This window comes from Bifidobacterium sp. MSK.13.1 (assembly GCF_019131435.1).
Classification (GTDB): domain Bacteria; phylum Actinomycetota; class Actinomycetes; order Actinomycetales; family Bifidobacteriaceae; genus Bifidobacterium; species Bifidobacterium pseudocatenulatum.
In genome coordinates this window covers 519,045-634,387 of record NZ_JAHOMM010000001.1, presented here as the reverse complement: position 1 = coordinate 634,387, position 115,343 = coordinate 519,045, and the positions used below count along the sequence as shown (strand labels likewise).

Here is a 115,343-nt window from a genome sequence, read left to right as displayed (position 1 = left end):
CCGACAGGGCTTCCACTGGACCCAGACCTACATCGACCAGAAGCCGACCGCACGTCTTGCCAAGGGCGAGCCGATGGGCGAAGACGAGTCCACCGGCACTTCCGTGACCTTCTGGGCAGACGGCGCGATCTTCGAAACCACCACCTACGATTTCGAGACCCTGCGCAACCGCTTCCAGCAGATGGCGTTCCTCAACAAGGGGCTGAAACTGTCCCTGACCGATTTGCGCGAACCGGATCAGGCCGGAGACGAAGTCGCGGGCGAAAGCGACGACAATGCCGAACCGAAGCATCAGACGGTCACCTACCAATACAACGACGGCATCAAGGATTATGTCGATTACTTGGTGAAGTCCCGCAAGGCAACCCCCGTCGAACCGGACGTGATCGATTTCGAAGCGGAAGACCTGAAAATCGGCATTTCCGCGGAAATCGCCATGCAATGGACCACCGCATACTCCGAAGCGGTGCACACCTTCGCCAACACCATCTCCACCACCGAAGGCGGTACCCACGAAGAAGGCTTCCGCGCCGCGCTGACCTCGCTCGTCAACCGTTACGCACGTGAAAAGAACATCCTCAAAGACAAGGATGAGAACCTCTCCGGCGACGACGTGCGCGAAGGCCTGACCGCAGTGGTGTCGGTGAAACTCACCACCCCGCAGTTCGAAGGCCAGACCAAGACCAAGCTCGGCAATTCCGAAGCGAAAACCTTCGTACAGCGTGTGATGACCGACAAGCTCGGCGACTGGTTCGATTCGCATCCTAGCGAGGCCAAGAACATCATCCAGAAGGCCATTGAAGCCTCCCGTGCGCGTCTTGCAGCCAAGAAGGCACGTGAGAATACCCGCCGTAAGTCAATCTTCGAATCTGCGGGCATGCCAGACAAACTGAAGGATTGCCAGTCCAACAATCCTGAAGAATGCGAACTGTTCATCGTGGAGGGCGACTCCGCAGGCGGCTCCGCAATTCAGGGACGCAACCCGATCACGCAGGCCATCCTGCCGTTGCGAGGCAAAATCCTTAACACCGAGCGTGCAAGCCTCGACCGCATGATGAAGTCCGAAACCATCGAATCGCTGATCACCGCGGTCGGCGGCGGCTATGGCGAGGATTTCGACCTGAACAAAGTCCGCTACCACAAGGTCATCATCATGGCCGATGCCGATGTGGACGGCGCGCATATCGCAACCCTGAATCTGACGCTGTTCTTCCGCTACATGCGCCCGATGATCACCGCTGGTTACGTGTATGTGGCCATGCCGCCGCTGTACCGACTCAAGTGGACCAAAGGCGCGCACGACTTCGTGTACACCGACGCCGAACGCGACCGCGTGCTCGCCGAAGGCAAGTCCGCCGGCCGTCAGCTGCCGAAGGGCGAAGGCATCCAGCGTTACAAGGGTCTGGGTGAAATGAGCTACCAGGAACTGTGGGAAACCACCATGGATCCTGACCACCGCATTCTGAAGCAGGTGCAGATCGAAGACGCGGCCGCAGCCGACGAAACCTTCTCCATGCTCATGGGAGACGAAGTCGAACCTCGCCGTCTGTTCATCCAGCGCAACGCCCGCAACGTCAGCTGGATCGACGCGTAGGGATTTCAAGGACTTCAGGCAAGGTTTCATAAGGATTTAGAAGGACTTAGAAGTTGGCAGACGAAAACAACAGCAACGAAGACGGCCAGTTCGTGCCTGACGGCTCCATGGAGCCGTTGAGCCCGCAGGAGGCCGACAACACCGATTACGGCCTGATGGTGGGCGAACGCATCCAGAAGAAGGATCTGCAGCAGGAAATGCGCGATTCCTACCTGGCGTACGCCATGTCCGTGATCGTGGACCGTGCGCTCCCGGACGTGCGCGACGGCATGAAGCCGGTGCATCGCCGTGTGATCTACGCGATGTACGACGGCGGCTACCGCCCCGACCGCGGCTACTCCAAGTGCGCCCGCGTGGTCGGCGAAGTGATGGGTAAGTACCATCCGCACGGCGATTTCGCGATCTACGACACGTTGGTGCGTATGGCACAGTCGTGGTCTATGCGCTACACGCTGGTCGACGGCCAGGGCAACTTCGGCTCCCCCGGCGACGATCCGGCCGCGGCAATGCGTTACACCGAATGCCGTATGGCTCCGCTCGCCATGGAAATGGTTCGTGACATCGACAAAGACACCGTCGATTTCCTGCCGAATTACGATGGCAAGACACAGGAGCCGACCGTGCTTCCGGCACGATTCCCGAACCTGTTGTGCAACGGTTCGTCCGGTATCGCCGTCGGTATGGCCACCAACATTCCTCCGCACAACATGCGCGAGGTGGCCGAAGGCGTGCATTGGGCGCTCGACCACCCGGACGCAAGCCGCGAAGAGCTGCTCGAAAACCTGATCCGTATCATCAAGGGACCGGACTTCCCTACTGGCGCAACGATTCTCGGACATAAGGGCATCGAACAGGCCTACCGTACCGGCCGTGGTCTGATCACCATGCGCGCGGTGGTGAACACCGAAGAGATCAAGGGCCGCATGTGCCTCGTGATCACCGAGCTGCCGTACCAGGTGAACCCTGACCGACTGGTCGTCTCCATCCGCGAAGCGGTGCGCGACGGCAAGATCCAGGGCATCGCCGACATGCGCGACGAAACCTCCGGTCGTACCGGTCAGCGTCTCGTGCTCGTGCTCAAGCGCGACGCCGTGCCGAAGGTCGTGCTCAACAACCTGTACAAGCACTCCCAGCTGCAGCAGACCTTCGGCGCCAACATGCTGGCGCTGGTCGACGGTGTGCCGCGCACGCTGTCTTTGGATGCCTTCATCCGCCATTGGGTGGGCCACCAGCTGGAAGTCATCGCACGCCGTACCGCATACCTCAAGCGTGAGGCGGAGGAACGCGACCACATTCTGCAGGGCTATCTGAAGGCCCTCGACATGATCGACGAGGTCATCGCGCTCATTCGTGCTTCCGAATCCGCGGAAACCGCGCGCACGGGCCTTATGGACCTGCTGGACGTGGATGAAGTGCAGGCCGACGCCATTCTGGCCATGCAGCTGCGCCGACTGGCCGCATTGGAACGTCAGAAGATCCTCGACGAGCACAACGAACTGATGCGTCGCATCGCCGACTACAACGACATTCTCGCCAAGCCGGAGCGCCAGCGCAAGATCGTGGGCGACGAGCTTGACGAAATCGTGTCCAAGTATGGCGACGAACGTCGAACCAAGATCCTGCCGTACTCCGGCGAAATGAACGTCGAAGATCTGATCGCGGAAGAAAACGTGGTCGTAACCGTTACACACTCCGGTTTCATCAAGCGCACCAAGGCCGACGAATACCGTGCGCAGCATCGCGGCGGCAAGGGCATCAAGGGCGCCAAGCTGCGCGAGGACGACGTGGTGGACCACTTCTTCCTCACCAGCACGCACAACTGGCTGCTGTTCTTCACCAACAAGGGACGCGTGTACCGCCTGAAGGCGTACGAGCTGCCGGAGGGATCGCGCGATTCCAAGGGACAGCATGTGGCCAACCTGCTGCAGTTCGGGCCGGACGAGACGATCCAGACCGTGCTGTCGATTCCGAACTACGAAGTGGCCAAGTATCTGGTGCTCGCCACCCGTTCCGGCAAGGTCAAGAAGACCGCGCTCGCCGAATACGATTCCCCGCGTCAGGGCGGCCTGATCGCAGTGCGCCTTATGACCGGCGAGAACGGCGAGAACGCCGACGAGCTGATCGGTGCCGCACTGTGCAACGCCGAGGATGACATCATTCTTGTGTCGAAGCTGGGCATGAGCCTGAAGTTCCAGGCCAACGACGAGCAGCTGCGCCCGATGGGCCGTCAGACCGCAGGCGTGCAGGGCATGAAGTTCCGCGAAGGCGACGAGCTGCTGGCCATGGACGTGGTCTGGGGTGATTCCGACAAGGATCTGTTCGTGGTCACCAACGAGGGCTTCGCCAAGCGCACCGCCATCAGCGAATACCGTTTGCAAGGCCGTAACGGCTTTGGCGTCAAGGCCGTGCAGCTCGCCGAAGGCCGTGGCTCCCTCGTGGGCGCGGTGATCGTTGAGGAAGATGACCAGATCATGGCCATCATGAAGTCCGGCAAGGTCATCCGTTCCAACGTCGACGAGGTCAAGCGCACCGGCCGCACCACCCAAGGTGTGACGTTCGCCAAGCCGGACAAGAACGACGAGATCATCTCCATCGCACGCAACGAGGAGAAGGATGACGAATCCGCGGAATCTGGCGAATCTGCGGAAAAAACGGAATCCGCGGAATCTGGGACGAACGCAACCGTGAACGAGGGTGCTTCGGCATCGTCTGAAGCCGCTACTGAAGCCAACGCTGGCAACGGCGATGGCGAGAATGTAGAGGCATGAAGACAAGACAGGCAATCGTCTGCGAAAACTGGTAGCCTCAGCTAAGAACTGGGCACAATCTTGCAAGGAGCAACGATGAGCGAGAACATCGAAGGACAGCAAATGCCGGAGGTTGGGCAGGCACCGCGCGTGGCACGTTCCGCTTCCAGCCAGCCGCTGATTGGTGCGGATCAGGTTCAGGCGCACGAGGGTGCCTCCTCCGCTTCCGGCGGTGTGAAGGTCCGTGAGAAGCGTCGCGGCGGCGCTCCGCGTGCACGCCGTATGAGCCTGTCTCTGACGCGTATCGATGCATGGTCGGCCGCCAAGGTGGCGTTCATGCTTTCCATCGCGGGAGGCATCATTCAGATTGTCGCGGTGGCTTTGCTGTGGGGCATGCTGAACGTGGTCGGCGTGTTCGACCAAGTTACGCAGATTGTGTCTTCCACTGGCTTGGACGCTGGCGGATTCGACCTGACCAACGTGTTCTCGTTGGGCACTGTGCTGAGCGCCGTCACCATCTTCTCCATTGTGGAAGTGGTGCTGATCACCGTGCTCGTGGTGATTTTCACGCTGCTGTACAACGTGGTGAGCACCCTCGTCGGTGGCATCCACGTCACGCTTGGAGATGATTAATAGCGCAGTGCGCTATTAATGGCAGCGAGCGGCGATAGCGTCCGCGAGCGTCGCATGCAATGCTGAAATAGCGCAGTGCGCCGTCAGTAGCGGCGATAGCAAACTCAAACGCAACAAGACGGTCTGTGTCGTGATTCCCATCACGACACAGACCGTCTTCGTATTTTCTAGACCAGTCTGTCTCTTACCGTACGCCAAACCCTATCTGCCTCTCCCCTGCCTGCAATCTGCTCATATCTGCCCTATATATGGCAGATTTTGCCTTCCGACCTGTACCATCTCGCTTATATATGGCAGGTCAACTTGCGAAAAAGCCAGTTCGGGGGTATATTTTGGGTCATTTTTCCTACCAAGGCTGCCATATATAAGCGAGATATCACCGTACGAACTCTCAAATCTGCCATATATAAGCGAGATAGCGGAGCTGCGCGAGAGGAAGTTGCGGTTATAGCTGAAACTATTGCGATTTTTAGAGATAGTTTCAGTTATAACCGGAACTATCGTGATTTTGAGTGATTGTTTCAAATGTAACTGCAACTAGATTGGGTGCGCTGAAGTACGTGTTGAAATACGAAAAGAGGGCCTGTCTGGAATGAAACCAGACAGGCCCTCAATGTATTTCGATGAGCCAGCCGTATTGGCTAGATTGGCTAAAACGGCTAGATCAGAGCACGCCCTGGGCGACCATGGCGTTGGCGACCTTCACGAAGCCGGCAGCGTTGGCGCCGAGCATCAGATCACCCTCGTGGCCGTATTCCTTGGCGGCTTCCAGAGAGTTGGCGACGATATTTTCCATGATGGACTTGAGCTTGCCGTCAACCTCTTCAAAAGTCCAGGAAAGGCGGTAGGAGTTCTGGCTCATCTCAAGGCCGGAAACCGCCACGCCACCCGCGTTCGCGGCCTTGGCGGGGCCATAGAGCACGTTGTTGGCCTGGTAGACGGCGATTGCCTCCGGAGTGGAAGGCATGTTGGCGCCTTCGCACACCACGGTGCAGCCGTTGGCGACGAGAGCCTTGGCGGATTCCTCGTCGATCTCGTTCTGGGTGGCGCACGGCAGGGCGATATCGCACGGAACGGTCCACACGCCCTTGCAGCCCTCGTGATATTCGGAGCCCGGCACACGCTCGGCGTATTCCTTGATGCGGCCGCGGTGGCCCAGCTTGATGTCCTTGACCACGTCGAGCTGAATGCCGTTCGGATCGTAGATGTAGCCGTTGGAATCGGAGGCGGTCACAACCTTCGCGCCGAGGGCCTGAGCCTTCTCGGTGGCGAAGATGGCCACGTTGCCGGAGCCGGAGATGACCACGGTCTTGCCTTCGAAGGAATCGTTGCGCAGCACGCGCATTGCCTCGGCGGTGTAATAGCACAGGCCGTAACCGGTGGCTTCGGTACGAGCCAGGGAGCCGCCGAATTCGAGGCCCTTGCCGGTCAGCACGCCGGAATACTCGTCGCGGATGCGCTTGTACTGGCCGAACAGGTAGCCGATCTCGCGGCCGCCCACGTTGATATCACCGGCCGGGACGTCGGTGAACTGGCCGATGTGACGGCACAGTTCCGTCATGAAGGCCTGGCAGAAACGCATGACTTCGGCGTCGGACTTGCCCTTCGGGTCGAAGTCGGATCCGCCCTTGCCGCCGCCCATCGGCAGGCTGGTCAGGGAGTTCTTCAGGATCTGCTCGAAGCCGAGGAACTTGATGACGCCTTCGTTCACGCTCGGGTGGAAGCGCAGACCGCCCTTGTACGGGCCGATCGCGGAGTTGAACTGGATGCGATAACCGCGGTTGACCTGCACCTTGCCCTCATCGTCGGTCCATGCGACGCGGAACTTCACCACGCGCTCCGGCTCGACGATGCGCTCAAGCACGCCCGCCTTCTCATATTCCGGATGCTTCGCAACCACCGGCTCGAGGCTTTCGAAAACCTCGCGAACGGCCTGCAGGAACTCCGGCTGGTCGCCGTCGCGCTTCTCGACCTGCGCGTACACGCGCTTGACGTACTCGTCAGTGAGCATATTCTTCCCCTTCGGGATAGTTGGGTTACCAATAGACGGTCTCATTCTATGTGCACGAATATGGACGGCACAAGACCTTGTTCAGGATTTGGAGACGCTTTTTGCGAGTGCTGGTTCTGAACCTGCTTCTTTTTACGGGATTGCCGTGCCTTGTGTTGCCTATAGGATGGAAATGCGGAAAGCGTGGGAGAGAGTACGTCCGCAATAACATCTCACGATCTCACATAATGGGAGAATCATCATGATTGAAGGATTTAAGAAATTCATTGCACGCGGCAACATGATCGACATGGCGGTCGGTGTCGTCATGGGCGGTGCCGTCACCACAGTGGTTAACTCTATTGTCAACAATGTGATTAATCCGTTCATCGCCATGATTTTCGGCAAACCGAATATGGATGGTCTGCTGGCAATCACATTCAATAATGCGACGGTTTCGTTCGGCGCGGTACTTGGCGCGATATTGAATTTCCTGATTATCGCGGCGGCCGTGTATTTCTGCATTCTCGTGCCGATCAACAAATTCCGTGACGTGACCGAGGCGTTGCTCGCCAAAACCAAGCTTGCGGAAGAACGGAGCAAAGCCGAGGAGGAAGCTGCCAAAGAGCCGGAAATCTCCACCGAAGAGCAGACGATCCTGCTGTTGCAGCAAATCCGCGACGAACTTGCCAAGCAGAATGCACGGAATACACAGAACGTGCCGAACGATTCCGACACTGTTGCCGGTGCAGTCGCAGTGCGGTAGTCATCGCAAGCGATCGTAATAATCAATAATTCAAGGCCGTTTCAAGCGGTGACGCAAGTCCCGTCTGAGACGGCCTTTTGCAATGGTCTTTCAGCGGGGTGATTCTTCCATGCGCTGGAATAATACGGACTCTGGAAGGCACCTCAGCGGGTCATTTGTTCCAGTGACTGGAGGAATCTGGACTGTGAGGTGCTTGGTTGCGTCTAGTTTTCTCCAGTGACTGGAGGTTTTGGGATGCTGGGAGGCTTGTTGGTGGGAGGATTCCTCCACTCGGTGGAGGTTTTTGGACTGTGAGGTGCCTGGCTGCGTCCGGTTTTCTCCAGTGACTGGAGGAACTGGGATGCTGGTTTGGATTTCGGATTTGGGTATGAAAAAAGGGTTTCCGGAAATCAACGGAAACCCTATCTGTGGAGCTAAGGGGATTCGAACCCCTGACCCTCTCCATGCCATGGAGATGCGCTACCAGCTGCGCCATAGCCCCGTGGAGCTAGCCGGGTTCGAACCGGCGACCCTCTGCTTGCAAAGCAGATGCGCTACCAGCTGCGCTATAGCCCCATAGTTGAAAAAAAGCGGCCGCGCCGCTCTTAATCACCGTGGGCCCGGGAGGACTTGAACCTCCGACCTCATCCTTATCAGGGATGCGCTCTAACCACCTGAGCTACGGGCCCGTTCCTGCTGCACTGTTAAGCACAACGAATTGAAATAATACGCGAATTTCAGAGAAAGTCAATACAAGGTGTGTCTTCGGCGTGTCGTGACATAATGCAGACATGCCGAACAATCATCGTAGCCAGCGTAACAACAGTGGGAGAGCCAGCAGGGGAGTGCGCAACCGTAATCGCACGCTATCCGAAGAAACCACGCAAATCGCTGGAATGACGGTGACCATCGTGCGTAAAGCCATCAAAAACATGTACCTGCGCATCAAACCGCCGAACGCGCAAATCGTCATCTCCGCACCTTCTCGCATGTCGCAAGCGGCAATCGCACGATTTGTGACGGAACGCAAACCATGGATCGAACGTGCGCGACGCACCATGCTGCAAGCCAAGGATGAACAGATCCGTCAAAGCGATTTCAATGGTTTGGACCGTGTGAATGGTTCGCATGGTCCGGATAATCTGAATGGCCTGGAAAATTCGGGCGGCGTGGGCGATCGAAACAATCCAGGCGATCCCAATAGCTTGAATAATCCGCGCGTTTTCGTGTGGAACGACGCGGCGAAGGAACGGGCCGTACGGGCCATCAATGCGCAACTGCCGGTGCTGCTTGCGAAATGGTCGCCGATTATCGGGCGGAAGCCGACGCATGTCACGTTACGCATCATGACGTCGCGATGGGGGTCATGCACGCCGAAAACCGGCCGCATCCGACTCAACCTGCAACTTGGTCTTATGGATCCCAGATTCCTGGAATACGTGCTTGTGCACGAAATGACGCACCTGTGGGAAAACGGGCACGGAGAGGACTTTCAGCGGCGTATGAGCGCATATTTGCCGCAATGGAGGCAATTGCGGCGGGAGCTGAACCGTCATGTTGTGTTGTGATGCTCGCGATGCTGTTGCGTTCGCCGTCACGCTGCCATGCTGCGATGAGCTTGCGTAGGGCGATGTTGTTGCGTTGCCTGTGATGTTGAAATACTTGCGATATCACGCCACTGCCGTCACATTGCGCGGATTGCAATGACTAGCCACGGCTTACGCACGTTTGATAACGACGTATAGGTGATTCGTATAGCTTTTTGTTCATAAGATGTACAGAACGCTTAACATCCGCGATTTGCAAGCCTACAATCGTGACGACTGAAACGTTTGCGTGCAAACAGTCCACGCAGAAAGATCGAATAAGTGAGGGAGGGGTCGATTGTGACTGTATTGAGAAAAGTCGGCATTATCGGCATCGGACACGTGGGCGCGCATGTCGCAAATGCCGTGCTTTCCGCAGGACTGGCCGAAGAACTGAAGCTGTGCGACATCAACGAGCAAAAAGTAGTCAGCGAATGTCAGGATTTAAGTGACACGTTGGGTTTCTATCCGCATAACTGCGTGATCGGCAACTACGGCACGCAATACGAGCAGCTAGCCGACTGCGACGTGGTAATCAACGCTGCCGGCGACGTGAAAACCAGCGCCAAAGATCGTGACGGCGAACTGTTCGTCACCACCGACATTGCACGCACCTGGATCTCCCGACTGTTCAACGCAGGCTTCCACGGTGTGATCATCACCATCTCAAATCCTTGCGATGTGGTCGCAACCGAAATCTGGCACATCACCGGCTACGATCCGCGCAAAATCATCGGAACGGGAACCGCGTTGGATTCCGCACGACTGCGCAACGCCATCGCGAAACGCGTCAACGTGGATCAGAGATCAATCGGCGCATACATGCTGGGGGAGCATGGCAATTCGCAGTTCGCCTATTGGTCGAACGTGAACATCGCAGGCAAGCCGCTTGATCAACTCGCACAAGACGATCCGCAACGATTCGCCCTCGACAAGGACGAAACCGAGCAGGACGCCCGACGAGGCGGATACCGCGTGTACGCCGGCAAAGAGTGCACGGAATACGCTATTGCAGCCACTGCGGCACGCCTTACGCAGGCTGTGCTCTGCGATGAACACTATGCGACCGCCTGCTCCACGCTGCTTACCGGCGAACAAGGCGAAAGCGGCAATTACGCCAGCCTGCCGTGCATCATCGGTGCGAACGGCGTTGAAGAAGTCCTCAATCCCACACTCACCGAAAGCGAACAGGCCAAATTCCATGCGTCCTGCGAGCATATCCGTGCCAATATCGCGCAGCTTGCATGGTGGGACGACGAATGCCATCCCATGCTGCGCGGCTGAATCTGCAATAACTCAGCGGATTTAATAACAGAGCAGACTTGCGATTACTGATGTTGATTGTGTAAAAAATCAGCATTTACATAATCGCAAGTCTGTTTTATTTTCGTTTTATTTCCGTTTTATTTTCGTTTTATTTCGTAGCTTTCGCAGCATCGCTGTCAACAGTATGCTTGCGGATTTCCAACGTTTCGATACGACGGCCATCCACTTGCGTGACGGTCATGTCATAACCGTCGTCGGAAGGCAGCACGTCGCCGATTTCGCCCATCTTTCCAGTATGCGCCAGGAAATAGCCGGCAACCGTCTCGTACGGACCGTCTTCCAGCTCAATACCGGTCAAATCGGCGAAATCCTCAATCGTCATGCCGCCTTCGATCGTGGCGACGCCATTGACGAAAGCGGCGCGTTCCGTGCGTTCGCCACCCTTTTCCTCCGGCAGGTCGTATTCGTCGCGGATGTCGCCGACCAATTCCTCGGTCATATCTTCCAACGTGACGATGCCGTCGGTACCGCCATATTCGTCGATGACCACCGCCAGATGAATGCCGCGCTTACGTAGCAGCTCAAGGCTTGGCAGCAGTTTCGACGTGCCCGGCAGCGAAATGCCCTCGCGCGTCACGTCGGCAACCGTCTTCGCCTCGGGATCGCGAATGTCAAGCAGGTCGCGCACATGCACGAAACCAAGCACATCGTCGAAATCCTTGCCGGTCACCGGATAGCGGGAATACGGCATTTCTCTCACATATGCGGCCGCCTTCTCAATCGGCATATCGCCATCCAAAAAAACCACGTCGGCACGCGGGCGCATCACTTCGGCCACAATCGTTTCGGACGCGTCGAACACGTCGTCGAGAATCGTGCGTTCGTCCTTGCTCAAGTTCGTATTGGTGTTGACGAGTACGCGCAGCTCTTCGTCGGACACTTCGCTGTCGGTTTCGTTCGGGTCGAAACCAAGCAAGCGCACGATAATGTTCGTGTTCTTGCCGATCAGCCAAATAATCGGCTTGCACACCTTCGCAAACACATGAATCGCAGGTACCACGGCACGCGCGATCTGCTCGTTGCGTTGCATGGCGATACGCTTCGGCACCAACTCCGAAATCACGATCGAACAGTACGAAATGATCAACGTCAGCACAATGGTGGTCAGGGGAGCGGCCACACTCGTCGGCACGCCCCAACTTTCAACGATCGGCACAATATAAGGCGAAATCGACGATTCGCCGAACGATGCGGAAAGGAAACCGCTCAACGTCACGCCGATCTGCACGGTCGACAAAAACGTGTTCGGATCTCGCGCGATCTGTGCGACGCGCTTTCCGCGGGCATCCTCCTGTTCCATCTGGTCGATCTGCGATCCACGCAGGCTGACCAACGCCAGTTCGGTGCCGGCGAAAACCGATCCGAGCAACAGAAAAACGAAAATCAGGAGAATGTTCAAACCTAGAGACATGGTTCCACTCTATCGGGGCGGTATGTCAAAGTGTCTGTATCTCCTGATTTTCTTGGATTTTCTCAATTATTCTTAGATTGCTTAGCTTCGGATTGTTCTTTTTTGGATCTCTGTTTCGCAAATCTCCGTTTTCCGAATTGTAATCCGTTTCAGAAGCTAAGAACCTCGACTTTGCCGGAGTCCAGCTGGTACCTTGCGCCGACGATCATGAGTTTGTCGGATGCCAGCGCCTGCTGGATCGCTTCGGATTGTTCCACCAAGAGTTCGATGGTGCGCGCGATGTGCACGCGTTCGAAATCCTCGCTGGATTCCAATTCCGACTCGTGCGCCTGCCAGATTGAGAAACCGACGGTGCGCATCATGAGCGAATCCGAAGCGCAGATGCGTTCGTCGATGTCGGCAATGCTGTCGGCGGCCATCAGCGAATCCTCGGCATCGGCGGTCAGTTTGTGCAGTAACGCCTCGTAATCCTTGGAAGCTTGCTTGATCGCACCGCAATTCTGGTGGCCGAGCACCACCAGCAAACGTACGCCGAGCACGGTCACCGCGTATTCCAGGGATGCAAGCACGGCTTCGTCGATGATTTGACCGGCCGTGCGAACCGTGAACAGGTCGCCAAGACCGGAATCGAAAATAATATCCGGGCTTACCCGCGCGTCGGAGCAGCTCAGTACGGCCGCTTCCGGTGCGTGTGTGTCCACAAGTGCTGCGCGTGCTTCGGCGCCACGATTCGGATGTTCCGGTTTGCCTTCCGCAAACCTGCGATTGCCTGCCAGCATGCGGCTCCATGCGCCGCTTGCCGTACCTTCGACCTCGTTCTGGTCTACAAACAGTTCGTCTGCCATTGACTCCACCCCTCATTGTTCAGGCTAGCCAACATCATACGTTTTGGTCTGACCGTTCGCTGGGAAATAGAGCGATGTCTCGCTTATGTATGGCAGATTTCGTGTTCTGTCCGGTGATATTTCGCTTATGTATGGCAGTCCCAAAGGTGAAAAACCGGAAAAATGTACCCCCGAAGTGGGTTTTTCGCATGATGGTCTGCCATATATAAGCGAGAAGGCTCATGACAAGGCTCCGATTCTGCCATATATAAGGCAGATATAGGTATGAAAAAGGGTCCCCGATCGGCAGTGCGAACGGGGACCCTGAAAGAAACTGGCTACAATCAGCCGGTGTTCTGCAGGCCTGCTGCGACACCCGACACGGTGCACAGGATCAGGTAGGTGTTACTGCAGTCTGCAGAAGATGAAAAGAATAAGAGCTAAAACAAGAAAGGCGGCACCGCTTATTCTCATTAAGGATGTGTATAGATTGCTCGGATCTCCTTTTTGAGTCCAGAGGAAATTGCTTATTTTCCAGAGTTGCCTTGGAAAAATAAGCATACATAATCCTAGCAGGGCAAGTGCTGTGAGATATATGTACTGCACTGTTCTCCTTATTTTAGGTAGTCGGAGATGCAAGGGTATGGTCCTTGTTTATTTATTCCGTTGCTTGAATCTTTGAAGAAATCGATACTCTCAAATGTAATCCCTTTATATTGCTTCACGGTAATTACTTTAAAATGAAGGTTAATTCTGTCTTCTTTCTTGTACTTGTTGGTGATATTTCCATTAAATTTCCATTCAATATATTCGTTGTCTAATAAAAAGAAGAGTGATGTATTGTTTTCATCGAGCGTCCCATGTTCCGGTGCCATCGCTGCTTGATCTGGTGTATGAGACATACTGGTTTGTCCCTACTGTTTTATTGATAACCCTTTTGCCTGAGGTTGTGGACAAGGCTAGAACTATATTGGCTCCAAAATCGACGGGGTTAGCTCTATGCGCGTGCATTTCGAAACTGGTCACACGGCTGGAGACTTGAGGGCGCATATAGAATTCGCCCCCATTGGTGCCATTGTTGAAAACAATGGAAGGTGAAACCATATAGGTGGAATATTGATCATTTGAACTTTGCCCATCGAGATTGACTACCCGGTCGATGACGTTATTGGCGACAATCCATCCAACCTGCCACCAATTTACAGCAAAGGCTGGAGTGGTCATAACTGTGCATAGGCAAACTGAGATAATTGTGGAGATAAAAAACTCTTCTGGATTTCATAATTTCCTCCATGTGAAAATTTAATCTCAATCGACAATGATTAAGATATTAAGAGTATTCTAATGGAAAATGAGTAGGGGTGCACTTTAGGGTGTGATTTTCTAGTGAAAATAGCAAAGGTTCTCTCTCGTGGAAGTTACAAACGAGGGCTTCGCTATGTGTCTGTGTTTCAGGAGTCATGCAGTTGTTACTGAATCATGAGTGGATTGAGGATAAGTATGCTAGTGCTGCATGTTAGGCGCTGAACAAAAACCTTCGAGTGCGGCGTCTTCCGTCAAGAACACAACTCGTTCAGAAATACACCCAATATGGTCAAACAGTAAGACAGCGCTATGATGCGAACAATCTTCTTCCAAGACAGTTTGTCATGAAGGAAAGCCGTAACCAAAAGGGTTGTCATTGGGGTTATAAGCAGGACGAGGAAGAAATAGAGAAATGTGGACTAGGCTCAATCTGCCGAGAATATAAGTCTGACCGAACCAGTTGTATAAGCCCACGATGGCTGTCGGTGTCGCGGCGTGGGTAAACGCGGACAGGCGCCGGGTTACGTCGGATGATTGGGAGTCTGTCGCTCGGCCTGCGTGCCTGTTTTGTGCGCTGTCGCCGGCCAGGCTAGGGCCGCGCGACGCGAACGGGGAGGCCCGCGCCGTTTATCGGCACGGAACCTCCCCGCTCGCTTTTGTCAGGCGGTCAGCCGAAGATCAGCCCGTGTTCTGCAGGCCTGCTGCGACACCGGACACGGTGCACAGGATCAGGTAGGTGTAGTTCTCCTTCTGTCCGTGCGTGAGCTCTTCCTTGTCCACGCGCTTGCGTAGCGAGCCGAGGGCGAGCACCTGGGTGGCGGACAGCGCATCCACGTACGGCGAGCGGATGCGGATGGCCTGGCCGAGCACGTGGCGGTGCTGCAGAGGCCACTTGTCGCCTACGATCTCGAGCACCCACTTGCGGGTGAGCTCCATCTCGTCGAGGACCTTCTTGTTGAGGTCCTCACGGTCTCCGAGGGCAAGGTACATCTTGGCGATGCGCTCGTCAGTCTTGGCCAGCGACATTTCGATGTTGTCGATGAACGTGGAGAACAGAGGCCATTCCTCATACGCTTGACGCAAGGTGTTCAAATCGCCGAACTGTTCGCACGCGGTGCCCAGGCCGTACCATGCGGCCAGATTGATGCGTGCCTGCGCCCAGGAGAAGATCCACGGAATGGTACGCAGATCGTCGAGGGACTTGGCTCCAAGGCCACGTTTGGCCGGACGGGAGCCGATCGGCAGCAGGCCGATTTCGGTCAGCGGCGTGACGGTGGAGAACCACGGTGCGAAGCCGTCGGTGTTCAGCAGGTCGAGGAAGCGGTTATGCGCGGCCTCGTCGAGCTTGTTGGCCATGTCGGCGTACTTGGCGGTCATGTCCGTATTGCGCTTCTCCACGCTTGGAGCGGACTGCAGCAGCGTTGCAGCCGCAACGGACTCGACGTGGCGGATGGCCAGTGCCGGGTTGCCGTAGCGTGCGAAGATGACCTCGCCCTGCTCAGTGAGCTTGAAGCGGCACTTTACGGAGCCGACCGGCTGTGCGAGTACGGCACGGTTAGCTGGGCCGCCGCCGCGGCCGACGGCACCACCGCGGCCATGGAACAGGGTCAGATCGATGTCATGCGATTCCGCCCACTTGGCGATGCGTTCCTGTGCGGAATGCAGGGCCAGGGTTGCGGAGGTCGGGCCAGCGTCCTTCGAGGAGTCGGAGTAGCCGAGCATGACTTCCATCTTGCCGCCGGTGGCCTTCAGACGAGCCTGGACCTCCGGAATCTTGATCATTTCCTCGAGTACGTCTACCGAATTCTGCAGATCCTCAAGCTGTTCGAACAGCGGGATCACGTCGATGGTTGGAACATCCTTGGGATGGGAGAACGCCAGACGGTTCAGCTCGTACACGTCCCTGATGTTTTGGGCGCTCTTGGTGAAGGAGATGATGTAACGACGGGCGGCCTTGATGCCGTTGCGCTTCTGGATGGAACCAAGGGCGCGGAAGGTGTCGAGCACCTCGTGGGTCATCGGCTGCAGTTCGCCACGCTCACCGTGCAGACCATGTTCGCGGATATCCTCCAGCGCTCGGGAATGCACGACGGAGTGCTGGCGGAACTCCATCTCGACCATATGGAAGCCAAAGGTCTCTGCCTGCCAGATGAGGTCCTGCAGCGGGCCGTAGGCGGAACGTTTGGCGTTGGCTTCGGCGAGGGAGCGCTGCACGACCTTCAGGTCGGCGATGTAATCCTCGCAGGAGTGGTACATGAGATCAGCATCGCGGTCGATGGTGGCCTTCAGACGATCGGCCATGACCAGCATGACGGCACGGTGCAGCTCCTTGGTGGAGATCAGTGCGGCCTTGTCGGTCAGACGCTCGCTCATTTCCTTCTGATGGTTCCACAGGCTCTTGAGCTCGGCACTCGGCGGAGTGGTCTCAGCTTCCATCGTCAGGTTCTTGCCAACGCGGCGGGTCTCGATTTGCAACGCGCCCAGCACGTGGTCGCTGAACTTGCGGGCCACCTGACGGCTCACCTTGGCGGTGACATTCGGGTTGCCGTCACGGTCGGAGCCGATCCAGCTTCCCGGGTGGAAGAACGCCGGGCATACCGGCGGCACGAGGCCAGCCTTATCTCCGAGGATCCAATCGTCGAAACGACGGTACACCTGTGGAATGGTATAGAACAACGTATTGTCGAAAATATCGAGAATGGTTTCAGATTCCTCAACCGGAGTCGGCTTCTTCAGTGCGATCGGAGAGGTGCGGAACAGCGCGTCAATCTCGTTGAAGAGTCGACGGGAGTTTTCCTTCTTGTCTGAACCGCCAAGCAGCTTGTGCGTTGCGAGCAGCTGGGAGATGCGACGGATTTTGCCTTCCACGGCTTTGCGGCGGGCTTCAGTCGGATGCGCGGTGAACACCGGATGGAACTCGAGCTGGTCGAGCAGTTCCTTGGCTTTGGCCGGACCCATTTCGTTAATGAGCTGGTGGTAGGCGCAGGTCATTTCGTTCACTGGGTCGACGGCTTGGGTGTCATCTACGGCGGCCTCACGGCTGTGCAGCACGGAGACACGGTAGTTCTCCTCGCATAGGTTGGCCAGATGGAAGTAGGTGGTGAAGGCGCGGGCCAGCAGTTGTGCCTCATGCACATCCGTTTTATCGATGATGTCGACGACCTTCTGCAGATCATCCTGATTCGGATTCGTATCCGTCAGAATGCCGGAGAAGCGTTCGGCGCTAGCGTTCAGTGCGTGTTCGCGCACTTCATCGAACTTGGCCAGCAGCTTTTCATCGAATTCGCCGAGCACCTCGCGAAGAATCTGCAAACACAGATCCATTTCCTCTTTGAGGGAAGCGGGAAGATCACGCTCCTCGGGGCCTTTGGTGCCGGTGCCGGACGAGACGATAGCTGCGTCGGCAGGCGTGATCTGTTCGTTTTCTATTGTCATCAGACCTCCTTCTCCAAACCATCGGGTTGCCCGGTCTGTCGGTCCTTCGCGGCACCTCCGCGATTGTTTTGGCCGTCTGTTGCGAGCCCACAGCCCTAAGTTCGGTCGGTAATGCACGACCATTGTATGCGCGGCAAATCGACAGTTTGGTTACGGAAATACCGGAAATGTCCGCATCGTGGTCCAGTGGTGTCCACAAGGTGAAATCGACGGAAATTTCGAAAATCCTCCGACCAGCCCACACGTTAGACCTGAACTTGTGAGCGCACAATACGAACATGAACATGAGACGAATTTCGATAGCGCGGAAAAAAGCGCTTCGGCCGTCAGCAAATTCCATACACACTCCATTCCGCTCGATATGGAAGATATCGAACGGGATTGGGACAAGCCGGTCGCTGAAGCGGGAATCGCAGCAAAAGCCAGCGTGATCGTACGCGTCGGCATGCTCGATCTCGGCGCGGGCACCGGAAGCTTCCGCGTACGCGAAATGATGCACCGCATCGCCTATCCGCTAGGCGTGCACGTGCGCGCCGACGTGAACCTCACCGACATCGAAGCCTCCTGCACCGACGGCAAAGACCGTATCACCGAAGTCGTCGACCTGCCAACCACCGGCGTCAACACGGAACGCATTTGGCTGCTCGAACACTTCGCTGACTGGTTCAACGTGAACCTCGGCAAAGGATCGATGTACCACAGCCAATCCGACGTGTCCGAAGGGCTTATGCAGCATCTCGACAAGCGTGATGCGTCGCAGGTGTCGGCTGACCTGTCGAAGCGTCTTCGCGAACGTCAGAAAGCCGAACAGAATCAGGAGGGATCTGACGATCCCGTGCTCGACGCGCTGGAAATGGTGACGGAACGTGCCGAAGTGACCGATACCACCGCGCAGCCGTTGCACTTGCGTGACATCGAAGCGGCAAGCGAGCAGCATAATCGCGGTGAACGTGAAGCCGAACGTGAAACCAAGCGTGAAACTGCCGGTACGGCCAACGTTACGTCAAGCGAAGCGACCACGAAAAAAGCGCGCAAAAATCGCAATCACAAGCCGCCAAAAGGTCAATACGCCGAGCATTTCGACCACGTCGGAAAAGAAGCGGACCAATCGCAAGGCATCACCGTTCGCCAAGCCCACGAACGACTCGACATGATCGAACGACGCAAGCCCCTGTATTCGCCGGCATTTGCGGGATTCGCCTCGGCCTGCGCCTGCGCATCCTTCGTGTTCCTGCTTGGCGGCGGTCCCTTCGACATGATTGGCGCGTTCATCGGCGCGGGACTTGGCCACTGGCTGCGCCGCCGCCTGTTCGCCCACCACCTCAACCAGTTCTTCGTGACATTCGTATGCGTGGCCGTCGCGGCACTCGCCTGTACGGGCACCCTGCGATTGATTGGTATTTTCGAGCCCGTCGCATTGCAGCATGATACGGCTTACATCGGTGCCATGCTGTTTGTGATTCCTGGATTCCCGCTGATTACGGGTGGACTTGATATGGCGAAAATTGATTTTCCGTCAGGCATTCAGCGCGTTGCGTACGTGTTGTGCATTATTTTGATGGCGACGCTCGCAGGCTGGATGGTCGCTTCGATCGTGCATTTGAATCCGGAAGGATTCGAGCCGTTGGGACTCAATCCGGTTGTCAATTGCCTGTTGCGTTTCGTGTTCGCATTCATCGGCGTCTGGGGCTTCTCCACCATGTTCAACTCGCCGCAGCGCATGTGCCTTGTCGCCGCCACCATTGGCGCCATTACTGACACCTTGCGTTTGGAAATCGTTGACATGGGCGTTCCCGCCGAAGCCGGCGCATTCATCGGCGCACTGCTCGCAGGCCTGCTTGCCTCCGCATGGCGTTCTGCGGTTCATCGCAGCTGGCTCGCCCCGCATCTCGGCTACCCGCGCATCTGCCTGACCGTGCCGTCCATCGTGATCATGGTTCCCGGTTTGTACATGTATCAAGCCATGTTCCACCTCGGCCAATTCGACACCTTGAACGCCCTCGACTGGGCTTTCCGCGCGTTCATGGTGATTATCTGTCTGCCGATCGGTCTAGCCATGGCTCGCGTTATCACCGATAAGTCTTGGAGATACGATATTTGATCCGTTTCGGCATTTGGGCGCGTAAATGAGATAAATGCGATTGTCGCAATGTTCGACCGGTACATTGGGACAATCGCATATTTTTTTCAGAAGAGATTCGAAAGAAATTCGTTTCGACAGAGATTTGAAGAAAGAGATTCGAAAGAAATTCGGCTAGCAATCTAAGAAGAGAGAATTCATGGTTACCAAAGATTTTTGGGTGCTGCTGGCGATGGTCATCTATTTTGTGGCCATGCTCACCATCGGCTTCATCTACTCCAAGCGGTCCAATTCCTCCACTCGTCAGTATTTCGCGGGTGGTCGAGGCGTTGGTCCATGGCTGACGGCATTGAGCGCCGAAGCCTCCGATATGAGCGGCTGGCTGCTCATGGGACTGCCGGGCGTCGCCTACTTCACCGGTGCCGCCGACCCGCTGTGGACGGCCCTCGGCCTGGCTCTCGGCACCTACCTCAACTGGAAGCTCGTCGCACGCCGTTTGCGCCGCTACTCCGTGGTGGCAGGTGACGCGATCACCATTCCGGACTTCTTCTCCAAACGATTCCATGACAAACGCAATATCGTCTCCACCATCGCGGCGCTGATCATCCTCGTATTTTTCTGTGTGTATGTCGGTAGCTGCTTCGTGACGGTCGGCAAACTTTTCTCGACCCTGTTCGGCTGGGACTACCACCTGACCATGGTGATCGGCGCTGCCATCGTGTTCGCCTACACCGTGATCGGAGGCTATCTTTCCGTGGTCGTGACCGACTTCATCCAAGGCTTGCTCATGTTCTTCGCGCTGGCAGTGGTGTTCATCGGTTCCGTCGCATCCGTCGGCGGCGTCGACAACACCGTCGCCTTCCTCAAAGGCATTCCAGGCTTCCTTGACGGCACGCAAATGGCCACGCCGATTCTGAACGATGCCGGCGAGCAGATTGTCAAGGCTGGCCAGGCCATGTTCGGCGCGCCTACCGAATACGGCGTGATCACCATGATTTCCATGCTTGCGTGGGGTCTTGGCTATTTCGGCATGCCGCAGGTGCTCGTGCGATTCCTGTCAATCCGCAGTTCCGAAGAGATCAAGAAGTCCCGTATCATCGCCACTACATGGTGTGTGGTGTCGCTGGCGTGCGGCGTGTGCATCGGTTTGGTTGGCCGTGCGATGATGCCGACGCAGTTCGTCACGCAGTCCGCTGCGGAGAACATTTTCATCGTGGTTTCGCAGGCGCTGCTGCCGAGCTTCATGTGCGGCATCGTGGTGTCGGGCATTTTCGCCGCGTCCATGAGTTCGTCGTCGTCATACCTGATTATCGGCGCTTCCGCGGTCGGTGAGAATATTTTCCGCGGATTGCTCTATCGCAAGGCCACCGATCGTCAGGTGATGATGGTTGCGCGCATCACATTGCTGGTTATGTTCATTTTCGGCATTGTGGTTGCGTTCGATCAGAATTCGTCGATTTTCCAGGTTGTTTCGTATGCATGGGCCGGTTTGGGCGCTTCGTTCGGTCCGCTGATGCTGTGTTCGCTGTATTGGCGTCGTACCAATAAATTCGGTGCGATTGCGGGCATGCTTTCCGGTACTGCGACCGTGCTGATCTGGCATAATTTCATCAAGCCGCTTGGTGGTGTCTTCGCTATTTACGAGCTGCTTCCGGCGTTCATCATCTCGCTGCTGTTCATTGTGGTGGTGTCGCTGCTGACTCCGGCTCCCGATGCTGAAGTGCTGCACGAGTTCGATCATTATCTTGATGATCCCGATGACCGCAAGGTGGATGACGATTTGGTCGCAGCGGAAATCGCTTCCGGCGAAAAGCGCGCGCAAATCTAATCAAACATAATGTGGCACGTGCCACTCAAACGCAACAAAGGCCGGATTGCGCAATACGCAATCCGGCCTTTGTCGATGCTGAAACGCTGTTTAAAGCGTGATTATGGCGTTTCTGGAGCTTTAGTAGCGCATGCCCATGGCTTCGCGCACCTGCTCCAACGTTTCGTTGGCGATGGCGTTGGCCTTCTTGTTGCCTTCGGCGAGCACGTCGCGCACGTAATCCATATCCTTGGCGAGTTCCTCGCGACGGGCGCGATGCGGCTCAAGGAAGCTGTTCACCGATTCGATCACATACGCCTTCAGCGCGCCCGCACCGGAATCGCCGATCTCCTCGGCGATCTCCTTCGGATCGCGACCGGTGACCAAACCGGCGGTCGTCAGCAGTGCGGAAACCTGCGGACGTGCGATCGGATCGAACGTGATGCGGCGCTCGGAATCGGTCGGACTCTTCTTGATGAGCTTGGCGGTCTCCTGCGCTGTGGCGCCCAACATGATGGAATTGCCGTACGACTTGCTCATCTTGCGGCCATCCAAGCCTGGAATCTCCGGCGCTTCAGACAGAATCGCGGCCGGCTCGGGGAACACCGGATGCTTCTTGGCGTAGCGTTCGTTGAAACGACGCGCGATGGTGCGCGTGATCTCGACATGCGGCAGGTTATCCTTGCCGATCGGCACCACATTGGCCTTGCAGAACAGAATGTCGCATGCCTGATGCACCGGATAAGTCAGCAGCAGGCCGGTCAGCGCATGGCCGGAAGCTTCCATTTCCGACTTCACCGTAGGATTGCGATGCAGTTCGGCCTCAGTCACCAATGACAGGAACGGCAGCATCAGCTGGTTCTCCGCAGGAACGGCGGAATGCGTGAAGATCATGGTCTTTTCCGGATCGATGCCGGCAGCCATGTAGTCAAGCACCAAATTGAGCACATTGTCTTCGATATGCTCGGTCGTGTCACGATCGGTGATCACCTGATAATCGGCGATGATGATATTCGAATTCACGCCGCGATTCTGCATGGCGACGCGCTCACGAATCGAACCAAAATAATGGCCGAGATGCAGACGTCCGGTCGGACGGTCGCCGGTAAGCATGGTGAACTTGCCCGGATTCTGTTCGATTGCGGCGAGCGTTGCGTCGGAACGCTTCTTCGCTGCGAGGAAGCTCGCGCTCATTTCATTGCCGACAGCGGTGATCTGCTGCTCCTGGGTTTCGTCCGTCATACGTGTCCTTTTCTTAAGAAAATCAGCGATTTTATCGTAAAAGTCTGAGCCGACAACGAAATATGGCACAGCAAGTGGTACTCTCTTGTTTGATGAATTGATAGCACAGTAATCCTCAGGGGGTCAGATGGGCCGCGGACGTCAGAAAGCCAAACAGCAGAAAATAGCCCGAAAGCTCAAGTACCTGACCACCGACACCGATTATGATGAGCTCGCCAAGGAGCTCGGTGCCCAGGAGCCTGGTTCGGGTTCTTTTGATCCTTTCGCCGATATCGAAGCAAAATATTCTCACGATGCGGACGCTGAAGATGAGATTTCTGAAGATGCTCAGGAGTCCGCGCAAACCGACGCCGAGGATGACCTCGACGAGTATGCAAAGTGGGCCGCAGAGGCGGCGGCGAAGGCCACGAGCGGAGAGTTCCCGGCAGCCAAGTCCGCCGCGCCGAAGCCACACAAGCCCATCCCGATGCCGATGCCCAGCGCACTGAAGCCGAAGAAGCAGGACTGATCGGCATATCAGGTACTTTGTGAAACCGCGATGCGGATATGCCTGCCAGGTGTATCCACATCGCGGTTTTGCTATGCGTTTTTGCGCCTGTGACGGTCTTCTCGCAGCCTGTCACACCAACGGCAGCAAGCTACTCAAATCGTCGCGTTCGCCAACGGCCGTGATGCGTCCTGCCTCCTTCTCCTCAGCCCAGCTGGTGATGCCCGTGGCGAGTCTCATCCACACGTCCGGTTCCAGTTCGATCACGTCCGGCGGTGTGAGATTATGCGGATCGGATGCCGGTCCGTCGAGAATCTTGATGGCACCCCACGGCGCGACACGAACTTCCACGCCCGCCCCGGGCGCTTTTTTCTCCAGCAGATGCAGCGAGTAGCGCACCGCCATCGCCCACAGCTGGCGTGGCAATCGTGGAGAGAATTCCAGACGGAAATCGCGGGCCGCGTCGGTATTTGCGGGAATATTGTCGGCGATCATGCGATGAGACGTTTGCAGCCATTGTGCAAATGCGTCATGCCCCTTATGCAGATCTTGTTCTCGAATAACAGCCATACGTGTTATTTTGCCGTTTGCGAGCGACTATGATGGGGTGTTGCAGACAACGTAGTCACAACTGAATAGGGGTGTGAAGAGAGGGAAAATACTTGCGATTCTTGACAGCGTTCGCAATGTTGTTGCATGTCGTTTGCATGTTGCTCGCAACGTTTTTGCAGCCGGTTTGCATTATTTCTGCAAACGAATGCTTGCTTGTAATTGCTTGAAATTTCATCTTTTTATGATTACGTAGTATGCTATGTATGAGAACGTATGCATGATGTTACTTAGTGTTCATGCGGCCGCTAATGCAAGGACGCTGGGGTAAGGCATAATGTTCCTGGAGAGCAATCCGTCAAAGGGAGTCGATTAATGACTGAAATTACCGCACCGAAGTCCGCGGTCACCGCGGAGCAGTTCGCAGACGAGATCCGCGAGCAGCTGAAGTACACCCAGGGCGTCACCGTCGAGCAGGCCAAGCCGGCCGACGTGTACGTCGCCGCGTCCGCCGCAGTGCGCCGCCACCTCATGGATTCCTGGTTCAAGACCCAGTCCGACATGGTCAACGGCAACACCAAGGCAGTCGGCTACCTGTCCGCAGAATTCCTGATGGGCAAGCAGCTGCGCAACGCGCTGCTCAACGCCGGTCTGACCGAGCAGTTCGACGCCGCGGTCAAGGAACTCGGCTTCTCCGTGCAGGACGTCGTCGACGCCGAGCACGAGCCGGGCCTCGGCAACGGTGGCCTCGGCCGTCTGGCCGCCTGCTTCATTGATTCGCTCGCCTCGCTGGGCGTGCCGGCATTCGGTTATGGCATTCAGTACAAGTACGGCATCTTCGAGCAGAAGTTCGATGAAAACGGCAAGCAGATCGAAACCCCGGACTACTGGCTGACCAATGAAGAGCCGTGGGGACACATCGATTACAACCGCGACCAGAAGGTTTCCTTCGGCGGCGAAGTCGTTGAGGAAGATGGCAAGAAGGTATGGAAGCCGGCTTGGTCCGTGCGTGCGGTGCCGGTCGACTACATGGTTCCGGGCTACGCCTCCGGCCGTGTGAACACCCTGCGTCTGTGGACCGCCAAGAGCTACGACGAGTTCGACCTGCTCACCTTCAACAAGTCCGAGTACCTTGACGCCGTCAAGCCTCAGGTTGAAGCTGAGAACATCTCCAAGATCCTGTATCCGGAAGATTCCACCCCGCAGGGCAAGGCACTGCGTCTCGAGCAGCAGTACTTCTTCGTGTCCGCCTCCATCCACGACGCCATCCGCGTCTTCTACCCGGGTCAGGACAAGCCGGATCTGACCACCTTCGCGGACAAGATCACCTTCCAGCTCAACGACACCCACCCGGTCATCGGCATTCCGGAGCTCATGCGCGTCCTCATGGACGAGTACGGCTACGATTGGGACACCGCCTGGACCGTCACCAACAAGACCTTCAACTACACCTGCCACACCCTGCTTCCGGAAGCCCTGGAAGTGTGGCCGTCCAAGCTCATCGGCGAACTCCTGCCGCGTCACCTCGAAATCATCGAGAAGATCCAGGACCAGTTCGCAGCCGAGCTCAAGGCCAAGGGCGTCGACGAAGCCACCATCAAGGACATGGCCATCTACACCGGCGACTCCGTGCGCATGGCCTACCTGGCCACCTACGGCGGCTCCCACGTCAACGGCGTTGCCGAGCTGCACTCCCAGCTGCTCAAGGACGTCACCCTGAAGAACTTCTCCGACGTGTATCCGGACAAGTTCACCAACGTGACCAACGGCGTGACCCCTCGCCGCTTCGTCAAGCTCGCCAACCCGCGTCTGTCCGACCTCATCACCGAAGGCCTCGGCACCGACAAGTGGGTGAGCGACCTCGAACTGCTCAAGGGCCTCGAACCGCTCGCAGCCGATGACGAATTCGTCAAGAAGTTCGCCGCCGTCAAGCAGGCCAACAAGGTTGACTTCTCCAACTACGCCAAGCGCGAATACGGCTTCGACATCGACCCGAACACCATGATCAACACCATGGTCAAGCGTCTGCACGAATACAAGCGTCAGGCACTGAAGATCCTCGCCGTGATCGCACGCTACGCCGACATCAAGTCCGGCAAGGTCGCCGCCGACGATGTCATGCCGCGCACCATCGTGTTCGGCGCCAAGGCCGCTCCGGGCTACTACCTCGCCAAGCAGACCATCCAGCTGATCAACAACGTCGCCCGCGTCATCAACAACGACCCGGATGTCAAGGGCAAGCTGAACGTCTACTTCCCGTGGAACTACAACGTGCGTCTCGCACAGCACCTCATCCCGGCAACCGACCTCGACGAGCAGATCTCCCAGGCCGGCAAGGAAGCCTCCGGTACCGGCAACATGAAGTTCGCTCTCAACGGCGCCATGACCGTCGGCACCCTCGACGGTGCCAACGTCGAAATCCGTGAGCGCGTCGGCGCTGAGAACTTCTTCCTCTTCGGCATGACCGTCGACGAGGTGGATGCCCTCTATGCCGAAGGCTACGATCCGAAGAAGTACTACGAGGCCGATCCTCGTCTCAAAGCCGCCATCGACATGGTCGCGGACGGCACCTTCTCCAACGGCGACAAGACCGTGTACGAAGACCTTGTCCACGATTGGCTCACCAAGGACTGGTTCATGACCCTCGCCGACTTCGGCGCCTACACCGCCATCCAGTCGGAAATCGAGGCCCTCTACGCCCAGCCGCTCGAATGGAACCGCAAGGCCCTCATCAACGTGGCGAACTCGGGCTACTTCAGCTCCGACCGCTCGATGGAGGATTACCTCGAGCGTATCTGGATGACCGGTCCGCTCAAGTAATGACGGGGCGTTATCTGCGTTGTGGAAGGCTTGACGTATCTTCGTACGCTTGCGCCTTCCACGCCTTGTGATACTGCGCTCGTCATTACTTTCGCTTCGCACGGGCCATATGTGACGTGAATTATCGCGTGATGTATGACTCGTAGCGTTAGATAGGGCGTGATGACGAAGGGACGATTCCGTTTTGGAATCGTCCCTTTTCGTTTTCCAGGGCAAAACAAAAAGCCCTGCGCGTGGGGCGCAGGGCTTGAAAGAAAGAGAAATCAGGCAGCTTCTGGGGTGGCGGGAGCGACCTCGGCTTCGCCATCCTCGGCTTCCTTGGTCAGGCCAAGATCGACAGGAGACGAGCTGTTCTCCCATGGCTCCTCCCACGGATCGTAATCCGGATTCTGCTGCTTGTACACATACAGACCGACGACACCGGCAAGCAAAGCTCCGAAGAGCAGTGCGAAGAACTTCCAACCGTTAGAAGACTTGTTCTCCATGACGGATCCTTTCCCAAATATCGGCGAACATTGGCTGACCTGCTCGTTCAAGCCAACTCTGTTCACTATATTAATTCCTTGAATGTGTTGATTGGGTGGATTTACGCGCCGGGGATTCACAAGAATGCAATCATTTGCAATGATTTCGCAGATTCGCGGATTCGCACGTTCCAGTAGGGTTGAAACATGGCTTATCAACGTTTCAGTCTGTTTCCCGATTCCCCGTCGTTCAAAGACTTCTTCTCTGCACGTTCCATGCGATACCGTTGGCGTAACGGCGATCCTGTGATCACCGTTACGATCATGGCGATATGCGTCGCGGTCTGGATTGTCGAAACACTATTGAAAATCGTCTGGCCGACCGGCTGCAACGCATTCGTCGGCTCAGGCGTATTCATGCCCGCGCTGGCGACTCACCGCCCATGGACCTTCATTACGTCAATGTTCCTGCACCAGCCGGCCTCCCTATGGCACATTCTTTTCAACATGCTGACCTTGTGGTGCGTCGGGCCTGTATTGGAACGCATGATGGGGCATCTGCCATATCTCGCGTTATACGTGCTGTCAGGACTCGGCGGAAGCGCCGGCATGATGGTCTGGGCACTGTTCTCGCAAGACGGTTGGCTGACATCCGCATACGGCGCTTCCGGCGCGCTATTCGGCCTGTTCGCGGCAATTCTGGTGGTATACCAGCGCATTGGCATCGACATTCGATCCATGCTGATCTGGATGCTCATCAACTTCCTGATGCCAATCATCACGCCGAACATCGCATGGCAGGCGCATGTCGGCGGATTCATCATCGGAGGAGTGTTCACCTGGCTGCTGGTTTCCGGTCTGCACGCGTTGCGCGGCAAAAGCCTGCAGCAGCGCACGCTGATGTACGGCGTAATCATGTTGGCCGTGATTATTGCGATTGTTGTCGCATGCAATATGAGCAATCCACTTCGCGCAAACCCCCTTCTTGGCATGTTCTTCTAGTTGGCAGGCAGGAGAAAAAACAGATTTGGGGAATTGCAGACACACACTTATCCACAAATGTGGATAAGTGTGTGGATAAGTGAGGGTTGAGCTGTGGGTAAGTCGGGGATAACTCGGTGCATTATCCACAAGGATATTCACAAAACGGTGGATTCCCCGGCTTTTCAACGGTGGAAAATGTGGATAACCCGACTGTGCATAGTGGAAAAATGGGGAAAAACACCATCCTATATATTGTGGACGGTCATAAAACTGCCTACAAGATATAGACGCTATCCACATTCGTCCACAATAATCCACGACTTATCCACATCGTGTGAAACCAGAAAATCCCCAGAATGACGACGAATCAACACAACGAAATCAGGTACGTCACCAATGACAATCATGAATGACGAGACGCGCGAATTCGTGGCGATGCATCGCAACGAGGATGTGCGCGAACTGGCGTTGAAGGCCAAACGTGTGGAAGGGCTCGACCTGCCGTTGGCGCTCGACCAGATTGCCGGATGGCAGATCGCACGCAAAAAACTGCCACAATGGGCCTCCTGCGAGGGAATCGTATACCCTCCGCACATTTCCATGGAACAGTGCTCATCGCAGTTCACAGCCCAATACAAGTCAGAAATCGCACAAACCCTGCTCGCGCCGGCCGCAACCGTGCGCGCCAGAGTGTCCGATTCTGGAGAATCGGACAACCAAACCACGAAAAGTGAGCCACAGTTGTCCGATTCTGCCGAATCGGTCATGCAAACGGCAAAAAGTGCGTTCCAGTTGTCCGATTCTCCAGAATCGGACACGCAAGAGATGAAAATGGGCGCGTGGATGTCCGATTCGCCAGAATCGGACACATTGGTGGCGAAAAGGGCGATGGTGGATCTGACGGGCGGGTTCGGCGTGGACTTCTCGTATCTGGCGCGCGGATTCAGCCAAGCCACTTATGTGGAACGGCAGCGGCATCTGTGCGATCTGGCCGAACACAATATGGCCGCACTGGGACTCGACCAGGCGCGCATCGTGTGCGGCGACGGCGTGGAATACCTCAGGCAGATGGGTCCGGTGGACTTCATCTACCTTGATCCGGCCCGCCGCGACGAGCATGGATCGCGCACTTACGCGATCGAGGATTGCACGCCGAACGTGTTCGAATTGCGTGACCTGTTGCTCGCCAAATCGCAGTACACGCTGGTCAAGCTTTCGCCGATGTTGGATTGGCGCAAGGCGGTCGCCGATTTCGACGGGGCCGTACGCGAAGTGCATATCGTGGCCACCGGCAACGAATGCAAGGAACTGTTGCTGGTATTGGGTCAGCAGGTGCATGAGGAACCATCCGCGCCGTGCGTGTTCTGCGTGAACGACAATCAGCGGATCGACTATGATTCCGCCGCATATACGCAGGGCCTGCGCATTGGCGGCAAACCGCTGCCGGAGGCGAAAAACTACTTGTATGAGCCGAATGCGTCGATTATGAAGGCCGGTTGCTTCGATCTGGTGGAGGAACGATTCGGTGTGACGCAGGTCGGTCCAAGCAGTCACCTTTTCGTGTCGGCAACGCCGGTTGCCGATTTTCCCGGCAGAGGATTCGCGATTGAAGCGATCGGCGGCATGAATAAAAAGGATATAAAACGACTGCTGAATGGCACGAAACAGGCCAATATCGCGGTACGTAACTTCCCGCTTACCGCACCGCAGCTACGCAAGAAATTGAAGCTTGCCGACGGTGGTCCGGTCTATCTGTTCGGCACTACCATGCAGGGCTGCGATCATGTGCTGCTGCGCACGTCGAAAATCTGAAAAACAAACCGGAATCGAAAAAAGAAACAGGCGAACCGGGATTGGCAAGGCAGTCGCGAAAGACCGCGTACGTTTGCGAAAGAGCGTGAAACCTACGAAAAGATTGCGAGATAATCGTAAAAGGGCATGTGAAAAGGGCGTCTGACCGCACGTTGTACAGACGCCCTCAAATCGCAGGAAAGGCGAAACTACGCTTTAGCGCCACCACATGGTCATGATGAATCCGATCATGATGATCGCGAATGCGATGGCCAGATTCCACGCGCCGATGTTCGGAATCGGGTAGTCGGAAGTCAGGTAGTAGACGACCGCCCAGATCAGACCGATGATCATCAGCGCGCAGAACAGCGGCACGAACCAGCGTGGATTGGACTTGGTGCCCTTGATGGTTTCCTCCACGCGGCGGGTGTTCTCCGCCTGACGGTTCATCATGCGCTGCATCTGCGGGCTCAGGGAGTCCTTATCGGCGGTAGCGTTCAGCACCGCTTCGACGCGATCCATCGGAATGTCGTGATCGTCATCGTCGTCGGAATCAGCGGATTCGTCAGAAGTGGAATCGACGGTGGTTTCCTCAGCGGCATCCTGAACGGTTTCGTTGCTCTCTTCAACGGCAGCGGTGTCGTCCGTGGACTGCAGATCGTTCTGATCGTCCGCGGTGGTTTCGTGCAGCTCTTCGTCAGCCATCAGCATAGTCTCCTTTAATAGGCTAAAAGTCATAATAGTGGGTAGACTCGAAAGCGGCGAACTCACAGCGCAAAACTGTTCATAATCAGAGCAAATGCTTAATGGGAATCAGGAAGGTCCGCATGGCGAAGCACACCGGCAAGCACACCGCGAAACGGTCGAAAGCGGCCGGAGTGGCGGCATTCCTTGTGCTCATGTTCTCCGGATTCCTGCTCGCCACGAATCTGCGCGTGAACCGTTCCGTCGTGGTGACCAACGACACCGCCGAACTCGTGGAACAACGCGTGAAAAAAGTCAACTCCCTGCAGACGGAAGTCGACGCGCTCAGCTCCCGCGTGAACGATCTGAGCAAAACCCTGAACAGCCAGGACGACGCCGACCAGCAAGACAGCGAAAGCGCCGGCAACGGCACCATGCTGCCCGCGGTGGAAGGCCCCGGACTCGTGGTGACGCTCGACGATTCGCCACTCTGGGAAAACATGGTCGATTCCAGCGGCTCCACCTCCAACATCAACGATTACGTGGTGCACCAGCAAGACGTCGAAGCCGTGGTGAACGCGCTTTGGGCGGGCGGCGCGGAATCCATGATGATCATGGACCAGCGTGTGCTGTTCAATTCCGCAGTGCGCTGTTCCGGCAACGTGCTGCTTTTGCAGGGCAAAAAGTATTCGCCGCCATTCACCATTTCCGCGATCGGCCCGGTCGAGACAATGAAAAAGGCGCTCGACAATTCGCAGGAAGTGACCATATACCGGCAGTACGTCAGCGCGTTCGGCTTGGGATGGCAGGTCGACGAAAAAGAAAAACTCCATTTCGACGCGACCGACGCATTGCAACAGCCGCTGCAATACGCGCAGGCGATGAACAACGAAACAGACGGATCGCAGCAAACGGACGAAACGCAGGAATCGCAAGAGGGGAAGTAACCGATGAAGCACGTGGCACCAAAACAGCGTCGCAAAAGCGTGGTCTGGACGATACTTGGCATCCTCGCCGAACTCATGCTGACCGCGGCGGCCGTCTGCGCGCTCTACATCGCATGGCAAATGTGGTGGACGGGCGTGCAGGCCGAACACAACCAAATCGAAACACGCCAATCCGTATCATGGTCCGACCCCGGCCAATCCGACAGCGTCACCATTGCGCAAGCGCAGGAAGGCGACCCGCCAGCGCAACCGCAAAGCGCACAGGAAGGCGAGCTCATCGCCCAGGTCTACATTCCGCGATTCGGCAGCCAATGGCAGCGCAACCTCGTTGAAGGCACCTCTCTCACCGAACTCAACAAGCACGGACTCGGCCACTACAAGGATTCGCAAATGCCTGGCCAAGTCGGCAATTTCGCCTTCGCAGGGCACCGCAACGGCTACGGACAGCCACTCGGCGACGTCGACAAACTGCAGGAAGGCGACCCGATCATCGTGCGCACGCAGGATTACTGGTACGTCTACCACTACACCAGCTACAAAATCGTGCTGCCGACCGACATCGAAGTGGTCGCCGCCAACCCCGAAAACCCCGGCGCGACGCCAACCAAACGCATGCTGACCATGACCACATGCGAACCGAAATACTCCACGCCGACACACCGCTGGATCAGCTACGCGGAATTCTCATACTGGGCGAAGGTGTCCGACGGCATCCCCCAGGAGCTCGCCTCCACCGACTCCAACGGCAAAGTCAAATTCGTCAACAACGAAAAATCGTCGATCGTCGCATCCGTCAGCTCACTCAAACCGTGGATTCTCGGCGCGCTCGCCGCATATGCGATCATCTTCCTTTCCGCGCTGGTGGCATGGCGTTGGCCGTATCTCGCCGACGTGCGCGCAGGACGCCGCGAAAAGCCGGAATTCAGCTTGTACTGCGGATTGATGCGATTGCAGCCGGGTGTGCTTCCGATTCGACTTGTGCTCATGGCGTTGCTGATTTTCGCGGCGGCCGCATCGTGCTTTGAATGGCTGTTCCCGTGGGCTGCGACGAATATTCCGGCATTGCAGGAAATGTCGAATTACACGGCCATATAAAGCTGTATTCAGGTGCCTTCCGGCGGTCTGCTGGCAGTTTTGCTGGCAGACGTGAAAGCGATTGCTGCGATCTGCGATTATCACGATTGCTGCGATTGCTGCGTGAGACGCGTGCCGCGTCACGACATGTTGCGCACGTACACTGCTATGCAAACGCAAATATTCGCGCAACGTAAGTATTCGAAGCATTCGAACGCCGACATTCCGACGTTGATAGGAGCATGATGACCGATTCCGCACGCATTTTGGTCGTGGACAACTACGATTCGTTCGTGTACACGATCGTCGGATATTTGAAGACGTTGGGTGCCACGGTGACGGTGGTGCGCAACGATGCGATCGACCCGGGCGAGGACGGTGTAATCGACGAATATGACGGCGTGCTGATCTCCCCAGGGCCTGGTGCTCCGGCGGAATCCGGCGCCAGCGAAGGCATGATTCGCCTGTGCGCGGAGCAGTCCAAGCCCATGTTCGGCGTGTGCCTCGGCATGCAGGCGCTGGCCGAAGTGTTCGGCGCGACCGTAAGCCACGCGCCGACCATCATGCACGGCAAAACCAGCTTGGTGGAGCATATCGACGATGAGATCTTCGAAGGCGTCGCCAATCCGATGACCGCCACCCGCTACCATTCGCTGGCCGTGGAGCCCGATTCCGTGCCGGAAGAGCTGGTGGTGACCGCGTGGACGCAGGTCGACCACATCGTGCAGGGCATCAAACATTGCAGCAAGCCGATGTACGCGGTGCAGTTCCACCCCGAATCCGTGATGACGCAGGACGGCTACCGATTGCTTGCGAACTGGCTGAAGGTGTGCGGGCAGGAGAACGCGGTGGAGCGTTCCGCCGGATTGCAGCCGAAGGTCGCGGCCTGAAGACACGAAAACGCAAGGTGCAAAACGCGGAAACACGCGAAACATAAGAGCTGTAGGGAATCACGAAATACGTGAACCGCGCGAAAAAATCGGGAACGAATCTCAGAAAAACGTGAGTGTCGTAAAACGCAATCGTAAGCATGAAGGCCCGACTGGGGATTTCCAGTCGGGCCTTCATCGTGAATTATGGCGGCTATCGCGGTTGTGGCAATCGATCAGTTGCCTTCGCCGGGAGTGGTGCTGTTTCCGCTGTTGTTGTTGCTGTTGTTGTTATTGCTCATGTCGGTGTTAGGGGTGTCGCTGGATGACTTCTTGGTGGTCAGTGTGATGGTCGATCCGCTGTCGGCTTGGCTGCCGCCATTCGGAGACATCGATTCGACGATTGCATCGTCATCCTGCGGCCCGTTTACACTCACTTGGAATCCGGCGACCTGCAAAATTCTTTTCGCCTCGGCCAGCGTGGAGTGGGTAACGAACGGCACGCTGATCTGCTGCTTGCCGGTAGACACCCAAATCGTGACCGCGGTACCGGCCTCGACCGTGCTTCCAACACCCGGCTCGACGCGGGTGACGGCGCCGGAAGCGATGGAATCGGAATATTCGCTTTCGATGGTGATCTGCGTCAGACCGGCCTGCTTCAGCTGCTCGATAACCGTGTCTTTCGGCTGTCCTATCAGATTGTCGGGAATCTTGGTCATGCCGGACGAAATGTACAGCGTGATGATCGTGCCCTTGGTCTGCTTCGAATGGGCGGCAGGATCCGTGCTTACCACCTTGTCTTTTTCGATGGAGGCATTGTCGACCGTGCGCACGTTGCCCACTTTGAAACCGGCGGCCTCAAGAATGGACTTCGCATCGTCCTGGCTCTTGTTCGACACATCCGGCACCGCGACCGACTGTGGGCCGGTGGAGAACCATACGGAAACCGTGGAGCCCTTGGCGACCTTCTTGCCGCCCCTTGGATTCTGCTTGGTGATTGTGCCCTTCGGCTTGCTCGAATCGGAATCCTCGCGGGCGTCGAGCTTCAGGCCTTTGGCTGCGAGCTGCTCTTCGACGCGCGCCTCGGAAATATTCGCCGTGGCGGTGAAATCAGGTACTTCCACCATGTCGGCTGTGGAGTCGCTCTTGTTCAGCATGAAGAACACACCCAGAATGACCAGCAAAGCCACCAGACCGCCCACGACGGAGCCGATGATGATCTGCTTCTTCTTGCGTGCCTTCGCGGCCTCCGCACGCTGTTCCGCACGGGTTTTCGTGGCAACGCCGTTCTGCGGGTTCGGCACGGCCTCGAACTGGCCTGTGACGGGATTGAACGCCTGCGTCGCGGCCGTTTCGCCGGCAGGGGTCATGGCCACGGTATTCGCGGTCATTTCGGCCTGCTTGCGTGCCTTCATATTGGTCAGATCGGTCAACGGATTGAATGCGGCCGCCATCGGCACACCGCCGTTCATGAACGTCAGCAGATCGTTCTTGAATTCGGAAGCCGTGGCGTAACGGTTCTGACGATCCTTCGCCATCGCTTTCGCGCAAATCGAATCCCACATCTTCGGCAATCCTGGAACAACCGAACTTGGGGGAGTGGCGACCTCTGAAACATGCTGGTAGGCGATCGCCACTGCGGAATCGCCGGTAAACGGCGGCCTTCCGGTAAGCATTTCATACAGCACGCAACCTGCGGAATACAGGTCAGAACGCATGTCGACGCTTTCGCCGCGCGCCTGCTCGGGAGACAGATACTGCGCGGTGCCGACCACACCCTGCGACTGCGTCATCGTGGCGGCGGAATCGTCGAGCGCGCGGGCGATGCCGAAGTCCATGACCTTGACCACGCCCTGCTCGGAAATCATGATGTTGCCGGGCTTGATGTCGCGGTGGATGATGCCCATGCGGTGCGAATACTCGAGCGCATTGAGCACGCCCATCATTACCTGTTCGGCGTCGCGCTGGCTCAAAGCGCCATTCACTTTGAGAATGTCGCGCAAGGTCTGGCCCTTGACATACTCCATCACCAGATACGGCAGATGTTCGGTCTGGCCGGTTTCCGTGGCGACGACTTCCTCGCCCGAATCGTAGATGTTCACGATGTTGGGATTGTTCATTTGCGCCACGGAATGGGCTTCGCGACGGAAACGCTCAAGGAAGATCTTGTCGTTGGCGAAGTCGGCGCGCATGATCTTGACCGCGACGGTGCGCCCAAGACGCGTATCGAGCGCCACGTGCACTTCGGCCATGCCGCCACGGCCGACCAGTTGGCCGAGCTGGTAACGTCCACCAGCCAAAGAGGTAGGCATGTTGATGTTCATCCCTGTTCCTTCCCATCAGTGATCAAGGAGATATGAGGTCTGCTGACCACGCGGCGCGGAAGCCTTCCACCTGTAGGCACCACCATCGTGTCAGCCAGTTGTGTCTGCTGGTCGAGCAGACGGCGTTCGATGCGGGACAATGTGCGCGACACCGTCAACGCGTCCTTCGGACGGTCAAGGGGATCCTTGGCCAGCATCGACATGACGAATTCACGCAGCTGCACATCGACGGAGTCAGGCAGCGGCGGAACCGGATTGTTGACATGGGCTGCGGCGATGTCAACCGGCGTGGCGCCCGTGAACGGACGATGCCCGCACAGGCCCTCGTAGGCGACGACGCCAAGCGAATAGATATCGGATTGAGGCGTGGCATGCTGGCCCTGCGCCTGCTCCGGGGAAATGTACTGTGCGGTTCCCACCACCATGCCATCCTGCGTGATCTGCTCCTGATTGGTGGAGTAGGAGACGCCGAAATCGGTGATCTTCACCTCACCGGAATCGGACACCATGATGTTCGCCGGCTTCACATCGCGGTGGATCACGCCATGCGAATGGGCGACGAACAGGCCACGCGCGGTCTGGATGAGAATCGGCAGCAGACGGGTCGGCTCCATCGGGCCGTTCTGCTCGTGGAACAGGTCGGCCAGCGACTTGCTGGGCACGTACTCCATAACGAGGAAGCCGATGCCGTCATGTTCGTAATATTCGAACAACGCAGCGATATTCGGGTGTGCAAGATTGGCGGAATTATGCGCTTCCGCACGCAGGCGAAGCAGCTTGGCCTCCTGCGTGACGCCCAAGTCGCCGCGCAACGCCTTAATGGCCACGGGACGACCCAACTGGATATCATAGCCTTTCCATACTTCGCCCATGCCACCCTGGGCCAGACGGGCATCCAACCTGTAGCGTCGGTGGATGAGCTGTCCTTCAATCAGTTTCACTCTGCCAGCGCCTCCTGCATCATCGCCTTCATAATCGGACCCGCCGCGAACGAGCCATACAAATCCACATTGTGTACCACCACGGCAACGGCGATCTTCGGATCGTCCGCCGGGGCGAAGCCGACCACCCAGCCGTCGATGGACGTATTGCCGTCACCGATCTGCGCGGTGCCGGTTTTCGCAGCCACCTGCACGCCGTCGATGGCCAGATTCGGGTTCTCCTTGGTGGCCACCGCCTCCATCATCTGCGTGAGCTTGTTGGCGGTGCCCGAACTGAACGCGCGGCTCATCACCTGCGGCTTGGTCTGCGAAATAACAGACAGGTCGGAGGAACGCACGCGATCCACCAGCGTCGGCTGCATGACCTTGCCCCCGTTCGCCACGGCGGCCGCCACCAGCGCGTTCTGCAGCGGAGTCACCACGGTGTCTCCTTGGCCGATGGACGCCAAAGCGAGCTTGTCGTCGGTCGTGTCGGTCGGGAACTTCGACGCCACGCTCATCCACGGCGTGCCCGTGGAATCGGATCCGTCAACCGTGATCGGACTGTCGAAACCAAGCTTCTTGGCCATGGACGACACCTTGTCATCGCCCAAAGCCACGCCCAGCTGGGCGAACGCGGTGTTCGACGAATACGCCATCGCGTCTTCCAACGTGATCTTGCCGTCCGAACCGTCGGCCTGCGACACCGCGTTCGTCAACTGTGTGACCGTGCCCGGAAGCGTGTAGCTCGATCCGGCCGGAATCTCGGTGTCGGTCTGGTATTCGCCAGTTTCCAGCGCGGCCGCCGCCACCACCGTTTTGAACGTGGATCCCGGAGGATACAGCTGCGAGGTGGCACGGTTGAGCATCGGATTCGACTCGTCTTGCGAAAGCGTGGAATAATTGCCGTTCGCTTCGGACGTGTCGTGGCTCGCCAGCTGGTTCGGGTCGTAGCTTGGCGTGCTTGCCATGGCGAGAATACGACCGGTTTTCACTTCGATGGCCACGGCCGCGCCGTCATTGTTGGCAAGACCGTTGTAGGCGGCCTGCTGGATTTTCGGATCAATGGACGTTTCGATGGTCGCGCCCTTGTTTTCCTGGCCGGTGAACAGCGATTTGAACCGCTGCCATACCAGCTGGTCGGATTGGCCCGACAGCAGCGAGCTACGCGACGCTTCGATACCGTTCCAGCCGCGTTGGCTGATCGAGAAGAAGCCGGTGACCGGCGCGTACAGTTCGCCGGCGGTATAGGAACGCTGGTAGGAGAACGCGTCGTTCGAAGGGTCGGATTTGGCGATGACGGAGCCGTCCGAAGCGAGGATCGCACCGCGCGGAGCGCCATACTCGTGGTAGAGGGCGCGGGTGTTGCGCGGGTCGTTGTTGAGCTGGTTCGCGCGAATCGCCGTGATGATGGTGGTGGACATGCCCAGGATGACGAACAGCGCCACCACGATGGTGAAGAGTTGGCGGAGTGACTTATTCATGCTTGGCTCCCCTCTGACATGCTGTCCGATACGTTCGGAGTGCCCGATGGGGGAGCGGGTGGTACGACTGGCGTGCCTGAAACCGGCGTCTCCGTGGAGATGATTTCAGTGGCCTGCGATTGCGCGGAGGCGACGCTTCTGCGGGCGCGGCTCTGCTTGCGGGCGCGCAGCGCCTGCATCGCCTCATATTGGAACGTGTCGCTATCGATATCGGATTCGGGTTTGTTCGCCGAGTTGGAAATCACCACTAGGAGTGCTGCCAACATGTAATTCGCTATGAGTGAGGATCCGCCGGCGGCCATGTACGGAAGAGTCAAACCCGTAAGCGGGATGACTAACGTGATGCCTCCCACCACGGTGAACACCTGGAAGGCCATGGTGAACACGAGGCCCGATGCGAGAAGCTTGCCGAACCCATCCTTGATTTTCATCGCAGTGATCATCCCGGCGGCGATGATGAGCAGATAGAGCATCAGAATGGCCATCAGACCGGTGAGGCCCAGCTCTTCGCCAAGTGCCGCGTAGATGTAGTCGGAGTTGGCGATCGGAGTGAGCGACGGGTGACCTTGCCCAAGGCCGGTGCCCATCAAGCCGCCTGATGCCAGGCCGAAAATACCCGTGACGAGCTGGTAGGATCCGCCGTACTCCTTGTTGTACTGCGCCGAGTCGAACGGGTGCAGCCAGGCGTCGACGCGCGCGCCGACATGGCTGAAAATATTGGCCGCGGCGAACGCGCCCACGGCGAACGCGATGAAACCAATCACAATCCAACTGGTGCGCCCCGTGGCCACGTACAACATGGACACGAACATGGCGAAGAACATCAACGACGTGCCCAAATCATGCTGCACGACCAGCACGCCCATCGACACGATCCACACCACGATGATAGGCCCAAGATCCTTGATGCGCGGCAGCTGCAGGCCCAGCACCTTCTTGCCACCGACCGCCAGCTGGTCGCGGTGGTCATACAGGTAGGAGGCGAAGAAAAACGCGAGGAACAGCTTCGCGAACTCGCTTGGCTGGAACGATCCCAAACCGGGAATCTTCACCCAAATGCGCGCGCCATACTGTTCGGAACCGATCACCGGAAGCATCGGTGACAGCAGCAACACCAAACCGATCACCATGCTGACGTACGAGAACCGCCTCAGCACACGGTAATCCTTCATGAAGATCACCAGCAGATTCGCCAAAACCAGCGCTATCGACAGCCAAAGCAACTGTTTGAACGCGACGGACGTGTTCGAATCCTGGTCGATGCGGGCGATCATCATGATGCCGGTGCCAGTCAGCACCATCACACAACACATGATCGCCTGGTTGGCATACGGCTGGAAACGCAGCGGCAATCCCCAGGAAGTCAGGAACAATGCGCCGACAAAAGCGAGCATCCACAAATAATTCTGCGGAAAACCGCCGGTGGTGCGTTCGAACATCTGGAAGAACGCGACGCCGCAAATCAGCATGCTGAACAGCAGCAGGCCGAATTGCTTCAGACGGGTTGCCATCATGACTGGTCACCGCCTGACTTGTTTGCCGAAGCGTCGTCCGATTTGTCTGATTTGCCCGACGACTTGTCGGAAGTCGTACCAGAGGATTTGTTGTCGGATTCGCCGTTTGCCTTGTCTTGTTCCTTCTGCGCGGCTTCGTCCTGCTGTTGCTTCAGCTGCTTTTTGATCAGTCGCGTATGCGTTTTCGCCTCGCCGTACGTGTCGAAGGAAATGCCCTGCGCAAGCTGTTCCTGCCAGCTTGGCGGCAGTTCGCTCGTCTTCATATGAGTGTCGGTGACGGCGTGCGACAGCTGGAAGCCGAACAGGCTTGTCGGCACGCCTTGGAAAATCGCCACTTCGCCGTTGTCGTCGCCGATGTAGTACTTGGTTTGGCTCCAACGGTAGGTTGCGAACGCGCCGCCCGCCAGTCCCAGCAGTACCACGATGGTGACGATGATGGCGATCACACGGTTGCGTCGGGTGCGCGTGCGCTTCGTTTTGCGCTGCTCGATATGCTCGTTGCGGATGGCTTTGGCGACTTCCGGATCGTTCGGATCGGCGGAAATGCGGCCGTCGTCCTTCTGTACGACGGGGATTTCACCGGTGTCGGGATTGGTGCGGTCGCCGTTCTCCTCGCGTACCGTGGACGGTTGCGCCACGCGCTGTTCCGGAGGATTGTCGTCCTCGTTGGGATTTTTGCCGTTGCGCAGTGCGGCGGCACGGGCGGCCGGCGACTTCTTGCCCTCGCGCAGTGCGGGAGCGGATGCGACCGGCTCGTTGATGATGTCGGCGATCGGTTCAAGGCTTGCGCTGGCCGCGCCGCCAACCAACGGCGTCTGATGCGGCAGGTCGAACGCGTCCGCGTCAAGGGCGAGCGTCGCGTCGGCGATGACCGCGGTGACGTTGTCGGTGCTGCCGGCACGAAGCGCCATCGAAACCAGCTGTTGCGCGCACTCCTCCTGATCGGAGCAGGCGGACAGCACCTCCTGCAATGTGGAATCCTCAAGCACGCCGCACAAACCGTCGGAGCAGAGCAGCCAGCGGTCGGCCGGATGTGCCTTGCGTATGGCGATGTCCGGACTCGAATCGATATCGAAATCACCCAGAACGCGCATCACGACGTTGCGTTGCGGATGGTTGCGCGCCTCGGCCTCGCTGATGCGGCCGGTGTCGATCAGATGCTGCACGTAGCTGTGGTCGGACGTCATGCGGATCAGACGGCCGTCATGCAGCAGATATGCGCGGGAATCGCCGATATGCGCCAAAACCCAATATCCGGCCACCAATGCGACCGACGTGACGGTGGTGCCCATGCCCGCGAGACGACGTTCGCGCTTCGCTTTGCCAACGATCGCGTCATGCGCGGCCATAACCGAGGTTTCCATCATGTGGGCGATAATCTGGACATCGCCCTGCACGTTGTCTTGCTCGATATGCGCCAATGAACGGATGGCGATGGTGGAGGCGGTGTCGCCTCCCGCATGGCCTCCCATGCCATCGCAGATGGCGATCAGATGCTCGCCGGCGAACGCGGAATCCTGGTTGTTGGAACGTACGGTACCCACATCGGAAACGACGGTGGAATACATGAACAGCGGTTGTGAAGCGGGAGAAGTCGGCAAACGGGTCACCTCAATTCAAAGGTGGTTGCGCCAATGCGTACGGGAACGCGCGATCCGAGAATCATCGGAGCGTTCAGACGCTGCTGGTTGACCACAGTGCCGTTGGTGGAACCCAGGTCTTCGATGGCCCACTTGCCGGTGGCGGGATCCGTATAGACGCGCGCATGGTGGGACGAGACGAATTCGTCGTCCAGAACCACGGTGTTCGAAGCGGAACGGCCAAGCGTGATGGTGTTGCCGGACAAAGGGACGGAACTGCCGGCAAGGGGGCCATCGATGATGACCAGCAAGGTGGGTTTGGCGCTTGATGTGGCGCTGACGACTGGTGCCGGGACGGCCACGGGCGCGGGCGCTTCGACGGCCTTGCGCGCGCGACGCTCCTTACGGCGATGAGCCCGCGACTTGCGCGGGCTGAGCGTTTCCACATCCCTGTACAGCGAACGCACCGTACAGGCCACGAAGATCCAGAGCAGTACGAGGAAGCCGTACTTGAGGATCGCGAAAGTAAGTTCAGTGAGCATAGAGGCAACTCCCGAGGTTGGGGTTGGTTACTCCTGATCCTGCGAAGAGGCCCAATACAGGATTCGGGTGCGGCCGATGGTGATCGTGTTGCCGTCGAGCAACGTGGCCGCCTCGACATGATGGCCTTCGACATACATGCCGTTGGTGGAGCCCAGATCGCGTGCGATGACGGTGTTGCCGTTGTCGGTGATGTCGATCTGCATGTGGCGGCGGGAGATGCCCGGATCGTCGATCACGATATCGCAGTCGGATCCGCGGCCGATGATGGTCTTGCTTTCCGTGAGCAGATACTGGTGCTCGCCGATTTCCAGCATCGGGCAGTCTTCGGTCTGCGCGTCGGTGGTGACGGGCACGGTATTGCCTTGCACGGATTCGCTCGTCAGCTTGAAATTGCTCTTGGTGAGGTCAAGGTCCTCTTCGAAGATCACCACGACCGGACCGACGAACGCGTAATGCTGGTCCTTCGCGTACTGGGTGAGGTTGTCGGCCAGCTCATTGGCCAACGCTTCCGCGCCCCATTCGACGATGTTGTTGAAATCCGGCGTGCTCAGCTTGAAACGGTACTCATTCGGCGCCACGGTACGGTCTCGCGTGACGGGCATGGCCTCTTTGTCAATCTCACGTTCCAGAGCGCTGGAAAGGTCGACGGGCTGCAGGTCCTTGGACCCGAACTTGGCGAAAACCCCGTTGACGGCGCCTTCCACGCTTTTCTCAAATCGGTCGAGAACACTCATGCTTGTCCCTTTCTATCCTCACCCATCCTACGCGGTAGAGCGCCGAGCGCCAATTCGTAAGTCCTTTAATTGCAAAAATTTCATGCATAAATCCAGCCCCAGCATCATTTAGGGGGTATTTATCCGCGAATATGACTACCTTCGCCCCCGATTTCCACGATGCACGAATTCACGGAAGGTGGAATTGGGATGGTGATAGGTTGGGAGCATGACAGATGCGATTCGACAGTTCCCCCGTAAAAAAGCACGTACCTTGCGATTTTCCTGCGGCGCTCCGCGTTCGGCGCGCGTGATTGCAGACGGCTCCCGCGCGCTGTTCCTGCGTTCCGACGGTCCGGAAGACACCGTCACCTCGCTGTGGATGAGCGTGATCGACGAAGACGGCAACATCGGTGAGATTCCGCTCGCCGATCCGCGCGTATTGCTTGCCGACGCCGACGCGGAAGACGTTCCGGCGGAAGAGAAGGCGCGACGCGAACGTGCGCGTGAAGGCGGATCCGGCATCGTCTCGTATTGCGTCGACGGTGCCGGCAACCGCGTGACCTTCACCATCAACGGGCAGCTTTTCCTCACCGACCTTACGGCGGGCGCGACGCGAGCCATCACGATAGAGGAAGATGAACTCAAACCGGTGCTGAACCCGCGCATCAGTCCCGACGGACGGCACATCATGTACACCACCGGCACGTATCTGGTGGACGTGGATCTCGCCAACGATGAAGAAACCGGCGACGCGATTTCGGTGGTCGCCTCGGCACCGCAGAACGGCGAATGGAAAATCGGATTGGCGGAATTCGTCGCAGGCGAAGAAATGGACCGCTACGACGGCTTCTGGTGGTCACCCGACTCCAAATACGTGCTCTTCGAAACCTACGACGAATCCCCCGAACCGATCTGGCATCTGTCGGACCCCGCGAATCCAACCAATCCGGCGCAAGCCAACCGCTATCCGCAAGCGTTGACCGCCAATGCCGACGTGCGGCTGACCCTGCTGGAACTCGGCTACGACAGCGACAACTGCTGCTACGGGGCAATCGCCAACGAAGTGCAGTGGGACCATGAATCCTACGAATATCTGGCCGCCGTAAGCTGGCGTGAAGGCCACGATCCGATCATCCTTGTGCAAGACCGCCTCCAGCAGCACGATCAGGTGCTCGCCATCCATGTAGGCGAGCCGATCGCCACCATGCGTGACGCGGAAAACGGCTTCACCGACGACAATGGCGACGAGGTCGAAACCTTCTCCATCGCCATTCCCGAATACGCGGAAGGCGAACGCCCCGGCACCACGCGCGTGCTTGAGGAACACGGCAACGACTACTGGCTCGACCTCATCCACGGCACCCCTGCATTCACTCCGGATGGACGCTTGATCTGCGCGATGAACGACATGGACGTCGATACGAACCGACTCACCGTTGATGGTACGCCCTTCACTCCGGCCGGACTGCAGGTGCGCGAAGTGCTCGACGTGACCGACGACGACGTGCTGTGCGTGGTGCAGCGCACCCCTGAAATCCTGCCTGAAAGCGACCTGCCGTTCCTCTGGCAGTCGAATGCCGCCGACCATGACGCCCGCAGCTTCGACGTGGTGTCGATCCGCTATGACGGCACATGGGAACCCCTCACCTGCGCGCCCGGCCAGTGGAGCATGTCTCGCGCCGGCAACGGCTGCGTGGTGACCGGACGGGGCATGGACGACGCAACCGTGCAAATGCAGCATTGCATGAACATCGCCACAACCGACGAAAATGGTACGGACGTGGCGTCAATGGTGGTCGCACCAATCGAAAACCATGCCGAAACCCCCGGATTCACGCCGAACGTGCACTTCACCCGACTCGGCGAACGTGAGCTGTACACGGCGATCGTGCTGCCCTCATCCGATAGTGAATACGCGCACGAAGCCATCCTGCCGGTACTCATGAAACCCTACGGAGGCCCCGGCTTCCAACAGGTCATCGAAAGTCAATCCTTCTATTGGGACGCGCAATGGTGGGCCGACCAAGGCTACATCGTGGTCACCACCGACGGACGCGGCACCACCGGACGCGGCCCGCAATGGGACCGCGCCATCTACGAAACCATGAAATCCGCAACGCTCGAAGACCAGATCGACGCAGTGCGCGCGCTGCCGGAAGCATTGGAAGCGCTGGCTGGCGAGAATGCGGCAGCCAACGTTCCGCAACCCGATCTCAGCCGCGTCGCCATGATCGGCTGGTCGTACGGCGGATTCCTCTCCGCGCTCGCCGTGTTGGAGGCGCCGGAAACGTTCGCCGCGGCCTGCGCGGGCGCGCCTCCGACCGACTGGACGCTGTACGACACGCATTACACCGAACGCTATCTCGGCCTTGACTCGGCCGTGTACGAACGCAACAGCATCATCGCCGACGCGCCGCAGCTTGATCGCCCGCTCATGCTCATCCACGGGTTCGCCGACGACAATGTGACGATCGCGCACAGCCTGCGCCTGAGCCAGGCGCTGATGGCAACCGGACGTAAGCACACGTTCCTGCCGCTGACCGGCATCACGCACATGACCAACGACGAGACGGTTGCCGAAAATCTGCTGATCCTGCAGCGCGATTTCCTTGCGGAAGCGTTGGGGTGACGGCACTGTGACGACAGTGCAGTCACGGTAACGGCGACACCGCAAACGAAAGTGCTGCAAAGCGCCGTAGGAAGACAAAACGCGTTCCCCTGCGACTCCCGGACTGCCAAGCATCCGAACGTCGTGGGCGAACGCGTTCCCTTCTCGAATGCCAACATAAAACAGGCGAAAACGACTTCGCAAGCGAGGGGGTACCACATTTGTGTACCCTCCCCCCCAAAAAAAATCTGGGCTTAAAAAGACGGAAATCGGTGGATCGGGCTCGTCCTAACCCTGATCCGCAGCTATGGTCAAACCTGCACTTGTTCAAGCAAACCGGGCGAATCGTCGATGACGGTCACCGGAATGTACGCAAACAACGTCCAACTGCCGTCCTGCGCAGACGTGGTGAGCGTGCCCTGATACGATTCGAGCTGCTTCTTGAACGAGGCGAGCCCGTGGCCGCCCGGTAGTTCGTCATCGCGCTCGTCAGCTCCAGCCATGTCCTCTTTCATGGGATTGATTTGCGTGATTTCGATGGCATTCGGCCGGAGCATCACCGAAAGATCGACCTTGCTTCCCGGAGCGGCATGGCGTGCGATATTCGCATAGATCTCGCGCAGCAGATTATTGGCAAGTTCGGCGATTGCTTGCGATGCGCTCGGCTTGCCGCCCGCGCAGTGCCGGATGGACGTGATATTGAAGCCAAGCTTGCGCAAGCGACGATCGCCGTCATCCAGTGTTGCTCGCAGCAGATTGGCCAACGCTTCGCCGTCGGCGTCGCCGGGGAGAGTGGTGGCGTCCATATTCAATTCGTCGATGACGCGATGCACGTTCGTCAATGCGGAAAGAATATATTCGTTGATTTGACGCCAGTCTTCGGCATCGGCTGTTGTGGTTGCCGTAGTTGTGGTTGCGTTGGCAGGGTCAGCAGCGACGCCAGGGCCGCTAGAGTTGCCACCGATATGCCGTTGCGCCACAAACGACGCCGCTGACAAATCGCCCGTCACCGCATCGTGAATGGCATCGGCAATGCGTGCGCGGCTTTCCAATTCCTGCAGACGATTCTTGTTCTGCGCCGCTTCGAAGCTTTTCTGCGTTGTTTTTTCGCTCCAACTCAACGTCCGACCAAGCAGTAGCACCATGGCATACATGCTGACCATGGCGACGGGGTTGGTATTTGGGTCAGGGGGGTCAATCAGCAGAATGTTAACAACGTAATATATGAGTAACGTTGCCACGATAATGGCATTAGTGCTGTATGCGAGCATGCCATAGGCGTAAAGCTGCGCGGGAAGAGAATTTCCCAAATGCGCGTAGGGAGTAAACAGATCGCCTATGGAGGCAATCACGAGAATCGCCACCGATGTACTTTTCAGAAACAGCGGAGACAGTACGAGCGCCGTAACCAGCATCGCAACCCATATCACGCCAAATATGTCGGTAGGAGGCTCGTAGCAAACGCCGTATATGGTCCATGCAAGCACGATCAGCATAATGGCGAAACGGATTGGATGCCACAGGTTCGGATGCTGCGTGCGCATACGGTTGCGCCACGCAATGTACTGAGTTGCGGGTTTAGAGCGCATTGGACCTCACCCACAGTGCCACTGCCTGACGCGAGGTCTTGCAGTTGAGTTTTCTTAAAATACTTTGCATATGTTTGCGGATGGTGGCTTCGGAAATCCCCAAACGCTCGGCGATGTCCCGGTCAAGCATGCCCTCCGCGCACAAGGAAATAATCTGCTCCTCACGAACGGTAAGCGCGGGAGTGGTCTCAGCCTCCCTGCTGATACGCAGATTGGCCAACGCAGGCGGCTCAAATCCCTCCATCACCTCGCCATTGCACATACGCATAATAATCTGCGCCAACTGGTCGGCATTCTCCTTACCAACCAACCCTTGCGCACCAGCCTCAACCAGCTTGTCCCGATAACTATTGATGGAAAAACTGGTTACACCGAGAATCGGCATGCGCTGGCCCATCAAACGCAACCGACGACACGTGGCGGGGCCTTGCAATCCCTCCATCGACATATCGAGAATCAACAAACTGACATGGCCGTTCGCATCCTAGCAACGTTCTATCGCCTCACAGCCTGAAGTCGCCGTCCACACCACATACGCGGTCGGCACTTTGCTGGCAATGACGGCACTGAGCGAATCCAGCGCTCGCGGATCATTGTCGACCAGCGCGATGCGGTGAATCTTGGGATGCTTTTCCCGCGTGGACATCATGCGATCACTTTCCTTTTCCGCACAGCCATTGCAGCCATGTTGGGCAGTTGGAATCTTGGGCAGCGGAGATATCACCGTTGTTGTCAACGGGAGTTGCCGCCGCGTACGCATACGTTGGTGTGCCGGTGAGAGACAGCGTTACCACCATCAGCAGTGAAACGAACTTCATACCTCCATAGTATGCGAGGATGGCGCGCGGGGGTGACGATTCGGTTGTTCCGGTACGCCGTTGATGCACTGACGCATCGTTATACAGCGCGTATGCCTGTGCTTAGTTTCGTCTTGGCGCCGTTCGCCTAAGATGGAACCATGACTATCACGCTCATCGACGAGGCGCGCTATGACGCCGAAATGGACGCTACGGTGCTGCCTGCGCTGCAGGCTTGCATGACGGAAGGTTGGATGGAACCGGCCACCGTCGATTGGGAAGGCAAGGCGTTGCCCAAGTTGGAGCGCCCCGGCCGGTTGCATTACTACCGCTACGACGCGCGCACATTCGACGCGTTGCGCGAGGAAGGCGCTTCGGGCGTATTTCGTGGCACGATCGTCATTTCGCACGGATTCACCGAATTCGGACGCAAATACAGCGAAATGGTGTGGTACTTTCTGTTGGCCGGCTATTCGGTGTGCGTGTTCGAGCATCGCGGGCATGGCCATTCCGCGCACGATATGAGCAATCCAAGTTTGGTATGGATTGACGATTGGCGGCGATATGTGGCCGATTTCGCCACGTTTGCACAGACTGTGGGGCGTGAGGCGGCGGATGGTGGCCCAATGTACCTGTACTGCCATTCCATGGGCGGCGGCATCGGCGCGGCCGCGCTGGAACGTTACCCGTCGCTGTTCGACAAGGCGGTGCTGTCCGCGCCGATGATCGCGCCGGTGGTCGGCATGCCGACGTGGGCCGCACGCATTGTGGTCGGCGTAATCTGCGGGCTTGGCTTCGGCAAATCGCGTGTGTTCGGGCATGCCGATTTCGACGGCAACCTCAATCTCGACGACTACCGCGGGGCCTCGGAGGCACGCATCCGCTGGTTCCACAAGCAACGTTTGGCGGACGTGACGTGCCAGACCAACGCGGCCACGTTCGATTGGGCAAACCAGGCGATGGCGCTTTCCCGAGCCGTGCTCAAACCTGACATGTGTGGAGCTATCGAAGCTCCGGTATTGCTATTCCAAGCCGGACGCGACGTGTGGGTGCTCAACGGACCACAAGATGACTTCGTCGAACGTGTGCGAGAAGGCGGCGGTTCCATCGAAAAAGTGCGATACAGCCAGTCATTGCACGAAATTTTCTCCATGCCGAATGCTGTGCTCGGATCATATCTCGGCAAAATCCTCGATTTTTTGTCAGCGCCGAACGCAAGCTTGGCGGAATAAATCTGTTTTGCATAACTGACGTTTAATATGCGTACCGTGTGCGTTACAATCGCCGTGAATTTGCCGTGAAAGCCGTGGAGAGAGCGAGGACAGGCCGTGGCAAAGCAAACGTCGGGACAGGCGTCGCAATCGCAGAAAACTTCCGAATCGCAAAAAACCGCGAAAAAAACTACGAAAAAAACGGAACATGTGCTGGAACAGACGCCGAAAAGCCTGCTCATCGGCACTGGCATGACATTGCTGGGCGGTGCCATGTGGGGTATGAACAGCACCGTGGCCAAACTGCTGATGCGCGACTACCAGCTGGATCCGATCTGGCTTTCCTGCGTACGCGCGCTATTCGCCAGCCTGATCTTCCTGGTCGGATCGGCCATCGCCATACCGCAGAAACTCGCCGGAGCGGTCAAAGACGTCAAATCGTATCCGAAATATCTGGTCACGACACTGATCTGCGTGCTTCTGGTGCAGGTCTCCTACCTGATGACCATCGACTGGACGAACTCCGGAACCGCCACCGTATTGCAGACGCTCAACCTGATCTTCGTGCTCGCCTGGGTATGCCTGCGCGGCAAACGACTGCCCCTCAAGCGTGAATTGGTCGGCGTGCTCCTGGCGTTCGCAGGCACGTTCCTCATCGCCACCGGCGGCAACTTCGCCTCGCTGTCGTTGCCATGGCAGGGGCTCGCATGGGGACTGGTTGACGCGGTGAGCACCGCGGCCATGTCCATCCTGCCGGTCGTGCTCATGCTCAAATGGGGCAACATGACCATCAACGGCATCACATTCCTCATGTCCGGACTCATATTATGCCCGTTCGCGCAACCGTGGGCGAACATTCCCGCACTGGACGCGCGAGGCGTGCTTCTGCTGCTCTACACCATCGTATGCGGCACGTTCCTCGCGTTCTGGCTCTACATGGCAGGCGTGATGCGTGTCGGCGCGGTGCGTGCCACCATGCTCGGCACCAGCGAACCGGTCATGGCCACCATCACCGCAGTGGCATGGGCCGGCGAAACGTTCACCTTCACCGACCTGACCGGCTTCGCCATGATCATCATCATGGTCTTCCTCGTGCGCTGACCGCTCGCCATAGCCATAAACTGTCCGATTCTGGAGAATCACATCCAGAACGCAAAACCCATACCTTAGTTGTCCGATTCACCAGAAACGGACAACTAAACAGGTAAAACTGCCCCACAGTTGTCCGTTTCTCCAGAATCGGACATCCAGGGCATAAAAAATGTGCCGCGGATGACCGATTCTGCAGAATCAGACATGCACGGCACAGGAGAGGGAAGTACTACTTGGCGTACACGGAGAAGCGCTCGCCCACGTGCGCGGCCTGCTCGGCCTCATTCACCACGGCGATCGCGTAATCCGCGTAGCTGATGTAGCTTTCGCCAGCAGCGTTCACCGTGAGCTCTTCACCAGCGGTCTCATACGAGCCAACGCGCTCGCCATCGGCTTGGAAGTCGGCGGCCGGGCTGATGAACGTCCACTTCACGTCGGAGCGTTCGCGCAGCTCCTCGAGCGCCTTGCCTTGGGCTTCGGCGAGCGGCTTGAATTCAGCCGGGAACGTTGGCAGATCTTTGAGTTGCGTGGTGTGTTCCGGGTTGACATACAGACTGCCCGCGCCACCGACCACGATGAGTCGGGTGTTGACGCCGGACAGAATATCGCACAGGTGCTTGAGACTGCTGGAATGCTGCGGAAGCATCTCGGGGGTCCATGCGCCGAACGCGTCCACGACCACGTCGAATCCGGCGAGGTCGGCGGCGGTCAGGTTGAACAGATCCTTGACTACGACGTTCTTCGCGACGGTCTTGTTGTCACCGCGCACCACGGCGGTCACGTCATGACCGCGTTCCACGGCTTCCTTGACGACGAGCTGGCCTTCGCGTCCGTTCGCTGCCACAACTGCGATCTTCATAATGGTTCCTTTCGTCTGGGTGCGTCCGATCAGTGTCTGACGTAGGTTTTGTTCCGATGAGATGTACGATATTTCCATACAGAAGAAAATGGAAGAAGGCACAATAAAGTTCTATAGTTACCTAAAGGGAAGTTTTATTGACTTTATTGAGATTGCGAAAGGAAAGAATATGACAACAAAACGTGAGCTCCCGGCGTGTCCCGTGGAAATAACCATGATGCTGATTTCCGATAAATGGAAAGTGCTGATTCTGCGTGATCTGTTGAATGGCACTTTGCGATTCAGCGAGCTGCGTCGTTCTGTGGGCAACGTTTCGCAAAAAGTGTTGACGTCGAATTTGCGCCAGATGGAACGCGACGGACTTGTGCATCGCGAAGTGTATCCGGAAGTGCCGCCGCGCGTCGAATACTCGCTGACTGAAGTCGGCGAAAGCCTGCGCCCGATCATCGATGCGATGAAGACATGGGGGAACCATTACCGAAACGAACACGAGTTCTGATTGTTCCAGTCACTGGAGTTGTCGGGAGCCGCTGAGCTCTACTGCCGCTTGGGAAACGAAAAGGCCGGAACCTTTCGGCTCCGGCCTTTCACCATGGTGCGAGCGGGGGGAGTTGAACCCCCACGAGCATACACTCACTGCCACCTGAAGACAGCGCGTCTACCATTCCGCCACGCTCGCAGACAGTCAACTAATTTACACCAAAACCCACGCAACCTCAAATCGGCGTGTCGCGCCGCCATTTTCCGTAGGAAAATATAAGCGGTGCGACGCGAGGAGGTAGGAAGCCCTGTGGGCTTCCGTACGACGGAGCCATCCTTGCTCCCGCCATTTTCCGTAGGAAAATTCAAGCGGCGCGACGCTCTGTGCGTCCGATTCTGGCGTTTCGGACATCCAGCGAGTGTTTTTAGGTTGCTTACTTGTCCGTTTCTCCAGAATCGGACAAGTAGAACGTGAGATAAGCATTGTGGTTGTCCGTTTCGCCCGAATCGGACATGTAGGGCATGAAACATGTGGTGTGGTTGTCCGTTTCGCCCGAATCGGACAACCGGGAGGGGCGGTATGGGCATTAGATGTCTGATTCTGGAGAAACGGACACATTGGGTGGTGGATGGGGGTGAAACGGCTAGATGTATGCATGACACGCGCGGAACACATGAAAAAAGGCGCCGACGGGTTTGTTCGTCGGTGCCTTGAAATGTGGAAGTGTGGCCTAGCGTCCGTTTGGACGGAACATCTGGCAGCGCATCATCCGCGGGAACCGTTGGCGTAGAAGCGGGCCAGGGTTTCGTCGCGGAATTCGTCGAAATATCCGCCGTCAATCGACGCGCGAATATCGTCCAGCAGCTTCACGAAGAAATGCTCGTTGTGGATCGTCGCCAATGTGAAACCGTTGAATTCGCGGGCACGCAACGCATGATCCACGTAAGCGCGCGAATAATGCGTGCATGTGTAGCAATCGCAGCCCTCTTCAAGTGGGCCAAAATCATGCTTGAATTGTGCGCGCTTGATGTTGTAACGTCCGCCGCGCGTGAAAATCGCGCCATTTCGGCCGCAACGCGCCGGTGCGACGCAATCGAACGTGTCTCCACCATTCTCGACGCATGCGAAAATATCGTCGACTGCAGCGATGCCGAGCACGTGGCGCGGTCGGCTTTCCGGCATCGCATCGCAAATCCAGGCGCAAGTGTCGCCGATAATGCGCTTCTCGATCGCACCTCCAATACCGACGCCGTCGAAATCCAACGAAGCGATCTGTTCGGCCGCATGCCTGCGCAAATCCTCATAATTCGCGCCCTGTACCACGCCATACAGCGCCTGATACGGCTTGCCGACGCGCTCTTCGGTAAGTCTCTTATGCTCGGCAACGCAACGCTGCGCCCAACGGTAGGTGCGTTCCACGGAACGCTCCTGGTAGCCGCGCGTGTTCATCAGTGTGGTCAGCTCGTCGAACGCGAACATGATGTCGGCGCCGATCTTATGCTGGATTCCCATTGAAATTTCGGCGGAAAAACGGTGCAGTGAGCCGTTGAGCGGCGATTTGAACGTTACACCGTCCTCGTCCACGAACGCGAGACGCTCCTTGCCTTCGGCGATCACGTCGTCTGATTTCATGCCGGTCACATCCATGGCGAGGGTTTTCTTGAAGCCTGCGCCGAGCGAAAGCACTTGGAAACCGCCGGAATCGGTGAAGGTCGGACCGTTCCAGTTCATGAATTTGGCAAGGCCGCCGGCTTCGTCGAGCACTTGTTCGCCGGGGCGTTCATACAGGTGAAACGCGTTGGACAGCAGGCATTGCGCGCCGAGGTCCTTCATGGTTTCGGGCAGAACGGCTTTCATCGCGGCCTGCGTGGCCACGGGCACGAACGCTGGAGTGTGAATATCGCCGTGGGGGGTGTGAATAATGCCGGTGCGACCATATCGTGCGCCGCCTCGCCCCTTACCGTCCGCCGCGTCGGGAAGGCGGTTTTTCTGTTCGAAATAGAAGGCGTCGCGGCGGCCCGGCTTGCCTGGTTCCGCTCCACGCGGATGTTCGATGAGATTTTCGGACACTGCGGTTGCCGCGTTTTGCGTGTCTTGCGCTGTGCCGGTAGATGATTCGGTAAGGCTTGTCATGCGGAATATTTTATGCGATAGCAGCGATTCTTGAAAGTGCTGCAAAGAATGCGATCGGTGAAATGAAAACAAGGAAGATGTGGAAAGTGCGATGAAGGTGCCGATCGCATTTTGGTGCGATTTTCAGATTCAATGGTGATGTTGAACGTATTTGGCTGCTACTTTCAACAAACATTCAGGAAACTTCCAGAGCGAGTATCTTTACTCATAGATAGCAGTTCGAGCGGCACGATTGCTGATTTGTGAAATGCCGCGAGACGAATAAGGAGCGAAAATGGCTGAAGAGAACGACCAGAACGCCGTGCAGCCGCAGAATGACGAACAACAGACCGTGCCGATGCCGCCGGTTGATGCGGAACAGACGCAAACTTACGCAGGTGAGCCGTATGCTGCAGAGTCGGCTACCGAACCGATTGACGTGCAGGGCGGTATTGAGGATCAGCCGACGGCCGCCATGCCTGTTGCGAACGATGGCGCTTCGGCGGAATCCGCGGCTGCGGCGGGCAATACGCCGGATTATGCTTCCGCGGCGGGCGAACGTACCGTGGTTGGCGGTTCCACGCAGGATGCGCCGGCCCAGCAGTACCGTCCGGCACCGGAATATGGTGCGTACGGTCCCGTGCCGACGCAGCCGGCTGATGGCACCGCAGCCGCGAACGATACTGCGAATGGTGCGCCGAACATGCCTCCGCAGCCGCAATATGGCGCGTACGGGCAGGCTTCCGGACAGCAGCCGCAGCGGCCTCGTAATCCTTTCTTCGGGAATCCGTATGTGGGTGGAAATCAGCAGAACGATCAGCAGAATACGCAATCGAATAACGGCAATCCATTCATGAAGCCCGCTGCGCAAGGCGGAGCCAACGTGCCGCCAGCAGCGCCGAATACTCCCAATAACGGCAACCCGTTTGGGAATCCGAATAACGGTAATCCGTTCGGTGCCCCGCAGCAGAATGGCGCAGCAACCAAGCCGAAGTCCGCTTCCGGCGTGACCGGGCATGTGATGACCGGCGTGGTGGCGGCCCTCGTCTCCGCGGCATTGTGCCTCGGCGTCGGCTACGCGGCAATCACCAATGGATGGGTGACCGTACCCACCTCCAGCTCACTGACCAGCGTGAAGTCCAACACGTCCGGATCCGGTTCGGCGAAAGCCAAATCCGGCGAGGCCGCGGACTGGAGCGCGGTGGCGAAAGAAGTGTCCGATTCTGTGGTGTCCATTGACGTGGCAACCAGCGACGGCAGCGCCAAAGGCTCCGGCGCAATCATCAGCGACAAAGGCTACATCGTCACCAACAACCATGTGATTTCCGGCGCGAAGCAGATTCAAGTGACGCTCGCCAACGGCACCATCTACTCAGCGCAAATCGTCGGCACCGACACCACCACCGATCTGGCCGTAATCAAACTCGACAATCCGCCGAGCAATCTGAAAGCCGCGGAATTTGCCGATTCCGACAATCTTGCCGTGGGTGAATCCGTGATGGCCATCGGCAATCCGCTCGGCTACGATGACACCGCAACCGTCGGCATCGTTTCCGCGCTCAACCGCCCGGTGACCGTGTCCGATGACAACAACAACGACATCGTCACCAACGCCGTGCAGATTGACGCGGCCGTCAACCCAGGCAATTCCGGCGGTCCGACCTTCAATGCGGCCGGCCAGGTGATCGGCATCAACTCATCCATCGCATCCACCACAACGTCCTCCGGCACCGCCGGATCCATCGGCATCGGCTTCGCCATTCCGTCGAACCTGGTAAAGCGTGTGGCTAACGAGATCATCGACAACGGCACCGTGCAGCACGTGGCGCTCGGCGTCACCATCAAGAGCTCCACGGTTGAGGCGGACGGCGTGACCCGCGGTTGCACGCAGGTGCAGTCCGTGGTCGACGACAGCCCGGCGGCCAAGGCCGGAGTGAAGGCCGGCGACTCCATCGTGGCGTTCAACGGCAAGGCGGTGAACAACAACTATTCGCTGCTCGGCTACGTGCGCGCCTCCGCCATGAACGACAAGGTGACATTGACGGTCGTGCGCGACGGCAACACCATGGAGCTTGACGTGACACTCGACCAGGAGGAATCCCAAACGAACTCCTCCAACAGCCAGAACCAGCGGAACAACGGCAATGATGGCCAGAGCCAGAACGGCAATGGCAACGGTTACGGTAATGACGGCAACGGCAACGGAAATGGACAGAGCGACGGCAACGGCAGCAACGGCTACGGTGACGGTGGCGGCCTGTTCGACCCGTTCGGCCTGTGGTAAAGCGAGATGTTGATGCGGTGCGTGAATTGACGGACGCAAGTTGTTGCGGTGCGCAAGTCAAGACTGTTGGGCTGGCTAAAACGTTTCGCGACATGCGAACGGACGGAAGCCACCCGATAGGCTGACGGCGAAGACGCGGCTGGCACCACGAAATCGCAAGTACAACGAAAACCGCGAAAATCAACAAAAAGCAAGCCAAAAGAAGAATGCAATAAGGGCTGTGTGAGCAATCGCACAGCCCTTATTGCTGTATTGCGGCACAAAAATCGCAAATATTTGCTATGCTGAAAATATCTTTTTACGCCGTGTATCGATGGCTCGCGCGGGCGAGGCGCCGATGGGTTAACAAGGCGTCCGATACGAGCGTAAGGAGATTCTCATGCGTAGAATCATCGATATTTGCTGGCGACTGTGCAAACAGGTTCCGTTACTGCCGATTACCATTCTGTCCGCGATTCCGTTGGCATTGCTGGGGGAGTGGAAGCCGTGGGGCGAGGCTGCGTGGGATTCGTGGATTTCGCAAGTCGGCGTTGACGGGTTGAGTGCGTTCAATCCGGGCGTTGGGCAGTGGATTGTGATCGCGTTGGTTGCGTACACGATTGTGGTGACGGTACGCGGCATGATCGACGATCTGCGGCACGGGCATGTTGGCGTCGATCTGCTGGCGGTCGTCGCGATTGCGTCGACGGTCGCAGTGCAGGAATATTGGGCCGCATGGGCCGTGGTGCTGATGATCTCGTCCGGCGAGGCGATCGAGGAATTCGCGCAGTCAAAGGCCGAAAGCAACCTGACCGCGCTGATCGACGCGGCACCGCGAACCGCGCACGTGGTCGTGCTGCCCGGCATGCGGGGGCATGTGCACGCGTCGGGCAGCGAGCATACGGCCGACGTGACCGCCGACGGATTTCGTACTGTCAGAGTGTCCGATTCTGGAGAAACGGACAACCAAGACGGTGAAAAGCGTGCTTTTGCGTCTGAATCTCCAGAAACGGACACAAAAGGTGCTTCGCAAACGTATGATGCGGCTGGAGAGCGTTTCGAAACGGTCCCCGTTGATCAGGTACAGCTCGGCGACGTGATCCTGGTGTTGCCCGGCGAAACGGTGCCGGTCGACGGTGAGCTGCTGTCGGGCGTGGCCACGTTGGACCTAAGCAACATCAACGGCGAGCCCGTTCCCCGCGAAGTATATGCGGGCGCTCGCGTGATGTCCGGTGCGGTCAACGGCTCCACAACATTGACCATGCGTGCCACGCAACTTGCGCAGGATTCGCAGTATCAGAAGATTCTCGAGCTGGTTTCGTCGGCGCAAGAGTCGCGCCCCGCTGTCGTAAAGACCGCGGATATGCTTGCAGTGCCGTTTACCGTGCTTTCGCTTGCGATTGCTGGGATTGCATGGGCGATTTCCGGATTGCCGCTGCGATTTGCGCAAGTATTGGTGCTTGCTACGCCGTGTCCGCTGTTGATTGCCGCGCCGGTCGCATATGTGGCTGGAACCGGGCGACTTGCCAAAGCGGGAATTCTGATCAAAGCGCAGGATGTGCTGGAAAATCTAGGTCGCGTATCGCATATTTTCTTCGACAAAACCGGCACGCTCACCGTCAAGCAGCCGCAGGTCGTACGTGTGGAGAAGCCGTTTGAGACGAGTTCGCCGTTCAATGAGGACCATATTCTCATGATGGCCAGCGTGGTGGAAGGCTATTCGGTGCACATTCTGTCGAAAGGCATCGCGGCGGCCGGACGCAAGGCTATGGATGATTTGTATGCGCGATATGCGGCGGGGCAGAGGCTGTGCGTCGAGCGCGATTTGCCGGGGCACGGGCGCGACTATCCGGTGGTGAAGAACATTGTAGAGGAGTCCGGCAAGGGTATATCCGGCGAAGTGAACGGGCATCAGGTGCGCGTGGGGCGGTTCTCATACGTGACGGCTGACGAATCCGGATTCACGCCGGTGCTGCATATGCCGGATGCGACGTATCACGTGTCCGATTCTGCCGAATCGGACAAACGGGAGGTTCAGAATGCGCTGCGGATGTCCGATTCACCAGAAACGGACATCCAGAGGGCTAAAACGCGTGTTTACTTGTCCGATTCTCCAGAATCGGACACTATGGGAGTGAGGAACGGGGTGCCTGACGATGCGCAGCCTGCAGCCGCGCCCTCTACTTCCGCGTCCGTCGCAACCCAATCCGCCGCTCGCAAGCCTGAAACCGCAAACTCGCTGTTTGCCCCGCTCGCTCCTGACGAAATGGCTGCATACGTGGCGATTGACGGCCGTCTTGCCGCCCGCATCGTACTTCGTGACGTGCCTCGCGAGAATGCGAAGCGTTCTTTGGCTCGCCTGCACGAGTTGGGTGTCAAGGAACTGTCCATGCTTACCGGCGACAAGGCTGCGTCCGCCCGCATCATCGCAAACGAAGTCGGTATCGACGACGTGCAGTCCGAACTGTTCCCTGAAGACAAGGTTGCCGCCGTCAAGAGCGCCACTGAATCCAAGCACCAGAAGCTGTCGTTGTGGAATCGCATCAAGCAACGCGTAACCGGCGAATCCAAGAATCGTCAAATCACCATGATGGTCGGTGACGGCGTCAACGACGCCCCCGTACTTGCGGTTGCCGATATCGGCATGGCCATGACCGACGGCACGTCCACCGCGGCTTCCGAATCTGCGCAAGTGGTCATCATGAATGACGACATCGCGTCCGTTCCGCGGGCCATCGCCATCGCGCGCCGCACGAAAAAGGTGATGTTGCAGGCGGTGCTGATCGGCCTCGGCCTTGCGATTATCGGCATGATCGCGGCCGCGTTCAATCTGATTCCCGTGGTTGTCGGCGCGTTCATGCAGGAAGCGATTGATGTTGTCAGCATTCTGTGGGCGCTCACCGTGCTTTTCGACCGTGGCGAATCAGCCTGATTGCGCCTCGAAACCCCGTATCTCGCCTATATATGGCAGATTTGGAGGTCTGTCAGCAAGTATTTCGCTTATATATGGCAGGGCCATATGAGAAAACCGGACTTAGGGGGCGAGAATACACCCTCTAAGTCCGGTTTCTCAAAACAGCTCTGCCATACATAAGGCATATATAAGGCAGAATCGGAAGTTTTGGGATTGTTTACAGCGAGCTCGGGGAGATTTCTCCAGCGATCGATGTGTGCATCCACTTGCCGAAGTCGGCTCCGGTCACGCCTTGAGACAGCAGGAACATGATTTTCGCATACGTGGCTTCCAGCGTCATATCGCCAGATCCAATTGCGCCGGCGCGTGCGATCGCATCACCCGTCTCGTAATGGCCGAGCAGTACTTCCGCCTGCTGGCACTGCGATGCAATCACAACGGGAACGCCATCATGCAGCACGTCGGCAATCACGTCAGTCAGTCCAGGCTCGTCGCTTGGCACATTGCCGACGCCGTACGCACGCAACAAAACCGCTTCCGGCCGCGGCGTAAGCATCGCTTCCAACCGTGCCGCGGAAATGCCGGGTGCCATATCTATCACCGCAACATCATGGCGAGAGTAAGGCTGAGGCGACGTCCAACCGCAGCCAACCGCAGCGGAATCGTCCGCATACCAATGCCATGGCGTGCCAGTGCGTGCCAGCGGGCCGACGGAAGGCGCCGAAAAACCTTCAAATGCCCAGCTCGACGACTTGCTCACACGATTGCCCGCAAACAGGTGATGTCCAAAAAACAGTCCCACACCGTGGAATCGTCCGCTCATCGCGGCATTCAGCGCGCCCGTGACATTCGCAGTGGCGTCCGACTCGATCTTGCCAAGCGGATGCTGTGAACCCGTGAAAATCACCGGCTTGCCAAAATCAGCCAACGCATACGCAAGCGCGGCGCTCGAATAGCTCATCGTATCGGTGCCATGCAACACCACGAACGCGTCGGCATCATCGCGGTGCGCACGCAAATCGTCGACCATCGTCTGCCAATTGTCGGGAGTCGCATTCGACGAGTCGATAAGAGGATCAAGCTCGGTGAACGTGAACAGGCTCGCGTCCATGTGCGCGTCCTCCAGCAGACGGAACAGCCATCCGCGAGTGTCGGCGCCCGGAATCAGGCCGTTCGGCGAGTCAATCATGCCGATAGTGCCGCCGGTATATGTGATGTGAATGCGCATTGCCACCTTCTTACGATTGCCTGGTACTTAATAAGTACTTGCTTGCGATTGCGGGATGGACGAATTCCGATATTTCGGATTCCTACATCCCGCGATTCTGCGACTACTTGCGATTGTACGTGCATCTGCCGCGCTCATCGCGTACGATTAATGCAGCCACACGTTGGATTCATCTGGATTCAGCGCAAACACCAACGCCAGTGCGCACAAGGCGAAGAAGTCGTAAGAAAGTACATGAGCGCCCCTGTTGCAAATGCAGGGAATGCATTAGGCTAGAGCGCGTGACTGAAACTCATGAACTTCGTATTGCTGTAATCGGCGCCGGCCCTGCAGGCGTCTACTCCTCTGACATTTTCCTGCGCCAGTTGAAGAAGCTCGGCGAGGAGCTCGGCCTCGGCACTGCCGCCCGAATCGACCTGTTCGAAAAGCTGCCGGTGCCGTTCGGTCTGGTGCGCTACGGCGTGGCCCCCGATCATCCGTCCATCAAATTCATCGCGTCGGCACTCGAAAAGACGCTCGACAATCCGGACATCCACCTGTACTGCGACGTGGAATTCGGCAAGGACGTGACGCTCGACGAACTGCTCGAACGTTACGATGCCGTGCTGTTCGCCACCGGTGCAGTCGAAGACAAGCCGCTCGGACTGCCGGGCGCCGATCTGGACGGCGTATACGGCGCAGCCAAGTTCGTGGAATGGTACGACGGTTATCCGACCGGCGCTCGCGAATGGCCGCTTGAAGCTGAGGAAGTCGCCGTGATCGGCGGCGGCAACGTGGCCATGGACGTGGCTCGCGAGCTCATGCGCAATGCCGATGATCTGAAGGAGCGCACCGACATTCCGGACAACGTATATGAGGGCATCAAGTCCAACAAGGCGCGTGTGCTTCACTTGTTCATCCGTCGCGGTGTGGCGCAGGCCAAGTTCTCCGTGCAGGAATTGCGTGAGATGGAGAAGCTGCCGGGAGTGCAGCTGATCATCAACGAAGACGATTTCGATTTGGATGAAGACACGATTGAAGAGGCCGGCAAAGACAAGCTGACTCGTCAGATGGTCGAAGAGCTGTTCACGATTCGTGAGATGGCGGAAGACATGGAAGATGACGGTGACGTGGATTATGAGGGTAATCCGGCTGACCGCAAATATTACGTGCACTTCAATTCCGCTCCGGTCGAAGTGTTGGGTGAGGACGGCAAGGTCGTTGGCATCCGTGTGGAAAAGACCGAGACATCGGCGGACGGCAAGATGAGCCGTACCGGCGAATTCGAAGAGTATCCGGTGCAGGCTGTGTACCATGCGATCGGCTACAAACCGGCCACCGCGCCGGGCATTGCGTACGACGAGCGTCATGCGCACTTGGCGAACGCGAACGGTGACGGTCGTATCACTACGGCCGCTGAAGCCACGGATGAAGTGCGCGAGCGTCTGTATGCGACCGGTTGGGCGAAGCGTGGTCCGGTTGGCCTGATCGGCTCCACCAAGTCCGACGCACTGCTGATCGTGACCAATATGCTGGAGGATTTGTCGAAGGCTGCTGAAGGCGGCCGTGTGGCCGCTGATCGTGATCCGGAGTCCATCGACCGGCTGCTGGAATCGCGCGGTGTCAAGCCGATCGACTTCGCCGGTTGGAAGAAGATCGATGCGTTCGAACGTGCCGAGGGTGCGAAGGAAGGCCGTGAGCACAAGAAGGTCATCGATCCGGAGCAGATGCGCGCCCTGGCTCACGCTTAAGGTGGGTGTTTGGGATCTGATCTGATAGGTCCCAGGTTTCTTTCATGCGTCTTGGATGTCCGATTCTGGAGAATCGGTCGCCCAAGACGCATTTTTTATCCTGTGCTTGTCTGTTTCTGGTGAATCGGACATCTGGAGTGTCCGAAACATGTTCTGTATGTCTGTTTCTGGTGAATTGGACATGTGATGTGGACGAAGGACTTGCTACTTGTCCGATTCTCCCGATTCGGTCACCCAAAGGCCTCTTGGCATGCATCGGATGTCCGTTTCTGCAGAATCGGATATCCGGGGAGAAGCTGAGCATGCGAACTTCCGCAACTGCCCCCTAGTCCTTTCCGCAGTCCAGCCTCCAGCACATATCCAGCAAAAACTCAGGCTCCGTTTCTACGCTAGTGACCATGAACGGCAAATTGCGGGTGCATGGCCATTGCAATGGCTTGAAGACAACGCTGTTATTCGCGTTGATGTGGGGCGTCATCATGCTCATTTGGTGGGCGACCGGTGGCGGCCAGCGTACGCTTGGTATCTACATTCTCATCGGACTTGGCTCAACGTTCGCATCCTACTGGTTTTCCGACAAACTTGCGATTGCATCCATGCATGCGCAGGAAGTCAGCGAGCAGGAAGCGCCGGTACTGTACAAAATCGTGCGCGAACTGTCGGCGAAGGCGGGCAAGCCGATGCCGCGTATCTATATCGCCCCAACCATGAGTCCCAATGCGTTCGCAACGGGACGCAATGAACGTCATGCGGCGGTCTGCTGCACGCAGGGCATTCTGCAGATGCTGAACGAACGCGAGATTCGCGGCGTACTCGGGCACGAGCTCATGCACGTGTACAATCATGACATTCTGACGTCCGCGATCGCTTCCGCAATGGCGACGGTCATTTCGTATCTCGGCTATTCGCTCATGTATTTCGGCGGCGGCAATTCGCGTGACGATCGCAATGGTTCATCTTCTAACGGTCTTGGATTGCTGGGCGTGCTGTTGAGCGCGATTCTTGCGCCGATTGCCGCTTCGCTTATTCAGATGGCGATTTCGCGTACACGAGAATATGATGCCGACGAAGATGGTTCCATGCTTACGGAAGATCCGGAGGCGCTCGCGTCCGCATTGAATAAGATCTCGAACGGCGCTGAGACGATGCCGATGCAGAAGACTGCCGGTACGCAGTCGGTTGCTGCGATGATGATTGCGAATCCGTTCTCTGCGGAAGGTTTTTCTCGCCTGTTTTCCACGCATCCGGCGACCTCGGATCGCATCGCGCGGCTGATGCAGATGAGTCAGGAGATGAAGGCGCAGGGCGTGCAGTCCGGCTATTTGGCTGGCGGTTATGCGACGAGTGGGTATGCTTCGGAGGATATTCGTCGGCAGAATGGGGGTGTCTCTGGTGCCGGCGCCGGTGCGGGTGCAGGGGGATACTCCGGTGGGGGCTATTCGCGAGATTATTCGCAGAATCCCGTACAAGGCGGGTATGGTCGCTGATCGGCGGCGATTGCAATGTGCGCAGGTTGCGCAAGTCATGCGTGATTGCATAGGATTCCGCTGATTCTGACGCGAATTGTGTGTGTTTCCTGTGGGGATGCATTGCAGAATATTCTGATGTCATCTGATGAATGACATTAATGCTGTTGTGGTTGTTGCGCGTTGATTGATATGCGATTTGGCAAGTGGGTGACGGTATCGAATATCGGTCGATGGCCGTGAATCCTGCGAATGCATGCTAGACTAAATGATTGTGTCCAAAAGGCACATTTTTTGCGGATGTAGTTCATCGGTAGAACGAAAGCTTCCCAAGCTTTAAAGGCGGGTTCGACTCCCGTCATCCGCTCCATTCGAAACCCTTGGAATCGTTGGAATTCCAAGGGTTTTTCTATTGCCGTAAAAGACCCGTGAAGTCAACTTCGCGCCGCGCAACTGTCGGTTGCGTCGCAAAATTTGGTTGCGAGTCGCAATGCAACCGAAAGATGGTGGCGTGGAACGAGACGTTTATGACAAGCTGTTGCTTGGCAATCGCCAATAATCGCAAGTCGAGGCGATATGGAAACTCGACGAAAGGGCGGACATGAGTTTCAAAGAGAATCTGCAGTATCTGCGCGGTTCGCGCAACATGACGCAGGAACAGCTGGCAATGCTGCTGGGCGTTTCCCGGCAGGCAATTTCGAAATGGGAGTCCGAGAAGGCATACCCCGAAATGGATAAGCTGCTGATGCTTTGCGACATGTTCGGCGTGACGTTGGATGATTTGGTCATGGGCGACGTGCGCGCGTCGGCGGGCTGTGGGGGTGCGGGACGCGTGGACTTGGCTGCTGATACGGATGGTGTGGCCGCGTCGGTTGGGGTGGCCGACGCTGCTGTTGGCGCGGTTCCGGGGGTAATCGGGTTTGCGGCATCGCAGGTCGCAGGAATGTCCGATTCTGGTGAATCGGACGTGAGGGATACGAATCCGAATGTTTGTGCGTCCGTTTCTGGTGAATCGGACGCACAAGGTGCCAAAACCGGTGTTCAATTGTCCGTTTCTCCAGAATCGGACATGCGGGGTGGGCGGCAGGTAGGCTGGAATCCGTGAATACGGATCAGAAACTTCCCGCCGAATCCGCAGGCGAACGCCCCAGTACCCCCCTATTTGGTCATGCCATATCACACGCGGCGACACTCATCGGCCTGTTCGCAATCGTCCTGTGGGGCTTCATGGCCGGCCTCGTGCGACTCGTTTCCGAATCGTTCGGCGCCACGCTCGGCTCGGCGCTCATCTACACTGTCGGCGGCATGCTCCTGCTCATCGTGCGACGGCCGAAACCGATTAGCCAAGCGCCACGCAAGTACCTCGTCGCAGGCGGACTCATGTTCATTGCATACGAGACGTCGATCTCGCTGTCGATCGGTCTGGCCACAACGAACGCGCAATCTGTGGAAGTCAGCCTCGTCAATTATTTGTGGCCGACGCTGCTGGTACTGATGACCGCCGCCGTGTCGCACAAACGCGGCTCGGTCTCCGAAGCGCTGCCGGGTGCAATCGTAGCCACCGTCGGCGTGGCAATGGCGGTCGGCGGTGAAAACCTTGACGTGCAGGAAGCGGTTGCCAATATCGCCAGCAATCCATTGCCGTACGCGCTCGCGTTCGCAGGCGCCTTTATTTGGGCGATTTACGCGACCGTGACGCCATCGATGTCCGATGGTTACGATGGTACGACGATTTTCTTCTGTTGCGTTGCTGTTGTGCTGTGGATTATCCATTTCGTTTCGGGCGACGGTTTGCCAGCTGTAGCGCCTGGCATCGGCGGCTATATTTCGCTGCTCGCATGTGCCGCGTCGATTGCTGGCGGCTACGCGTGCTGGGGGTATGGCATGCTACATGGCAGTATGGAAACGCTTGCGATCGGTTCGTATGCGACGCCGCTGTTCTCCACTGCTTCCAGCACGCTCCTATTGGGCGTGACGTTGGGCATGCCATTCTGGATCGGTGTCGCGCTGGTGGTGGTCGGCTCGCTGATCAACGTGTGGTTTGCGCGACGCCGCTGATTGTCCGATTCTGCAGAATCGGACGCTTGTTGGTGTGTGAGGAGGCGACATGTGGGGTAGTGGCGGCGCAGAGGAGCGCCGGGATGGCGCAGCGGTACGTAAGGGAAGTGACCGGGCAGGACAATGCCCTTACGCATCCACGCTAGCTTAGGTTTTTGTCGGCTGGTATTTGGTGTGTGTTGCCGTTGGCGGTGATGGTGATGCGTCGCCAATGACGCGTCCATGTGTGCCAGCCGAAACCGATCTAAACCGGCTTAAACCAGCCCGTTCAAATCCACCTCGTCACATCACCTTGGTGGATTCCAGATTGCGGCTCACCCAGTTGTTCAACCGGATCACCGGCTTGCGCAACACCAATCCCAGCAGCAGCGAAGGAATCAGGAACAAGGCGAGATACACCATGTCAAGCAGGTACTCATTGCCGTACGATCCGGCCATCGCGGCGTGCATGGCATCGATGGCGTGCGGGAACGGTAGGAACGGGTAGAGCATTTGGAAGAACTTCGGCAGCGTCTCGATAGGGAACGTACCGCCCGAACCGGCGACCTGCATCACCAGCAGCACCACGGCCACGGCCTTGCCGATATCGCCGAACGACACGGTCAGCGTATACACGATATTCGAGAACACGAGCGCGGCAAGCCACCCCACGGCAAGGAACTGCAGCGCATGATTCGCCTGCACGCCAAGGAAATACATGTCACCCAGGCAAACCAGTGTGCCCTGCAGCAACGCGAGCAGTGCGAAGATCGCGTACCGTCCGAAATACTCGTGGTCGAGGCGCAGTCCCCAACGTGAGGCGTTCCCCGGGCCGGACGGGCCGGCGACGCGCGGCAGCGTGTCGCCCAAGCCCAGCACATGCGCCTTCTCGCGGTTCGAAATTGTCACTTTCAGCATGGCGCACAGGATGATCGCACCCACCCAGATTGACAGGATCGTATAGAACGGCGCCATGGCCGAACCGTAGTTCGCGATCGGGTACACTGAGACGCGATGCAGTGCGACGGGCGCGGAAATCAGCGTGGACAGTGTGGACGCGTTGGCGGTGGCCAGTGCACGTAGTTCGTCCGATTCACCCGAATCGGACGAACTGGCGTCGTTGTCACCGTCGCCACCATCGCTGTTGCCGTCACCGGCGTTCCCGCCCGTCTCCAGCTTCGTGATCAGCTCCTTCACCGTCGCTGCCGACGAGTCGAGTTTCTTCGCGATCGCGCCGAGCGTGGAACGGATGGATGTCACATTCGTCCCCACGTCGCCCGTCACATCGTCCAGATCGTCGGCGGTGCCGCTCAGCTGGGTGATCATGCTGTCGGTTTGGGAGATCAGCGTGCTGACTGTGGAGGCGAGCGCGTCGATTTTCGGCTTGACGTTCGTGGCGTAATCGTCGCGCACATTGCTGATCGACTGCTTCGCGGAGGTGATGCGGTTCAGGATCTCCTTGCGGGAGCGTTCCGCGGCTGCGGTATCCTGCGTGACCTGCGTGGAAGCGTCTTTCAGCTGCTGCGCGAGCTTCTGCGAATCGCCTTTGGCGGCTTCCAGCAGCGTGATCTCCCGGTCGATGGCTTCCAGCAGCGCCTGTTTCGCGGAATCACTGTCCGGTAGTTGTTCCACCGATTCGTGCATGTGGTTGAGGCTTGTGATGTACGTGTCGTACAGCGATTCGCTGCTGGAGACTTGTTCGCTCAACGTTGTCAACTGGCTGGCTGCGGTGTCTGAGTCCTTGCCGATCGCGTCGAACGCCTTGTTCACCTTGGCAGCTACTTGGTCGAACGCGCCTGACACCTGGTCGAGCGCGGTGTTCACTGAGGAGGTGACGTTCGCACCTGCCGAAGTGAACGACGTGGCACCTGATTTGCCTTGCTTCAACGCGTTCCGGGCCTGTTTGCCCGCCTTGGTCGCCGAGGCGAGCAGTTTGCCCGTGGAATCCACGATGTCGTTCGCCGAGCCGAGCAGCTGCGAATACGACGTTACCTGCTGCGATGCGCCGCTCAACGTATCCGCCATGGTGGTGAGATTGCCGTTGAGGTTGCGCATGTATTCGGCCATTTGCGGGCTTTGCGAATAGTGTAGGATGCTTGAGGCCAGGTCGAGTCCGACTTGCGCGATCGTTTTGGCGAAGGTTTTGTCGATTGTGTTGACCACGGTTGTCGCACCCTGATCGGTGATATGCGGGGCGATCGGGTTGATTTTCTCGTTCAGATAGTACTTGAGCTGCGCGTGTTTGATGTCGGGGGAGAACAGCGTCATCATGTCGGCGCTGAAACCTTTCGGAATTACGATCGCCGCATAGTATTCGCCGGATTTCACCCCGTCGATTGCCTTGTCGCTTTTCACGAATTGCCAGTCCAGCTGGTCGTTGGCGTGCAGTGTGCTGATGATGGTTTCGCCCACGTTGACGCGCACCGGTATGAGATCCGACTTGTAACCCTTGTCGTTATTGGCCACGGCGACCTTCAATGCCTTGGTGTTGCCGTAGGGGTTCCAGCTGGCCGCGATGTTGAACCAGGCGTACAGCGCCGGTACCACCACCAGGCCCATCGAGACGATCACGGCGATCACGTTGCGGGTGGCGTGGCACATGTCCCGCTTGAAGATGCCCCAGATCATTTTCACTGTTCGTTCCCCTCCTCACGCAGACTCCTGCCAGCATTTCCGTCCGTGTTTCCAGCCGCATGTTCAGGCGCATGTCCGGCCGAACCACCATGCGCAGCCTCATACAGCCTCGTGCGTACGGCATGCATCGGCTTGTAATGCATGCCCGGCCGGAACAGCAGGTTCTCGTGCAGGATCGCGCTGCGGAACTCTTCCGCACTCATCGCTTCCTCGCCCAGATAATTCGCATACCGTTCGCGCAGATACTCCACCACGATGAGATACGTGTCGATGGCGATGATCGAAATGATCCAACCGAGCAGCATGGCGAGCTTCATGCGCGTGATGAATAGCAACAGCAGGAACACGAACGGCAGTACCGCCAGCGCGAGGAATCCCCAGCGCACCAGGCGCGGGTACAGGCGGAAGAAATGAATCGCCCGTCTGCTGGCGAGTTCGGGGAACTCCTCGGCGATCTGCTGCGCGGTCTCGGTGAGCCGCAACGGTTCCACCGTGCCTTCGTTATGTTCGGTGATCATCAGATCAGTGTCCGCCAGACGGTTGTCGAACAGGCGGTTGAGGTTCAACGCCAGCTTGCGGACCACCAAGCCGATGAACAGCGCCACAGGCAGATACCAGAACAGCGAGAGCATGTCGATCCAATAATGGTTGGCATACATGCCGCCGATCGGCCCGCGCATCGCGTTGATGCCGTAGGTGAACGGTAGGAACGGTTTCAGACGGCGGAAGAATTCCGGCATCATCTCGATGGGGTAGAGGCCTGCCGCGCCCGGAATCTGGATGATCACCAGAATCACGGCGACGGCCTTGCCGATATGCCGGAACGCCACGGCGAGCGCGTAAATGATGTTCACGTAGACGAACGAGGCGAAAATGCCGGCGAGGATGAACAGGAACGGATGCTCGCATTGGATGCCCAGCGCGAGATCGCCGATCGTGGCGATGATCGCCTGCAGGAATCCGACCGTGACGAACAGCAGCCAACGGCCCATATAGCCTTGGCGTGGCGTGTACATGCGGATCTTCTCATCGCGGTCCACTTCAAGCTTGTAGATCGCGACGAGCACGAATCCGCCGACCCATAGCGCAAGATTCGTGTAGAACGGCGTGACCGCGGAACCATAGTTTTTGACCGGGTAGAGGACCTGTTCGTCCAAATGCACCGGCTCGCCCACGAACGAGCCGACCTCGCTCGCGTCAAGTCCGAGCGCTTGGGAAAGCTGCTGGAACATCGCCGAACTGCTCAACGCGGCCACATCGGTGCGCGTGGTGTTGAGCTGTTTGGCGAGATTGGCGAGCTGCGTCTGCGTGCCAGCAATGGTGGTGTTCGTTTGGGTCACGGTGCGCGACAACTGGTCGAGCAGCCCGTTGCCCTGTTCCAGTGTGCTTTGCAGCGTGGTAAGCGTGCCGGACAGCGACCCATTGGCCAGGCTGAGTGTATCGAGCCCGGTGTTGAGATTCGGCATGACCGTGCCGGTGATGGTCGTGCGTGCGCTCGCCATCGACGCCGTGCCGTTTTTCGCCAGCGTGGTGACATCGTCGTTGAACCCGTTCGCGGTGTTCTTCCCCGCGTTGATCGCAGCCGTGGTGTCCTGATCGAAGGCGTCGATGCGCTGCTGCTGGAACGTCAGCTGTTTGCGGGCTTCGGCGAGTTGCGCGGAAAGATCCTTATACGTTTGGTTGTTCGGATCCAGCTGGCTGGCCTGCAACGCCTTCTCCACGCCGTCGAGCACATTGCCGGTGGTGGTGTTGACGTGATGCATGGTGCTGGACACTTGGTCGAGCGCGTCCTGCGTGGTGTTCAGTCCGCTGAGCACGGTGCCGGTGGCATTGCTCACGTTGACCTGCAGACCGGACAGTTGCGTGCTGCCGTTGTCGAGCGCTCCGACCAGCGTGTTCGAGAATCGTTCGGTTTGTGTGCGCGTCTCGCTCAGCAAGTCGGACGCCTTGCCGACGGTGTCAAGCGAGTTGGTGATTCCCGAGGCGAGCGCGATGTTGGACTGTTTGGCCGAATCGATGGTGGTGAGGGCCTTGTCGAGCGTGGAACGCGTGCCGCGCAGCTGCTGTTGGACGGTTTCGAGCTGGTTGATGGTGTCGGTCAGATCGTTGATGACGTCGCTTTGCGCGCTTTTCATGCTGCCGGTGGTTTCTCCCGCTGCCTCCTTCACTTCCTTCGCCACGGCGTCGGCCACGCTGGAAACGAAAGTGGTGTTGATCTGCTCGTCGATCGTGGTCGCACCCGTATCGGTGATTTTCGGCGCGATCGCGTTCAGCTTTTCGTTGATGTAGTACGTGATCGACGGTCGGTCGCCTTTACCAGTGACGGTGCCGATGAGTCTGGAGCTGAAGTCTTCCGGCAGTACGATCGCCGCATAGTATTTGCCGGATTCCACGCCTTCGATGGCTTGCTGCTCGGGAACGAAACGCCAGCCGAGCTGATGGTTCTTCTTAAGCTGGTTGACGGTTTGCTGGCCAGCGTCGAGATGACCGACCAGCGTGGAGGTTGTGCCCTTGTCCTCGTTCGCCACAGCGACCTGGATGTTGCCCGTGTTCGCGTACGGGTCCCAGTTGGCGAGGATGTTGCACCATGCGTACAGTGATGGGATGATGGCCACACCCAGCGTGACGACGAGCGCCACTGGGTTCTTCAGAATGCGTTTCACGTCTCGAAGGAAGATGGCGAAAACCTGGTACATCAAGCCTCCTCGCGGGTATTGGTCGCAACATCTACGTGCGGCGGCATGCCCGTGCGGGAATACCCGGTTGGGCTCTTCGTCGCGCGATCCGGTGGATATTCTATGACTTCCGATGGAACGATCGCAATGGTTTCGCCCTGTTTAATGGTCGGTCCCGCAAATGTCGGGATATGAGACGAAAACGCTCGGCATATGGCCCTAGTGGGGCGGGCGGCCTGGATATGGAGCGGACGGTCGGGAAAACGGAAAGGAAAGATGGCGAATGTTGTCACATGATAAGTGGGATAGGGTCGGGCGATAATGGAGGCATGACTATTGCAACGCCGGAACGTTATGCGCAAATGCTGGACGCCGCACGCCGCGGCGGTTACGCCTATCCCGCGATCAATGTGACCAGCACACAGACCCTGAACGCCGCACTCCAGGGTTTCGCCGAGGCGGAATCCGATGGCATCATCCAGGTCTCCGTAGGCGGCGCCGCCTACTTCTCCGGGCAACGCGTCAACGACCGCGTCACCGGCTCGCTTGCCTTCGCAGCCTTCGCGCACGAAGTCGCGGCGAAATACCCCAACATCACCATCGCCCTGCACACCGACCACTGCGCCAAACAGTATCTGGACGAATGGGTGCGCCCCCTGCTCGACCATGAAGCCGAACAGGTGAAGCACGGTCAGGAACCGACCTTCCAGTCACACATGTGGGACGGTTCCACAGTGCCGCTGGGTGAAAACCTCGACATCGCAGAAGAACTGCTCGACAAATCCCAAGCCGCGCACACCGTGCTGGAAATCGAAATCGGCGCGGTCGGCGGCGAAGAAGACGGGCACAGCGCCGAAATCAACGACAAACTGTATTCCACGCCCGCGCAAGGCATCGCCGTCGCGCAACGACTCGGCCTTGGCGAGCGCGGACGCTACATGGCCGCCTTCACCTTCGGCAACGTGCACGGCGCATACAAACCGGGCGTGGTGAAACTGCGCCCCGAACTGCTCGACGAAATCCAGACCACGGTCGCGCTCGCGATTAAGGCCGGCGAAATGCCCGACCCCGCGCACTCGCTGGATGTCGCTCCCGGTAAGCCGTTCGCCCTGGTGTTCCACGGTGGTTCCGGCTCCGCGCCGGAGGAGATCGCGCAGGCCGTGAGCTACGGCGTGGTGAAGATGAACATCGACACCGATACGCAGTACGCATTCAGCCGTGCGGTGGCCGGTCACATGTTCTCCAACTATGATTCGGTGCTCAAAATCGATGGCGAGGTGGGCAACAAGAAGATGTACGACCCGCGTTCGTGGGGGCGCGAAGCGGAAAGCGCCATGGCCGCACGCGTGGTGGAGGCTTGCAGGCAGCTTGGCAGCGCGGGCAAGGCGTTGAAGTAGTGTGATGCCGCACGCGCCGCGTAATGCATGCGGCGTGTGGCGGCACGGTGGGTGTGTCGCGTTGTATGAGACGAAAACGATGGAACTGACTAGTTTCAACGGCCGATCGGTGCATATCCGGCAGATATCCGGTAGAGGGCGCAGGATAGTCTTTGTAAGGCCTTGGTAAGGCTTTGAGGCGAAATCGCATACGCGCGGAGGTGCAACAACATGCCTGGAATTGTTTTGATCGGTGCCCAGTGGGGAGACGAAGGCAAGGGTAAGGCGACCGACCTGATCGGCACGAAGGTCGACTATGTTGCCCGCTTCAACGGCGGCAACAATGCGGGCCATACCGTGGTGGTCGGCGACGAATCGTATGCGCTGCACCTGCTGCCCTCCGGCATCATCAGCCCGACCGCGACTCCGGTTATCGGCAACGGTGTTGTTGTTGATCCTGAAGTGCTTTTCGAAGAGATCGACGGCTTGGAAAGCCGCGGTGTGGACTGCTCCCGACTGCTGGTGAGTGAGGGTGCGCACATTATTGCGCCGTATCATCGTGTGCTTGATAAGGTGACGGAACGTTTCCTGGGTAAGCACAAGATCGGTACCACCGGTCGCGGCATTGGACCTGCGTATGCCGACAAGATTAATCGCGTGGGCATCCGCGTGCACGACCTGTTCAATGCTGAGCATTTGCACGACAAGGTTGAGGCAAGCCTGCATCAGAAGAACCAGATGCTGGTGAAGCTGTACAATCGTCGTCCGATTGATGTGAACGAAACCACGGATGAGCTGCTCAAGCTCGGCGAACGTTTGAAGCCGTACGTGGCCAACACCTCGCTGGTGCTCAATAAGGCACTTGACGAAGGCAAGACCGTGCTGTTCGAAGGCGGCCAGGCCACTATGCTCGACGTGGATCACGGCACATATCCGTTTGTCACGTCCTCCAACCCGACTGCCGGCGGCGCATGCACCGGTACCGGTGTCGGCCCGACCAAGATCACCCGCGTGATCGGCGTTTCCAAAGCGTACGTGACCCGCGTGGGCGAAGGACCGTTCCCGACCGAGCTGTTCGGCGAGGAGGGCGAATGGCTGCGAGCCCAGGGCCACGAGTACGGCGTGACCACCGGCCGTCCGCGTCGTTGTGGCTGGTTCGATGCGGTCGTCAATCGTTATGCGGCTCAGGTCAACGGCCTGACCGACATCGTGCTCACCAAGCTCGACGTGCTTACCGGCCTGAAGGAAATCCCATTGTGCGTGGCCTATGATGTCAACGGCGAACGCCGCGACGATATGCCTACTGATCAGTCCGAATTCGCGGCAGCGAAGCCGATCTACGAATCCATGCCGGGTTGGGACGAGGATATTTCCCAAATCCACGACTTCAATGATCTGCCGAAGACCTGTCAGGATTACGTCAAGCGTCTTGAGGAACTGTCCGGCTGCCGTATCTCCGTGATCGGCACCGGCCCGCAGCGCGACCATATCATCCAGATCAATTCGCTGGTCGACTGACCGTCGGCAACGAGTTTCCCGGCTTGACTGGCAACGACGCGGCACATGATATCCGCCGGCTGATTCCGCGATTCGACCACTTGAAGTGGAAGATGGCGGCGGCCGGCATAGTCATTGGTCTGGTTTCAGGATTGCTGGTCGTCGTATACCGTCTCGGCATCGAATACGGCACGGATGCGTCCCGCTGGATATATGCGCGGATTCGCGAGACCCCGTGGCTGATTGCGCCGTGGGCGGTTGCCGCGGTGGCGGCCGCGCTGGCGATCGCGTGGATGGTCGTCAAGGAGCCGATGGCCGGTGGCAGCGGCATCCCGCAGACCAACGGCGTGGTGATATGCGGCTTGAAGATGCGTTGGCAGACGATTCTGCCAGTCCGTTTCGTCGGTGGACTGTTGGGCGCGTTGTTTGGTCTGTCGCTCGGCCGTGAGGGGCCGTCCATTCAGATTGGTGCGTCGGGAGCGCAGTGTGTGTCCCACCGTTTGCGCGGCCACCGCCGTGAGGACATGCAGGAGCATTATCTGGTCACCGCCGGTGCCGCGGCAGGCTTGTCCGCCGCGTTCAGCGCGCCGCTGTCCGGCATGATGTTCGCTTTGGAAGGGGTGCATCGGAGTTTTTCCCCTGCGATTCTGATGGGCGCCACTGCCGCATCGCTGACCGCCGATTTCGTCTCGAAATACTGTTTCGGTCTGCGTCCGGTTTTGGATTTCGGTGATATCGGTCAGCTGTCGTTGGAAGAGTATGTGTGGCTGATTCCGTTGGGATTGGTGGCCGGTTTGGTTGGTTCGCTGATGAACCGCTCGTTGCTTGGCTTCCAGACGCTGTACGGCAAACTGCCGGCATGGAGCCGCCCGATGATTGCGATTGCGATGGACCTGACCCCCGTTAGGTAGACACCTCTGATTCCAGCCAGTGTGGTTGGGAAGGAAGGTAATCTACCACCATGCCCCGCAAGGTTTACACGGAACAGTTCAAGCGCGACGCCGTCGCGATGTTCGAGTCGAACCCGGATACCTCAATGCGCAAGGTCGCAGAAGAACTCGGAATCAATCGCTCGACTTTGGGATGCTGGTACAAGCAATTCGGCACTAACGTCGCCAAGGATGAAGATGCAGCGTCACCCGTAGAAAAGCTTGCTGATGCGGAAAGAATCCGCCAGCTAGAACGCGAAAACAAAAGGCTTCGTGAAGAGCGCGATATTCTGCGTAAGGCCGCGAAGTATTTTGCGGAAGAGACGACCTGGTGATCCGCTTCCAGTTCGTTGACGACAATCTCGCCGACTACTCGGTCAAGCGGATGTGCACAGTCCTGGGGCTAAATCGGTCTTCGTATTACAAGTGGAAGAACTCGGCTCCACGGCGCCGTGCGCGCCTTGTAGATGACGCTGTGGTGGCCGCGGAGATCCAGGCAATTTTCGACGCTGAAAACGGCGTCTGGGGCGCTCGTCGCATCACTGCTGAACTCAACGACCGCAAGCGCGACAACGGCACTACACCTCCGGCTAAGCGCATCAATCGCAAGAGAGTGGCTCGTTTGATGCGGGCCCAGAACCTGTTCGGATTTCAAAAGAAGCGCAGGGTCAAGACCACTGCGCGTGACAAAGGCCGGCGCGTGTTCGCAGACTTGGTGAACCGTGATTTCACAGCCTGTGCTGCCAATCGTGTGTTGGTTGGCGATATTACGTATCTGCCGATCGCAGACGGGGCGAACATGTACTTAGCAACAGTGATTGATTGCTTTTCTCGCAAGCTTGTCGGCTTTGCTATCGCAAATCACATGCGTACCGAACTGGTAGAAAAGGCCCTCGAAAACGCTTCCCACCTGCGAGGAGGTCTTGATGGTGCGATTTTCCACTCGGATCATGGAAGCGTGTATACCTCGTCGCAGTTCCAGGCAACATGCAAGCGCTTGGGCGTTGCCCAGTCGATGGGCGCGGTGGGAACCAGCGCGGATAATTCGCTCGCCGAGTCGTTCAACGCAGCTTTAAAGCGGGAGGTCCTCAAAGATGCGAAGACCTTCGCCAATCAACTGATCTGCCGCAGAGACGTCTTCCGGTGGTGCGTGCGCTACAACACGTGCCGTCGGCACACTTGGTGCGGGTACCAAACTCCCGATGAGTTCGAGTCCCAAGCCGCTTAAGGTCTGATAGGCTTACACCTACTTTTGTTCACCCCACGGTGTCTACTTTCCGGGGGTCGGGCCCGTGTCCGATCTGCTGCGCACCAAACCGATCTATGGGGAGTTGCTGGAGCGGTACGTGCGTGCGCAAGGCATGCAGATGGCAATCGCAAGCCATGTGGGCAGCGGCATTATGGAACTGCCATTGGAAATGGGGGCGATTGCGGACGGCAAGCGGGTGCGTGACGTGCGTTGGCCGTCTGGGTGTCTGATCATCGGCCTGCGTCGCGGCGAAAGCGAGATCGTGCCGCGCGGTGATACACGGCTGCGTGCCGGTGACTATCTGGTGGTGCTGTTCAGTGGCGAGGAGGAGCGCGAGGTACGACCTGCGATGCGGCGGCTGTGTGATGCCCGGCTTGACTGAGCCTGGCTGAATTCGGCTGGACTCTGGATGTCCGAATCTGCGGAATCGGACATCCAGGGTGCATACGTTGGCGCTCCGTGTAAACTCATATGCGTTAGGAAGGCGGCAACCGCGGCCCAGCTCGTTGTTGCACGGCCTATGGGCGGAACAACGCTGTCCGCGGGAGGCCAGTACAGGGGGAGCGCAATGGAATCGCAAGAACAATCGCCGGGAGACGTGGTGACTGCGGGTGAGGACTCGCATCCCATCACGCAGGCAATCGACACTGTTGAGGTGACGCATGCTGGTGCAACCACGCCCGCCGCTAACACCATGGATCCGCCTACGATTCCCCTGGCACCGATGAAACGTATGCAGGCGCGGTTCAATCCGCTCGCCGACGGACTGATGTATGTTGTGGTGTTCGTCGGTGGATTTGTTGGAGTCGGCTGTCGGCATGCGTTGGATATGCTTCTGCCGTCGGTCAGCGGGACGCCGTTCGTTGTGGGCACGTTTGTGTCGAATATGGTCGCCTGCTTCCTGTTCGCGATGCTGACCGAATTCATGGCGACCGCTTCGTGGCTGCGTCGCCGGGTGCGGCAGGTTGTCAGCCGTGGTGTTGGGCTTGGCTTGCTCGGTGGGCTTTCGACGATGTCCGGCGTGATGCTGGAAACGATGGAAGGTCTGCACGAGCGGCATATCGCCAGTGCGCTTGGCTATCTTGCGGGAAATTTTGCAGGCGGTTTGCTCACTGCCGCCGCCGGCGTGGTTCTGATGCAGGCACTGCTGTCACGGAGTACTCGAAAGCGGGTTCAGGGTGCGTTTTCAGCTGTTTCCGTGTCCGATTCTGCCGAATCGGACACGCAGGGCGTACGCCATGTGAAAGTGGCCGACGTGGCGCGTTCTGCCGCGCAGGCCGCAATGGAAGCCGCGCAGGCGGCGCAGCAGGCCGCGCAGGCGGCCCAGCAGATTGCACAGACGGGACAGGTTCCGCGAGTCGAAACACCAACCGTGCCGCCGACCGCCAGCCAGACTATGCAGACGGGCCGCGTTCCGCAGATTCCTCCGCTGGCCGTTCCTCAGCTGGCACAGCCATCGCAGCCGTTGCTGCGCGAGCAGGATACTTCAGACTTGGGGCAGCTGCCCGAGCCGATTCAGCAGTCGCAACCAATCCAGCAGCCGGCTAACCCGCTTCCGCCCAGCTTCGAGCCCAAACCGATCACTGCGGAGATTTCGCTTATCGCCGACCCGGCTACCGGGGAGGTGCGCTGATGATGTGGATGATCTGTCTGTTCGGCGGTCTGGGCGCCATGGCCCGTTACGTGCTCGACGTGTCAATTCAACGAGGCTGGAATCGCGAGAATCGGAGAACGAACCGCAACTTCCCGCTATCCACGCTCGTCATCAACGGCGTCGCCTCGCTATGCGCGGGCATCGCCATGATGTCCTACTATTCGCAATCGGTGGATATGGACACGGTCATGATGTTCGTTGTCGGATTTCTCGGTGGTTTCTCAACATTCTCCACGGCGCTCAACGAAGTGGTTTCATTGATTCGCCAGCGTCGTTTTACGCTGGCTCTGGGCTATGGAATAGCAACCGTCGCGGTGCCTCTCATTTGCGTGGCCACCGGTTTCGGCATTGCGCTGCTCGCCAATCCGGCGTAATTTTCACGTTACACGGACGGTCGCTGAGTAACATGAAAGAAATCTGAGCGCAACCGCCATCAAGGCCGCCAGCCCGGATGCGACGCTGGTGATTGCATTCGACCAGACCAAGCCGCTGCTGAAGGATGGCAAGGATATCCAGTACCAGGGCCAGACCGGTATCGGACCGTTCAATAAGAACAATGATCCGAGCTCCGCGAACATCGGCGTCTACACCTTCGACAAAGACAACAAGCCGGTCTTCGACCACACCCAGTCCGGCGACGTGCCGACCGACTGATCGCAATGTAGGTCATCATCAATACAAGAAGACGGCGCAAAGTGAGTGTGGATATCGCAAGCTTTGCGCCGTTTCTTTTGTTGTGCTGTGCTGCCGTTTTCCGTGTCGTGGGCAGCATACGAAAATCAATATTGAAAATCAAGTAAAGGGGTAACCCCGTTAAGCGATATACACGCCGGACTGTCGAACAGGTTCGAGAGAATGTAAATGAATGTAATATCTCGCGAGAAGCGCACGGAAAGCGCGCGGCAAGCACGTGAGAATACAACGATGGAACAGTGATAACGGGGAAGGTGCGATCATGGTCGGCATGCGCGATGTGGCGAAGAAGGCCGGGGTGTCTCTGAGCACCGTCTCGCTGGTGGTGAACGGCAACGGGTATGTATCCAACGACATGCGCGACCGCGTGCGTAAGGCCATGCAGGCCCTCAATTACGTGCCGAACGAGCTTGCCCGCAACCTGTACCACGATCGCACGAATCTGGTCGGCGTCATCGTGCCCACCATCCGTCACCCGTTCTTTGCAACGTTTACCGCGCACCTGCAGCATGCGCTCGCCGCGCAGGGGCTGCGCACCATGCTGTGCTCCACCACCGACGAGACGGACGGCGAAATCCAATACGTCGATATGCTGCGCAGGCACATGATGGACGGCATCGTCATGTGCGCTCACACCTCGCATCCCGGCGATTATTGGACGTCCATCCACCGCCCGATCGTCGCATTCGATCGCGTGCTTGGAAATGGTATTTCGTCGATCGGATCTGACCACGAGCAGGGTGGGCGACTGATTGCGCAGATGCTGATTCGCAATGGCGCGCGCCATGTGGTGATGATTGGCGGTCCGCGCGATCAGTTCTTCGATCTGGCGGTCCGCGGCGAAGTCGAGGAGGGGTCGTTCGATTTGGGAAAGACCACGTTCCCGACGGTGCGCTACTACCTCACGTTGGAACAGGAATTGACCTCCGCGGGCGTGAAGTATGAGTATATCGAGGCCGGTGAGGTGATGGATTTCGCCGGCTATCATCGTGCGGTCAGCCGTGCGCTTGATGGGGTGGCGACCGACGGCGTCGATGCCGTGGTCAGCTCCGATATTGGCGCGGCGTTCTGCGTGCGTGAGGCGTTGAGCCGCGGAATTTCCATTCCCGACGAGCTGCAGGTCGTCGCCTATGATGGTACGTATTTGACCGATTTGGCCGGTATGAAGCTGACCGCGGTCGCACAGGATTTCTCGGCGATCGCGCAGTCGGCGGCCGACCATATGGTGCAGGCGATCGCCAATGAAGAGGCGGCTGCGGCCAACGCCTCGCGCAAGAACATCCCCAAGCCGTTCGAGCCGAACGTGCTTATTCCCATGACGCTGGTGCCAGGCGATACCACGCGTTGATGCTGCGCGTTGGAACGCTGGGTTGGGGTCGGACAGTCTGGGCTGCATAGAACACCGCATCAAACCGGTTCGACACGCGCATTCCGCTGTGTGACTGGACATTGACGCCCTTTTCGAGGTAATATCGAACCGGTTCGATACATACGTGAGTATGCAAATACGTAAACAACAAACAGGCAGACGCGCACACATTGCACCCGCACCCATGAACCAAGGGAGGTCCCATGAAAAACAAAGTGCAGCTCATCACCTACGCCGATCGCCTCGGCGACGGCACCCTCAGCTCGATGACCGACATCCTGCGCACCCGTTTCGACGGCGTGTATGACGGCGTGCATATCCTGCCGTTCTTCACTCCATTCGACGGCGCGGATGCAGGCTTCGACCCCATCGACCACACCAAGGTCGACCCGCGCCTCGGCGGCTGGGACGATGTCGCCGAACTTTCCAAGACCCACGGCATCATGGTCGACGCCATCGTCAACCACATGAGCTGGGAATCCAAGCAGTTCCAAGACGTGCTTGAAAAGGGCGAGGAATCCGAGTATTACCCGATGTTCCTGACCATGAGTTCCGTCTTTCCGAACGGCGCGACCGAAGAGGATCTGGCCGGCATCTACCGTCCGCGCCCGGGTCTGCCGTTCACCCACTACAAGTTCGCGGGCAAGACTCGCCTGGTCTGGGTCAGCTTCACCCCGCAGCAGGTCGATATCGACACGGATTCCGACAAAGGCTGGGAATACCTGATGTCGATTTTCGACCAGATGGCCGCATCCCACGTCAGCTACATTCGTCTTGACGCCGTCGGCTACGGTGCCAAGGAAGCCGGTACCAGCTGCTTCATGACGCCGAAAACGTTCAAGCTCATCTCCCGCCTGCGCGAGGAGGGCGTCAAGCGCGGCTTGGAAATCCTCATCGAAGTGCATTCCTACTACAAGAAGCAGGTCGAGATCGCGTCGAAGGTCGATCGCGTCTACGATTTCGCCCTTCCGCCGCTGCTGCTGCATTCGCTGAATACCGGTCATGTCGAGCCGGTCGCGCATTGGACCGACATCCGTCCGAACAATGCCGTCACCGTACTTGACACGCATGATGGCATCGGCGTGATCGACATCGGTTCCGATCAGCTGGACCGTTCGCTCAAGGGGCTCGTGCCGGATGAGGATGTCGACAATCTCGTCAACGCCATTCATGCGAACACTCACGGCGAATCGCAGGCCGCTACCGGTGCCGCCGCATCCAATCTTGACCTGTATCAGGTCAACAGCACCTACTATTCGGCGCTGGGATGCAACGATCAGCACTATATTGCGGCTCGCGCGGTGCAGTTCTTCCTGCCGGGCGTTCCGCAGGTCTACTATGTCGGCGCGCTTGCCGGCAAGAACGACATGGAGCTGCTGCGCAAGACCAACAATGGCCGCGATATCAATCGCCATTACTATTCCACGGCTGAGATCGACGAGAATCTGCAGCGTCCGGTGGTGAAGGCACTGAACGCGCTTGCCAAGTTCCGCAACGAGCTTGATGCGTTCGATGGCACCTTCTCGTACAGCGCCGACGGCGATACGTCCATCAGCTTCACGTGGGAGGGCACGACCACTCAGGCCACGCTCACGTTTGAGCCGGGCCGTGGTCTTGGTGTGGAGAACACCGCGTCCGTCGCCACGCTCGAATGGCGTGATGCCGCCGGTGAGCACCGCACGGACGATCTGATCGCCAATCCGCCGGTCGTGGCCTGATTCAGCCTCGCCTGATCCGGTCGCTGCCTGACCGCGCATAAATCCATAAATCTGTAATCGTCCTTCCTGTCACCTCTCCTTCAGGAAGGACGATTCGCATTTTCGTTTTTTCGAGCAATCGTCTTATCGGGAAAACAATTTTCCCGGGAATCAGCTGAAATCCCAGCAAAAACGGGTAAGGTGAGCTTATGTCAAAGATGTCAAAGCTTTTCGATCAAGACAACATGTTTTTCGCCATTATGGGCGTGCTGTTCGATCTGATTATTCTCAACGTGCTCACGCTGTTGTGCTGCCTGCCGGTCGTCACGGCCGGCGCATCGTTCACTGCGATGCACAGTGTGCTCTGGCGCATGGTCCGCCATGAGGAAACGTATGTGGCGCGCCAGTTTTTCGACTCGTTCAAGCGCAATCTCAAGCAGTCGCTGCTGCCGTGGCTTGCGTTCCTGCTGGCGGCGATTGTGCTGGTGGTCGACGGCATGCTCGCCCGGTCCATGGGGTCGATGCGCGGGCCGCTGATGGCGTGCGTCGCGTTCATGGGATTGGTGATTATTGCGATTGCGCAGTACTTCTTCCCGCTGCTTTCTCGCTATGAGAATCCGACTTCCGAAACGTTGAAGAATGCGACGAAACTTGCGCTCGGCTTTTTCCCGCGCACCTTGTGCATGCTGGTGATTTTGGCCGCGTTCGCCGTGCTGTATGCGCAGTTTTTCATATATATGATTCCGCTGCTGATTTTGATGGGCGTCACGTTGCCGCAATACTGTTGCGCGTGGATCTACAACTGGATTTTCCGCCGTATCGACGGTGAGATCGACGCCAAGGGGCGCAAGGTAGCGCAGTCCTGAAATTGTTTGCTCGTAAAGGCCGTTCCGCAGATTGCAAGTTCCGCGGAACGGCCTTTACGCGTTTTCGTCGCCTTGAGTGTCCGATTCTGGAGAATCGGACAACTGGAACGTACTTTTGGGTGCGTGAATGTCCGTTTCTCTCGAATCGGACAACCAGGATGTGTTTTTGAGTACCAGAATGTCCGTTTCTCTCGAATCGGACAACTACAGGTCAAAGTGGGGTGCTTGAATGACCGATTCTGGAGAATCGGACAACCGTGGGTCTGTTTTGGTGTTCCGGTTATCCGTTTCTGGTGAATCGGACAACCGGAACATGTTTTGAGGCGCTTGGATGTCCGATTCTTCAGAATCGGACACGCTGGGGGCAGGATTAGCAGGGGAGGATGGTAGCGCTGCGGGCTGGGACGTGCAGTTGGGTGCCGTCGAAGCGTGCGGGGTTGCCGATGCTCAGCAGTACTGTTTTCTCCGCTGGTTCTTGCGTTGGTTTCGCTGTTGGTTCTTGCGATATTTCCTGCGCTAAGCCGCCAGACAGCAGTTTCACATAGTCGCTCGGCAGTGTGCAGCTTGCGTCGGTGTTTGACGGATTGATGGCGACGACGATGCGCTCGCCACCTGCTTCGCGATTAATCTTGCTGCATGTTTCACAAGGTGTTTCACAGCTGGTTTCGTGTGCTGTTCCGCTGCGTTCGCCGTCAGTTGCGTCGCGTTCGGCTTCGCCGGCCTCGGAGCTTCTCGCGTACACCAGCGGATACGCGTGATCTTCCGCGTAGAGGAACTCGATGCCTCCGTCGGCCTGCAGTGCGGGATGTGCCAGGCGTAGCGTGTTCAGTGCGCGTACGGTTTCCAGTAGCGAGTCGCTGCGTCCGGTCTGCGAAGCCACGTTCGGGCGCTCGCTGTCGGCATCGATCGGCAGATACAGATCATCGGGCCGGGCTGCGGAGAATCCTGCGTTGGTTGCGCAGCTCCATTGCATTGGTGTGCGCGATCCGGTGCGCTCGTATCCGCCTTCCTTGGATTTGAGCCCGTGCATGTAGCGCATGCCGATTTCGTCGCCGTAGTAGATGAACGGGCAGCCGGGCATGGTCAGCAGGAATGTGAACGCGAGCTTCATTTCATCGGTGGTCAAGGTGTCGCGCATGCGGATCATGTCGTGATTGCCCGACGGAATGCAGATGTATCCAGGCGTTCCGGCGGTGCTGGCAAGCATGGCCGTATATGTGTCCACAAACGCCTTGATGTCGCCGCTCGCATTGCCGACATTGTCGTTATTGCAATTTGGATTGTCTCCGTCGACGACTGAATTGCCGTTGCTGTCGCACCCGCTGCTGCCCGCGCCGTCGCATTCGCTGCGTTCGCCGTCGTGTTTCGTTTCGGCAGTTTCGGCGCTGCCCGTAGCTTCGGAAGATCCGGCCGAAAAATACGGATTCTCGCGGAACAGGTCAAGATAATGCGACGGCCCGAAATGCAGCAGGAAGTCCATGTCGAATCCGGCGTGCAGCGCCTCTTCGGGGTCACCCCATTCCGATACGAGCACCGCTTCCGGGTAGGTTTCGTCCAGATGCGCTCGCACTTGCTGCCACAAGAGTTTCGTCCAATAGTGGTCGGGGTCTTCCTTGACGAGGCTGCCTGCCATGTCCACGCGGAAGCCGTCCGCCCCCAACCCGAGCCAGAAGTCCATGATGTCTTGGATGAGCAGCCGGCCCTGCACCGCTTCGGGGGAGTCGGCGGCGAACTGCCAGTCTTCGGTGACGGTGCCGAATCCGTAGTTGAGGCATGCCTGCGTGGAGAAGCAGTTCACGGCCGCCGCGTCGGGACGTTCCGCAATGCCTCCGAGGAATCCGCGGATTGATTCGTATGGCGAGTTCAGATTCGGCGATTGCGTCATCGGTCGCCAGATGTAGCGGTCGGTCCATGCGTTGCGTTCGTCCTTGCCGGATTCAAGAAACCATGGATTGTCGACCGCGGAATGCCCGGGTACGAGGTCGAGCAGTACGTGCATGCCTAGTTCGTGCGCGCGCTCGAAGAGCCGCTGCAGGTCCGCGTTGCTGCCGTAGCGTTCCGCGGCTGTGTAGTAGTCGCGTACGTCGTAGCCGGCATCGTAGAACGACGAGTCGAAGCATGGGTTGATCCAGATCGCATTGCACCCCAGATCGCGCACGTATTGCAGTTTGTCGATGATGCCTTGGAAGTCACCGATACCGTCGCCGTTCGAGTCGTTGAATGATTGCGGATAGATTTCATAAAAGATTGCGTTGTTGAGCCAGCTTGCCATAAATCCTCCTGTTTTCGCGTCTTTGCTGTTGGTCTACCGATGTATCGCAACGTTGGAAACGTCGGTCACTGCTTTTCCGTCATTATAGCCCGTGAAGACACTTTTTAGGGGTGTATGGAATGCCAATGTTTGCAATACGTCAATCGATTGACGCGACACGCCGACGGATGGCACTGTACACAAGGTTTCTCGAACCGGTTTGACAACTCTCGAACCGGTTTGATATCCTGTATACCAAGGACGGAGAGATTCCGACAACGCGAGTCGGGGATTCACCTTCCTTTATCACCTCATTGGGCAGGGCTGCTCGGTGAATAGTGGATAGAAAGGGATTGGAAAATGAGCAAGTTCTCTTCTTGGAAGAAGGCTGGCACCGCTATTGTTGCAACGCTGATGACCGTTGGTATGCTGGGAGCATGCGGATCGTCATCCAGCTCCAGCGGCACCAAGATCACCATCTTCAACTCCAAGGTTGAAATCGAAAGCCAAATGGAAGACATGGCTGCGAAGTACTCCAAGGAAAAGGGCGTAGACGTTGAGGTCTACTACTCCAACGACACCGTCGCAGCGCATCTCGCCACCAAGTACGCATCCAAGGATCCGTACACCATCTCCATGGTCGACGCCAAGGACATCTACTCCTTGGCTGAAGAGCACGCCGTCGATCTGTCCGACCAGGATTGGGTCAAAGACACCGACTACGCCATCAGCATTGACGGCAAGACCTACGGCTTCCCGGTTTCCGTCGAAGCCCGTGGCCTGATTTACAATGCTGACGCCATCAAGAAGGTTACCGGTAAGGAATTCAAGCCTGAGAACTACAAGACCCTTGACGAGTTCAAGGATCTCATCGACGAGCTCAAGGCCGGCGGCATGGAATCCCCGACCGGTGTCATGAAGGAAGACTGGTCCCTCGCCGCGCACTTCCTGCCAGAAGTCTACGAGGAGCAGGAAGATCCGGACGCCTTCTGCCATGAGCTCAAGGACGGCAAGGTTGACCTCAGCTCCAACGCCAAGTGGAACTCCCTGATGGACTTCTTCGACGTGATGAAAGACAACAACTACGCCAAGTCCTCCGCCATCTCCGCCGAGCGTGAGGTGACTGAGCAGAAGCTGGCCGAGGGTGAGATTGCTTTCATGTTCGGCGGCAACTGGGATTGGTCCGTGCTGAACCAGTACGATTACACCGAGAACATGGGTCTCATGCCGGTTCCGCAGAACACCGATGACGGCTCCAATGAGAAGCTCGTCGGCGGCGGCTCCAAGTACTTCTTCATCGACTCCTCCGACAACACCTCCGACGAGCAGCGTAAGGCCGCCAAGGACTTCCTGAACTGGCTTGCCGAAGACAAGGAAGGTCAGGAGTTCATCTCCAAGGATGCCGCTCTGATCTCCCCGTTCAAGAACAACAGTATCGAAGCGGCCGATCCGCTGGGTAAGTCCGTGAAGTCCTATGCCGACGCCGGCAAGCTGATCGACAACTACAACTACCTGCCTGACGACCACTTCTCTGTGCTCGGCGCCGCCTTCCAGAAGTGGCTCGCAGGTGAAGAGGACCGTGCAGGCCTCGCCCAGGACATCCAGGACTACTGGAAGACCGCTAAGTTCACCGGCGCAACCGCCTGAATTTCCAAATAATGCACCATGATGCAGGGTCCGCCGCTTCCTTCCTGCGGCGGACCTTACATCCCCGGCACGTATGGGATCCATCATGAAACAGAATAAGCTTTCCTATAAAATCGGCCAGTTTCTGATGTTCGGTGGCCCGGCGACGATTCTTTTCTTCGCCGTGGTGATCCTGCCGTTCTTCTATGGCCTCTATCTGACATTCACCAGCTGGGACGGCGTTTCGACAACGAAGCCGTTCGTCGGTCTCGAAAACTACAAGGCGGCTCTTGCCGACACCGCATATTGGCAGTCGCTTGGACGCACCTTCATCTACTCCGTCATCGCCGTCATCCTCACCAACATCGTCGCCTTTCTGCTGGCCTACCTCGTGACCAGCGGCATCAAGGGGCAGAACTTCTTCCGTGCGGGCTTCTTCATTCCGAACCTCATCGGCGGCATCGTTCTGGGCTATGTGTGGAAGTTCGTCTTCAACCGCGCATTCGTGGCCGTCGCCGAAGTGGCGACGCAAACAGACCACGCATCGCTGCTCTCCACGCCAAACGGCGCAATGTTCTGCTTGATCCTCGTTTCGGTCTGGCAGTACGCAGGCTACATGATGCTGATTTACGTGGCAGGCTTCATGAGCGTTGACCAGAGCCTGAAGGAAGCGGCCATGATCGATGGCTGCAACAAGGGCAAGGCCATGTGGCACGTGGTCATCCCGCTGATGCGCTCCTCCTTCGTGCAGTGCATCTTCCTGAGCACCACCCGTTGCTTCATGGTGTACGACCTGAACCTTTCGCTTACCAAGGGCGAACCGTTCAACCAGTCGGTGCTCGCAGCAATGCACGTCTACAACCAGGCATTCGTTTACAAGAACTATGGCACCGGTCAGGCGGAGGCGTTGGTCCTCTTCATCGTCTGCGCAGTGATCGGCATGCTGCAGGTGTACTTCGGCAAGAAGGGTGAGGTGGCAGCATAATGAAGGGTCAAACCAGCACTCGCACCAAGGTTCTGCATGCACTGATGATCGTCGTTCTGACGATTCTGCTGCTGCTGTTCATCGCACCGTTCATTCTGGTCGTGATCAACGTCTTCAAGACCAAGGCGGACATCAACACCGCTCCGCTGGCACTGATCGGCAAGCACGGGTTCACCCTGGAGAACTTCCCCAGGGCAATGGACAAGATGAACTTCGTCACCGTGTTCGGCAACTCCGCGGTCATCACCATCAGCGCAACCATACTGACCATCCTGTTCTCCGCGATGTGCGCATACGTGATCGTGCGCAACCCCTCGTGGAAGTTCGGCGGCATGGTGTTCGCACTTATGGTGGCCTCCATGGTCATTCCGTTCCAGGTGCTCATGGTCCCGCTCGTGTCCGTCTACGGCGGCCTGCTTGACGTGTTGAACAGCCGTATCACGCTGATCCTCATGCACACCGGCTTCTCGGTCTCCCTGGCGGTGTTCATGTTCCACGGTGCGATCAAGACGAACATTCCGAACGAACTTGAGGAAGCCGCCAGCATCGACGGCTGTTCCAAGTGGCGCACCTTCTGGACGATCGTGTTCCCGCTGCTCAAGCCGACCGTCGCTACCGTGGCCATCATCGACGCCATGGCGTTCTGGAACGACTACCTGCTGCCGTCCCTGGTCTTGGGTCGCCGCGAGCTGTACACCATCCCGATCGCAACCCAGATCTTCTACGGCACCTACTCCAACGATATCGGCCTGATCATGGCGGCCCTGCTGCTGGCCATGCTGCCGATCCTCATCCTGTACCTGTTCCTGCAGCGCTACATCGTCGAAGGCGTGACCTCCGGCGCAGTCAAGGGCTGATCGAACGGTACGGAATCCGCAATCATAACTGAACAGACTCACACAACCGGTCCGGATGCGAAGCGATAATCGCATCCGGGCTTTTCTTATGCGATATCGATTCTTATGCGATATCGATATTGAGATTGCCTCGCATGTTTCTGCTGTCTGACAGGACGTATTGATATGGTTGATTTCGCCGAAAGAATCGCTCGAATGCACTGGTGCAGTGTGTCCGGGCGATTTTCATATGTGCTGAATATCGTGTGACATTTCGAAACGAGCGACGAAATAGAAGCAAGAACGAGAAGCGACAATACAAAACAGGAAAAGCAGGAATAGAAACAAGAGATGACTGAAGATAATCAACATAATGCAGGTGAGCAGCAGACTCCAATGCAGCCGCAACCGCTGCCGGGCCAGGTGTTCGTACGCCCCGGCATCGATGACCGTCCCGATTACGAAAAAACGCTGACCGAAGAGACCAAAGCGGCCCTGAAGCGCTTGGCCGTACAGCAGAATCCGCGCGTGCCCGAGGCTTCCAACGAGCGTCCGGAAGTGCAGCAGACCCTCATCAACACGGAAGGCGGCTCCCCGCTGACCGCGTTCGCCCATCTCGACGCCGCTGTGCCGAACCTCGAATCGTCGTTCCTTGACCTGCGCGATCCGATGACCGCGCCCGACGGCACCACGCCCACCAAACCGCAGGTGCATCGTCTCACCGCCGGCTTCGCGCTTGGTGCGCTGCTGTTCACCGCGCCGATGGCCGCGCTCAACTCCGTGCTCATTCCGCAGACCATCAGCCGTCTTTCCGGCACCGACCGCGTCACCGATCTGGCGCTGCTCAGCGTCGTCGGCACGCTGTTGACGTTCCTGATGAACGCGTGGATTTCCGTCGGATCCGACCATTCGTACTGCCCGCTGGGCCGCCGCACCCCGTGGATCATCGCCGGCACGGTGCTGACCGCCACGTCGGTGGCGATTCTTTCCGCATGCGATTTCATGCCGTTGGTCATCGTGTTCTGGCTGTTTACGCTGATCGGACATGCGATGGTATCGATGCCGCTGGCGGCCGCTTTCGGTGAGCGCGTGCCTGACAAGTTCCGTGATCGTGCGGACGCGTGGCGTGGCGTTGGCCAAGCGTTCGGCCAGGTGTTGGGCATTATCGCGGCCGTTTCGATTACGTGGGCTGCCGACGATTCCGGTTGGGATGGCACCACGCGTTTCGCCATGATGGTGTTTGCGTTGTGCCTGGTGATGGCTGGTGTGGCTACGTTGCTGGTGTTGCCGTTTGAGGGTTCCAGCAGCTATTTGCCTCGTGAAGGTGTGAAGAAGGGCGATTATTTTTCGCAGTATCGTCCGCCGAAGGGCGCTCCGAAGTTCTTCATTGCGTTTGCCGCGCGCATGTTTGCCATCGCAGCCACTTCCGGCATTGCGATTTACCAGTGGTATCTTGCGCAGGATGGTTTGGGCGATGTTTCGCAGGTCACCATGTTTGGTTTGTCCGGAGCGGCTGCGGTTATGTCGATGATGGCCGTTGCCGCGTTCGTCGGCTCGCTGTTGGCTGCGCTGCTGCTTGGCCGCATCGCCCGCGCTTTCAAAGATTCCCGTATTCCCGCGATTGCCGCCTGCTTGTTGTTTGTGGTTGCTGTGGTGCTTCCGTTGACGCCGATCGATAGTGCTATGGCGGTCGCGCTGTATGCGCTGTTTGCAGGTTTCGCGTATGTGGTGTATGACGGCGTGAGCCAAGGGTTGAATCTTGCGACGTTGCCGGATATACGTTCCGTTGGTCGTTCGTTGGCTGCGTTCAGTTTGGCGAATACGTTCGGTTCGTTGATTGGCGCTGTCGTTTGCGCGATTGCGATTGCGGCGACTGGCGAGTATCTGCTGATTTTCGCTGTTGCCGCCGGTTGCATGGCTGTTGCGGGCGTGCTGACGTTGCTGCTGAAATGATTTGGATGACCTGAGATAATCCGAAAAACGAATATCAAATTCAAAATTGCGCGTCCACATAGTGAACCTTTAGTAGAAAGGGTCTGTGGACGCGCTTATCTTTACGGCTTAGTTCGAGCGGATAATCCGCCGAATACAAGACTTTGCGAAAGGAGGTTCGCCACGATGAACGGAATGGTTGCACGCGTACTGCTGTCCGCACGAATTATTATTCCGCTTTCGTTGGCGGACTGATTCGAGCAATGCAGCTTCAATCCCTCGCCAACGGAGGCAGGGTTTGAGGCGCGCAAAACACACACGTTGATGGCCCTGCATGCTGCGGGGTCTTTTTGTTGCCGCCCACAAGGCGTAAGGCAACGAAATGAAGACTGCACACAAGAGAATAGAAGAAAGACGTTATCGGCGCATGTTGGGAGCCGGCAACGCATGACAGACGTAACAGGAGTAATCCAATGAGTGCAGTCGAAGCAGCCGCTGGTAAAGCGCAGGCAATGGTGCGCGATTCGGTGAAAACCGTGATCGCCGCTTCCATGGTCGGCACCGCCATCGAGTTCTACGACTTCTACGCATACGGCACCGCCGCTGCGAACTATTTCCCGAAGGTGTTCTTCGGAGACACCACCAATCCGACCGTCGCGCTGCTGGCCAGCCTGCTGACCTTCGCCATCGCGTTCATCGCACGTCCGCTCGGATCCTTGGTGTTCGGCCATTTCGGCGACCGCATGGGCCGCAAGACCACGCTGGTGGTTTCGCTGTTGACCATGGGCATCGCCACGTTCCTGATCGGCTGCCTGCCGACTTACAGCCAGTGGGGCATTGTGGCTGTCGCCGCGCTGTGCCTGTGCCGTTTCGTGCAGGGCATCGGTCTGGGCGGCGAATGGTCGGGTGCCGCTTTGGTGGCCACCGAGAACGCTCCGGAAGACAAGCGCGCGCTGTATGGCTCCTTCCCGGAATTGGGCGCTCCGATCGGTTTCTTCCTGTCGAACGGTACCTACTTCCTGTTGGAAACGTTCAACGATGACGATGCGATGCTGGCATGGGGCTGGCGTGTGCCGTTCCTGCTGTCCGCAGTGCTGGTGATCGTCGGTCTTGTGGTGCGCGTGCAGATGGAGGAGACTCCGATCTTCCGCATGGCCCAGGAGCAGAAGAAGGTCGTCAAGTCCCCGTTGACCGAAGTGTTCAAGAAGAGCTGGAAGGAAGTCATCCAAGCCACGTTCCTGGTGGCCGTCACCTACACGCTGTTCTACACGCTGGCAACCTGGTCCCTCGCTTGGGGCACCAAAACCGTCGAGCAGGGCGGCGGAGACCTTGGTTTCACCAATCGTGAATATCTGCTCATGCTGATGCTCGCCATCTGTGTGTTCGCCGCGTTCATCGTCATCTCCTGCGTGAATGCCGATAAATTCGGCCGCAAGCGCGTGATCGTCATCTCGTCCTGCTGCCTCGTGGCATTCGCGCTGCTCTTCCCGTTCCTGCTTGATCCGTCGGTCGTCGGCCAGCGTAACTTCGCCGCCAACCTGCTGTTCCTATGCATCGGCTTCGCGTTGATGGGCACCGCATTCGGTCCGATCGGCGCGTTCCTGCCGGAGCTGTTCGACGCCAACGTGCGTTATTCCGGCTCCGGCATCGGCTACAACCTGGCCGCCATCGTCGGCGCGGCATTCGTGCCGACCATCGCCACTTGGCTGTCCCACCACTGGGGTGTGCACTCCGTCGGTCTGTACCTCGGCGTGATGGCCGTGTGCTGCCTTGTTGCGGTGCTGAGCTGCAAGGAGACTAAGGATGTTGATTTCACCAAGTGATCAATCGCCAAGTGCCGTTTGACCGGCTATTCAGCGACGTGTCAAGATGACATCGACGGAAGCCTTACTAAAAACGTTTGACGCGAATATAACCACTATGTGAACGTCAGCAAGCAACATAAAGAAAGCGGGACTAAAACAGTTCCGCAGGAGAGGCGGGGTGGTTCCTCGGACACAATCCGGGGGAGTAATCTCCTAGGAACCATCGCCCGCTGTGAACAACCGAAACAAGAATTAAATATCGCGAGTTTGTTCGGGAATGCAAGTCCCGAATCGCTATAAAAAGAAAAATAAAGGAGCGCCTATTATGGCAGCAACTATCTGGTACGAGAAGGATGCCGATCTGTCCGTGTTCGATGGCAAGAAGGTGGCCATCCTCGGTTACGGTTCCCAGGGTCACGCCCACGCGCTGAACCTGCGCGATTCCGGTGTGGATGTCGTCGTCGGCCTGCGTCCTACCTCTAAGTCCGTGGAATACGCCAAGGAGCAGGGCCTCGAGGTCAAGCCTGTTGCCGAGGCCGTTGCCGAAGCCGACGTTGTGATGATCCTGCTGCCTGACCAGTACCAGGCCGCCGTGTACAAGAAGGACGTTGAGCCGAACCTGAAGCCGGGCGCTGCTCTGGCTTTCGCTCACGGCTTCAACATCCACTACGGCTACATCAAGCCGTCCGAGGATCATCCGGTGTTCATGGTCGCCCCGAAGGGCCCGGGCCACATCGTTCGTCGTGAGTACGCCGCCGGCCGTGGCGTTCCGGTCGTTGTGGCTGTGGAGCAGGATCCGGATGGCAAGACTTGGCCGCTGTGCCTGGCTTACGCCAAGGCTCTGGGCGCTCTGCGCGCAGGCGCCATCAAGACCACCTTCACCGAGGAGACCGAAACCGATCTGTTCGGTGAGCAGGACGTGCTCATGGGTGGCATCAACCACCTGTGCGATATGGGCTTCGATGTGCTGACCGAGGCTGGCTACCAGCCGGAGATCGCCTACTTCGAGGTGTTCCACGAGCTGAAGATGCTGGTGGATCTGGCCAACGAGGGTGGTCTGAACAAGGCTCGCTGGAGCTGCTCCGACACCGCTCAGTACGGCGATTACACCTCCACCGTCATCACTGAAGAGACCAAGAAGCGCATGCAGTACCAGCTCAAGCGCATTCAGGACGGCTCCTTCGCCAAGGAGTTCATGGATGATCAGGCCGCTGGCGCTCCGAAGTTCAAGGAGCTGCAGGAAGAGTACAGCCACCCGCACCTGGAGACCGTTGGTCCGAAGCTGCGCGCCATGTTCTCTTGGAACAACCAGACGGACGCCGATGCCGATATGGCCGAGTCCTTCAACGGCAAGATCGCTCGTACCCAGGTTCAGTGATTTCGCTGTAGCGGCTGCATGTTAAGGGCCGCTGAATAACGTAGTAGCGCAATATGCGCGAAACGTGTTGGAAGCCACCGTCTCACCGCGGTGGCTTCTTTTTGTTGCTGTGTTGTTTTATGACTGGGATATTTCGTATGCGGGATCGCAGTACTGATTGTCGGGGGAACCGCACGGCTAGGCGTTGGCCCACTTTGTGGACTCAATGCTTATTTAGGAAGGGACGGGAGTAGGATAGACCCCAGTTTGCAGGACAAAATCCATGCACAAAAACACGCGAATTCATCTGCGAATGGTAGAAACCCGAGCGCCGGGAGGCGTTCACCCCACTACATAAAAAGGAGTGCCAAGTACAATGGCTGCACAAATCTGGTACGAGAACGACGGCGATCTCTCGGTCCTCGAAGGTAAGAAGGTTGCCATCATCGGTTACGGTTCCCAGGGTCACGCTCATGCGTTGAACCTGCGCGATTCCGGTGTGGACGTCGTCGTTGGCCTGCGTCCGACCTCCAAGTCCGTCGAGCACGCCAAGGAGCAGGGTCTGGAAGTCAAGTCCGTTCCGGAAGCTGCTGCTGAGGCCGATATCATCATGATTCTGGCTCCGGATCAGTACCAGCGCACCATCTGGGCCAATGACATCGAGCCGAACATCAAGCCGGGCGCAGCTGTTGCTTTCGCTCACGGCTTCAACATCCACTACGGCTACATCAAGCCGTCCGAGGATCATCCGATCTTCATGGTCGCCCCGAAGGGCCCGGGCCACATCGTGCGTCGTGAGTACGCCAACGGCCGTGGCGTTCCGGTCGTCGTGGCCGTGGAGCAGGATCCGCGCGGCGACGCTTGGGACATCACCCTGGCTTACGCCAAGGCTCTGGGCGCTCTGCGCGCAGGCGCCATCAAGACCACCTTCACCGAGGAGACCGAAACCGATCTGTTCGGCGAGCAGAATGTGCTCATGGGCGGCGTGAACAAGCTTGTTGAAATGGGCTTCGAGGTCCTCACCGACGCCGGCTACCAGCCTGAAATCGCCTACTTCGAGGTCTGCCACGAGTTGAAGATGCTCGTCGACCTCATGAACGAGGGCGGTCTGAACAAGGCTCGCTGGTCCTGCTCCGACACCGCCCAGTACGGCGACTACACCAACACCTGCATCGACGAGCACGTGCGTGAGCGCATGCAGTACCACCTGCAGCGCATCCAGGACGGCTCCTTCGCCAAGGAGTTCATCGAGGACCAGGACGCTGGCGCTCCGAAGTTCAAGGCTCTGCAGGAAGAGTACGGCAACGTCCGCATCGAGACCGTCGGTCCGAAGCTGCGCGCCATGTTCTCCTGGAACAACGGCAAGGATGACGACGCTGATATGGCCACCTTCACCGGCAAGATCGCCCGTGGCTGATGTGGCTCATTCGGCTAATCGCTGAGTCTTTTACAAGACCGCTGCCCTTACGGGTGGCGGTCTTTTTTGTATGTTCTGTCGCATATTGTTCTAGGATAGATATGTACGGTTTCTTACGGTTTTTCTATAGGAAGAGATGTCATGGTCACTGCGACTGGTCCCGCACCTGGTTCTGAAATGACAACGTCGGCTGAACCTACCGAAGACCGTAGCACGTCAGGAGTTCTGCACGTCGCCGCGATTTTCGCCTCGCATATGGTGTTGCAGCGTAACAAGCCCATCGCCGTGTTCGGCGCGCTTGATGCCGATTGCGCCGGACTTGAGGTTTCCGCGGAAATCCGCGATTTCGATGGTTCCGTGATCGTGCAGGCGCATGCGTACGCCTCCAAAGAGATCAAGAACGGTTTTTCACCGTGGCGCGTCATGCTGCCGGCACAGCCCGAAGGTGGCCCTTACACGTTGCGCGTCACCGCAGGCAACGATTTCATCGAATATTATGACGTGCTTATCGGCGAAGTATGGCTGGCCGGCGGTCAAAGCAATATGGAACTTGAATTGCGCAACAGTGAAGACGCCGAGGAAGCCCTCGATAACTGTGCCGATCCGTTACTGCGCTTCTACAATGTGCCGAAAACCGGTGTGATCAATCGCAACGCCGAACATGCGGCAAGCTGGCAGGAATCATCGCCTGAAAATAGTGGCGTAATGAGTGCGGTAGCGTACTATTTTGCGCGAAAACTGCGTGATGAACTTGATTCCGACCTTCCGATCGGCATTATCGACTGTTATATCGGGGGTACGTCGATCAGTTGCTGGACGAGCGAAGATGCACTGAATTCCAGCGAATCCGGGCGCGGCTATCTTGCGCGCTATGAGCAGGCGATCGCAGGTAAAACGCAGGAACAGTTCGATTTGGAGTACGGCGAATGGCAGTCGCGTTCTGATACGTGGAATGCGTCGATCGCAGCCGCCCGCGAAGACGATCCTGATGTGACGTGGGATACGCTGACCCAACAGTATGGCGAATGCCCGTGGCCGCCGCCGATGACGCCGACCTCGCAGTGGCGTCCGTCAGGCGCGTTCCATGCCATGCTGGAGCGCATTGTGCCTTACTCCTTGGCGGGATTCCTATGGTATCAGGGCGAGGAAGACGAGCCGTATTGCGGATCCTACCGTGAGTTGCTGGGCATGATGATTGGTGAATGGCGTGCGCTGTGGAGCGAAAGCCTGCCGTTCCTGATCGTGCAATTGCCGCAGTGGATTGACAAGAAGGTCGACGAGGGTGACGGCGATCCGATGCTGTGGCCGGTGTTGCGCGAGGCCCAGTGGGATGCCGCGCAGTCCATCGACAATGTGTTCGCCATCTGCACTATGGATTGCGGCGAATACAACAACATTCATCCGGTTGATAAACGTACACCGGGCGAGCGTCTAGGCAATTGTGCGCTTCGCCAAGTGTATGGTATGAGCCGTATTCCGGTGTATGGGCCGACTGTGCTGGGTTTCCGCTGCGACGAAGGCGGCCGCGTACGCCTGTTCTTCCGGTACGCGCACGGCCTGCATTTCAGCGGTACTACGCCCGACAGTTTTGGTGACGAGTTCGCCAAGAGCCTGCCTTCGCTGGTGCGTCTGCCGGAACGTTCCGGTTTCGAGCTTGCCGGTGCCGATGGTGTGTTCCATCCGGCCTACGCCGCGATTTTCGTGGATTGCGATATTGACGATCTGGTCAACGCAAAGGTCAACGTGGTCGATTACAACGCCACGGAATTCGGTATTCCGATCAACAGCCGCAGTATCGGCACGATTACGTTGGCCACGCCGGAAGTGCCAGCGCCGGTGATGATGCGCTACGCATGGCGTAGCTGGGGTCCGGCACCGTTGTTTAATGACAATAATCTGCCTGCTCACCCATTCAAGCTGGACCTGACCGATCACACCGACTCTGATCACGCTGAATAATCACGTTAGATAGTTGCGTTGAACGGCTGCGTCACATGATTGTCGATAGTTGACGATGAATAGCGTGCGATTGCTGTGCTTATAGTGTGCGGCAATCGCACGCTTTATATTGCGATTGAAGTCCTGCTGATCGCACGTCAGTCAAATACGAATCAAATACCAGTCAAATAAAAAATCGTTGAAAAATCAACGTTTCTGCGATTTGCGCCACCAAAATCGCAGAAACGAATCAAATAAAATGCGCTGCACTGCGAGCGCATAGGCTATTGCCAGAGGTCCGGGCCGAATGATTCCAGGTATGCGGTCAGTTCGGCGGCCATCTGTTCGTCTTCCGGAACGCGCGGATGGCCATCCGTGCCGCAACCATTGCGTGAATACAAGAAATGTTTTACGTGAAACTCGCCCTCAGTGCCGCGACCGTTGCCGTGGAAGATGGCGTGGAACTTACCGTCACAGCCAAGAGCTACGTGCGCGACCTGTTCTGCATGGCAGATAAGGTCGACGCGAAGGCTTCGGTGGCCGAGGGCATGGTCTCGCTGCTTCCGGGCGAAAGCGTCGTGCTGCATATCGCCACTGCCGATGCCGCAGCGCTTGCCGCTCCGGGTGCGTTCGCAGCCGCCAACGTGCTGCGTTCCGCCAACGATCCGAAGCGCGAATGGTGAGCTTCCGCGAGTACGCCGTCTACTGAAGCGGTAGAAGAGTGGATAGAGGACTACTGAAATTTCAGTTGACGTGTTCGGTTGAGTAAAAACATAAGTTGAAGCGCCGCCAACCTTAAGAAACGAAAGTGTTGTGAACGCTGACTTTTCAAGAGGTTGGTCGGCGCTTTTACTGTACGATGTAGATGAACCGTTTAAGTTGCGATTTAAGTTAAGAAGAAGGACACGGACATGCCTATTCAAAAAAGCAAGGTGACGATTTTTGACGTTGCCAAGGCTTCGGGAGTCTCTAGTAGCGCCGTTTCGTATGCGCTCAACGGCAAGTCTGGTGTTTCCGATGTGACTCGAGACAAAGTGTTGAAGGTCGCACACGAACTGGGATGGAAGCCGAATGGCGCGGCACAGGCGCTGGCCAAGGCGAAGACGCAGCGCGTGGGTCTAGTGTTGGGTTACGACCCGAAGCTGCTTTCCGTCGAATCCTACATGATGGAACTTATTTCCGGTCTTGGCGCCGAGCTGGAAAAATACGATTATTCTCTGCTGGTACGCATGGCCGTGGGTGAGGACGCGAAGCTTTCGATCATCGATGATTGGATTGCTACTGGCAACGTCGACGCCATGCTGCTCGTCAATGTCGAGCTTGGAGACCCTTGCGTTGCCTTGCTTGAGGAGCATGAGGAGATGCCGGTGCTTGCCATTGCCGATGCCTCCGTGGTCGGCAATCTGCCGAGTCTGTCAAGCGCCGACGCCGATGCCGTGCGCCGAGCGGTGCGATACCTGTATGATCTCGGGCATCGTCAGATCGCCCGCGTCGGCGGTCCCGAATCGCTTGCGCACTCGTATATTCGCGATTCCGCCTTTGCGGACGTCGCTTCCGAGCTGGGCATGCGTTATCGTTGCCTGCACACCGACTACACGCCGGAAACCGGTCGCGAGGCCACGAAGCGCCTGCTGGCGTTCTCTGAGCATCCGACGGCGATCATCTACGACAATGATGTGATGGCGTTGGCTGGCCTTGGCGTGGCAGCTTCGCAAGGCATCAAAGTACCGGAGGAAATCTCCATCATGTCGTGGGATGATTCCCTCATGTGCACCGCGGCGTATCCGAACCTGACCGCCATGGGCCGTGACGTGGTCGATACCGGTAAGCAGGCCGCCGGATTGCTGCTCAAGCTGATCGGCGGCGAGCGTGTGGGGCATCTGATGGAAGGGCCGTACGAATTGCGTGCCCGCGCTTCGACCGGTCCCGCTCCGGCAGCGGAATAAGATGCGATGATGAGTTAATGCGATGATGCATTAAAAAATTGCGATTGCGCATTTGCTGCGCCCCGACAAGGGCAGGATGAAAGCGAGCAGCGAGCCGATCGCGGCGATCGCCGCAAGGGTTACGCCATACAGGATTGACGGTGTTGCCGGACTGCTTCGACAGGTACCACAGGTCGAACGGCGCGAGTCCCCAGAACAGCCCGGGAATCGCGGATTGGAAATCAAAATCTGAAATCTGAAATCGTAATCTGAAATCAAAAAGCGCCCGTGCCCCTCGCTTGAGGCATGGGCGCATTGTTGCCTTACGACTTCAGGCGCGCTTCTGTGTGATCTGATAGGCGGCGAACAGCACGACCAGCCAAATCACGCCGGCGACCACTGCGATGCGATAGCTTGCGGAGAAGCACATCAGCACCACGACCAGCAGCATGAACGCGATCACCACATACGGCGTCACCTTGGCGAACGGCAGCTTGAACGCAAGTTTGTCAAGTGCTTCCTGGCCCTTCAATCCCTTCAAATCATTCGGACCGTCGCCGGCGGCGACAACGCGACGGAACTTAATTTCCGTAATCATGATCATGATCCAATTAATCGCAGCGGCAATCGTGGCAATCGACATCAAATAATTGAACGCGAAATCAGGCCACACGAACACCACCACCACGGCGATCGCAATGATGATGGCCGACGTGATCACACCCCCGACCGGAACGCCGCGCTTGTTCAGGCGGCCCAGATACGCGGGCGCATTGCCCTGCTTCGCCAACGAATACAGCATGCGCGAGTTCGCGTACAGGCCGGAGTTGTACACGCTCATCACGGCGGTCAAGCACACGAAATTCAGAATGCCGGCGGCCGCATGCACGCCCACCGAGTCGAAAATCTGCACGAACGGGCTGGAATTGCCGTCGATCGTGCTCCACGGCACCACGGCCATAATCACGCCGAGCGCGCAGATGTAGAACACGAGAATACGCCAGATAATGCCGTTCGTGGCCTTCGGGATGGTGGTGCGCGGATTTTCGGTTTCGCCCGCGGTGATGCCGATGAGCTCGGTGCCGCCGAAGCTGAACATCACCACGACCAGCGCCATCAGCAGGCCGGTCCACGTGCCGTCCGCATTGCGAGACATCAGGCCATGCGGCAGGAATCCGCCGTCAACGGTAAACCAGTTGGCGAACGACGCGCGAATGCCCGAAGCGGTCGGCACATTCGCGATGATCACATACAAACCGCCGAAAATCATGGCAAGCACGGCCACGATCTTGATGATGGCGAACCAGAATTCAAATTCGCCGAACTTGTTCACGCCCATAAGATTCAGCGCCGCGATGGCCACCAGGAACACCGCCGCCGACACCCACTTCGGAATGTTCGGGAACCAGTAATTCACGAACGAGCCAACCACGGCCAACTCCACCATGGCCACGAGCACGTAGTTGAACCAGTAATTCCAGCCGGAAATAAAGCCGGCTCGCTTCGACCAGTACTGCGTGGCGTAATAGCTGAACGCGCCCGCCTTCGGATCCTCGACCGCCATTTCGGACAGGGCGCGCACGATCAGGAAAATCGCCAGACCGCCGATCAGATAGGCGAGCAGAATGGCCGGGCCCGCCAGCTGAATCGACTCGCTGGAACCATAGAACAGGCCGGTGCCGATCGCGCCGCCCAATGCGATCAATTGAATATGACGATTCTTCAAAGACTTGCGCAGCGTCGGCGGAACCGGCACATCGTCGGTTTCGCGCGGTTTCTTCGCAACGGTTGCGTCGCTCATGAATGCTTCCTCTTCTTGGGTGCCTCGGCAATATTCGGCAAATTCGGCAAAAGTTTGGCGATCTTGGCGATGTTGCGTTCGGCAGTAGTGGTAGGTGACGCGCCTATGGTTTTTGGTATGGCGCGTCTTCCCCGATTGTAGCTGTAGCGCGTGGATTCGGTTTCATAGTGTTCAATAGTTCGATAGTTCAATAAAATGAAGGTTTTGGGAGCAATGGTTGGTGCTGTTTGAGCGCTACGGGCTGGAGGTCGTCATGGCATTCATCAAAGACATGGTGCGTATGTGGTTGCATGCGTGGAAGCGATTCATCTCCATCGCACTGATCTCGTTGCTGGGCGTCGCCGTGCTTACGGGCATTTACGCGGGTTGCCGAGACGCTTTTCTTGCGACGGATCGTTTTTTCGACACCCAAGGATTGCACGACATTCAGGTGTTGTCGACGGCCGGATTGACCGATGACGATATTGCCGCGCTCCGTAAGATTTCCGGTGTTGCGAAAGTGCAGGGCGAACGTTCGCAAACCGTGACCGTCGATCTGAACGGCAAAAAAACCGTGACCATGCAGGAGATCGGCACGAACGGCATTGACCAGCCGTATCTGCAAAGTGGCCGTATGCCTGAAAAGTCCGGTGAGATTGCGGTGACGCGCAAATTCATCAAGGATTCCGGATATAAAAAGGGCGACCATATTACGGTGACACCGCAGGATTCGGCGTCTTCTTCTGTGTCCGATTCTGCAGAATCGGACAACCAAACGGGCGAAAACGGGTCCCAGATGTCCGATTCTGCAGAATCGGACACGCAGGATGGCAAACGTGCCGCACGGGTGACCGATTCTGGTGAATCGGACAATCAGGCACCGAGCTTTCCCACCGAACTGACTATTGTGGGCGTGGTGCTTGACCCGCAGGATCTCACCAATCCAGACGGCTATTCGGGTACGAACGCGTTCCGTTCCTCCGCCACCAGCGACTACACGTTCTTTGCGCCGTCCGACGGTGTGACCGGCAGCATGTACACGGCCGTTACCATTCTCGTGAAAGGCGCCGCCGACAAGGACTCGTTCAGTGACGTGTACGACGACACCGTCAGCGAAGTAGCTGACCGCATCGACGGCACGGTGCGAACCAATCGCCAGAAAGCGCGTCATCAGGAACTACTCGACGCTGGAACCAAACAAATCGACGAGGCGAAAGCGCAAACCGACAAACAGTTCGCCGCAGCGCAACAGCAGATCGACAGCAATCGCAGCCAGCTCAATCAGCAAATCGACCAAATCGTCAATATGCAGGCGGGCGCGGCTGCAGGATCCCTCGACGAAACAACCCGTGAAACACTACGTGAAACGGTAATTGCCGCAAGCCCGCAATTAGCGGAAGCCAAAGCGCAACTCGACCAGGCGCAATCGAAATTGGACCAGCAGAAAAAAGACACCGAACGGACACTGCAATCCAAGCAAAACGAGCTGGAAGACAGCATTCCGCAAGTGCGTTGGTATGTGCAGGACCGGTCGCAAATCGGCGGATTCAGCTCGCTGAAATCTGATCTGGAATCCATCCAATCGCTGGGCAACGCATTCCCGATCGTGTTCTTGCTCGTGGCGGTGATGATGAGTCTGACCGCCATGGCGCGCATGGTCGAAGAGGATCGCGGGCTGATCGGCACATACACAGGGCTCGGCTACGGGCGTCTTGCGGTCGCCTCACGATACCTGTTGTTCGCGCTGTTCGCCTGCCTGATCGGCGGTGGACTCGGCCTGATCGCAGGCTTCCTTGGCATTCCGGCGTTCCTGCTCGTCGTATTGCGAGGCTTGTATGTGATGCCGGACGTACGCTTGGCATACGACTGGCTGTATGGAACGGCCGGAGTCGCGCTGTTCGTGGTCGGCGTGCTTGCCGCAACCGTGTATGCGTGCGCGCAGGAAATGCGACAGAAGCCGGCCAGTCTCATGCGTCCGAAAGCGCCGCGTGCAGGATCGCGCATTCTACTGGAGCGTATCAAGCCGTTGTGGAATCGCATGAGCTTCCTCGGCAAAGTCACGGCGCGCAACATTTTCCGTTTCAAATCGCGTCTGATCATGACGGTCGGCGGCGTGGCCGGCTGCACCGCGCTGATTGTGTGCGGACTTGCGATCAACGACACCGTTGCCGCATTGGGCGCGAAACAGTATCAGGACGTGTATCAGTACGATTTGATGGTGGTCGCGAACGATGATGACGCTGATGCGATGCGGCAGAAAGTCGCTTCGGATGGTCGCGTCACGTCGAGCATGGACGTGCGCGTTGAATCGGGTGATTTGACCGGCGATTCGGGGAGCGAAAGCATTCAGCTGGTTGCCGTGCCCGACAGTGAACGCAGCGAGTTCGGCAAGATGGTCACGTTGCAGCCGGTGCGCTCCAGTTGGGTGGATGGTGCGGCCGATACGGTAAGTCTGGGCGATGACGGCGTGATCGTATCGCAGTCCGCGGCAAGCGCGATGGGCGTCAAAGCGGGCGGTATGGTAACGCTGACCAACGGTGACGATATGCAGGCCGAAGCGCATATCAGCGCGGTGATCCGCAGTGTGATCGGATCGGACGTGTATGTGAGCGAAACCTATTATCGCCAGCTGTTCGATACTGCTGCATCCGGCACGTCTTCCGCATCTTCCGCGTCCGATTCTGGAGAATCGGACAATCAAAACGGCGAATCCGGTACCTCGAATGGCGCATCGTCAAACGGCCAACAATTGGTGTGGAACGCCATGTATGCGAAGCTCAAAGGTTCAGGCGAATCCCAGGCCGCCTATGCGGAAAAGCTGGAAGACGACGATGCGGTCATGAAAGCCGTGAGCTGCGCGCACATGGCGGAAAGCTTCAAATTCGATCTGATGGGTGCGGTGGTCGCGCTGATCGTGGCGCTCGCGGGCGGGCTCGCGCTCGTGGTGTTGTTCACGCTCGCCAACACCAACGTGTCAGAACGTGAACGCGAGATGGCCACGCTCAAGGTGCTCGGATTCTTCGACAAAGAGGTTCACCACTATGTGAACCGTGAAATGATGGTGCTCACCATGATGGGCGTGGTGCTGGGCTTGCCTCTCGGCCGTTTCGTCGGCGGATTGCTGACGGCTGCGTTGAATATGCCCGCACTGTATTTCGAAGTGGAATGCACGCCGTTGAGTTATGTGATTGCGGCCGGCGCGACCATGGCTTTCGCGCTGCTCGTGCAGTTGTTCGTGAATCCGGTGTTGGATCGTATCGACCCGATTAGTTCGCTCAAATCCGTCGAATAGGCGCATGTCTGAATGTCCGATTCTCCAGAATCGGACAACTAGACGGGTAAAAGTGCGTTACGGTTGTCCGTTTCTCCAGAATCGGACACTTAGAGTGCCGGAAAGGCTCGGATTCGCGTTTCAGTTCTTTGGATAACGGTAGTTGTGTGGCAGTTGCGTGGTGAGCTGCGGGTCCAGGCCGAGTTCCTTCAACTGCCGGTCGATTTCGCGGCGCGCACGTTTCACAAGTTCGGCTCGATATTCATCGCCATGTCCCATCGTTCCCATCTTCTCCAGTGCGTCCAATGTTTCCGCCATACGCTTGAGCCGGTCCTGATGGTGCAGCAGCGCACGCACCTGCGCATGTTCGTGCACGATCGTCCGCCAATCGGATGGTGTGTGTGCAATCTCCCGAACCGCGGTGACCGGATGTACGTCGGCCACCTGATATGTGATCGAGCCAAGCAGCGGCATTAGGAACACCGTAATCGCGCCGGCTGCGACCAGTGTTGACGCGGTGTCGCCTTGCATGGTGCCGACCTTCACCGCCAGTGACGTGACGGCGACGATGATCGGCAGCGCGGTCGTGCAATACAGCGCTACGGTGACGCGATGATGCGATGACAGCGGATTCTCGCGTTTGTCGAGCGATAGCGCAACATATACGGGCACCGCGCGAATCAGCATGAGCATTACGATGAACGCGACGAGCAGCGCGGGTCGGCCTGCCACGGCGCGCACGTTGATCGCGGCTCCTGACACCACGAAAAACACAGGAATAAGGAATCCGTAGCCGACGCCTTCCAGTTTCATTTCCAGCGACTTGCTGCCGTCGGGGATGATGTAACGCAGGATGAAGCCTGCGGCGAACGCGCCGAGCACCGCGTCAAGTTCGAACAGTGCAGAAATGGTGACAAGGAAGATGAGCAGGAATGTGGTCAGTCGCATGAGCGTTTGCGATGACGTGTTCGCGTTTTCCGTAAGGAAACGGTACAAGCGATGGCCGGTTTTCAGTGCTTTCGTGGGTAGCATTGCGCACAGTAGACAGATGGTAAGGAACGCGCCGAGCACGAGCATGGTCTGCCAGCCGGTTCGGGTGGATAGCAGGATGGCCATGGCAAGGATTGGGCCGAGTTCGCCCCACGTTCCGTACGAGATGATGGCGTCGCCGATGGGGGTGCCTTCGAGGTTGCGTTCCTTGAGAATCGGCATGAGTGTGCCGAGAGCGGTGGTGGTAAGTGCTATTACCGTGGCGATGCCGTTGATGCCTTGCTTTGCGAAGAATGGAAGCAGGGTCACGACGAGTCCGGCGAGCCCCAAGGTGATGATCCATGTGACAAGGCCGACTTTGCCTTGATGTCCGGCGAGTCGTTTCGGGTCGATTTCATAGCCGGCGAGCAGGAATAGGAACGCCATGCCGAGCTCGCTCAAGAGTTTCACGGCGTCGTTCACCTCGATTACGCCCAGTCCGTACGGACCGAGTGCGGCTCCGGTGACGAGCAGCAGCACAGTTTGTGGAATGAACCTTCCTGGAATCAGCTGCGCCACAATCGGGCTGACGGCCGCCACCGCCATGATGATAGTCAATGAAACGAGCTCTTGCGTCATGTTTCTAGCCTAGTGAGTCTGCATGACGGTGTTCAAGGACGTGATGCCCCATGATGAGCCAAAGGGCACTCTGGGGCAAGGTTAAGTTTTTGTAAATTTTATGGGGGGGGGGGGTAATTCTATGAGCGTTACTATCTGTGCAAAATGGCGGAACTGTTTTGTTTTGAAGATGGAACTCCTTCTTTTCATTGGGGGAAGGGTGGGCTTTATTCGAGGGTTTTAACGAGGGTGCCAATGGGAAAGCTCCGATACGATTCTGAACCAAGCTGTTTAGGCAATATAGGGGGAGGGAAGAATGGTTGATGGAAAATTCACCGCAAAGGAGCGCGCGTATTTGGCCAGCCTTCCCGCAGTGGAAAGCGTGAGCGCGTCGCATATCCGGTATGCCGACAGTTTCCGCATCGAAGTCATGTGCAGATACAATGCGGGCGAATCGCCGGCCGCCATCTTCCGCGAGGCGGGTCTCGACCCGAAACTCATCGGATACAAACGCATTGAGCGGTGCATTGCACGCTGGAAAAAGCAGGAGGAACGAGACCGCCGCAACAGCAAGCGGGTGGACCGCGACGACCTGCGCGTCATTCGGCATCATGATCTTATGCGCGATGATGCGCAATCGTCGGCAACGGAATCGCAGGATGCGCTTTCGAAGCTCGCCCAAGCGCAACTCATCATCAACCAATGCGACGAATTGATCGCGAAACAGGCGCTGCGCATCGACGAACTGGAACGTGTGCTGCGAAAGCTTGTCGGGTGACGGCACGGTTGCGTGAGATGGAGGAAACGGCGGAATGGCATGACGGTCGTTGGCCGTCATCCGAAGAGGCTCCGATGGGTGGTCGACTTTCGTTGGAAAGTCGCTTTCCGTCGTTCGAAGAGGCGATTGACGTTGCCGACGAAATGCGTCAACGACGTCACGCTCGCGGCAAAACGCTGGCGATGCGTGCGATTGCGGCGCTGTTGATTGTCGCTGCGATCTGTATTGGCGGTTTTCCGGCGATGTTGCAGTATCGGTCGGCGCGTGATCTGTCGGGAACGTCGGTAAGATCCGCGCAGACGGTTGCGGGCTGGCCGTATCCGCAGGCGGATGACGCGTTCGCCGCGGCCCAGGACTATAACAAGCGGCTTGCGGAATCCGGACAGCCGATTTTGGGTGAGGCGAAGGATCCGTTCGCTGATGTGCGCGGCGGATCGCGTGCCAGTGTGTCCGATTCTGGTGAATCGGACAATCAGAGTGGTGCGGGTACAGGCGCGGACGCCGGTTCCGCGGACGCTGGTTCCGCAAGCGCCAGTTCGGCGGACGCGGAGTACCGGAGTCTGTTGGATTCCGGCGGTGGCGTGATGGGTACGATTCGCATTCCGAAAATTTCCGTGAGACTGCCGATCTACCATGGCACCTCCGAATCGGCGCTCGCTTCGGGCGCGGGCCACCTGTACGGCAGCAGCCTGCCAGTCGGCGGCAAGAGCACGCATGCGGTGCTCACCGGGCATCGCGGACTGGTCGAGGCGGCCATGTTCACGCGGCTCGATGAAATGCGTGTCGGCGACTACTTCTACATCGAAGTGATGGGTCGAACGCTCGGCTATCAGGTGAACCGTATCACGGTGATCGAGCCGAACGACACGTCGCAGCTGAAAATCGTGCCTGGTGAGGATCGCGTGACCCTGATGACCTGCACGCCATATGGCGTCAACACGCACCGTCTGCTGGTTTCGGCCACACGTTCCGCCATTCCAGATGAGATTCCCGCCGAAAACGACGCGGTGAAGGATGCCCGCGCGATCGGTGCGATCACAGGTATTGCGACTCTCGTAGTGGGCGCGTTGTTGGTTTGGTTGCGACGCAAGCCGTGGCATATTCGCAGGCATGCTGCTTGGTGGCCGAAGCGCGGCTGATTCGGTTACATTTGCGTGAATAATCGCGCTTTTCGCACGTTTTTCCTTTTGTGATGTCGGGTGATTGCGCCGTAGGAAATGTGTTGCAGGGATTTTGTTGTTGCGCTGTTGCCAAACCCCGACTTTCCCGCACGTAGGGTGTGCGCGCGATTGTTTAATTTCCTTTAGTTTTCAAGGTTGAAGCAGTGTCGGATTGCTCCAGGTGAGTCAGTGGCGCGATTCGATGAGAGACGTGAATTAAGGGGATGCATATGAGACATGTGCACAACGAGGCAAAGCCGAGGGAAGGCTTTGTTCAACGCATGGTTGCGGCGCTCGCTGCGATTGCCATGCTTGGCGGCTTGGGTTACGTCACCACGTCTTCCGCCATTGCGGAAGACGACCAGAATCCTTCCGGTGACACTTCCACCTTGCAGCCTGCGAATAGTAAAAGCATTGCCAAAATCGAAGGTGGAGACGGTGATCAGTATGCGTTGCATTTGACTGCGTCCGGCGATAGTTCGTCATCCACGGTTACGGCCGCGGTGCCTGCCGACATTGTGCTGGTGCTTGACAAGTCCGGCAGTATGGAAAACAGCAACCGTGACACGAATGCGAAAAACGCTGCCACGGCCTTGGCGAGTAAGCTTCTGACGGCCGCGAATGCCGCTCTTCCGGCTGAGCAGCAAGTACAGATGGCGGTGGTGACGTTCAGCGACAGGGCGCGAACCACTTCGAATTTCACGACTTCTGCCGGCAACATCAGCACGGCCGTCAGTGCGTGGCCAAATGGCGGAACCAACTGGGAAGACGCTCTGAAAACAGCGAACGATCTGTCGTCAGGACGTTCCGGTGTGCAGAAGCATATCGTCTTCCTGTCTGACGGCAATCCGACCTTCAGAATCACATCCTATTCCGGATGCTTCAAGTGGAGTTGGCTCGGTCAGGGATGGGAAAGCCATCCTGAATACGGGACACAGGCGGAGTGCGAGGCTAACAATAAGTGGTTGGACCAGTCCTACCAGTGGAAAACCGACCCGGACGGCTCGGACGGAAACATCCACGGCGAGGGCAATGACGATAGCTACGGCTACAACTATGCGGCCGCTCTGTCGGAAGCCAACAAACGCGGGAACGCAGCCCTGTATGTGGTGAAGGTTTCGGCCGACGCCAATAAGATGAGCGACCTAGCCAAAGAAGCGAACGCCGTCACCGGCAAGGAATACGACGGAACGTCCGCGGACAATCTGACGAAGGCATTCGAACAGATCTACAACACCATCACCACAACCGCGAAAATCAGAGCGTATTCCATCACCGACACCCTGTCTCAATGGGTTGATCCGGTCGATTTCGCCGATGTGGCAAACGGCACCAATATCACGCAATATGTGACGGCAACCAACAATGGCGCAACCGTAAGCGGATATACAGCCGTCTACAACGTCGACGACAACGGCAATCGCACGATTACCGTGACATTCAACAATGGGAACGGCATGATCGTCGACAAAAACGAAACTATCGACGTTTCCTTCAAGGTAAAACCAAGCGACGCCGCATATGCGGATTACGCAAGCAAGCAGCAATACCTGGACACGGGAGAAGCCAATACCGGCAATGAATCCGCAGGAAAGCAAGGATACTTCTCCAATGCTGGAGCGCATCTGAACTACTGCGTGGTCACGTCCGTTAACGACCAGGAATCGGAATGCACCCAACAGACGCTCGACTATGCCAAACCGGTCGTGCAAGTCAGACTTGGCCAAATCACCATCAACAAGGTGTGGTCCGACGGTGCGAGCAAGCATGCGAGTGACGCGGTGACGGTCCAATTGCAGCGCACGAAGACCGGGGAAGCGGTCGCACAGGCTGAAAAAGTAGGCGATCCAATCACGTTGAACGCGTCGAATAATTGGACGGCCACGATCGGCAGATTGCAGCCCGGATACACCTACAGCGTGGCTGAAACGTCGGAAGACAGCCGCTACGCGGTCTCCTACCAGTATGGCAATGCTGCGAGCAACGCGACCGGCGTGGACCTCACCAAAGCCATGGTCTGGCAGAGTGACGGCAACGGCGGCAACATGACGGCCACATTGACCAACACGTTGAAGAGCGCGACGCTATCCAATGTGATCACCGTGCAGAAAATCCTAGAGGGGCGCGACTGGAAGGCAGGCGATTCGTTCGATTTCGAACTGACCGCAGACGGCAACGCGCCGCTGCCGGCCGATTGCGCGCAACAGGCGCAACAGTCGTGCAAGGTGACGGTCGCCTATGATGCTGATTCCCCGGATAGCCAGCATTCCGCAACGTTCGGTGACATCACCTACAACGCTGGAAAAGCCGACTACACGTACACCATTACGGAAGGCAACGGCAATATCGCAGCCTTGTACTATTCGGGCGCGAAATACCAGATTGTGGTCGCCGTTACCGAAACGAACGGCGCATGGACGGCTTCGGTGAAATCCGTGACGAAACTGCTCGACGACAACGGCAAGAACGTTTCCGAATCGCAGAAAATCGGCGATCCGATCGCATTCACCAATACGTATGTGGCGGTATCGGCGTTGCCGTTGACGGGCGGAACCACGGATCGTCAATGGCTGCTGGTTGGCGGCTCGATCGGCGGACTCGCAGTACTGCTGGTTGGCGCGGCTGGCATCTGGAACAGCAAGAAACGTCTCGTCTGAGATGGTTCCTCGGGCTGGACTGCCCTACCAACCTTCACAGGGCAGTCCAGCCGCACATCACAAATTTGTGGATCCGGAGCATGTTGGGCTTCAGATCCCGTTAGCAAAAACAAACACAACATCAACAACACAATGAGAGGGGATTCATCATGAAGATGAGGAAACTTTTCGCAGGCATCGCCGCCGCTGCGACGTTGCTCGGTGGCATGGCCCTGGGCGCAACCAGCGCACAGGCCGATGGCGCCGGCACTATCGTTACCGATACAGCGAATTTCACGTTCACTGCTCAGAACGCCAAGCAGCTGACCAATCGTAGTCTGAACGCCTACAAGATCGCCGATTATGTGCAGTACGGCACTGATGATAATGCAACGTACGGTGTGCAGACTGCCGACGGTGTTGACCGCGGTACTCTTAAGACGGCACTTGAGTCTGCTACTGGCAAGACTGTCTCTGAAACCGGCGATCTGATGGCTTGGGCGCTCGCCGAAGGCGTGCTGGATACGACGGGATCGAGCAAGGATACGGCGACTGGCGCATGGAAGAACGGTGCTTCCCGTAAGTTCGTGGAAACGCTGAAGACCAGGACCAATGTGCTTGGCGATCCGACTGTAGTTGATCTGGGCAAGAATCTTGCTAAAGATGGCTTGTCTGCTACTGTGACGCTCCCTGCAGGCCTGTACCTGTTTGTGGACGCGGATTACTCGGTTGGCACCAATGGAGCTGCCACTCCGTCTATCGCAATCCTCGTTGGCTCCGGTAACGTTAAGGATGGCGTGCTGAATCCGCTCACTGAGGCAACTGTGGCCATTAAGAACCAGACCACTGCCGTGACCAAGAAGGTGAATGGAGCGGACGTCATCACCGCTTCCGTTGGCCAGAAAGTGACATACACCATTACGAGCAAGGTGCCGCAGAACACGCAGTACTACAGCGATTACGGCTACACCTACACGGATACCCCGTCTGCTGGCCAGACTGTGGATTTCGATTCCCTTAAGGTGACGGTCGGCGATAAGAGCCTGAACAAGGGTACGGATTACACCGTGGCCCAAAACAAGAATGGCACCTTCACCGTCACCATCAGTTCCATCCAGAAGCAGACCGCAGGTGCACTCATTACTGTGACCTATGCTGCCAAGGTTACTGAAGCGGGAGCCTCCGGCAGCAAGGCCGTGACTAACGCGGTCGTGCTCTCCGACAATGGTGCTGAAGCTACTGACAGCACTATCATCACCAATAGCGGGTTCTCCTTTACCAAGACCGACGCTCAAGGCAATCCGCTGGCCGATGCTACGTTCACGATCCGCGTTCCGGGTGTGGATGGTTCGTTCACCGCCACCTCTGACAAGACCGGCACAGTGACCTTCAAGGGTCTTGCAGATGGCACTTACGAAGTCAACGAAACCACGGTTCCGAATGGCTTCCAGCAGAGCCTCAAGGCCAAGTTCAATGTCATCATTGAGAATGGTGAGGTCAAGTTCAGGGGTACGGATGTGTGGGGCCTGGCTCCGAAGGAGTCTTCCGATAAATACCAGGTCAAGAACGTGAAGAACGTCACCCAGCTGCCGCTCACCGGTGCTGCGGGCACGACCCTCTTCACCGTGGTGGCGCTGCTCGTGGCAGGTGCCGGCGTTACCGTCGCACTCAAGTCGCGCCAGCGCGTGCGCTGATACGTACTCAAACGTGAAACAATAAGCGCATAAGCAGCCATAAGCGGGCATTTGCGGAAACCATCCGTGGATGCCCGCTTTTCATGTCTTTTCGTGCCTTTCCATACTTTTTAGGGGTGAAGGTTTTGCACGGGGCAATACGGGATCGAAACGGGTGAAATCCGGTACCAAACGGCGAAATCCGGCATGAAAAACATCCGCAAGTGGCAAAACAGGCATCAAAACATGCGTCAAACAAAGCAATCATGCAGGGGTTGCAGGTGGGGGCATCTCACGACAATGGCACCCTACAATCGCAAGCACATCCATGAAAACAGTGGAAAGGCGGGTGTCATGGCACGAGGTGGGGGAGCATTCAGCGACGAGGAAATCCAACTATTGCGCGGACTGCCGGCGGTCGCCAACGTAACGCGCAATCGCATCACCTACGCCGATTCGTTCAAGCAAGTGTGCACCATACGCTACTTGACAGGCGAATCGCCAACCAAAATCTTCCGGGAAGCGGGACTTCCGCCGGATCTCATCGGATACAAGCGCATCGAACGGTGTGTGGATCGTTGGAAAACGTCGGCCATCAAATCCGTGACCGGCAGCGGCAACATGAGCGACAGCGAGATCATCGCGCAACTCGTCAACCGGTATGAGCATGCGTTCGTGATGAGGCGCAACCTCGATAGCATCACCAACAGGACGATGGAACATATTCCCGTCAAAGCGCAAGGCGACGACGGCATCGACGTGGGAACCGCGAGCATCATCATCAAACAGCAGGCACGCCGTATCGACGAACTGGAGCGCGCGAACGCCGAACTGCGCGGGCAAATCGCCGCCACCGCCTGACCCAGACCATCGTTATGCTGCGTAAGTGTCTGATTCTGCAGAATCGGACAAGCGAGGCGCGATTTGTGTCGGACAGTTGGGCGTATCTCACTTATATATGGCAGTCAGCCTGCGGAAATACGCCCAAAACGTACCCCTTAAGTGGTGTTTTGCCGTGAGCAAGTGCCATACGCAAGCGAGCAAGTAGCGGTCAACCTCGTGAATCTGCCATATATAGGCGAGATAGGGCGGCAGGGGGTATGGCGAGGCGAAAATACGGGAATAAGGTGGTCGGCTGGGCACGGTTGACCACAAACGGGATGCGCCAGTGCCGCAAAATCTGCGTACGTGCCCAAAAACAAAGCTTCGGCGGGCGCAATGTGCGGTTCGCGGGGTAGGGTAGTGAACATTATGACTTCCGAGAACACCAATTCCGCGGGCTCAAGCGCCGCGCACATCAAATCCGTCGAAAGCCTCGACCAAAGCAACGAAATGGAGCGAGGCCTGAAAAACCGCCACGTCCAGTTCATCGCCATCGGCGGCACCATAGGCACCGGCCTGTTCCTAGGCTCCGGCAAGTCGATCGCACTGACCGGCCCGAGCATCATTTTCGTGTACATCGGCGTTGGCCTGATTATGTTCCTGCTGATGCGTGCCATCGGCGAAATGATGTACAGTGATCCTAGCCAGCACACGTTCATCAACTTCATCACGCGCTATCTCGGCCGCGGGTGGGGCAAGTTCGCCGGCTGGACGTATTGGATCGTGCTCATTCTGACCGGCATGACCGAAATCACCGCCGTAAGCACATATTTCGTAACGTTCTTCGGCACATTCGGCATAGACCTGAACTCGTGGAAGTGGTTGATCGAACTGTGCTTCCTCGTAGCGCTCACCGGCATCAATCTGATTGCGGTGAAAGTGTTCGGCGAGGCGGAATTCTGGTTCTCCATGATCAAGATCACGCTGATCGTCGGTCTGATCGTCACCGCCATCGTGATGCTGATCATCGGCTTCAGCTACCCCGCCACGCACATCGAAGGCGTGGACGGCACGGTGTCGGGTGCCACGGTGAGCCTTACGAATATCACCGACGGCTTCCAGCTCGCGCCGAACGGTTGGATGAACTTCTTCATGAGCTTCCAAATGGTGTTTTTCGCCTACCAGCTCATCGAATTCGTGGGTGTCACGGTGTCGGAAACGCAGAATCCGCGCGAGGTGCTGCCGAAGGCGGTGAACGAGCTGATCATGCGTATTCTGATCTTCTACGTGGGCGCGCTGATCGCGATCATGGCTATTGTGCCCTGGCGTAACTTTCACGAGAATTCCGATGGCTCGTTCGGTTCGCCGTTCATCATGGTGTTCAAATATGCGGGTCTTGATTGGGCCGCCGCCCTGGTGTTCTTCGTGGTGATTACGGCTGCCGCGTCGGCGTTGAATTCGCTGATTTATTCAGCCGGTCGTCACTTGTATCAGCTTGCTTCGGATTCCGAGTCGCCTGCGATGGCGCGTTTGGCTGAGGTTTCCGACCACAAGGTGCCTGCGAAGGCGATCGTCGCTTCGGGTTGCATGATTCTGTTCTCCCCGATCATCAACGCGATTCCGGGTATTTCCGGCGCGTTCGTGCTATTCGCTTCGGCCGCCAGCGCTGTGGTGATTTTCATTTACGTGCTGACGATGCTCGCCCACCACAGGTATCGTCAGAGCAGCGATTTTCTACCGGACGGTTTCGTCATGCCCGCTTGGCAGGTGTTTGATTGGATTGCGATCACGTTCTTTGTGCTCGTGTATGTCACGTTGTTCCTGTCGACGGACACGATTGGTTCTGCGATTGCCGGTCTGATTTGGCTGGTTGCGTTTGGCGGATATTGCCTGCTACACGAACGATTCCAGAATCGCGATCTTAAGGAAGCCTTGCAGCAGTAACGTTTGCAGGTAACGCAGGATACAAGTAAGGGGCGTTTGCCGAACGTGAGTGCATCACGTACATTCGGCAAACGCCCCTTTCAGCATGGTCTTTGCGCGAATCCCCATTACGGGATCCAGCGCAAATCAGCCGATGTAGTCGGCCTCGTTCGTCGGGCTGGACGGCACGGCATGATCTTCCGTAACCTTGCCCAAGCCAGACAAATACGCTTCACGACCCGCTTCGATCGCCTTCTTGAACGCGCGTGCCATCAGCGGAATATTGCCGGCGGAAGCGATGGCCGTGTATGCCATCACCGCGTCCGCGCCCATTTCCATGGCTTCCGCAGCCTGGCTCGGACGGCCAATACCAGCGTCGATGATCACCGGAACATTAGAGTTCTTGATGATCACTTCAATGAAATCGCGTGCACGCAGACCCTTATTCGAGCCGATCATCGCGCCGAGCGGCATTACGCAAGCCGCACCCGCGTCTTCAAGACGCTTCGCCGCAATCGGATCGGGGAACATGTACGGCATGACCACGAAGCCTTCTTTTGCCAGCTGTTTCGTGGCTTTGATGGTTTCCTCATTGTCGGGCAGCAGATACTTCGCCTCATGTTCGATCTCCACCTTCACGAAGTCCGTCTGGCACACTTCGCGGGCGAGACGTGCAATACGCACCGCTTCCTCGGCATTGCGTGCGCCGGACGTGTTCGGCAGCATGGTGATGCCTTTCGGAATGTAATCGAGCAGATTGTTTTCGGTGGTACGGCAGCGACGCAACGCCATGGTGACGATCTGCGTGCCCGCGTTCTCAATGGTCGCCTTGATGAGGTTCAGATCGTAGCGGCCGGAACCGAGAATGAAGCGGCTCGTGAACTTGTGTCCGCCGAGGATCAACGGATCGGCGTCGCCGGTGGCGATTTCGTCATACGCGTGCGCATCCGGTTCCGGCAGCAGTGCGGTGTTCGTGGTGGTGCCGACCAGCTCGTCGAGCGTGGCGTTCGGTGCCGCCGCGAAGTCTTTTTCCGCGGTGGTGATCGTGTTTTCGGTGCTCATGGTTAATCCTTACTATGCGATTAGTGTTGTGTCATTCGTTGCGATTTGCGATTTGCGATTGCAATTGCAATTGCGTTTGTGGTTGCGTTTCGCTGTCAGGCGTCTTCTTCGCCGAGAATCAAGCGAGTGATCATATTGGCTTCATGGCAGGCGACCACACCCACGCGCGGTGCCATCAGACCAGCGCCCGGCACCGGAGCGGTTTCGCCGTCGCCGCAGAAGTAGAAATTCTTCGAAACGCGACGAGTATTCACCAAATTGGAACTGCGGAATCCCGCCATTCCAGAAGCGCTCACCAGCTTCTTGTTCGGCAGATTCTCAAGCACGGCATTCACCAGCATCGTCTTGTTTTCCGGCACGTCGAACGCTTCGCAAATAATATCCTCATTGTCGAACAGCGTCGGCACGTTCTCGTCAGTCACTTTCACGGTATCAATGGTGATATCGATAAAAGGATTGATCTGACGCAAGTTACTGCGCAATGCTTCCGTCTTGTACTGCCCAAGATCCTTCAAAAAATACTGCTGACGATTCAGATTCGTCATATCCACGCGATCAAAGTCAATCAAATGTAGGTGACCGACGCCAATGCGGGTCAACGCCACCGCAATGGTCGATCCGAGGCCGCCGCAGCCGCAAATGGCCACGTGCGCCGCGTCGAGCTTGTCTTGCGTGGCTGCGGTATGACGGTCGAGCAGGGCCGCACGGATTTCTTCGCGGCTGACGAGCGTGGTCGGGTCGGGCTGGTTGTCGAAAGCGTGCTGGCGGGCGTCGATCTGCGCCTGCGATGCGGATGGTTCAAAAGTCATGGTTGTTCTCGTATTCTCGTTTTCCGTTCGTGCGTTGTTTTTGCCGGGTTGGTTGTGTTTTGTATGTTCTTGCGATTGTTACGCGTGCATTGTGCCGGTCGTAATCGCAAGAAATTTTGAAAGTGGTTCAGCCGCCCTGCACGAACGTGACGATTTCCAACGTATCGGTGCCCTTGAGCTGCGTCTGCGCACGCTGGGTGCGAGGCACGATCTCACCATTGAGCTCGACAGCCACGCGGTCGGCGCGCAGGCCCTTGCTTTCGATCAGT

Annotated in this window: 83 protein-coding genes, 5 tRNA genes and 3 pseudogenes (2 of these 91 cut by a window edge); 55 read left to right on the top strand and 36 right to left on the bottom strand. The window is 57.6% G+C overall.

Translation table 11 applies throughout. The features are described 5' to 3' along the window. From gyrB to KSY55_RS02600, 3 genes are all read left to right on the top strand, one after another. Positions 1-1,594, top strand: the 3' portion of a protein-coding gene (gyrB, locus tag KSY55_RS02610; RefSeq protein ID WP_095279717.1) for a DNA topoisomerase (ATP-hydrolyzing) subunit B. The gene continues 482 nt to the left of window position 1, outside the view; only the last 1,594 of its 2,076 coding nucleotides appear in the window; its start codon lies off the left edge, out of view; the stop codon is at positions 1,592-1,594. A 53-nt stretch (positions 1,595-1,647) separates the two neighbouring features. Further along, the gene (gyrA, locus tag KSY55_RS02605; protein WP_080789289.1) at positions 1,648-4,362 is read left to right on the top strand and encodes a DNA gyrase subunit A; all 2,715 of its coding nucleotides are present in this window, start codon (positions 1,648-1,650) and stop codon (positions 4,360-4,362) included. Positions 4,363-4,437: 75 nt separating this feature from the next. After that, positions 4,438-4,974, top strand: a complete 537-nt coding sequence (locus KSY55_RS02600; RefSeq protein ID WP_004222781.1) for a DUF3566 domain-containing protein — start codon at positions 4,438-4,440, stop codon at positions 4,972-4,974. 664 nt (positions 4,975-5,638) lie between these two features. Here the strand turns inward: KSY55_RS02600 and gdhA are convergent. Beyond that, positions 5,639-6,985: an NADP-specific glutamate dehydrogenase gene (gene gdhA, locus KSY55_RS02595; protein WP_022244722.1), complete on the bottom strand. Its 1,347-nt coding sequence runs from the start codon at positions 6,983-6,985 to the stop codon at positions 5,639-5,641. A 241-nt stretch (positions 6,986-7,226) separates the two neighbouring features. On the opposite strand from gdhA, the gene KSY55_RS02590 reads away from it, so the two are divergent. After that, positions 7,227-7,730, top strand: a complete 504-nt coding sequence (locus tag KSY55_RS02590) for an MscL family protein (RefSeq protein WP_022244723.1) — start codon at positions 7,227-7,229, stop codon at positions 7,728-7,730. A 408-nt stretch (positions 7,731-8,138) separates the two neighbouring features. Here KSY55_RS02590 and KSY55_RS02585 read toward each other — a convergent pair. The 3 genes from KSY55_RS02585 to KSY55_RS02575 all read right to left on the bottom strand — a co-directional run bounded on the left by KSY55_RS02585 (position 8,139) and on the right by KSY55_RS02575 (position 8,398). Next, positions 8,139-8,211 (bottom strand) — tRNA-Ala (locus KSY55_RS02585). Position 8,212: 1 nt separating this feature from the next. Next, a tRNA-Ala gene (locus KSY55_RS02580) sits at positions 8,213-8,285 on the bottom strand. Positions 8,286-8,324: 39 nt separating this feature from the next. Further along, positions 8,325-8,398: transfer RNA gene (locus tag KSY55_RS02575), tRNA-Ile, on the bottom strand. Positions 8,399-8,605: 207 nt separating this feature from the next. Here KSY55_RS02575 and KSY55_RS02570 point away from each other — a divergent pair. Further along, positions 8,606-9,277 carry a M48 family metallopeptidase gene (locus tag KSY55_RS02570; protein ID WP_055062885.1) on the top strand — a complete coding sequence of 224 codons (672 nt, stop codon included), beginning with the start codon at positions 8,606-8,608 and terminating at the stop codon, positions 9,275-9,277. A gap of 318 nt (positions 9,278-9,595) precedes the next feature. Next, positions 9,596-10,579 carry an L-lactate dehydrogenase gene (locus tag KSY55_RS02565; RefSeq protein ID WP_022245040.1) on the top strand — a complete coding sequence of 328 codons (984 nt, stop codon included), beginning with the start codon at positions 9,596-9,598 and terminating at the stop codon, positions 10,577-10,579. Between the two features lie 130 nt (positions 10,580-10,709). Here KSY55_RS02565 and KSY55_RS02560 read toward each other — a convergent pair whose 3' ends face one another. The 5 genes from KSY55_RS02560 to KSY55_RS02545 form a co-directional block, all read right to left on the bottom strand. Continuing rightward, on the bottom strand, positions 10,710-12,032 hold the full coding sequence (locus tag KSY55_RS02560; protein ID WP_065434980.1) for a hemolysin family protein: 1,323 nt from the start codon (positions 12,030-12,032) through the stop codon (positions 10,710-10,712). A gap of 149 nt (positions 12,033-12,181) precedes the next feature. Continuing rightward, positions 12,182-12,877, bottom strand: coding sequence for a carbonic anhydrase (locus KSY55_RS02555; protein WP_055062888.1), 696 nt, complete (start codon positions 12,875-12,877; stop codon positions 12,182-12,184). 384 nt (positions 12,878-13,261) lie between these two features. Continuing rightward, a complete protein-coding gene (locus tag KSY55_RS09235) occupies positions 13,262-13,462 on the bottom strand; it encodes a DUF6199 family natural product biosynthesis protein (RefSeq protein ID WP_034879698.1) in 201 nt (66 codons plus the stop codon). Between the two features lie 8 nt (positions 13,463-13,470). Continuing rightward, positions 13,471-13,758 carry a hypothetical protein gene (locus tag KSY55_RS02550; RefSeq protein ID WP_129902013.1) on the bottom strand — a complete coding sequence of 96 codons (288 nt, stop codon included), beginning with the start codon at positions 13,756-13,758 and terminating at the stop codon, positions 13,471-13,473. Between the two features lie 1,081 nt (positions 13,759-14,839). Beyond that, positions 14,840-17,596: a phosphoenolpyruvate carboxylase gene (locus tag KSY55_RS02545; protein ID WP_004222809.1), complete on the bottom strand. Its 2,757-nt coding sequence runs from the start codon at positions 17,594-17,596 to the stop codon at positions 14,840-14,842. A 361-nt stretch (positions 17,597-17,957) separates the two neighbouring features. Between KSY55_RS02545 and KSY55_RS02540 the strand changes: the two genes are divergently transcribed. Both KSY55_RS02540 and KSY55_RS02535 read left to right on the top strand, forming a co-directional pair. Next, on the top strand, positions 17,958-19,697 hold the full coding sequence (locus tag KSY55_RS02540) for a threonine/serine exporter ThrE family protein (protein WP_226559635.1): 1,740 nt from the start codon (positions 17,958-17,960) through the stop codon (positions 19,695-19,697). A gap of 178 nt (positions 19,698-19,875) precedes the next feature. Then, positions 19,876-21,504 carry a sodium/proline symporter gene (locus KSY55_RS02535; RefSeq protein ID WP_065434978.1) on the top strand — a complete coding sequence of 543 codons (1,629 nt, stop codon included), beginning with the start codon at positions 19,876-19,878 and terminating at the stop codon, positions 21,502-21,504. Between the two features lie 120 nt (positions 21,505-21,624). Here KSY55_RS02535 and trpS read toward each other — a convergent pair whose 3' ends face one another. Further along, positions 21,625-22,725, bottom strand: coding sequence for a tryptophan--tRNA ligase (gene trpS, locus KSY55_RS02530; protein ID WP_033501562.1), 1,101 nt, complete (start codon positions 22,723-22,725; stop codon positions 21,625-21,627). 127 nt (positions 22,726-22,852) lie between these two features. On the opposite strand from trpS, the gene KSY55_RS02525 reads away from it, so the two are divergent. Beyond that, complete coding sequence (locus KSY55_RS02525; RefSeq protein WP_004222827.1) at positions 22,853-23,233, top strand: DUF3073 domain-containing protein; 381 nt, start codon at positions 22,853-22,855, stop codon at positions 23,231-23,233. Between the two features lie 111 nt (positions 23,234-23,344). Here the strand turns inward: KSY55_RS02525 and KSY55_RS02520 are convergent, their stop codons facing one another. Next, positions 23,345-23,782, bottom strand: a complete 438-nt coding sequence (locus tag KSY55_RS02520) for a sterol carrier family protein (protein ID WP_004222830.1) — start codon at positions 23,780-23,782, stop codon at positions 23,345-23,347. A 354-nt stretch (positions 23,783-24,136) separates the two neighbouring features. Between KSY55_RS02520 and KSY55_RS02515 the strand changes: the two genes are divergently transcribed. Further along, positions 24,137-26,581: a glycogen/starch/alpha-glucan phosphorylase gene (locus KSY55_RS02515; protein ID WP_065434975.1), complete on the top strand. Its 2,445-nt coding sequence runs from the start codon at positions 24,137-24,139 to the stop codon at positions 26,579-26,581. Positions 26,582-26,844: 263 nt separating this feature from the next. Here KSY55_RS02515 and KSY55_RS02510 read toward each other — a convergent pair whose 3' ends face one another. Continuing rightward, the gene (locus KSY55_RS02510; RefSeq protein ID WP_065434974.1) at positions 26,845-27,066 is read right to left on the bottom strand and encodes a hypothetical protein; all 222 of its coding nucleotides are present in this window, start codon (positions 27,064-27,066) and stop codon (positions 26,845-26,847) included. 186 nt (positions 27,067-27,252) lie between these two features. Between KSY55_RS02510 and KSY55_RS02505 the strand changes: the two genes are divergently transcribed. Both KSY55_RS02505 and KSY55_RS02500 read left to right on the top strand, forming a co-directional pair. Further along, the gene (locus KSY55_RS02505) at positions 27,253-28,047 is read left to right on the top strand and encodes a rhomboid family intramembrane serine protease (protein ID WP_065434973.1); all 795 of its coding nucleotides are present in this window, start codon (positions 27,253-27,255) and stop codon (positions 28,045-28,047) included. 378 nt (positions 28,048-28,425) lie between these two features. Next, positions 28,426-29,841, top strand: coding sequence for a class I SAM-dependent methyltransferase (locus KSY55_RS02500; protein ID WP_065434972.1), 1,416 nt, complete (start codon positions 28,426-28,428; stop codon positions 29,839-29,841). 195 nt (positions 29,842-30,036) lie between these two features. Here KSY55_RS02500 and crgA read toward each other — a convergent pair whose 3' ends face one another. Next, positions 30,037-30,531 (bottom strand): cell division protein CrgA, encoded by a 495-nt coding sequence (gene crgA / locus KSY55_RS02495; protein WP_072043183.1) that lies wholly within the window; start codon positions 30,529-30,531, stop codon positions 30,037-30,039. A gap of 116 nt (positions 30,532-30,647) precedes the next feature. On the opposite strand from crgA, the gene KSY55_RS02490 reads away from it, so the two are divergent. From KSY55_RS02490 to KSY55_RS02480, 3 genes are all read left to right on the top strand, one after another. Further along, on the top strand, positions 30,648-31,451 hold the full coding sequence (locus KSY55_RS02490) for a DUF881 domain-containing protein (protein ID WP_022245029.1): 804 nt from the start codon (positions 30,648-30,650) through the stop codon (positions 31,449-31,451). A gap of 3 nt (positions 31,452-31,454) precedes the next feature. Continuing rightward, entirely contained in the window at positions 31,455-32,546 is a 1,092-nt protein-coding gene (locus tag KSY55_RS02485) for a class E sortase (protein ID WP_065434971.1), read from the top strand. A gap of 224 nt (positions 32,547-32,770) precedes the next feature. Further along, complete coding sequence (locus tag KSY55_RS02480; RefSeq protein ID WP_065434969.1) at positions 32,771-33,415, top strand: aminodeoxychorismate/anthranilate synthase component II; 645 nt, start codon at positions 32,771-32,773, stop codon at positions 33,413-33,415. A 215-nt stretch (positions 33,416-33,630) separates the two neighbouring features. Here KSY55_RS02480 and pknB read toward each other — a convergent pair whose 3' ends face one another. From pknB to KSY55_RS02445, 7 genes are read right to left on the bottom strand one after another with little or no spacing between them, the layout of a single operon-like run. Beyond that, positions 33,631-35,718 carry a Stk1 family PASTA domain-containing Ser/Thr kinase gene (pknB, locus tag KSY55_RS02475; RefSeq protein WP_065434968.1) on the bottom strand — a complete coding sequence of 696 codons (2,088 nt, stop codon included), beginning with the start codon at positions 35,716-35,718 and terminating at the stop codon, positions 33,631-33,633. Continuing rightward, entirely contained in the window at positions 35,715-36,659 is a 945-nt protein-coding gene (locus KSY55_RS02470; RefSeq protein WP_033501551.1) for a serine/threonine-protein kinase, read from the bottom strand. Before KSY55_RS02470 ends, pknB begins: the two co-directional genes overlap by 4 nt. Further along, on the bottom strand, positions 36,656-38,122 hold the full coding sequence (locus tag KSY55_RS02465; RefSeq protein ID WP_117502396.1) for a penicillin-binding protein 2: 1,467 nt from the start codon (positions 38,120-38,122) through the stop codon (positions 36,656-36,658). The genes KSY55_RS02470 and KSY55_RS02465 overlap by 4 nt, the downstream gene beginning before the upstream one ends. Continuing rightward, a complete protein-coding gene (locus KSY55_RS02460) occupies positions 38,119-39,636 on the bottom strand; it encodes an FtsW/RodA/SpoVE family cell cycle protein (RefSeq protein WP_065434967.1) in 1,518 nt (505 codons plus the stop codon). The genes KSY55_RS02465 and KSY55_RS02460 overlap by 4 nt, the downstream gene beginning before the upstream one ends. Further along, the gene (locus KSY55_RS02455) at positions 39,633-41,237 is read right to left on the bottom strand and encodes a PP2C family serine/threonine-protein phosphatase (protein ID WP_033524170.1); all 1,605 of its coding nucleotides are present in this window, start codon (positions 41,235-41,237) and stop codon (positions 39,633-39,635) included. Before KSY55_RS02455 ends, KSY55_RS02460 begins: the two co-directional genes overlap by 4 nt. Positions 41,238-41,242: 5 nt before the next feature. Then, positions 41,243-41,758: an FHA domain-containing protein gene (locus KSY55_RS02450; protein ID WP_004222871.1), complete on the bottom strand. Its 516-nt coding sequence runs from the start codon at positions 41,756-41,758 to the stop codon at positions 41,243-41,245. A 27-nt stretch (positions 41,759-41,785) separates the two neighbouring features. After that, positions 41,786-42,493 carry a DUF3662 and FHA domain-containing protein gene (locus tag KSY55_RS02445; protein ID WP_004222873.1) on the bottom strand — a complete coding sequence of 236 codons (708 nt, stop codon included), beginning with the start codon at positions 42,491-42,493 and terminating at the stop codon, positions 41,786-41,788. 208 nt (positions 42,494-42,701) lie between these two features. On the opposite strand from KSY55_RS02445, the gene KSY55_RS02440 reads away from it, so the two are divergent. After that, complete coding sequence (locus tag KSY55_RS02440) at positions 42,702-45,104, top strand: prolyl oligopeptidase family serine peptidase (RefSeq protein ID WP_217749479.1); 2,403 nt, start codon at positions 42,702-42,704, stop codon at positions 45,102-45,104. Positions 45,105-45,394: 290 nt separating this feature from the next. Here the strand turns inward: KSY55_RS02440 and KSY55_RS02435 are convergent, their stop codons facing one another. Genes KSY55_RS02435 through KSY55_RS02425 form a run of 4 tightly spaced genes read right to left on the bottom strand, consistent with a single transcriptional unit; the run spans position 45,395 to position 47,490 of the window. After that, positions 45,395-46,627 (bottom strand): sensor histidine kinase, encoded by a 1,233-nt coding sequence (locus tag KSY55_RS02435; protein WP_065446547.1) that lies wholly within the window; start codon positions 46,625-46,627, stop codon positions 45,395-45,397. 34 nt (positions 46,628-46,661) lie between these two features. Continuing rightward, entirely contained in the window at positions 46,662-47,135 is a 474-nt protein-coding gene (locus KSY55_RS02430) for a response regulator transcription factor (protein WP_303246369.1), read from the bottom strand. Between the two features lie 21 nt (positions 47,136-47,156). Further along, entirely contained in the window at positions 47,157-47,321 is a 165-nt protein-coding gene (locus KSY55_RS09055) for a hypothetical protein (protein ID WP_254881825.1), read from the bottom strand. Positions 47,322-47,325: 4 nt separating this feature from the next. After that, complete coding sequence (locus KSY55_RS02425) at positions 47,326-47,490, bottom strand: hypothetical protein (RefSeq protein ID WP_155497134.1); 165 nt, start codon at positions 47,488-47,490, stop codon at positions 47,326-47,328. A gap of 140 nt (positions 47,491-47,630) precedes the next feature. Here KSY55_RS02425 and KSY55_RS02420 point away from each other — a divergent pair, with 140 nt between their 5' ends. Together KSY55_RS02420 and KSY55_RS02415 are read left to right on the top strand one after the other, a co-directional pair. Then, the gene (locus KSY55_RS02420) at positions 47,631-48,701 is read left to right on the top strand and encodes an alpha/beta fold hydrolase (RefSeq protein ID WP_117502402.1); all 1,071 of its coding nucleotides are present in this window, start codon (positions 47,631-47,633) and stop codon (positions 48,699-48,701) included. 96 nt (positions 48,702-48,797) lie between these two features. Beyond that, on the top strand, positions 48,798-49,781 hold the full coding sequence (locus tag KSY55_RS02415; protein ID WP_217749478.1) for an EamA family transporter: 984 nt from the start codon (positions 48,798-48,800) through the stop codon (positions 49,779-49,781). A 220-nt stretch (positions 49,782-50,001) separates the two neighbouring features. Here KSY55_RS02415 and KSY55_RS02410 read toward each other — a convergent pair whose 3' ends face one another. Then, on the bottom strand, positions 50,002-50,631 hold the full coding sequence (locus tag KSY55_RS02410; protein ID WP_065438210.1) for an NAD(P)-dependent oxidoreductase: 630 nt from the start codon (positions 50,629-50,631) through the stop codon (positions 50,002-50,004). 169 nt (positions 50,632-50,800) lie between these two features. Between KSY55_RS02410 and KSY55_RS02405 the strand changes: the two genes are divergently transcribed. Continuing rightward, positions 50,801-51,130: a helix-turn-helix domain-containing protein gene (locus KSY55_RS02405; RefSeq protein WP_065434961.1), complete on the top strand. Its 330-nt coding sequence runs from the start codon at positions 50,801-50,803 to the stop codon at positions 51,128-51,130. Positions 51,131-51,224: 94 nt separating this feature from the next. Here the strand turns inward: KSY55_RS02405 and KSY55_RS02400 are convergent. Together KSY55_RS02400 and tgt are read right to left on the bottom strand one after the other, a co-directional pair. Then, positions 51,225-51,310, bottom strand: a tRNA-Leu gene (locus KSY55_RS02400). A gap of 567 nt (positions 51,311-51,877) precedes the next feature. Further along, the gene (tgt, locus tag KSY55_RS02395) at positions 51,878-53,245 is read right to left on the bottom strand and encodes a tRNA guanosine(34) transglycosylase Tgt (RefSeq protein ID WP_171842635.1); all 1,368 of its coding nucleotides are present in this window, start codon (positions 53,243-53,245) and stop codon (positions 51,878-51,880) included. A 274-nt stretch (positions 53,246-53,519) separates the two neighbouring features. On the opposite strand from tgt, the gene KSY55_RS02390 reads away from it, so the two are divergent. After that, a complete protein-coding gene (locus tag KSY55_RS02390; RefSeq protein WP_117783565.1) occupies positions 53,520-55,508 on the top strand; it encodes a S1C family serine protease in 1,989 nt (662 codons plus the stop codon). 379 nt (positions 55,509-55,887) lie between these two features. Next, a complete protein-coding gene (locus KSY55_RS02385) occupies positions 55,888-58,419 on the top strand; it encodes an HAD-IC family P-type ATPase (RefSeq protein WP_217749477.1) in 2,532 nt (843 codons plus the stop codon). Between the two features lie 199 nt (positions 58,420-58,618). Here the strand turns inward: KSY55_RS02385 and KSY55_RS02380 are convergent, their stop codons facing one another. Beyond that, positions 58,619-59,629 (bottom strand): asparaginase, encoded by a 1,011-nt coding sequence (locus tag KSY55_RS02380; RefSeq protein ID WP_217749476.1) that lies wholly within the window; start codon positions 59,627-59,629, stop codon positions 58,619-58,621. Positions 59,630-59,910: 281 nt separating this feature from the next. On the opposite strand from KSY55_RS02380, the gene KSY55_RS02375 reads away from it, so the two are divergent. The 5 genes and pseudogenes from KSY55_RS02375 to yddG all read left to right on the top strand — a co-directional run bounded on the left by KSY55_RS02375 (position 59,911) and on the right by yddG (position 64,883). Then, positions 59,911-61,359: an FAD-dependent oxidoreductase gene (locus KSY55_RS02375; RefSeq protein WP_022244661.1), complete on the top strand. Its 1,449-nt coding sequence runs from the start codon at positions 59,911-59,913 to the stop codon at positions 61,357-61,359. 398 nt (positions 61,360-61,757) lie between these two features. Further along, a complete protein-coding gene (gene htpX / locus KSY55_RS02370) occupies positions 61,758-62,846 on the top strand; it encodes a zinc metalloprotease HtpX (RefSeq protein WP_217749475.1) in 1,089 nt (362 codons plus the stop codon). Positions 62,847-63,121: 275 nt separating this feature from the next. Then, a tRNA-Gly gene (locus tag KSY55_RS02365) sits at positions 63,122-63,195 on the top strand. A 231-nt stretch (positions 63,196-63,426) separates the two neighbouring features. Continuing rightward, positions 63,427-63,627: pseudogene (locus KSY55_RS02360) on the top strand (helix-turn-helix transcriptional regulator); the annotation flags it as partial. A 299-nt stretch (positions 63,628-63,926) separates the two neighbouring features. Then, positions 63,927-64,883: an aromatic amino acid DMT transporter YddG gene (gene yddG / locus KSY55_RS02355; RefSeq protein WP_065439797.1), complete on the top strand. Its 957-nt coding sequence runs from the start codon at positions 63,927-63,929 to the stop codon at positions 64,881-64,883. A 282-nt stretch (positions 64,884-65,165) separates the two neighbouring features. On the opposite strand, the gene KSY55_RS02350 is transcribed toward yddG, so the two are convergent. Both KSY55_RS02350 and KSY55_RS02345 read right to left on the bottom strand, forming a co-directional pair. After that, a complete protein-coding gene (locus KSY55_RS02350; protein WP_117656108.1) occupies positions 65,166-67,490 on the bottom strand; it encodes a YhgE/Pip domain-containing protein in 2,325 nt (774 codons plus the stop codon). A gap of 2 nt (positions 67,491-67,492) precedes the next feature. Then, a complete protein-coding gene (locus KSY55_RS02345) occupies positions 67,493-70,192 on the bottom strand; it encodes a YhgE/Pip domain-containing protein (RefSeq protein ID WP_117656109.1) in 2,700 nt (899 codons plus the stop codon). 308 nt (positions 70,193-70,500) lie between these two features. Here KSY55_RS02345 and fbaA point away from each other — a divergent pair, with 308 nt between their 5' ends. The 11 genes and pseudogenes from fbaA (at position 70,501) to KSY55_RS02290 (ending at position 81,501) form a co-directional block, all read left to right on the top strand. Beyond that, positions 70,501-71,568, top strand: coding sequence for a class II fructose-bisphosphate aldolase (gene fbaA, locus KSY55_RS02340; RefSeq protein WP_033499608.1), 1,068 nt, complete (start codon positions 70,501-70,503; stop codon positions 71,566-71,568). 210 nt (positions 71,569-71,778) lie between these two features. Continuing rightward, on the top strand, positions 71,779-73,065 hold the full coding sequence (locus KSY55_RS02335) for an adenylosuccinate synthase (protein ID WP_022244668.1): 1,287 nt from the start codon (positions 71,779-71,781) through the stop codon (positions 73,063-73,065). Between the two features lie 23 nt (positions 73,066-73,088). Then, positions 73,089-73,934: pseudogene (locus tag KSY55_RS02330) on the top strand (chloride channel protein); the annotation flags it as partial. A 71-nt stretch (positions 73,935-74,005) separates the two neighbouring features. After that, a protein-coding gene (locus KSY55_RS02325) for an IS3 family transposase (RefSeq protein WP_254881824.1) occupies positions 74,006-75,201 on the top strand; the annotation gives its coding sequence in 2 pieces (ribosomal slippage) (positions 74,006-74,288 and positions 74,288-75,201; 1,197 coding nt in all). 64 nt (positions 75,202-75,265) lie between these two features. Continuing rightward, positions 75,266-75,604 (top strand): annotated as a pseudogene (locus tag KSY55_RS02320) (TrkA C-terminal domain-containing protein); the annotation flags it as partial. Between the two features lie 186 nt (positions 75,605-75,790). Further along, positions 75,791-76,855, top strand: a complete 1,065-nt coding sequence (locus KSY55_RS02315; protein ID WP_013410451.1) for a CrcB family protein — start codon at positions 75,791-75,793, stop codon at positions 76,853-76,855. Then, positions 76,855-77,250 carry a CrcB family protein gene (locus KSY55_RS02310; protein WP_003832500.1) on the top strand — a complete coding sequence of 132 codons (396 nt, stop codon included), beginning with the start codon at positions 76,855-76,857 and terminating at the stop codon, positions 77,248-77,250. Before KSY55_RS02315 ends, KSY55_RS02310 begins: the two co-directional genes overlap by 1 nt. Positions 77,251-77,338: 88 nt before the next feature. Then, on the top strand, positions 77,339-77,530 hold the full coding sequence (locus KSY55_RS02305) for a hypothetical protein (protein ID WP_003833664.1): 192 nt from the start codon (positions 77,339-77,341) through the stop codon (positions 77,528-77,530). 301 nt (positions 77,531-77,831) lie between these two features. Beyond that, positions 77,832-78,917 (top strand): LacI family DNA-binding transcriptional regulator, encoded by a 1,086-nt coding sequence (locus KSY55_RS02300; protein WP_013410450.1) that lies wholly within the window; start codon positions 77,832-77,834, stop codon positions 78,915-78,917. A gap of 224 nt (positions 78,918-79,141) precedes the next feature. Further along, positions 79,142-80,656: a sucrose phosphorylase gene (gene gtfA, locus KSY55_RS02295; protein ID WP_013410449.1), complete on the top strand. Its 1,515-nt coding sequence runs from the start codon at positions 79,142-79,144 to the stop codon at positions 80,654-80,656. A 188-nt stretch (positions 80,657-80,844) separates the two neighbouring features. Next, positions 80,845-81,501 carry a YesL family protein gene (locus KSY55_RS02290; protein WP_004222955.1) on the top strand — a complete coding sequence of 219 codons (657 nt, stop codon included), beginning with the start codon at positions 80,845-80,847 and terminating at the stop codon, positions 81,499-81,501. A gap of 370 nt (positions 81,502-81,871) precedes the next feature. Here the strand turns inward: KSY55_RS02290 and KSY55_RS02285 are convergent, their stop codons facing one another. Beyond that, positions 81,872-83,773 carry an alpha-amylase family glycosyl hydrolase gene (locus KSY55_RS02285; protein ID WP_095279686.1) on the bottom strand — a complete coding sequence of 634 codons (1,902 nt, stop codon included), beginning with the start codon at positions 83,771-83,773 and terminating at the stop codon, positions 81,872-81,874. Positions 83,774-84,112: 339 nt separating this feature from the next. Here KSY55_RS02285 and KSY55_RS02280 point away from each other — a divergent pair, with 339 nt between their 5' ends. The 11 genes from KSY55_RS02280 (at position 84,113) to KSY55_RS02230 (ending at position 97,826) form a co-directional block, all read left to right on the top strand. Then, positions 84,113-85,399 (top strand): ABC transporter substrate-binding protein, encoded by a 1,287-nt coding sequence (locus KSY55_RS02280; protein ID WP_117611684.1) that lies wholly within the window; start codon positions 84,113-84,115, stop codon positions 85,397-85,399. Between the two features lie 85 nt (positions 85,400-85,484). Beyond that, a complete protein-coding gene (locus KSY55_RS02275; RefSeq protein ID WP_226563156.1) occupies positions 85,485-86,363 on the top strand; it encodes a carbohydrate ABC transporter permease in 879 nt (292 codons plus the stop codon). Beyond that, positions 86,363-87,220: a carbohydrate ABC transporter permease gene (locus KSY55_RS02270; RefSeq protein WP_004222963.1), complete on the top strand. Its 858-nt coding sequence runs from the start codon at positions 86,363-86,365 to the stop codon at positions 87,218-87,220. Before KSY55_RS02275 ends, KSY55_RS02270 begins: the two co-directional genes overlap by 1 nt. A gap of 330 nt (positions 87,221-87,550) precedes the next feature. Beyond that, the gene (locus KSY55_RS02265) at positions 87,551-89,152 is read left to right on the top strand and encodes an MFS transporter (RefSeq protein WP_117676124.1); all 1,602 of its coding nucleotides are present in this window, start codon (positions 87,551-87,553) and stop codon (positions 89,150-89,152) included. 452 nt (positions 89,153-89,604) lie between these two features. Continuing rightward, positions 89,605-90,954, top strand: coding sequence for an MFS transporter (locus KSY55_RS02260; protein ID WP_004222972.1), 1,350 nt, complete (start codon positions 89,605-89,607; stop codon positions 90,952-90,954). Positions 90,955-91,261: 307 nt separating this feature from the next. Continuing rightward, the gene (ilvC, locus tag KSY55_RS02255) at positions 91,262-92,314 is read left to right on the top strand and encodes a ketol-acid reductoisomerase (RefSeq protein WP_034878339.1); all 1,053 of its coding nucleotides are present in this window, start codon (positions 91,262-91,264) and stop codon (positions 92,312-92,314) included. A gap of 355 nt (positions 92,315-92,669) precedes the next feature. Continuing rightward, on the top strand, positions 92,670-93,710 hold the full coding sequence (gene ilvC / locus KSY55_RS02250; protein WP_065439811.1) for a ketol-acid reductoisomerase: 1,041 nt from the start codon (positions 92,670-92,672) through the stop codon (positions 93,708-93,710). Between the two features lie 141 nt (positions 93,711-93,851). Continuing rightward, positions 93,852-95,669 carry a sialate O-acetylesterase gene (locus tag KSY55_RS02245; protein ID WP_034880203.1) on the top strand — a complete coding sequence of 606 codons (1,818 nt, stop codon included), beginning with the start codon at positions 93,852-93,854 and terminating at the stop codon, positions 95,667-95,669. 392 nt (positions 95,670-96,061) lie between these two features. Next, positions 96,062-96,331: a hypothetical protein gene (locus KSY55_RS02240; RefSeq protein ID WP_254881823.1), complete on the top strand. Its 270-nt coding sequence runs from the start codon at positions 96,062-96,064 to the stop codon at positions 96,329-96,331. Between the two features lie 228 nt (positions 96,332-96,559). Next, positions 96,560-97,594: a LacI family DNA-binding transcriptional regulator gene (locus tag KSY55_RS02235; RefSeq protein WP_055062912.1), complete on the top strand. Its 1,035-nt coding sequence runs from the start codon at positions 96,560-96,562 to the stop codon at positions 97,592-97,594. A 76-nt stretch (positions 97,595-97,670) separates the two neighbouring features. Further along, positions 97,671-97,826 carry a hypothetical protein gene (locus KSY55_RS02230; protein ID WP_217749473.1) on the top strand — a complete coding sequence of 52 codons (156 nt, stop codon included), beginning with the start codon at positions 97,671-97,673 and terminating at the stop codon, positions 97,824-97,826. Positions 97,827-97,904: 78 nt separating this feature from the next. Here KSY55_RS02230 and KSY55_RS02225 read toward each other — a convergent pair whose 3' ends face one another. After that, entirely contained in the window at positions 97,905-99,374 is a 1,470-nt protein-coding gene (locus KSY55_RS02225; RefSeq protein ID WP_004222996.1) for an amino acid permease, read from the bottom strand. A 253-nt stretch (positions 99,375-99,627) separates the two neighbouring features. On the opposite strand from KSY55_RS02225, the gene KSY55_RS02220 reads away from it, so the two are divergent. Then, positions 99,628-102,645 (top strand): FtsX-like permease family protein, encoded by a 3,018-nt coding sequence (locus KSY55_RS02220; protein ID WP_118279795.1) that lies wholly within the window; start codon positions 99,628-99,630, stop codon positions 102,643-102,645. 120 nt (positions 102,646-102,765) lie between these two features. Here the strand turns inward: KSY55_RS02220 and KSY55_RS02215 are convergent, their stop codons facing one another. After that, entirely contained in the window at positions 102,766-104,232 is a 1,467-nt protein-coding gene (locus KSY55_RS02215) for a cation:proton antiporter (protein WP_065434931.1), read from the bottom strand. A gap of 295 nt (positions 104,233-104,527) precedes the next feature. On the opposite strand from KSY55_RS02215, the gene KSY55_RS02210 reads away from it, so the two are divergent. From KSY55_RS02210 to KSY55_RS02185, 6 genes are all read left to right on the top strand, one after another. Next, on the top strand, positions 104,528-104,989 hold the full coding sequence (locus KSY55_RS02210) for a hypothetical protein (RefSeq protein ID WP_034880202.1): 462 nt from the start codon (positions 104,528-104,530) through the stop codon (positions 104,987-104,989). Between the two features lie 74 nt (positions 104,990-105,063). Beyond that, on the top strand, positions 105,064-106,128 hold the full coding sequence (locus KSY55_RS02205; protein WP_117676146.1) for a class C sortase: 1,065 nt from the start codon (positions 105,064-105,066) through the stop codon (positions 106,126-106,128). Positions 106,129-106,379: 251 nt separating this feature from the next. Continuing rightward, on the top strand, positions 106,380-108,806 hold the full coding sequence (locus tag KSY55_RS02200) for a VWA domain-containing protein (RefSeq protein ID WP_241887444.1): 2,427 nt from the start codon (positions 106,380-106,382) through the stop codon (positions 108,804-108,806). A gap of 149 nt (positions 108,807-108,955) precedes the next feature. Continuing rightward, positions 108,956-110,479, top strand: a complete 1,524-nt coding sequence (locus tag KSY55_RS02195; protein ID WP_134854374.1) for an isopeptide-forming domain-containing fimbrial protein — start codon at positions 108,956-108,958, stop codon at positions 110,477-110,479. A gap of 333 nt (positions 110,480-110,812) precedes the next feature. Continuing rightward, positions 110,813-111,319: a hypothetical protein gene (locus KSY55_RS02190; RefSeq protein ID WP_022244792.1), complete on the top strand. Its 507-nt coding sequence runs from the start codon at positions 110,813-110,815 to the stop codon at positions 111,317-111,319. 390 nt (positions 111,320-111,709) lie between these two features. After that, positions 111,710-113,224 (top strand): amino acid permease, encoded by a 1,515-nt coding sequence (locus KSY55_RS02185; protein ID WP_051662131.1) that lies wholly within the window; start codon positions 111,710-111,712, stop codon positions 113,222-113,224. 126 nt (positions 113,225-113,350) lie between these two features. Here KSY55_RS02185 and KSY55_RS02180 read toward each other — a convergent pair whose 3' ends face one another. From KSY55_RS02180 to thiS, 3 genes are all read right to left on the bottom strand, one after another. Next, entirely contained in the window at positions 113,351-114,265 is a 915-nt protein-coding gene (locus KSY55_RS02180) for a thiazole synthase (RefSeq protein ID WP_003833695.1), read from the bottom strand. A gap of 95 nt (positions 114,266-114,360) precedes the next feature. Next, complete coding sequence (gene thiF / locus KSY55_RS02175; protein WP_072043206.1) at positions 114,361-115,074, bottom strand: sulfur carrier protein ThiS adenylyltransferase ThiF; 714 nt, start codon at positions 115,072-115,074, stop codon at positions 114,361-114,363. A 127-nt stretch (positions 115,075-115,201) separates the two neighbouring features. After that, positions 115,202-115,343: the 3' portion of a sulfur carrier protein ThiS gene (thiS, locus tag KSY55_RS02170; RefSeq protein WP_003833700.1), read on the bottom strand. The gene runs 53 nt beyond the window's last position; the window shows 142 of its 195 coding nt (coding positions 54-195); its start codon lies beyond the right edge, outside the window; its stop codon occupies positions 115,202-115,204.

Coding starts and splice junctions, on each gene's coding strand:
- KSY55_RS02600 (WP_004222781.1), top strand. CDS start 4,438: ATGAGCGAGAACATCGAAGGACAGCAAATGCCGGAGGTTGGGCAGGCA.
- gdhA (WP_022244722.1), bottom strand. CDS start 6,985: ATGCTCACTGACGAGTACGTCAAGCGCGTGTACGCGCAGGTCGAGAAG.
- KSY55_RS02590 (WP_022244723.1), top strand. CDS start 7,227: ATGATTGAAGGATTTAAGAAATTCATTGCACGCGGCAACATGATCGAC.
- KSY55_RS02570 (WP_055062885.1), top strand. CDS start 8,606: ATGACGGTGACCATCGTGCGTAAAGCCATCAAAAACATGTACCTGCGC.
- KSY55_RS02560 (WP_065434980.1), bottom strand. CDS start 12,032: ATGTCTCTAGGTTTGAACATTCTCCTGATTTTCGTTTTTCTGTTGCTC.
- KSY55_RS02555 (WP_055062888.1), bottom strand. CDS start 12,877: ATGGCAGACGAACTGTTTGTAGACCAGAACGAGGTCGAAGGTACGGCA.
- KSY55_RS02550 (WP_129902013.1), bottom strand. CDS start 13,758: ATGTCTCATACACCAGATCAAGCAGCGATGGCACCGGAACATGGGACG.
- KSY55_RS02545 (WP_004222809.1), bottom strand. CDS start 17,596: ATGACAATAGAAAACGAACAGATCACGCCTGCCGACGCAGCTATCGTC.
- KSY55_RS02540 (WP_226559635.1), top strand. CDS start 17,958: ATGGAAGATATCGAACGGGATTGGGACAAGCCGGTCGCTGAAGCGGGA.
- KSY55_RS02535 (WP_065434978.1), top strand. CDS start 19,876: ATGGTTACCAAAGATTTTTGGGTGCTGCTGGCGATGGTCATCTATTTT.
- trpS (WP_033501562.1), bottom strand. CDS start 22,725: ATGACGGACGAAACCCAGGAGCAGCAGATCACCGCTGTCGGCAATGAA.
- KSY55_RS02525 (WP_004222827.1), top strand. CDS start 22,853: ATGGGCCGCGGACGTCAGAAAGCCAAACAGCAGAAAATAGCCCGAAAG.
- KSY55_RS02520 (WP_004222830.1), bottom strand. CDS start 23,782: ATGGCTGTTATTCGAGAACAAGATCTGCATAAGGGGCATGACGCATTT.
- KSY55_RS02515 (WP_065434975.1), top strand. CDS start 24,137: ATGACTGAAATTACCGCACCGAAGTCCGCGGTCACCGCGGAGCAGTTC.
- KSY55_RS02510 (WP_065434974.1), bottom strand. CDS start 27,066: ATGGAGAACAAGTCTTCTAACGGTTGGAAGTTCTTCGCACTGCTCTTC.
- KSY55_RS02505 (WP_065434973.1), top strand. CDS start 27,253: ATGGCTTATCAACGTTTCAGTCTGTTTCCCGATTCCCCGTCGTTCAAA.
- KSY55_RS02500 (WP_065434972.1), top strand. CDS start 28,426: ATGACAATCATGAATGACGAGACGCGCGAATTCGTGGCGATGCATCGC.
- crgA (WP_072043183.1), bottom strand. CDS start 30,531: ATGCTGATGGCTGACGAAGAGCTGCACGAAACCACCGCGGACGATCAG.
- KSY55_RS02490 (WP_022245029.1), top strand. CDS start 30,648: ATGGCGAAGCACACCGGCAAGCACACCGCGAAACGGTCGAAAGCGGCC.
- KSY55_RS02485 (WP_065434971.1), top strand. CDS start 31,455: ATGAAGCACGTGGCACCAAAACAGCGTCGCAAAAGCGTGGTCTGGACG.
- KSY55_RS02480 (WP_065434969.1), top strand. CDS start 32,771: ATGACCGATTCCGCACGCATTTTGGTCGTGGACAACTACGATTCGTTC.
- pknB (WP_065434968.1), bottom strand. CDS start 35,718: ATGAACATCAACATGCCTACCTCTTTGGCTGGTGGACGTTACCAGCTC.
- KSY55_RS02465 (WP_117502396.1), bottom strand. CDS start 38,122: ATGAATAAGTCACTCCGCCAACTCTTCACCATCGTGGTGGCGCTGTTC.
- KSY55_RS02460 (WP_065434967.1), bottom strand. CDS start 39,636: ATGATGGCAACCCGTCTGAAGCAATTCGGCCTGCTGCTGTTCAGCATG.
- KSY55_RS02450 (WP_004222871.1), bottom strand. CDS start 41,758: ATGCTCACTGAACTTACTTTCGCGATCCTCAAGTACGGCTTCCTCGTA.
- KSY55_RS02445 (WP_004222873.1), bottom strand. CDS start 42,493: ATGAGTGTTCTCGACCGATTTGAGAAAAGCGTGGAAGGCGCCGTCAAC.
- KSY55_RS02440 (WP_217749479.1), top strand. CDS start 42,702: ATGACAGATGCGATTCGACAGTTCCCCCGTAAAAAAGCACGTACCTTG.
- KSY55_RS02435 (WP_065446547.1), bottom strand. CDS start 46,627: ATGCGCACGCAGCATCCGAACCTGTGGCATCCAATCCGTTTCGCCATT.
- KSY55_RS09055 (WP_254881825.1), bottom strand. CDS start 47,321: ATGATGTCCACGCGGGAAAAGCATCCCAAGATTCACCGCATCGCGCTG.
- KSY55_RS02425 (WP_155497134.1), bottom strand. CDS start 47,490: ATGAAGTTCGTTTCACTGCTGATGGTGGTAACGCTGTCTCTCACCGGC.
- KSY55_RS02420 (WP_117502402.1), top strand. CDS start 47,631: ATGACTATCACGCTCATCGACGAGGCGCGCTATGACGCCGAAATGGAC.
- KSY55_RS02410 (WP_065438210.1), bottom strand. CDS start 50,631: ATGAAGATCGCAGTTGTGGCAGCGAACGGACGCGAAGGCCAGCTCGTC.
- KSY55_RS02405 (WP_065434961.1), top strand. CDS start 50,801: ATGACAACAAAACGTGAGCTCCCGGCGTGTCCCGTGGAAATAACCATG.
- tgt (WP_171842635.1), bottom strand. CDS start 53,245: ATGACAAGCCTTACCGAATCATCTACCGGCACAGCGCAAGACACGCAA.
- KSY55_RS02390 (WP_117783565.1), top strand. CDS start 53,520: ATGGCTGAAGAGAACGACCAGAACGCCGTGCAGCCGCAGAATGACGAA.
- KSY55_RS02385 (WP_217749477.1), top strand. CDS start 55,888: ATGCGTAGAATCATCGATATTTGCTGGCGACTGTGCAAACAGGTTCCG.
- KSY55_RS02380 (WP_217749476.1), bottom strand. CDS start 59,629: ATGCGCATTCACATCACATATACCGGCGGCACTATCGGCATGATTGAC.
- htpX (WP_217749475.1), top strand. CDS start 61,758: ATGAACGGCAAATTGCGGGTGCATGGCCATTGCAATGGCTTGAAGACA.
- KSY55_RS02350 (WP_117656108.1), bottom strand. CDS start 67,490: ATGATCTGGGGCATCTTCAAGCGGGACATGTGCCACGCCACCCGCAAC.
- KSY55_RS02345 (WP_117656109.1), bottom strand. CDS start 70,192: ATGTACCAGGTTTTCGCCATCTTCCTTCGAGACGTGAAACGCATTCTG.
- fbaA (WP_033499608.1), top strand. CDS start 70,501: ATGACTATTGCAACGCCGGAACGTTATGCGCAAATGCTGGACGCCGCA.
- KSY55_RS02335 (WP_022244668.1), top strand. CDS start 71,779: ATGCCTGGAATTGTTTTGATCGGTGCCCAGTGGGGAGACGAAGGCAAG.
- KSY55_RS02315 (WP_013410451.1), top strand. CDS start 75,791: ATGGAATCGCAAGAACAATCGCCGGGAGACGTGGTGACTGCGGGTGAG.
- KSY55_RS02310 (WP_003832500.1), top strand. CDS start 76,855: ATGATGTGGATGATCTGTCTGTTCGGCGGTCTGGGCGCCATGGCCCGT.
- KSY55_RS02300 (WP_013410450.1), top strand. CDS start 77,832: ATGGTCGGCATGCGCGATGTGGCGAAGAAGGCCGGGGTGTCTCTGAGC.
- gtfA (WP_013410449.1), top strand. CDS start 79,142: ATGAAAAACAAAGTGCAGCTCATCACCTACGCCGATCGCCTCGGCGAC.
- KSY55_RS02290 (WP_004222955.1), top strand. CDS start 80,845: ATGTCAAAGATGTCAAAGCTTTTCGATCAAGACAACATGTTTTTCGCC.
- KSY55_RS02285 (WP_095279686.1), bottom strand. CDS start 83,773: ATGGCAAGCTGGCTCAACAACGCAATCTTTTATGAAATCTATCCGCAA.
- KSY55_RS02280 (WP_117611684.1), top strand. CDS start 84,113: ATGAGCAAGTTCTCTTCTTGGAAGAAGGCTGGCACCGCTATTGTTGCA.
- KSY55_RS02275 (WP_226563156.1), top strand. CDS start 85,485: ATGAAACAGAATAAGCTTTCCTATAAAATCGGCCAGTTTCTGATGTTC.
- KSY55_RS02270 (WP_004222963.1), top strand. CDS start 86,363: ATGAAGGGTCAAACCAGCACTCGCACCAAGGTTCTGCATGCACTGATG.
- KSY55_RS02265 (WP_117676124.1), top strand. CDS start 87,551: ATGACTGAAGATAATCAACATAATGCAGGTGAGCAGCAGACTCCAATG.
- KSY55_RS02260 (WP_004222972.1), top strand. CDS start 89,605: ATGAGTGCAGTCGAAGCAGCCGCTGGTAAAGCGCAGGCAATGGTGCGC.
- ilvC (WP_034878339.1), top strand. CDS start 91,262: ATGGCAGCAACTATCTGGTACGAGAAGGATGCCGATCTGTCCGTGTTC.
- ilvC (WP_065439811.1), top strand. CDS start 92,670: ATGGCTGCACAAATCTGGTACGAGAACGACGGCGATCTCTCGGTCCTC.
- KSY55_RS02245 (WP_034880203.1), top strand. CDS start 93,852: ATGGTCACTGCGACTGGTCCCGCACCTGGTTCTGAAATGACAACGTCG.
- KSY55_RS02235 (WP_055062912.1), top strand. CDS start 96,560: ATGCCTATTCAAAAAAGCAAGGTGACGATTTTTGACGTTGCCAAGGCT.
- KSY55_RS02230 (WP_217749473.1), top strand. CDS start 97,671: ATGAAAGCGAGCAGCGAGCCGATCGCGGCGATCGCCGCAAGGGTTACG.
- KSY55_RS02225 (WP_004222996.1), bottom strand. CDS start 99,374: ATGAGCGACGCAACCGTTGCGAAGAAACCGCGCGAAACCGACGATGTG.
- KSY55_RS02220 (WP_118279795.1), top strand. CDS start 99,628: ATGGCATTCATCAAAGACATGGTGCGTATGTGGTTGCATGCGTGGAAG.
- KSY55_RS02215 (WP_065434931.1), bottom strand. CDS start 104,232: ATGACGCAAGAGCTCGTTTCATTGACTATCATCATGGCGGTGGCGGCC.
- KSY55_RS02210 (WP_034880202.1), top strand. CDS start 104,528: ATGGTTGATGGAAAATTCACCGCAAAGGAGCGCGCGTATTTGGCCAGC.
- KSY55_RS02205 (WP_117676146.1), top strand. CDS start 105,064: ATGGGTGGTCGACTTTCGTTGGAAAGTCGCTTTCCGTCGTTCGAAGAG.
- KSY55_RS02200 (WP_241887444.1), top strand. CDS start 106,380: ATGAGACATGTGCACAACGAGGCAAAGCCGAGGGAAGGCTTTGTTCAA.
- KSY55_RS02195 (WP_134854374.1), top strand. CDS start 108,956: ATGAAGATGAGGAAACTTTTCGCAGGCATCGCCGCCGCTGCGACGTTG.
- KSY55_RS02190 (WP_022244792.1), top strand. CDS start 110,813: ATGGCACGAGGTGGGGGAGCATTCAGCGACGAGGAAATCCAACTATTG.
- KSY55_RS02185 (WP_051662131.1), top strand. CDS start 111,710: ATGACTTCCGAGAACACCAATTCCGCGGGCTCAAGCGCCGCGCACATC.
- KSY55_RS02180 (WP_003833695.1), bottom strand. CDS start 114,265: ATGAGCACCGAAAACACGATCACCACCGCGGAAAAAGACTTCGCGGCG.
- thiF (WP_072043206.1), bottom strand. CDS start 115,074: ATGACTTTTGAACCATCCGCATCGCAGGCGCAGATCGACGCCCGCCAG.